Source organism: Rhodobacter capsulatus (assembly GCF_052363185.1).
Classification (GTDB): Bacteria; Pseudomonadota; Alphaproteobacteria; order Rhodobacterales; family Rhodobacteraceae; genus Rhodobacter; species Rhodobacter capsulatus_E.
Map to the genome: position 1 here is coordinate 1,754,192 of NZ_CP198955.1, position 114,557 is coordinate 1,868,748.

The 114,557-nt window shown below is 65.3% G+C and carries 96 protein-coding genes, 1 tRNA gene and 3 pseudogenes (2 of these 100 running past the window's edge); 44 read left to right on the top strand and 56 right to left on the bottom strand.

Features of this window, described 5'->3' with window-relative positions; genetic code table 11:
• Positions 1-870, bottom strand: the 5' portion of a protein-coding gene (gene tyrS, locus ACTTAG_RS08715) for a tyrosine--tRNA ligase (RefSeq protein ID WP_444465095.1). The gene continues 381 nt to the left of window position 1, outside the view; only the first 870 of its 1,251 coding nucleotides appear in the window; it begins with the start codon at positions 868-870; the stop codon falls past the left edge of the window.
• A gap of 59 nt (positions 871-929) precedes the next feature.
• On the opposite strand from tyrS, the gene ACTTAG_RS08720 reads away from it, so the two are divergent.
• Both ACTTAG_RS08720 and ACTTAG_RS08725 read left to right on the top strand, forming a co-directional pair.
• Entirely contained in the window at positions 930-2,075 is a 1,146-nt protein-coding gene (locus ACTTAG_RS08720) for an anhydro-N-acetylmuramic acid kinase (protein ID WP_444465096.1), read from the top strand.
• Between the two features lie 49 nt (positions 2,076-2,124).
• Complete coding sequence (locus tag ACTTAG_RS08725) at positions 2,125-2,541, top strand: DUF4405 domain-containing protein (protein WP_444465097.1); 417 nt, start codon at positions 2,125-2,127, stop codon at positions 2,539-2,541.
• 9 nt (positions 2,542-2,550) lie between these two features.
• Here the strand turns inward: ACTTAG_RS08725 and ACTTAG_RS08730 are convergent, their stop codons facing one another.
• The 6 genes from ACTTAG_RS08730 to ACTTAG_RS08755 all read right to left on the bottom strand — a co-directional run bounded on the left by ACTTAG_RS08730 (position 2,551) and on the right by ACTTAG_RS08755 (position 9,837).
• A complete protein-coding gene (locus ACTTAG_RS08730) occupies positions 2,551-2,997 on the bottom strand; it encodes a cupin domain-containing protein (RefSeq protein ID WP_444465098.1) in 447 nt (148 codons plus the stop codon).
• 127 nt (positions 2,998-3,124) lie between these two features.
• A complete protein-coding gene (gene eno / locus ACTTAG_RS08735; RefSeq protein WP_444465099.1) occupies positions 3,125-4,399 on the bottom strand; it encodes a phosphopyruvate hydratase in 1,275 nt (424 codons plus the stop codon).
• A gap of 115 nt (positions 4,400-4,514) precedes the next feature.
• Positions 4,515-5,405: a DMT family transporter gene (locus ACTTAG_RS08740; RefSeq protein WP_444465100.1), complete on the bottom strand. Its 891-nt coding sequence runs from the start codon at positions 5,403-5,405 to the stop codon at positions 4,515-4,517.
• 60 nt (positions 5,406-5,465) lie between these two features.
• Complete coding sequence (locus tag ACTTAG_RS08745) at positions 5,466-6,887, bottom strand: protein adenylyltransferase SelO (protein WP_444465101.1); 1,422 nt, start codon at positions 6,885-6,887, stop codon at positions 5,466-5,468.
• Positions 6,888-6,986: 99 nt separating this feature from the next.
• Entirely contained in the window at positions 6,987-7,922 is a 936-nt protein-coding gene (locus tag ACTTAG_RS08750; RefSeq protein ID WP_444465102.1) for a nucleoside hydrolase, read from the bottom strand.
• 58 nt (positions 7,923-7,980) lie between these two features.
• Positions 7,981-9,837: an ABC-F family ATP-binding cassette domain-containing protein gene (locus ACTTAG_RS08755; RefSeq protein ID WP_444465103.1), complete on the bottom strand. Its 1,857-nt coding sequence runs from the start codon at positions 9,835-9,837 to the stop codon at positions 7,981-7,983.
• Positions 9,838-10,027: 190 nt separating this feature from the next.
• Here ACTTAG_RS08755 and ndk point away from each other — a divergent pair, with 190 nt between their 5' ends.
• Positions 10,028-10,450, top strand: a complete 423-nt coding sequence (gene ndk / locus ACTTAG_RS08760; protein ID WP_444465104.1) for a nucleoside-diphosphate kinase — start codon at positions 10,028-10,030, stop codon at positions 10,448-10,450.
• Between the two features lie 23 nt (positions 10,451-10,473).
• Here ndk and ACTTAG_RS08765 read toward each other — a convergent pair whose 3' ends face one another.
• The 3 genes from ACTTAG_RS08765 to ACTTAG_RS08775 form a co-directional block, all read right to left on the bottom strand.
• Positions 10,474-10,821, bottom strand: a complete 348-nt coding sequence (locus ACTTAG_RS08765) for a TfoX/Sxy family DNA transformation protein (protein ID WP_444465105.1) — start codon at positions 10,819-10,821, stop codon at positions 10,474-10,476.
• Between the two features lie 483 nt (positions 10,822-11,304).
• Positions 11,305-11,811: an RrF2 family transcriptional regulator gene (locus tag ACTTAG_RS08770; RefSeq protein ID WP_444465106.1), complete on the bottom strand. Its 507-nt coding sequence runs from the start codon at positions 11,809-11,811 to the stop codon at positions 11,305-11,307.
• A gap of 225 nt (positions 11,812-12,036) precedes the next feature.
• Complete coding sequence (locus ACTTAG_RS08775) at positions 12,037-13,086, bottom strand: cytochrome-c peroxidase (RefSeq protein ID WP_444465107.1); 1,050 nt, start codon at positions 13,084-13,086, stop codon at positions 12,037-12,039.
• 164 nt (positions 13,087-13,250) lie between these two features.
• On the opposite strand from ACTTAG_RS08775, the pseudogene speB reads away from it, so the two are divergent.
• Together speB and ACTTAG_RS08785 are read left to right on the top strand one after the other, a co-directional pair.
• A pseudogene (gene speB / locus ACTTAG_RS08780) lies at positions 13,251-14,229 on the top strand (agmatinase).
• An 88-nt stretch (positions 14,230-14,317) separates the two neighbouring features.
• Positions 14,318-15,352 (top strand): DUF475 domain-containing protein, encoded by a 1,035-nt coding sequence (locus ACTTAG_RS08785; RefSeq protein WP_444465108.1) that lies wholly within the window; start codon positions 14,318-14,320, stop codon positions 15,350-15,352.
• A 59-nt stretch (positions 15,353-15,411) separates the two neighbouring features.
• On the opposite strand, the gene ACTTAG_RS08790 is transcribed toward ACTTAG_RS08785, so the two are convergent.
• The 7 genes from ACTTAG_RS08790 to ubiT all read right to left on the bottom strand — a co-directional run bounded on the left by ACTTAG_RS08790 (position 15,412) and on the right by ubiT (position 26,586).
• Positions 15,412-17,469 (bottom strand): methyl-accepting chemotaxis protein, encoded by a 2,058-nt coding sequence (locus ACTTAG_RS08790; RefSeq protein ID WP_444465109.1) that lies wholly within the window; start codon positions 17,467-17,469, stop codon positions 15,412-15,414.
• 90 nt (positions 17,470-17,559) lie between these two features.
• Positions 17,560-18,555 (bottom strand): dihydroorotate dehydrogenase-like protein, encoded by a 996-nt coding sequence (locus ACTTAG_RS08795; RefSeq protein ID WP_444465110.1) that lies wholly within the window; start codon positions 18,553-18,555, stop codon positions 17,560-17,562.
• Between the two features lie 10 nt (positions 18,556-18,565).
• Positions 18,566-22,192, bottom strand: a complete 3,627-nt coding sequence (gene nifJ, locus ACTTAG_RS08800; RefSeq protein WP_444465111.1) for a pyruvate:ferredoxin (flavodoxin) oxidoreductase — start codon at positions 22,190-22,192, stop codon at positions 18,566-18,568.
• Positions 22,185-23,828 carry an NAD(P)-binding protein gene (locus ACTTAG_RS08805; RefSeq protein WP_444465112.1) on the bottom strand — a complete coding sequence of 548 codons (1,644 nt, stop codon included), beginning with the start codon at positions 23,826-23,828 and terminating at the stop codon, positions 22,185-22,187. Before ACTTAG_RS08805 ends, nifJ begins: the two co-directional genes overlap by 8 nt.
• Before the next feature lie 327 nt (positions 23,829-24,155).
• Positions 24,156-25,058, bottom strand: a complete 903-nt coding sequence (ubiV, locus tag ACTTAG_RS08810) for a ubiquinone anaerobic biosynthesis protein UbiV (protein ID WP_444465113.1) — start codon at positions 25,056-25,058, stop codon at positions 24,156-24,158.
• A gap of 2 nt (positions 25,059-25,060) precedes the next feature.
• A complete protein-coding gene (gene ubiU / locus ACTTAG_RS08815) occupies positions 25,061-26,038 on the bottom strand; it encodes a ubiquinone anaerobic biosynthesis protein UbiU (protein WP_444465221.1) in 978 nt (325 codons plus the stop codon).
• Positions 26,038-26,586: a ubiquinone anaerobic biosynthesis accessory factor UbiT gene (gene ubiT, locus ACTTAG_RS08820; RefSeq protein ID WP_444465114.1), complete on the bottom strand. Its 549-nt coding sequence runs from the start codon at positions 26,584-26,586 to the stop codon at positions 26,038-26,040. Before ubiT ends, ubiU begins: the two co-directional genes overlap by 1 nt.
• Positions 26,587-26,724: 138 nt before the next feature.
• Between ubiT and ACTTAG_RS08825 the strand changes: the two genes are divergently transcribed.
• Positions 26,725-28,236, top strand: coding sequence for a UbiD family decarboxylase (locus ACTTAG_RS08825; protein WP_444465115.1), 1,512 nt, complete (start codon positions 26,725-26,727; stop codon positions 28,234-28,236).
• On the top strand, positions 28,233-28,802 hold the full coding sequence (locus tag ACTTAG_RS08830) for a UbiX family flavin prenyltransferase (protein ID WP_444465116.1): 570 nt from the start codon (positions 28,233-28,235) through the stop codon (positions 28,800-28,802). Before ACTTAG_RS08825 ends, ACTTAG_RS08830 begins: the two co-directional genes overlap by 4 nt.
• Here ACTTAG_RS08830 and ACTTAG_RS08835 read toward each other — a convergent pair.
• On the bottom strand, positions 28,778-29,977 hold the full coding sequence (locus ACTTAG_RS08835; protein ID WP_444465117.1) for an NnrS family protein: 1,200 nt from the start codon (positions 29,975-29,977) through the stop codon (positions 28,778-28,780). The genes ACTTAG_RS08830 and ACTTAG_RS08835 overlap by 25 nt on opposite strands.
• Positions 29,978-30,122: 145 nt before the next feature.
• Between ACTTAG_RS08835 and ACTTAG_RS08840 the strand changes: the two genes are divergently transcribed.
• Positions 30,123-31,076, top strand: coding sequence for an acyltransferase family protein (locus ACTTAG_RS08840; RefSeq protein WP_444465118.1), 954 nt, complete (start codon positions 30,123-30,125; stop codon positions 31,074-31,076).
• Between the two features lie 26 nt (positions 31,077-31,102).
• On the opposite strand, the gene ACTTAG_RS08845 is transcribed toward ACTTAG_RS08840, so the two are convergent.
• Positions 31,103-32,017 carry a hydrogen peroxide-inducible genes activator gene (locus ACTTAG_RS08845; RefSeq protein WP_444465119.1) on the bottom strand — a complete coding sequence of 305 codons (915 nt, stop codon included), beginning with the start codon at positions 32,015-32,017 and terminating at the stop codon, positions 31,103-31,105.
• 98 nt (positions 32,018-32,115) lie between these two features.
• On the opposite strand from ACTTAG_RS08845, the gene katG reads away from it, so the two are divergent.
• The gene (gene katG, locus ACTTAG_RS08850) at positions 32,116-34,284 is read left to right on the top strand and encodes a catalase/peroxidase HPI (protein WP_444465120.1); all 2,169 of its coding nucleotides are present in this window, start codon (positions 32,116-32,118) and stop codon (positions 34,282-34,284) included.
• A 193-nt stretch (positions 34,285-34,477) separates the two neighbouring features.
• Positions 34,478-34,663, top strand: coding sequence for a hypothetical protein (locus ACTTAG_RS08855; RefSeq protein WP_444465121.1), 186 nt, complete (start codon positions 34,478-34,480; stop codon positions 34,661-34,663).
• A gap of 375 nt (positions 34,664-35,038) precedes the next feature.
• On the opposite strand, the gene ACTTAG_RS08860 is transcribed toward ACTTAG_RS08855, so the two are convergent.
• The 10 genes from ACTTAG_RS08860 to ACTTAG_RS08905 all read right to left on the bottom strand — a co-directional run bounded on the left by ACTTAG_RS08860 (position 35,039) and on the right by ACTTAG_RS08905 (position 43,506).
• The gene (locus ACTTAG_RS08860; RefSeq protein ID WP_444465122.1) at positions 35,039-35,428 is read right to left on the bottom strand and encodes a hypothetical protein; all 390 of its coding nucleotides are present in this window, start codon (positions 35,426-35,428) and stop codon (positions 35,039-35,041) included.
• On the bottom strand, positions 35,425-35,811 hold the full coding sequence (locus ACTTAG_RS08865; RefSeq protein ID WP_444465123.1) for a response regulator: 387 nt from the start codon (positions 35,809-35,811) through the stop codon (positions 35,425-35,427). Before ACTTAG_RS08865 ends, ACTTAG_RS08860 begins: the two co-directional genes overlap by 4 nt.
• A complete protein-coding gene (locus ACTTAG_RS08870; RefSeq protein WP_444465124.1) occupies positions 35,802-36,680 on the bottom strand; it encodes a CheR family methyltransferase in 879 nt (292 codons plus the stop codon). Before ACTTAG_RS08870 ends, ACTTAG_RS08865 begins: the two co-directional genes overlap by 10 nt.
• Entirely contained in the window at positions 36,677-37,144 is a 468-nt protein-coding gene (locus ACTTAG_RS08875) for a chemotaxis protein CheW (protein ID WP_444465125.1), read from the bottom strand. The genes ACTTAG_RS08870 and ACTTAG_RS08875 overlap by 4 nt, the downstream gene beginning before the upstream one ends.
• A gap of 5 nt (positions 37,145-37,149) precedes the next feature.
• Positions 37,150-39,357, bottom strand: coding sequence for a chemotaxis protein CheA (locus ACTTAG_RS08880; RefSeq protein WP_444465126.1), 2,208 nt, complete (start codon positions 39,355-39,357; stop codon positions 37,150-37,152).
• Between the two features lie 10 nt (positions 39,358-39,367).
• Positions 39,368-39,733 (bottom strand): response regulator, encoded by a 366-nt coding sequence (locus ACTTAG_RS08885; RefSeq protein ID WP_013067490.1) that lies wholly within the window; start codon positions 39,731-39,733, stop codon positions 39,368-39,370.
• Positions 39,730-40,005 (bottom strand): STAS domain-containing protein, encoded by a 276-nt coding sequence (locus ACTTAG_RS08890; RefSeq protein ID WP_444465127.1) that lies wholly within the window; start codon positions 40,003-40,005, stop codon positions 39,730-39,732. The genes ACTTAG_RS08885 and ACTTAG_RS08890 overlap by 4 nt, the downstream gene beginning before the upstream one ends.
• Positions 40,006-40,152: 147 nt before the next feature.
• The gene (locus ACTTAG_RS08895) at positions 40,153-41,130 is read right to left on the bottom strand and encodes a glucokinase (RefSeq protein WP_444465128.1); all 978 of its coding nucleotides are present in this window, start codon (positions 41,128-41,130) and stop codon (positions 40,153-40,155) included.
• Position 41,131: 1 nt separating this feature from the next.
• Entirely contained in the window at positions 41,132-42,460 is a 1,329-nt protein-coding gene (locus tag ACTTAG_RS08900; protein ID WP_444465129.1) for a GH1 family beta-glucosidase, read from the bottom strand.
• Complete coding sequence (locus ACTTAG_RS08905; protein WP_444465130.1) at positions 42,457-43,506, bottom strand: LacI family DNA-binding transcriptional regulator; 1,050 nt, start codon at positions 43,504-43,506, stop codon at positions 42,457-42,459. Before ACTTAG_RS08905 ends, ACTTAG_RS08900 begins: the two co-directional genes overlap by 4 nt.
• Positions 43,507-43,775: 269 nt before the next feature.
• On the opposite strand from ACTTAG_RS08905, the gene ACTTAG_RS08910 reads away from it, so the two are divergent.
• The 6 genes from ACTTAG_RS08910 (at position 43,776) to ACTTAG_RS08935 (ending at position 51,675) form a co-directional block, all read left to right on the top strand.
• The gene (locus ACTTAG_RS08910) at positions 43,776-45,131 is read left to right on the top strand and encodes an ABC transporter substrate-binding protein (RefSeq protein WP_444465131.1); all 1,356 of its coding nucleotides are present in this window, start codon (positions 43,776-43,778) and stop codon (positions 45,129-45,131) included.
• A 58-nt stretch (positions 45,132-45,189) separates the two neighbouring features.
• Positions 45,190-46,200: a carbohydrate ABC transporter permease gene (locus ACTTAG_RS08915; protein ID WP_444465132.1), complete on the top strand. Its 1,011-nt coding sequence runs from the start codon at positions 45,190-45,192 to the stop codon at positions 46,198-46,200.
• A complete protein-coding gene (locus ACTTAG_RS08920) occupies positions 46,197-47,345 on the top strand; it encodes a carbohydrate ABC transporter permease (RefSeq protein WP_444465133.1) in 1,149 nt (382 codons plus the stop codon). The genes ACTTAG_RS08915 and ACTTAG_RS08920 overlap by 4 nt, the downstream gene beginning before the upstream one ends.
• Positions 47,346-48,971 carry an alpha-amylase family glycosyl hydrolase gene (locus ACTTAG_RS08925; protein ID WP_444465134.1) on the top strand — a complete coding sequence of 542 codons (1,626 nt, stop codon included), beginning with the start codon at positions 47,346-47,348 and terminating at the stop codon, positions 48,969-48,971.
• The gene (locus ACTTAG_RS08930; RefSeq protein WP_444465135.1) at positions 48,964-50,049 is read left to right on the top strand and encodes an ABC transporter ATP-binding protein; all 1,086 of its coding nucleotides are present in this window, start codon (positions 48,964-48,966) and stop codon (positions 50,047-50,049) included. Before ACTTAG_RS08925 ends, ACTTAG_RS08930 begins: the two co-directional genes overlap by 8 nt.
• Before the next feature lie 69 nt (positions 50,050-50,118).
• Complete coding sequence (locus ACTTAG_RS08935; RefSeq protein WP_444465136.1) at positions 50,119-51,675, top strand: trimethylamine methyltransferase family protein; 1,557 nt, start codon at positions 50,119-50,121, stop codon at positions 51,673-51,675.
• 155 nt (positions 51,676-51,830) lie between these two features.
• On the opposite strand, the gene ACTTAG_RS08940 is transcribed toward ACTTAG_RS08935, so the two are convergent.
• Genes ACTTAG_RS08940 through ACTTAG_RS08955 form a run of 4 tightly spaced genes read right to left on the bottom strand, consistent with a single transcriptional unit; the run spans position 51,831 to position 56,011 of the window.
• On the bottom strand, positions 51,831-53,180 hold the full coding sequence (locus tag ACTTAG_RS08940; RefSeq protein WP_444465137.1) for an HlyC/CorC family transporter: 1,350 nt from the start codon (positions 53,178-53,180) through the stop codon (positions 51,831-51,833).
• A 47-nt stretch (positions 53,181-53,227) separates the two neighbouring features.
• Positions 53,228-54,169: a site-specific tyrosine recombinase XerD gene (locus ACTTAG_RS08945; RefSeq protein WP_444465138.1), complete on the bottom strand. Its 942-nt coding sequence runs from the start codon at positions 54,167-54,169 to the stop codon at positions 53,228-53,230.
• Positions 54,166-55,743: a hypothetical protein gene (locus ACTTAG_RS08950; RefSeq protein ID WP_444465139.1), complete on the bottom strand. Its 1,578-nt coding sequence runs from the start codon at positions 55,741-55,743 to the stop codon at positions 54,166-54,168. The genes ACTTAG_RS08945 and ACTTAG_RS08950 overlap by 4 nt, the downstream gene beginning before the upstream one ends.
• On the bottom strand, positions 55,733-56,011 hold the full coding sequence (locus tag ACTTAG_RS08955) for a hypothetical protein (protein WP_444465140.1): 279 nt from the start codon (positions 56,009-56,011) through the stop codon (positions 55,733-55,735). The genes ACTTAG_RS08950 and ACTTAG_RS08955 overlap by 11 nt, the downstream gene beginning before the upstream one ends.
• A gap of 190 nt (positions 56,012-56,201) precedes the next feature.
• Between ACTTAG_RS08955 and ACTTAG_RS08960 the strand changes: the two genes are divergently transcribed.
• A complete protein-coding gene (locus tag ACTTAG_RS08960; protein ID WP_444465141.1) occupies positions 56,202-56,765 on the top strand; it encodes a shikimate kinase in 564 nt (187 codons plus the stop codon).
• Entirely contained in the window at positions 56,766-57,872 is a 1,107-nt protein-coding gene (gene aroB, locus ACTTAG_RS08965; RefSeq protein WP_444465142.1) for a 3-dehydroquinate synthase, read from the top strand. It begins immediately after the preceding gene.
• Between the two features lie 60 nt (positions 57,873-57,932).
• Here the strand turns inward: aroB and guaA are convergent, their stop codons facing one another.
• The 8 genes from guaA to ACTTAG_RS09005 all read right to left on the bottom strand — a co-directional run bounded on the left by guaA (position 57,933) and on the right by ACTTAG_RS09005 (position 66,349).
• The gene (gene guaA / locus ACTTAG_RS08970; RefSeq protein WP_444465143.1) at positions 57,933-59,489 is read right to left on the bottom strand and encodes a glutamine-hydrolyzing GMP synthase; all 1,557 of its coding nucleotides are present in this window, start codon (positions 59,487-59,489) and stop codon (positions 57,933-57,935) included.
• 100 nt (positions 59,490-59,589) lie between these two features.
• Positions 59,590-60,939, bottom strand: a complete 1,350-nt coding sequence (locus ACTTAG_RS08975; protein ID WP_444465144.1) for a branched-chain amino acid ABC transporter permease — start codon at positions 60,937-60,939, stop codon at positions 59,590-59,592.
• Positions 60,936-61,943 carry a branched-chain amino acid ABC transporter permease gene (locus ACTTAG_RS08980; protein ID WP_444465145.1) on the bottom strand — a complete coding sequence of 336 codons (1,008 nt, stop codon included), beginning with the start codon at positions 61,941-61,943 and terminating at the stop codon, positions 60,936-60,938. Before ACTTAG_RS08980 ends, ACTTAG_RS08975 begins: the two co-directional genes overlap by 4 nt.
• Positions 61,943-62,323: a hypothetical protein gene (locus ACTTAG_RS08985; RefSeq protein ID WP_444465146.1), complete on the bottom strand. Its 381-nt coding sequence runs from the start codon at positions 62,321-62,323 to the stop codon at positions 61,943-61,945. The genes ACTTAG_RS08980 and ACTTAG_RS08985 overlap by 1 nt, the downstream gene beginning before the upstream one ends.
• A 1-nt stretch (position 62,324) precedes the next feature.
• A complete protein-coding gene (locus tag ACTTAG_RS08990) occupies positions 62,325-63,029 on the bottom strand; it encodes an ABC transporter ATP-binding protein (protein ID WP_444465147.1) in 705 nt (234 codons plus the stop codon).
• A complete protein-coding gene (locus tag ACTTAG_RS08995; protein WP_444465148.1) occupies positions 63,026-63,814 on the bottom strand; it encodes an ABC transporter ATP-binding protein in 789 nt (262 codons plus the stop codon). The genes ACTTAG_RS08990 and ACTTAG_RS08995 overlap by 4 nt, the downstream gene beginning before the upstream one ends.
• A gap of 108 nt (positions 63,815-63,922) precedes the next feature.
• Positions 63,923-65,104 (bottom strand): ABC transporter substrate-binding protein, encoded by a 1,182-nt coding sequence (locus ACTTAG_RS09000; protein ID WP_444465149.1) that lies wholly within the window; start codon positions 65,102-65,104, stop codon positions 63,923-63,925.
• A 126-nt stretch (positions 65,105-65,230) separates the two neighbouring features.
• Positions 65,231-66,349 carry a GlxA family transcriptional regulator gene (locus tag ACTTAG_RS09005; RefSeq protein ID WP_444465150.1) on the bottom strand — a complete coding sequence of 373 codons (1,119 nt, stop codon included), beginning with the start codon at positions 66,347-66,349 and terminating at the stop codon, positions 65,231-65,233.
• A gap of 177 nt (positions 66,350-66,526) precedes the next feature.
• On the opposite strand from ACTTAG_RS09005, the gene ACTTAG_RS09010 reads away from it, so the two are divergent.
• A complete protein-coding gene (locus ACTTAG_RS09010; RefSeq protein ID WP_444465151.1) occupies positions 66,527-67,897 on the top strand; it encodes a class II 3-deoxy-7-phosphoheptulonate synthase in 1,371 nt (456 codons plus the stop codon).
• A gap of 75 nt (positions 67,898-67,972) precedes the next feature.
• Here ACTTAG_RS09010 and ACTTAG_RS09015 read toward each other — a convergent pair whose 3' ends face one another.
• Entirely contained in the window at positions 67,973-68,722 is a 750-nt protein-coding gene (locus tag ACTTAG_RS09015) for a PAS domain-containing protein (protein ID WP_444465152.1), read from the bottom strand.
• Between the two features lie 201 nt (positions 68,723-68,923).
• Here ACTTAG_RS09015 and ACTTAG_RS09020 point away from each other — a divergent pair, with 201 nt between their 5' ends.
• The 3 genes from ACTTAG_RS09020 to ACTTAG_RS09030 are packed head-to-tail and all read left to right on the top strand — an operon-like array spanning position 68,924 to position 71,007.
• On the top strand, positions 68,924-69,844 hold the full coding sequence (locus ACTTAG_RS09020) for a YicC/YloC family endoribonuclease (RefSeq protein ID WP_444465153.1): 921 nt from the start codon (positions 68,924-68,926) through the stop codon (positions 69,842-69,844).
• A gap of 12 nt (positions 69,845-69,856) precedes the next feature.
• Positions 69,857-70,492, top strand: a complete 636-nt coding sequence (gene gmk / locus ACTTAG_RS09025) for a guanylate kinase (protein WP_444465222.1) — start codon at positions 69,857-69,859, stop codon at positions 70,490-70,492.
• The gene (locus ACTTAG_RS09030; RefSeq protein ID WP_444465154.1) at positions 70,489-71,007 is read left to right on the top strand and encodes a gamma carbonic anhydrase family protein; all 519 of its coding nucleotides are present in this window, start codon (positions 70,489-70,491) and stop codon (positions 71,005-71,007) included. The genes gmk and ACTTAG_RS09030 overlap by 4 nt, the downstream gene beginning before the upstream one ends.
• On the opposite strand, the gene ACTTAG_RS09035 is transcribed toward ACTTAG_RS09030, so the two are convergent.
• Positions 71,008-71,403: a hypothetical protein gene (locus ACTTAG_RS09035; protein ID WP_444465155.1), complete on the bottom strand. Its 396-nt coding sequence runs from the start codon at positions 71,401-71,403 to the stop codon at positions 71,008-71,010. It lies immediately after the preceding gene.
• 164 nt (positions 71,404-71,567) lie between these two features.
• Here ACTTAG_RS09035 and ACTTAG_RS09040 point away from each other — a divergent pair, with 164 nt between their 5' ends.
• Positions 71,568-72,599, top strand: coding sequence for an ATP-binding protein (locus tag ACTTAG_RS09040; protein WP_444465156.1), 1,032 nt, complete (start codon positions 71,568-71,570; stop codon positions 72,597-72,599).
• Positions 72,600-72,718: 119 nt separating this feature from the next.
• On the opposite strand, the gene ACTTAG_RS09045 is transcribed toward ACTTAG_RS09040, so the two are convergent.
• A complete protein-coding gene (locus ACTTAG_RS09045) occupies positions 72,719-74,305 on the bottom strand; it encodes an alpha-glucosidase (protein ID WP_444465157.1) in 1,587 nt (528 codons plus the stop codon).
• A gap of 139 nt (positions 74,306-74,444) precedes the next feature.
• On the opposite strand from ACTTAG_RS09045, the gene ACTTAG_RS09050 reads away from it, so the two are divergent.
• From ACTTAG_RS09050 to ACTTAG_RS09075, 6 genes are read left to right on the top strand one after another with little or no spacing between them, the layout of a single operon-like run.
• On the top strand, positions 74,445-76,847 hold the full coding sequence (locus ACTTAG_RS09050; RefSeq protein ID WP_444465158.1) for a glycogen/starch/alpha-glucan phosphorylase: 2,403 nt from the start codon (positions 74,445-74,447) through the stop codon (positions 76,845-76,847).
• Between the two features lie 9 nt (positions 76,848-76,856).
• Complete coding sequence (gene glgB / locus ACTTAG_RS09055; RefSeq protein ID WP_444465159.1) at positions 76,857-79,025, top strand: 1,4-alpha-glucan branching protein GlgB; 2,169 nt, start codon at positions 76,857-76,859, stop codon at positions 79,023-79,025.
• Between the two features lie 19 nt (positions 79,026-79,044).
• The gene (gene glgC / locus ACTTAG_RS09060) at positions 79,045-80,316 is read left to right on the top strand and encodes a glucose-1-phosphate adenylyltransferase (protein ID WP_444465160.1); all 1,272 of its coding nucleotides are present in this window, start codon (positions 79,045-79,047) and stop codon (positions 80,314-80,316) included.
• Positions 80,317-80,373: 57 nt separating this feature from the next.
• Complete coding sequence (glgA, locus tag ACTTAG_RS09065; RefSeq protein ID WP_444465161.1) at positions 80,374-81,807, top strand: glycogen synthase GlgA; 1,434 nt, start codon at positions 80,374-80,376, stop codon at positions 81,805-81,807.
• Entirely contained in the window at positions 81,804-83,828 is a 2,025-nt protein-coding gene (gene glgX, locus ACTTAG_RS09070; RefSeq protein ID WP_444465223.1) for a glycogen debranching protein GlgX, read from the top strand. Before glgA ends, glgX begins: the two co-directional genes overlap by 4 nt.
• Entirely contained in the window at positions 83,825-85,450 is a 1,626-nt protein-coding gene (locus ACTTAG_RS09075) for an alpha-D-glucose phosphate-specific phosphoglucomutase (protein ID WP_444465162.1), read from the top strand. The genes glgX and ACTTAG_RS09075 overlap by 4 nt, the downstream gene beginning before the upstream one ends.
• 102 nt (positions 85,451-85,552) lie before the next feature.
• On the opposite strand, the gene ACTTAG_RS09080 is transcribed toward ACTTAG_RS09075, so the two are convergent.
• A complete protein-coding gene (locus tag ACTTAG_RS09080; protein WP_444465224.1) occupies positions 85,553-86,395 on the bottom strand; it encodes a recombinase family protein in 843 nt (280 codons plus the stop codon).
• Entirely contained in the window at positions 86,278-87,339 is a 1,062-nt protein-coding gene (locus ACTTAG_RS09085; protein WP_444465163.1) for a hypothetical protein, read from the bottom strand. The genes ACTTAG_RS09080 and ACTTAG_RS09085 overlap by 118 nt, the downstream gene beginning before the upstream one ends.
• On the opposite strand from ACTTAG_RS09085, the gene ACTTAG_RS09090 reads away from it, so the two are divergent.
• On the top strand, positions 87,338-87,658 hold the full coding sequence (locus tag ACTTAG_RS09090; RefSeq protein ID WP_444465164.1) for a gene transfer agent family protein: 321 nt from the start codon (positions 87,338-87,340) through the stop codon (positions 87,656-87,658). The two genes, ACTTAG_RS09085 and ACTTAG_RS09090, sit on opposite strands and share 2 nt — an antisense overlap.
• 72 nt (positions 87,659-87,730) lie before the next feature.
• On the top strand, positions 87,731-88,663 hold the full coding sequence (locus ACTTAG_RS09095; protein ID WP_444465165.1) for a hypothetical protein: 933 nt from the start codon (positions 87,731-87,733) through the stop codon (positions 88,661-88,663).
• Here the strand turns inward: ACTTAG_RS09095 and tnpC are convergent.
• Positions 88,650-90,358: pseudogene (gene tnpC / locus ACTTAG_RS09100) on the bottom strand (IS66 family transposase). The gene ACTTAG_RS09095 and the pseudogene tnpC overlap by 14 nt on opposite strands.
• Before the next feature lie 289 nt (positions 90,359-90,647).
• Between tnpC and ACTTAG_RS09105 the strand changes: the two are divergent.
• Entirely contained in the window at positions 90,648-91,580 is a 933-nt protein-coding gene (locus ACTTAG_RS09105) for an IS110 family transposase (protein WP_444465166.1), read from the top strand.
• Positions 91,581-91,637: 57 nt separating this feature from the next.
• Here ACTTAG_RS09105 and tnpB read toward each other — a convergent pair.
• Together tnpB and ACTTAG_RS09115 are read right to left on the bottom strand one after the other, a co-directional pair.
• A pseudogene (gene tnpB / locus ACTTAG_RS09110) lies at positions 91,638-91,922 on the bottom strand (IS66 family insertion sequence element accessory protein TnpB); the annotation flags it as partial.
• The gene (locus ACTTAG_RS09115; protein WP_444465167.1) at positions 91,919-92,293 is read right to left on the bottom strand and encodes a transposase; all 375 of its coding nucleotides are present in this window, start codon (positions 92,291-92,293) and stop codon (positions 91,919-91,921) included. The gene ACTTAG_RS09115 and the pseudogene tnpB, both read right to left, overlap by 4 nt.
• A 344-nt stretch (positions 92,294-92,637) precedes the next feature.
• On the opposite strand from ACTTAG_RS09115, the gene ACTTAG_RS09120 reads away from it, so the two are divergent.
• Together ACTTAG_RS09120 and ACTTAG_RS09125 are read left to right on the top strand one after the other, a co-directional pair.
• Positions 92,638-93,057, top strand: a complete 420-nt coding sequence (locus ACTTAG_RS09120) for a hypothetical protein (RefSeq protein ID WP_444465168.1) — start codon at positions 92,638-92,640, stop codon at positions 93,055-93,057.
• A 143-nt stretch (positions 93,058-93,200) separates the two neighbouring features.
• Positions 93,201-93,389 (top strand): hypothetical protein, encoded by a 189-nt coding sequence (locus ACTTAG_RS09125; RefSeq protein WP_444465169.1) that lies wholly within the window; start codon positions 93,201-93,203, stop codon positions 93,387-93,389.
• On the opposite strand, the gene ACTTAG_RS09130 is transcribed toward ACTTAG_RS09125, so the two are convergent.
• Positions 93,371-94,663 (bottom strand): tyrosine-type recombinase/integrase, encoded by a 1,293-nt coding sequence (locus ACTTAG_RS09130; RefSeq protein ID WP_444465170.1) that lies wholly within the window; start codon positions 94,661-94,663, stop codon positions 93,371-93,373. The genes ACTTAG_RS09125 and ACTTAG_RS09130 overlap by 19 nt on opposite strands.
• A gap of 137 nt (positions 94,664-94,800) precedes the next feature.
• A tRNA-Ser gene (locus ACTTAG_RS09135) sits at positions 94,801-94,890 on the bottom strand.
• A 282-nt stretch (positions 94,891-95,172) separates the two neighbouring features.
• Here ACTTAG_RS09135 and ACTTAG_RS09140 point away from each other — a divergent pair.
• Positions 95,173-95,619, top strand: a complete 447-nt coding sequence (locus ACTTAG_RS09140) for an Lrp/AsnC family transcriptional regulator (protein WP_444465171.1) — start codon at positions 95,173-95,175, stop codon at positions 95,617-95,619.
• Between the two features lies 1 nt (position 95,620).
• The gene (locus ACTTAG_RS09145; RefSeq protein WP_444465172.1) at positions 95,621-96,202 is read left to right on the top strand and encodes a LysE family translocator; all 582 of its coding nucleotides are present in this window, start codon (positions 95,621-95,623) and stop codon (positions 96,200-96,202) included.
• Between the two features lie 40 nt (positions 96,203-96,242).
• Here the strand turns inward: ACTTAG_RS09145 and ACTTAG_RS09150 are convergent, their stop codons facing one another.
• Entirely contained in the window at positions 96,243-96,860 is a 618-nt protein-coding gene (locus ACTTAG_RS09150) for a TetR/AcrR family transcriptional regulator (RefSeq protein WP_444465173.1), read from the bottom strand.
• Positions 96,853-97,773 (bottom strand): polyphosphate kinase 2, encoded by a 921-nt coding sequence (ppk2, locus tag ACTTAG_RS09155; protein ID WP_444465174.1) that lies wholly within the window; start codon positions 97,771-97,773, stop codon positions 96,853-96,855. The genes ACTTAG_RS09150 and ppk2 overlap by 8 nt, the downstream gene beginning before the upstream one ends.
• A gap of 406 nt (positions 97,774-98,179) precedes the next feature.
• Between ppk2 and ACTTAG_RS09160 the strand changes: the two genes are divergently transcribed.
• The 4 genes from ACTTAG_RS09160 (at position 98,180) to ACTTAG_RS09175 (ending at position 107,705) form a co-directional block, all read left to right on the top strand.
• A complete protein-coding gene (locus ACTTAG_RS09160; protein ID WP_444465175.1) occupies positions 98,180-98,611 on the top strand; it encodes a hypothetical protein in 432 nt (143 codons plus the stop codon).
• Between the two features lie 89 nt (positions 98,612-98,700).
• Entirely contained in the window at positions 98,701-104,895 is a 6,195-nt protein-coding gene (locus tag ACTTAG_RS09165) for a Hint domain-containing protein (protein ID WP_444465176.1), read from the top strand.
• A 239-nt stretch (positions 104,896-105,134) separates the two neighbouring features.
• Positions 105,135-105,893: a Hint domain-containing protein gene (locus ACTTAG_RS09170; RefSeq protein ID WP_444462036.1), complete on the top strand. Its 759-nt coding sequence runs from the start codon at positions 105,135-105,137 to the stop codon at positions 105,891-105,893.
• Between the two features lie 150 nt (positions 105,894-106,043).
• Positions 106,044-107,705 (top strand): Hint domain-containing protein, encoded by a 1,662-nt coding sequence (locus ACTTAG_RS09175; protein WP_444462037.1) that lies wholly within the window; start codon positions 106,044-106,046, stop codon positions 107,703-107,705.
• Between the two features lie 78 nt (positions 107,706-107,783).
• On the opposite strand, the gene ACTTAG_RS09180 is transcribed toward ACTTAG_RS09175, so the two are convergent.
• The gene (locus ACTTAG_RS09180) at positions 107,784-107,993 is read right to left on the bottom strand and encodes a DUF1127 domain-containing protein (protein WP_444462038.1); all 210 of its coding nucleotides are present in this window, start codon (positions 107,991-107,993) and stop codon (positions 107,784-107,786) included.
• Positions 107,994-108,080: 87 nt separating this feature from the next.
• Here ACTTAG_RS09180 and ACTTAG_RS09185 point away from each other — a divergent pair, with 87 nt between their 5' ends.
• The 4 genes from ACTTAG_RS09185 (at position 108,081) to ACTTAG_RS09200 (ending at position 112,469) form a co-directional block, all read left to right on the top strand.
• Positions 108,081-109,490, top strand: coding sequence for an aminotransferase-like domain-containing protein (locus ACTTAG_RS09185; protein ID WP_444462039.1), 1,410 nt, complete (start codon positions 108,081-108,083; stop codon positions 109,488-109,490).
• Positions 109,491-109,660: 170 nt separating this feature from the next.
• Positions 109,661-110,542 carry an ABC transporter permease gene (locus ACTTAG_RS09190; RefSeq protein ID WP_444462040.1) on the top strand — a complete coding sequence of 294 codons (882 nt, stop codon included), beginning with the start codon at positions 109,661-109,663 and terminating at the stop codon, positions 110,540-110,542.
• Entirely contained in the window at positions 110,539-111,345 is an 807-nt protein-coding gene (locus ACTTAG_RS09195) for an ABC transporter permease (RefSeq protein WP_444462041.1), read from the top strand. The genes ACTTAG_RS09190 and ACTTAG_RS09195 overlap by 4 nt, the downstream gene beginning before the upstream one ends.
• A gap of 47 nt (positions 111,346-111,392) precedes the next feature.
• On the top strand, positions 111,393-112,469 hold the full coding sequence (locus ACTTAG_RS09200; RefSeq protein ID WP_444465225.1) for an ABC transporter ATP-binding protein: 1,077 nt from the start codon (positions 111,393-111,395) through the stop codon (positions 112,467-112,469).
• 180 nt (positions 112,470-112,649) lie between these two features.
• Here the strand turns inward: ACTTAG_RS09200 and typA are convergent, their stop codons facing one another.
• Positions 112,650-114,467 (bottom strand): translational GTPase TypA, encoded by a 1,818-nt coding sequence (gene typA / locus ACTTAG_RS09205; protein WP_444462042.1) that lies wholly within the window; start codon positions 114,465-114,467, stop codon positions 112,650-112,652.
• A gap of 69 nt (positions 114,468-114,536) precedes the next feature.
• Positions 114,537-114,557: the 3' end of a DMT family transporter gene (locus ACTTAG_RS09210; RefSeq protein ID WP_444462043.1), read on the bottom strand. It continues 312 nt past the right edge of the window; only the last 21 of its 333 coding nucleotides appear in the window; its start codon lies beyond the right edge, outside the window; its stop codon occupies positions 114,537-114,539.

The following is a 114,557-nucleotide window of genomic DNA, read 5'->3' on the forward strand; positions in this document are numbered from 1 at the left end:
CTTGCCCAGCCGGTCACATTCTTCGACCGGCAGATCGGTGTAAAGCTTCAGGAAGCGGCCCACATCGGCATCGGTCGTGTTGCGCCAGAACTGCCAGAACGCATAGGGGCTCAGCATCTCGCCATTCAGCCAGACCGCGCCGCCCTGCGACTTGCCCATCTTGCGCCCGTCCGAGGTGGTCAGAAGCGGCGTCGTCAGCCCGAAGATCTCGCGATCCAGCACCCGGCGCGTCAGGTCGATGCCGTTGATGATATTGCCCCACTGATCCGAGCCGCCCATCTGCAACAGACAGCCATAGCGGCGGTTCAGTTCGAGGAAATCATAGGCCTGCAGGATCATGTAGTTGAATTCGAGGAAGCTCAGCGACTGCTCGCGGTCGAGCCGCGATTTCACCGATTCGAAGCTCAGCATCCGGTTGACCGAGAAATGCCGCCCGATATCACGCAGGAATTCAAGGTAATTCAGATCGTCAAGCCATTCGGCATTGTTGCGCATCAGCGCGCCATTGCCGTCGTCCTTGTACTCCAGATAGCGCGCAAAGACCCGCTGCATCCCGGCGATATTCTCGTCGATCTTCTCGGGCGTCAGCAGCGGCCGTTCCTCGCTGCGGAAGCTCGGATCGCCCACCTTGGTCGTGCCCCCGCCCATCAGCGTGATCGGCTTGTGCCCGGTCTTCTGGAACCAGCGCAGCAGCATGATGTTCAAAAGGTGCCCGACATGCAGCGAGGCCGCCGTGGCATCATAGCCGATATAGCAGGTCACCATGCCCCCCGCCAAAGCGGCGTCAAGTTCCTGAAGATCGGTGCAATCGGCCAGAAATCCGCGCTCGATGATGACGCGCAGGAATTCCGATTTCGGATGATAAGTCATCGTGCTTGTCCCTTGGCTGGCCCCATGCGTATATCGAGGCAAGCGCAAAAGGGGAAGAGATGTCGAAAACGGGCGCAAAATCGGGGCCGGTCTGGGCCCTTGGCACGATGTCGGGAACCTCGCTTGACGGGGTCGATGCGGCCGCGCTTCTGACCGATGGCCATGCAATCCTTGATTTCGGTCCCTCCGCCTATCGCCCCTATACCCCCGCCGAGCGCGGCGTGATCCATCAGGCGCTTGGCCGCTGGCAGGGCGAGGATGGCGTGGCCGAAGCGGCCGAAGTGGTCGAAACCGCCCATGCCGAACTGCTCTCGGCGCTGCTGGCCGATCTGCCCGAAGAGGCGGGCGAGGTGCTGATCGGCTTTCACGGCCAGACGCTGGCGCATGATCCGAACGGGCTGCACGGGGCGCGGCGCACGCATCAGGCGGGCGACGGCGCGGTGCTGGCCGAGGTGCTGGGCCGTCCGGTGGTCTGGGATTTCCGCACCATGGATGTGGAAATGGGCGGGCAGGGGGCGCCCCTGGTGCCGTTCTTTCACTTCGCTTGCGCGAAATGGGCCGGGCTTTCGGCCCCTTGCGCCTTTCTCAATCTGGGCGGGGTGGGCAATGTCACCTGGCTGGACCCGCGCCTGCCCGCGCCCGAAACCCCCGGTGCGGTTCTGGCCTTCGACACCGGCCCGGCCAATGCGCCGATCGACGATCTGATGCGCCGCCGTCTGGGCGTGGCCTCCGATGTGGGGGGGGCGCTGGCGCTCTCGGGCGGGGTGGACGAGGCTGCGGTGACGGCCTTCCTGGAGCATCGGCATTTCTTCCGCATGCCGCCGAAGTCGCTTGATCGCAACGAATTCGCCGCGGCGCTGGCCTTTGTCGACAGCCTTGACGATGCCGATGCGGCGGCGACCCTGACCGCCTGCGCCGCCGCCGCCGTGGCCCGCGGTTTCGAGCATTTCCCAAGCCCGCCCGGGCTGGTTCTGGTCTCGGGTGGCGGGCGGCTCAATGCCGCGATGATGGCGGAACTGGCCGCGCGTCTGCCCTGCGCCGTGGCCCCGATCGAGGAGATCGGGCTGGATGGCGACATGCTCGAGGCGCAGGCCTTCGCCTATCTGGCGGTCCGGGTCGCGCGCGGCCTGCCGACCTCGGGGCCGAGCACCACGGGGGTCGCGGCGCTTGTGGGCGGCGGCAAGGTCAGCCGCCCGGGCGGCTAGACGGAACACGCGGCCTGCCGCGTATCATCTGAAACGACAGGAGGATGCGATGACACAGCTTGCTTCCCAACCGTTTTCGAACCGCGCCGCAGCCGTCTTTCTTGCGGGGTTCACCTTCCTCGGCCTTGCCGTCTCGGGCCTTGCCATCGTCTTTGCCCCCTCGGGGCGGATCGCGACCGAGATCGGCTGGCGGCTCCTGTTCCTGAGCCGGGCGCAATGGGAAAGCCTGCATCTGACGCTGGGGGTCTTTTTCCTCTTTGCGGCGGGCTGGCATGTCTGGCTGCACTGGCCGGTGATCACCAATCTGCTGTGGCAGGCCAGCACCCGCACGCTGTCGCACCGCCGCGAGGTCGGGCTGGCCCTTGTCACCGTGTCGCTACTGATCGCGCTGGCCGTGCTGGATCTGCCGCCCGCAAGCTGGCTGAGCGACCTCTCCGATCTCTTCAAGCGCGGGTTCTGGAGATAAGGGGGCAGGTCACCGCCCCGGGGGCGGGAGGTCTTCGATCTCGAACCCCGGCGCGGCCATCTCAAAGCCCTCGAAGCGAAAGCCGGGGCTGACGGTGCAGCCGACCAAAGTCCAGTCACCCAAGGTCCGCGCCGCCTGCCAATGGCCGGTGGGCACAATCCCCTGCACCACCTCGGCGCCGAGCACATCCGGGCCAAGGCGCAGCCGCGTCACCGGCCCGGTGTCCTGCGCCGCGATCCGCAATTCAAGCGGTGCGCCTGCGTGAAAATGCCAGATCTCGGCGGCGTCGACCCGGTGCCAATGGCTGGCCTCGCCCGCTTTCAGCAGAAACAGGATCGCGGTTCCCGCCGGACGTTCGCCCGGTTCCGCCTCGGCCACCCAGGTCTGGCGATACCAGCCGCCCTCGGGATGCGGCGCCAGCCCCAGCTGCGCGATGATCCGATCCGCCTCGCCCATGATCCCCTCCGGGTTTTTTCTTGGCGCAAATACGCCCGCCGGAGGCTTCAAAGTCAAAGAAAAACCGCCGCTGGCGCAGGGCCAACGGCGGAATTTGCGTATTTGGACCAAGAAAAAGCCGAGGGGCTTATTTCAGAATCGCACGGCCCATGTATTCGGCGGTCTCGCCCAGCATTTCCTCGATGCGGATCAGCTGGTTGTATTTCGCCAGCCGGTCAGACCGCGCCAGCGAGCCGGTCTTGATCTGGCCGCAGTTCGTCGCCACCGCCAGATCGGCGATCGTCGCATCCTCGGTCTCGCCCGAGCGGTGCGACATGACGTTGGTGTAGCGCGCGCGATGCGCCATATCGACCGCCTTCAGCGTTTCGGACAGCGAGCCGATCTGGTTCACCTTCACCAGCATCGCATTGGCGACGCCTTTCTTGATGCCCTCGGCCAGACGCGCCGGGTTGGTGACGAAGAGATCGTCGCCCACCAGCTGCACCTTGTCGCCCAAAGCATCGGTCAGCAGCTTCCAGCCGTCCCAGTCATCCTCGGCGCAGCCGTCCTCGATCGAGATGATCGGATATTCGCTGCAAAGCTTGGCCAGATAATCGACATTCTCGGCCGAGGTCAGCGACAGGCCCTCGCCCTTCATCTCGTATTTGCCGCCCTTGAAATATTCGGTCGAGGCGCAGTCGAGCGCCAGATAGATATCCTCGCCCGGCTTGTAGCCCGCCTTTTCGATCGCCTTCAGGATGAAGTCGAGCGCGTCACGGGTCGAGGCGAGCATCGGCGCAAAGCCGCCCTCATCGCCAAGGCCGGTCGACAAGCCCTTGGCCGAAAGCTCTTTCTTCAGCGTGTGGAAGACTTCGGACCCCATACGCACGGCGTCGCGGATATTGCCCGCGGAAACCGGCATGATCATGAATTCCTGAATGTCGATCGGGTTGTCGGCATGTTCGCCGCCGTTGATGATGTTCATCATCGGCACCGGCAGGACGCGGGCCGAGGTGCCGCCGACATAGCGGTAAAGCGGCTGCGCGGTGAAATCGGCGGCGGCTTTCGCGCAGGCGAGCGACACGCCCAGAATGGCATTCGCGCCCAGACGGCCCTTGTTGTGGGTGCCATCGAGCTCGATCATCAGCTTGTCGATGCCTTCCTGATCGGTGACGTCTTCGCCCACCAGATTTTCGGCGATCTCGCCATTCACCGCCATCACGGCTTCCAGCACGCCCTTGCCCATGTAGCGCGCCTTGTCGCCATCGCGGCGTTCCACCGCCTCATGCGCGCCGGTCGAGGCGCCCGAGGGCACGGCGGCGCGGCCCATCGTGCCGTCTTCGAGGGTCACGTCCACCTCGACGGTCGGATTGCCGCGGCTGTCAAGGATTTCACGCGCGTGGATGTCGATGATCGTGCTCATGGGAGTGCTCCGATTGAAAAATCGCCCTCTGCATAGCCCAATGCAGCCGCAGCGAAAAGGGTCTTGATAGCGGTAACGGCGGTGTTAGCGTCCGACTTTTCGTGAATTTTTCGCGTCAGGCGGCGGGGGGCTCGGCCTTGGCCAGACGGCGCTGGCGGGCCAGCGTGTAAAGCCCCGAGGCCACGATGACCGCGCCGCCGATCAGCGTCCAGCGGTCGGGGGATTCGGCAAAGACCGCCCAGCCGATGATCAGCGCAAAGATCAGCCGCGTGTAGCGGAAGGGGGTGATCACCGAAACCTCGCCCAGCCGCATCGCCGCGATCAGCGCGTAATAGCCCGCCGTGCCAAAGATCAGCGCCGCCGCGATCGAGGCCAGATCGAAGGCGGTGGGCAGGATCATCGGCCCCTGAAACGGAACAAGCAGCGCGCCCGCGGGAATCACCGAAGCAAATCCATAGGTTGCCAGCTGCATCGAGGTGATGGATTTCGGCACCCGGCGCGTCACCACATCGCGCGCGGCAAGGCCCAGCACGGCGACGACGGCGAAAAGCGAGAGCACCGAAAACCCCTCGGTGCCGGGGCGGATCACGATCAAGACGCCCAGGAAACCGACGCCAATGGCCGACCAGCGCCGCCAGCCGACCTGCTCGCCCAGAAACAGCGCCGCGCCCAGCGTCACCGCCAAAGGCGTCGCCTGCAAGATCGCCGAGGCCTGCGCAAGCGGCGTGAAGGCCACGGCGCAGACGAAGGCCAAGGTGCCGATCAACTCGCCGAAATTGCGCCAGATGACGGCCGGGGCCAGCAGATCGCGCGACAAAAGCCGGTCGCCATTGCGCAAGGCCAGCGTTGCGAAAATCGCCGTGCCGCCGATGCCCAGAAGCATCAGCACCTGACCCACCGGCAGATGCCCGGCCAGGAATTTCACACACATGTCCTCGATGGCGAAGCCCGCCATCGCCAGCACCATCAGCAGACTGCCACGCAGATTTTCAACACCATGTCCCATGCGCCGAGCCCTGCCAGCGCGCCCGAAAAAGGTCCAGCGCGCGATTGTATCCGCCACAAGTCAGGTGCCGCAGAAGGTGCGGGTGACGCGCTCTTCGGCGGTGGGGGCGGCTTCGAAGGCGGCGAAATCCTCCTCGGGGTCGAACGGATGGGCGAGTGCTGCCAGCAGCCGGTGGAACGGCGCGAAATCCCCGGCGACCGCGGCGGTGATCATCTCCTCGATGCGGTGGTTGCGCGGGATGCGCACCGGATTTGCCGCCGCCAGCACCGCCTGCGGCACCACCTCGCGCGCCAATCGCGCCTGCCAGAGCGGTTCCCAGCTGTCGAAAGCCGCCGGATCGGCAAATTCCGCCCGCGCCCGTCCGGTGGCCAGACCGCGGAAGCTGCGGGTGAAATCGGCGCCTTCGGTGGCCATGCGCGACAGCAGGGCCTCGATCAGCGGGCGGTCCTCGGGGGTGGCTCGGGCCAGACCGATCTTGCGCCCCATGCGGAACAGCCATTCGGCCTGATAGGCGGGGGTGAAGCCATCCAGCACCGCCTGCGCCTGCTCCACCGCCGCCGGGCCCGGCCCGATCAGCGGCAACAGGCACGAGGCCAGCTGCGCCAGATTCCACAGCGCGATCTGCGGCTGGTTCGCATAGGCATAGCGGCCATAGCTGTCGATGGCGGAAAACTTCGTCTGCGGGTGATAGGCATCCAGAAAGGCGCAGGGGCCATAGTCGATCGTCTCGCCCGAGAGCGCGCAATTGTCGGTGTTCATCACCCCATGGATGAAGCCGAAAGACATCCACTGGGCCACCAGCTTCGCCTGCGCCGCCACCGCGGCCGCCAGCAGGCCAAGCGGCCCCTCGGCCTCGGGGTAATGGCGCGACAGCGTGTAATCGCAAAGCGTTGCCAGCGCATCCTCGTCGCCGCGCGCGGCGAAATATTCAAAGGTGCCCACCCGGATATGGCTGGCCGCCACCCGCGCGATCACCGCGCCCGGGCGCACGAAGCCCTCGCGATAGACCGGGCTTCCGGTCAGCACCGCGCCCAGCGCCCGCGTCGTCGGCACCCCCAGCGCCGCCATGGTTTCCGACACCAGATATTCGCGCAAAACCGGCCCGAGCCAGGCCCGGCCATCGCCCCCGCGCGACCAGGGCGTGCGCCCCGCCCCCTTCAGCACCAGATCGAAGCGGGCCTCATCGGGCGTGACGATCTCGCCCAGCAAGATCGCCCGGCCATCGCCCAGTTGCGGCACGAAGCCGCCGAATTGATGCCCGGCATAGGCCTGCGCGATCGGCTCGGCGCCCTCGGGCACCAGATTGCCCGCCAGAACCGCCGTGCCCTCGGCGCTTTCCAGCCAGACCGCGTCGATCCCCAACCGCGCCGCCAGCGCCCGGTTCACCACAACCGGAGCGGGTGCCGCCCCCGGGGTCGGGTCCTGCCGGGCAAAGAACCGCTCGGGCAGGCGGGCATAGGACGGGTCAAAGGCCAGACGCATTCCCTAACATTTGGCCGCGATGCACATTTGGTCAAGGGAAAGTGCGTATTTGCACCAAGAAAAAGCCGGTGTTTTCCTTGGTTCAAATACGCTTCTGTCTCACAGCCGGGACAGGCGCGTGGTCAGCAGGGTGAAGAAGCCCTCGGCATCGACCTCGCGCAGGAAAAGCGCGTTCGGCTCGCGCGGGGTCACCCGCCACCAGTCGGCGACGGTCATGCCCAGGGTCAGTTCGGAATGGGTCTCGATCTCGACATTGATGAAGCGGCCCTCGAAGAGATCGGGGCGCAGCAGCCAGGCGATGACGCAGGGGTCATGCAGCGGCGCCCCTTCGGAGCCGTATTTCGTCATGTCGAAGCGTTCGAAGAAATCGGTCCAGCTGGCGACGGCGGCGCCGACGGGGGTGTTCAGGGCCCGGAACGCCTCGATCCGCGGCCTTGTGGTCAGCGCCTTATGCGTCGCGTCAAGCGGCACGACCACCAGCGGCGCCCCGGATTTGAACACGATTTCCGCGGCTTGCGGGTCAACATAGATATTGAACTCGGCCGCCGGGGTGGTGTTGCCGACCTCGAAATAGGCGCCGCCCATCAGCACGATCTGCTCGACCTTGGAGATGATCTCGGGGGCGCGGCGAAAGGCGGTGGCGATATTCGTCAGCGGCCCGAGCGGGCAAAGCGTGACCGTCCCCGGGGCCTCATGGCGCAGCGTCTCGATGATGAAATCGACCGCATGGAGGTCTTGCAGGGCCATCGTGGGCTCGGGCAGGGCGATGCCATCGAGCCCGGTCTTGCCATGGACATATTCCGCCGTCACCAGCGGGCGCAGAAGCGGCCGGTCGCAGCCCGCAAAGACCCTGATGTCGCGCCGCCCGGCCAGTTCGCAGACGATGCGGGCGTTTTTCGTCGTCAGCGCCAAGGGCACATTGCCCGCGACGCAGGTGATCCCCAGCACCTCAAGCTCGGGGCTTGCCAGCGCCAGCAGGATCGCCACGGCGTCATCCTGTCCGGGGTCGGTGTCGATGATGATCTTGCGGGTCATGGGATGCTCCTTTGCCCCACCCTCGCCGAGCCGGGCGGGCTTGTCCAGACCGTTCGGTTCAGCCCGCCATCGCGGTTTCCAGCGCCTCAAGCGCCGCCATCCAAAGCTCCTCGGCGCGGCCCATCGCCTCGCGCGCCTCGGCATGCTTGAGCATCCACTTTTCGCGCTCACTCGCGCGGGCCGCCTCGTAAAGGGTCGGATCGGCAAGCTTTTCGTCCAGCTTGGCCAGCATCTCGGACAGTTTCTCGACCCGTTCCTCGCATTTGCGTGCATCAGAACGCAGCGCCAGAATCCGCTCGCGCGAGGGGGGCGCGGCCTTCTTCTCCACCGCTTTCGGCGCGGGGCGGTCCTCGGGATCGCCCGCCAGCAATTCGGCCCGGTAAGCCTCCAGATCGGCGGGGTAGGGCGCCACCGCGCCGCCCTTGACCAGCCAGAGCCGGTCGGCGACGAGGCTGAGCAAGTGCATGTCATGGCTGACAAGGATCACCGCGCCGGAATAGGCGGTCAGCGCCTCGACCAAAGCCTCGCGGCTTTCGATGTCCAGGTGGTTCGTCGGCTCGTCAAGGATCAGCAGATGCGGCGCGTCCAAAGTGGCCAGAAGCAGCGAGAGCCGCGCCTTCTGCCCGCCAGACAGCTTGCCCACCGCGGTTTCCGCCTGATCGGCCAGAAGCCCGAAGCCCGCCAACCGGGCGCGCAGCTTCGCCTGATGCTCCTCGGGGCGCAGGCGTTGCAGGTGAAGCAGCGGCGTCGCGGTCAGGTCCAGCTCGTCCACCTGATGCTGGGCGAAATAGCCGATCCGCAGTTTCGACGAGCGCGCAATCCGCCCCTCGCAGGTCTCAAGCTTGCCCGCCAAAAGCTTCGAGAGCGTCGATTTCCCCTCGCCGTTGCGGCCCAGAAGCGCGATCCGGTCATCTTGATCAATGCGCAGATTGAGCCGCCGCAGGATCGGTTTTTCGCCATAGCCCACCGCCGCGCCATCGAGCGTGATGATCGGCGGCGACAGCTGTTCCGGCACCGGGAAGCTGAAGACCTGTTTCGCCGCTTCCTCGGGGGCGGTGATCGGCTCCATCTTTTCCAGCATCTTCACGCGGGCCTGCGCCTGTGCGGCCTTCGTCGCCTTGGCCTTGAAGCGATCGACGAAGCTTTGCAGATGCGCGCGCCGCGCCTCCTGTTTCTTCGCCGCCGCCGCCAGATTGGCCCGTGCCGCGGCGCGTTGGCGGGCGAATTGATCGTAAGGCCCGTTCCACAAGGTCAGCTTGCGGTTTTCCAGATGCAGGATCGAGCCCACGGCACGGTTCAGCAGATCGCGGTCGTGGGAAATGATGATGACCGTATGCGGGTAGCGGGCCAGATATTGTTCGAGCCAAAGCGCCCCTTCGAGGTCGAGATAGTTCGTTGGCTCGTCCAGAAGCAGCAGATCGGGCTGGGCGAACAGCACGCCCGCCAGCGCGACGCGCATCCGCCAGCCGCCCGAGAAATCGGAACAGGGGCGGCGCTGCGCCTCGGCGTCAAAGCCAAGCCCGCGCAAAATGGCCGAAGCCCGCCCCTCGGCCGACCAGGCGTCGATATCGGCCAGCCGGGTCTGGATTTCCGCAATCCGCCCCGGATCGGTCGCCGTCTGCGATTCCGCCAAAAGATCCGCGCGTTCGGTATCGGCGGCCAGAACGGTGTCCAGAAGGCTCGTCTCCGAAGACGGCACCTCCTGCGCGACGCCGCCGATGCGGGCGCGCACAGGCAGGCAGATCTCGCCCGATTCGAGCGCGAGCTCCCCCCGGATCAGCCGGAACAGCGTGGTTTTCCCCGCGCCATTGGCGCCGACAAGGCCGACCTTGTGGCCGGTGGGAATGCGGGCCGAGGCTGCGTCGAACAGCGGGCGGCCCTCGATGGCATAGGTGATGGCGTCAAGCGTGAGCATGTCTTGGCTCTGCCTCAGCCGGGCGCGCGCGTCAATGGCGATGGGCCCCGGCCGGGTTTTGCGCATTTGTCGCATTTCCTGCCCAAAACGTCAGTGGCCCGGGGGTTTTCAACATCCCTGCCGCATGATAGCAGGCGCCAGACGCTTTTCTGACCGGCTTGCCGGTCCCCAACCAAAGAGGCTTCCCCTCATGGCCATCGAACGCACGCTTTCGATCATCAAACCCGACGCGACCCGCCGCAACCTCACCGGCAAGATCAATGCCAAATTCGAGGAAGCGGGCCTGCGCATCGTCGCGCAAAAACGCATCAAGCTGAGCCTGGAACAAGCGGGCAAATTCTACGAAGTCCACAAGGACCGCCCCTTCTATGGCGAGCTGTGCGAATTCATGGCGTCCGAGCCGGTCGTCGTGCAGGTGCTGGAAGGCGAAGGCGCGATCGCCAAGAACCGCGAAGTGATGGGCGCCACCAACCCGGCGAACGCCGCCGATGGCACCATCCGCAAGGAATTCGCCCTTTCGGTCGGTGAAAACTCGGTCCACGGCTCGGATGCGCCGGAAACCGCCGCGGTCGAAATCGCCTATTTCTTCTCGGGCCTCGAACTGGTCGGCTGATCGCCTGACCTTTGGGCTTGCGGTCAGCGCCGCAGGCCGACGCCAATTTCGTCAAGGGCCGCCTCGATCCCGGGGTGGCCCTTTTCCTTGCCCAGCGCCCGGGCCTTCAGCGCATCGAAGCTGACCCGCAGCGCGTCCTTTTCGGCGCCGCGGCAATCGTTCCAGGGGCGGCCCTGCAGCGCCATCACCAAGGCATAATAGCCGATGAAATGCGGCGGATTGCCCGCGCGCAGCCAGGCTTCATAGGCGGCCTCGGCGCCCATCGCGCGCAGCGCTTCGGCGCTGGCGATGCCCGCACGGGTGAAGCCCTCGGCGGTGGCGGGGCCGATGCCGGGAATGTCGGTGAGGGGAGAGGGAGAGGGGGACTGCATGGGACGCTCCGGATCAGAAGAAGTCTCCCTGATCAAGAGCCGTCCCGCAAGTCTGCGCGGCCTTCGGCCTGCGCGGCGGCGCCGGTTGACGGCCCCGGTCCGAGGGCCTCAGATCGAGGCCCAGTCGGTGATCGTCTTGCCAGCCTGCACGGGCTTTTCCGCGTGGCCCTGCTGCTGCGCCGAAGCTTTCGCCTCGGACTGTTGACGGTGCATGCCCTCCGGCTGATCGGAAGACACCATTCCCATTTGTTGCGTCTGTTGCATCTCGGGCCTCGCTTTGTCGCCTTGCCCCGTCATGGAGCGTCTGAATTGCGGCGACACTATGACGCAGCTAAACAGGCCCGCGCGAAAGTTCAACTCACGATGAAAGGAGCGTTAGCGTTACCCGAAAAGGCCGGGCGGAAAATGGCCGAGCCCGCGCCGGATTAGGGCGCGGGCGCGTGAGAACTCCGTTGATTTCGAAACATTTCCGTGAGGCGGGGCCTAGGCCTCAAGCTCGGCCGCAACCGCCGGACGGGCCCGCCCCGGGGCGCCGCAAATCGCGATGCGCGGCGCCCCGGGCAGGCGCAGCAGATGCTCCAGTGCGGCGTTGTCGCGCACCAGATCGCCGACCGAATGCGCATCCATCGCGGAATAGAACGCCTCCAGCGCGGCGCCGATCGCATCGCGGAACCGGCAGGCGCCGCACAGCGGGCAGGTGTTGTTGTCCCCGTCCAGACATTCGACGAAGGGCAGCACCGCCTCGAAGGTGCGCAAGACCTCGCCGACGCCGATCTCGTCCATGTTCCGTGCCAGCCGCAATCCGCCCGACCGCCCGCGTTGCGTCTCGATGAAGCCGCGCTGCGCCAGCGTGTTCACCACTTGCGCCAGGTGGTTTTCCGAAGCGTTGCAGGCCTCGGCGATTTCGTGCTTGCGCACGATCCTGTCGCCGTTCACGGCGCAGAACATCAGGGTGCGCATTGCCAGGTTGGTCCGTGTCGTCAGTCGCATGCTGGCTCCAGGGGTTGCCGAAAACGGGATAAGGCATGTCACAGATATGATTTTGACATATGTCAGGATTTTGCGGCGAATGACAGTGCAACGGTGTCCTTGCGGCAATATGTCTGTGAGGTGTTTCTTTTCCCGCCGCGGCTTTGGGCGCCGACCTGCAAGCGTGCCAAAAACTCAGGCGCGCAGGGGGTCTGCGCGCCTGATCCGGGGTCAATCGGGCCGGGTTCAGTTCATCTGTTCCGGTTTCGGCGTCTGGGCGCTGCGCACCGGCAGGATCGGATGCACGACTTCGGGCTGCTCGCCGGTCAGCGCGCCCAGGAAGGCGGTGATCTGATCCACCTGGGTGTCGTCAAGCTCTGCGCCCAGCTGCGAATTCGCCATCACCGAGACCGCCTCGCGCAGATCCCAGACCATGCCGGAGTGGAAATAGGGCGCGGTCAGCGCGATGTTGCGCAAGGGGCCGGCGCGGAAGACATATTCGTCATCCGCCGTCGCGGTCACCGCAAAGCGGCCCTTGTCGCCCGCGGGCAGCACGTCGGCGCCGGGTTTTTCGACCACGCCGAAGGGATAATAGCCGTTGCCGCCAATGTTGATGCCATTGTGGCAAGCCGCGCAGCCGGTGTCGATGAAGAGCTTCAGCCCGGCCTTTTCATCCGCGCTCATCGCGCCATCGGCCCCCATCAGCCATTGGTCGAATTTCGAATTCGGCGTGATCAGCGTGGCCTCGAAAGCCTCGATCGCCAGCGCGAAATTGTCGAAGCTGATCGGATCGGGCTCGCCCGGGAAGGCCTTGGCAAAGGCGTCCACATAGCCCGGCATGGATTTCACCGTGGCGACAAGGTTTTCGGGCGTGTTGTTCATCTCGACGCCCGCCTGCACCGGGCCCTTGGCCTGCGCCGCCAGATCGGGGGCGCGGCCGTCCCAGAACTGCGCCACGTTGAAGACGGCATTGAGCGCGGTGGGCGCGTTGCGCGGCCCCTTTTGCCAGCCATGCCCGATCGAGGTTTCCAGCCCGTCCACCCCGCCCAGCCCGACATTGTGGCACGACTGGCACGAGAACACGCCCGAACGCGACATCCGCGGATCGAAGAACAGCATCGCACCGAGGTCGATCTTGTCGCGGGTGATCGCATTGCGGTCGGCCAGTTGCGGCGCCTGCATCGGGATCACTTCGAACAGGCCCTTGGCTTCTTCGCGCAGCGCCGCATCCTCGGCAAAAGCCGGGGCGGCAAGGATCGTCGTCAGTGCCATCAGTCCGGCAAGAGTGCGTTTCATCGGGGTCCTCCGTGGCTCGAATATAGAATATTTCTAACCTCACGGGGGCGTGACCGTCTTGATCTGGGTCAAATTAGAATAGGTCCAGATGTGGCGGGTTGCCGCAGGTTTTGATTGACACCTGCCGATCAACAGGGCGCAATGGTTTCAAAAGGGGACAGGTCATGGCACTGGAAGACGCGAAAAATCAGATAGATATGGCTTTCACGCGGGAAGATCCGCGCGGCCTTGCCTTCGAGAATGCCTTTGCCGGCGCGACCTCGTTCCTGCGGCGGCGCTACACCAAGGACCTGATTGGCATCGACCTTGCGGTGACCGGCGTGCCCTTCGATCAGGCGGTGACGCATCGGCCGGGCACCCGCTTCGGGCCGCGGGCGCTGCGCGAGGCCTCGACGCTGCAGGCCTTCGACGCGCCCTATGGCTGGGGTTTTGATCCGTTCACCGAACTCGCGATTGCCGATTACGGCGATCTGGCCTTCGACTATGCCCATACGGCCAGCTTCCCCGACCGGGTCACCGATCACATCGCGGGCATTCTGGCGCAGGGCGCGGGGGCGATCACGCTGGGGGGCGATCACTTCATCACCCTGCCGATCCTGCGCGCCTTTGCCGCCCATCACGGCCCCGTCGCGCTGATCCATTTCGACGCCCATTCCGACAGCTGGGCCGATGACGACATGAGCCGGATCGACCACGGCACCTTCCTTTACAAGGCGTTGAAACTGGGCGTCGTCGCGTCTGAGACCACCGTTTCCGTCGGCATCCGCACCGACAACCCCGACACCTGCGGCGTGACGATCCTCGATGCGCCCTTCGTGCATCAGGCGGGGGGTGGCCGAAACTGTGACACGGATCAAGGCGGTGGTGGGCGACCGGCCGACCTATATCAGCTTCGACATCGACTGCCTCGACCCGGCCTTTGCGCCGGGCACCGGCACGCCGGTCTGGGGCGGTCTGGCCAGCTGGCAGGCGGCGGCGATCCTGCGCGGGCTGGCCGGGATCAACCTCGTCGGCGGCGATGTCGTCGAGGTCTCGCCGCCCTATGACCCCACCGGCGCCACCGCGATTGCGGGCGCCCATGTCGCCACGGAATTGATCGCGCTTTACGGTTATACCCGCCGCAAGGGGCCGAACGCACCGTGACGCAGGGCAGGGGGGCTTGCACAGTCTCGCCGCTCTGCCTACATCGCGCTCACCACCTCGCGCCCGATGGCGGCAAAACGGAGAGATCATGCGCAGCACCTTGCACTATTTCAGCTGGGCATTCGGGTTCACCGCCTTCGGGCTCGCCTTGGCGCTCTGGCTGGGCTTCACCTATGAACACACGACCCACGGGGCGCTGTCGTTCTTTTTCGTCGCCTGCGTGCTGGCGGTGCTGGAAATCTCGCTCTCCTTCGACAATGCGATCATCAACGCCAACAAGCTTGGCCAGATGACGCCCGAATGGCAGCGCCGCTTCCTGACCTGGGGGATCCTGATCGCCGTTTTCGGGATGCGGATCCTGTTTCCGCTGATCATCGTCGTCGTCGCCGCGGGCATCGGCCCGATCGAGGCGCTGCGCATCGCCGCGACGCAACCGGCGGAATATTCGCGCATCATCGGCGAGGCGCATCTGTCGATCGCGGCCTTTGGCGGCGCCTTCCTGATGATGGTGGCGCTGAGCTATTTCGTCGATGAAAGCAAGGAAGTGCACTGGTTTGTCGCGCTGGAACGGCGGCTCAGCTCCTGGGCCTCGATCCGCGGCATCGAGGTCGGTTTCCTGCTGGCGATCGTGCTGGCCTTCGCCTGGTGGCTGCCGACGAAGACCGAGGGCACCTTTCTGGTCGCCGCCTGCACCGGGCTTTTGACCTTCCTGGCCGTCGAGGGGCTGGGGCAGGTGCTCGACAAGGCCTCGCTCTCGGGCGATGTCGCCAAGGGCGGGCTGGGCGCCTTTCTTTACCTCGAGGTGCTCGATGCCTCGTTCAGCTTCGATGGCGTGATCGGCGCCTTTGCGCTGACGCAAAACCTGTTCCTGATCGCCATCGGCCTTGGCATCGGCGCGTTCTACGTCCGCTCGATGACGGTGATGCTGGTCGAACGGCAGGCGCTGAGCGAATTCCGCTATCTGGAACACGGGGCCTTCTGGTCGATCCTTGTCCTTTCGGTGGCGATGTTCGCCCAGACCCTGATGCATGTGCCCGAATGGGCGACCGGGCTTCTGGGCGTCGTCTTCATCGGGCTGAGCCTGATGTCCTCGCTGCGCTGGAGCCGGTCGAACGCGGCCTGAGAAGGGCCTTCGTTCAAAAGCACCGCATGGGGCCGGTTGGACCGGCCCCTTTGGTTTCTTTACGAAGCGTGGCGCAGCGCCGTCGTTTGCGTGCCGCCGCCGATGCGGAAGACCGCGCCCTGGGTCGACAGTTGGCCCGCCTGATCGCGCAGCACCGCCACCGCGGCCGAGCTTTCCTCGAACATCGCGGCGTTTTGCTGCGTCACCTGATCGAGCTGATTGACCGCCGAGGAAATCTCGCCAAGCCCCATCGCCTGTTCCGCCGCCGAATTGGCGATCGCCTGCACCAGCGTGTCCACCTCGGCCACCAGCGTGTCGATCTCGCCCAGCGCCTGACCCGAGGAATTGACCAGCTCCACCCCCTGACGCACCTGCCGCCCCGAGGTTTCGATCAGTTCGGCAATCTCGCGCGCGGCTTCGGAAGACCGCTGCGCCAGCGCCCGCACTTCGGAGGCGACAACGGCAAAGCCGCGCCCGGTCTCGCCCGCCCGCGCCGCCTCGACGCCCGCGTTCAGCGCCAGCAGATTGGTCTGGAAGGCGATATCGTCGATCACGCTGGTGATGCGCGAAATCTGTTCCGAGCTGCGGGCAATGTCGTTCATCGCCGCGATCGTCTGTTCGACGACGCGCCGCCCCTCGGTCGAGCGGTGCCGGGCCTTGCCGACGGCGCCCGCCGCATTGCGCGCCCCGCTTGACGAGCTGTCCACCGAGGAGGCCAGCTGGTTGATCGCCGCCGCGGTTTCTTCGAGCGAGGCGGCCTGGGTTTCGGTGCGCCGCCCCAGTTCCGCCGAAGCGCCCGACAGGCTTTCGGTCTCGCTCTGGATCGCGCCCGCGCTGTCAAGGATCGAGCCGACCAGTTCCGCCATCCGGCCGATCGCCTCGTTGTAATTGTGGCGCAGGGTTTCGAATTCCGCCGCCATCGGCCGATCAAGCCGGTGGTCAAGCTCGCCCGCGCTCATCGCCGCGATCGCCTGCTGGAACGCGAGAATCGCCGCCTTGCGCGCGGTGATGTCGGTGGCGAATTTCACCACCTTGTAGGGCTTGCCCTCGGCATCAAGGATCGGGTTGTAGCTGGCCTGAATCCAGACGTCCTGACCGGATTTCCCGATCCGGCGGAATTCGCCCACCTGCGGCTGTCCGGCGCGCAGATCGGCCCAGAACTGCCGATAGGCCGGGCTGTCGCGGTCTTCGGGGCTCAGGAAGGTGGCATGCGGCTTGCCGACGATCTCGGGCAGTGCATAGCCCATCGCCTGCAGGAAAATATCGTTCGCGGTCAGCGTCTTGCCGTTCATGTCGAATTCGATCGTGGCCTGCGAGCGGTTCAGCGCCGCGATCTGCCCGGCCTGATCGAGCGCCACTTTCTTGACCTCGGTGACGTCATAGGCGAATTTCACGATCCCGCTCAGCTTGCCATCCAGCCCGAACAGCGGGTTGTAGGTGGCGCGCAGCCAGATTTCGCGGCCGTTCTTGCCAAGGCGCAGGAATTCCCCCTCGATCAACTGGCCCGCGCGCAGGCTGTTCCAGAACTGCGCATAGTCGGTCTGATCGGCCTTGCCCGCGGGCATGAACATGCTGTGATGCTTGCCGACGATCTCGGCCGCGGTGTAGCCCGTCACCTGCAGGAAATTCGCGTTCGCCTCGACCACAAGGCCGTCAAGGCCGAATTCGATCACCGCGGCAGAGCGGCAGACGGCTTGCATCATCGCCTCCATCCGCTTGGCGCTCCTTGTCTTTTCCGTCACATCGGCGGCAAAGTTCACCACCTGCGTGACCTTGCCCGCCGCGTCGCGGACCGGCACATAGGTGGCCTCGATCCAGACGGTGTCGCCATTCTTGCGCCGACGCGCCGCGGTGACGCGCTGCACCTCGCCCGCGCGCAGCCCGTCCCAGAACGGCCCGGTGCCGATGCGGGCGGCGTCTTCGGGCGGCAGCACCACGGCGATGGACTTGCCCGTCAGTTCGTCGGGCGCATAGCCCATCAGGGCGCTGTAAACCGGGTTCGCCTGTTCGATCTTGCCGCCCATGTCGAAGATGATCACCGCCAGAGCGGTTTCGACAGCGGTTTTTTCGGCTTTTTCAAGGACAGTCTCGACGGGGGACTTCGAACGGAACAACATGATGACTCCAGTGCGGCATGGCAGCGACGTCACCTTAGGCCCCGGGTCTTGCCGAGCGGTTAATCCCGATGCGAATTTTCCCTTTTCCGCTCAGCCTTTTGCCCAGCTCTGGATCACCTTGATGTAATTCGCCCGCTCATAGCCCTCCGGGTCCTCGATCGCGCCATGCGCCAGCATCCCCCGCACCGCGCCCAGATGGTTCACGCCGCGCGCCGCCAGCCAGTCCTCCAGCCCGCGCACCAGAACCTCCATATGCCCCGGCCCGTGCCGCAGCAGCGCCGAGGTGGTCATCACCACATCCGCCCCCGCCAGCAGATAACGCACCACATCCTCGGCGTTTTCCACCCCGGTCGAAGCCGCGATGGACCCGCCCAGCCGCCCCGACAGCACCCCCACCCAAAGCATCGGCAGCCGCATCTCGTGACGGCTCGACAGCTGCAGCGAGGGGGTGACGGTCAGGCCGACCGGGTCGATCTCGGGCTGATAGAAGCGGTTGAACAGCACCACCCCGCGCGCCCCCGCCGTGATGATCTGCCGGGCCATATGCGCGGGGGCGGAAAAATAGGGGCCGATCTTCACCGAGACCGGGATCTGCACCGTTTCGCAGACCGCCTCCACCACATCCAGCGTGCGCCGCTCCACATCCGCGCCCGAAACCGTCGGATCGGTGGGCAGGAAATAGACGTTCAGCTCGATCGCCGCAGCACCAGCCTCGGCCATGTCATGGGCGGTGTCGGTCCAGCCGCTGTCGGTCGTGCCGTTGATCGAGGCGATGACCGGGATCGGCAGCTCTTTCGCCGCCTTTTCGATCAGCCCGAGCGTGTTCGAACTGTCAAAGGCAAAGGCCGCCTGGGTCGGAAAATAGCTCAGCGCCTCGCCATAGCTTTCGGTGCCATGTTCGACCAGCTGATCCAGAATGCGCTGTTCGTGCCAGATCTGTTCCTCGAAGACCGAGGGCAGCACCACCGCCCCCGCGCCGCCATCGGCCAGCTGCTTGAGCACATCGAGCCGCGCATTCAGCGGGCTGGGCGAGGCGACGACGGGGCTTGGCAGCTCAAGGCCCAGATAGCGGGTTTTCAGATCCATTCCGGGGTCCTCACATCTTGCCTGCCGCGCCCAGCGCACGGGCCGGGTCGGGTCCTGCATCCATACGCGCAAAGTCCTCGTAACTGCGATATTTTTCAAGCACCGCCTGTTGCGCTTCGGTCAGAAGGGCGGCCGCCTCCTCGGGGCGGGTCGCGGCAAGGGCGGAATAGCGCAATTCGTTATAGGCATAATCCTTGAAGGGCAGGGTCGGGCGGGGGCTGTCCAGCCGGAACGGCGCTTGCCCGGTGCCGCGCAGCTGCGGGTCATAGCGCAGAAGCGGCCAGTAGCCCGAGGCGACGGCGCGGTCCTGCTGGTCAAGCCCGCGGCGGATGTCGAAGCCATGCGCGATGCAATGGCTGTAAGCCAGGATGAGGGAGGGGCCGTCATAGGCCTCGGCCTCGCGGAAGGCCTGCAGGGTTTGCTGCGGATTGGCCCCCATCGCCACCTGCGCCACATAGACATTGCCGTAAGCGACGGCCTGCAACGCCAGATCCTTGCGCGCGGTGCGCTTGCCCGCGGCGGCGAATTTCGCAATCGCGCCAAGGGGGGTGGCCTTCGATGCCTGACCGCCGGTGTTCGAATAGACCTCGGTATCCATGACCAGGATATTCACGTTGCGCCCCGAGGCCAGAACGTGATCCAGCCCGCCATAGCCGATGTCATAGGCCCAGCCATCGCCACCGACGATCCAGATCGACCGGCGCACCAGATGGTCGATCACACTCAGCAGATGTTGCGCGTTGGGCGCATCGCGATGGGCCAGAAGCCGGGTTTTCAGCGTCGCCACCCGCTCGCGCTGCGCCCGGATCTCGCTTTCGCGGATCTGCGGTGCGCTCAGGATCGCCGCCACCAGATCCTCGCCGACCTCGGGGGCCATTTCGGCGGCCAGGTTGCGCGCAAGCTCCAGATGCTTGTCGGCCGCAAGCCGGAAGCCCAGACCGAATTCGGCGTTATCCTCAAAGAGCGAATTCGCCCAGGCCGGGCCCCGGCCCTCGGCGTTCTTCGTCCAGGGCGTCACCGGCAGGTTCCCCGAATAGATCGAGGAACAGCCGGTGGCATTGGCGATCATCAGCCGGTCGCCGAAAAGCTGGGACAAAAGCTTGACATAGGGGGTTTCCCCGCAACCCGCGCAGGCGCCCGAGAATTCGAACAAGGGTTCAAGGAATTGCACGCCGCGGACATTGGCGAAATCGACGCGGGCGCGGTCATTCACCGGCAGATGCGCAAAGAAGGCCATCGCCTTGCGGGCATCGTCCAGCAGCGCGGCCTTGTCGGTGAGGTTGATCGCCTTGACGCCCGGTTCGACCGGGCTTTGCGCCGGGCAGGCCTCGATGCAGAGCCCGCAGCCGGTGCAATCCTCGACATGGAATTGCAGGCTGAACCGCGCGCCCGGATAGCCGCGGGCATTGACCGGGGCGGATTTGAACCCCTCGGGCGCGCCCTCGAGCAGGTCTTCGTCGAAGTATTTCGCGCGGATGACCGAATGCGGGCAGACGAAGGAACATTGCCCGCACTGGATGCACAGATCCTGTCGCCAGGCGGGCACCTCGTCGGCGACGTTGCGTTTTTCCCAGGCGGCGGTTCCGGTCGGGAAGGTGCCATCGGCGGGCAGAAGGCTGACCGGGATCTCGTCGCCGCGGTCCTCCATCATCGGCGCGGTGACGCGGCGGACGAAGTCGGGCGCGGTCGGCGGCACGACGGGCGGGCGCTCGAAGCCCGAGGTGACGGCGCTTGGCACGGTGACCTGATGCAGCCGTTCCAGCGCGCCATCGACCGCGGCCCAGTTCTGTTCGATCACCCGTTTGCCCTTGCGGCCATAGGTTTTCTTGATCGCGGCCTTGATCTGCGCGATCGCCTCTTCGCGGGGAAGCACGCCCGAGAGCGCAAAGAAACAGGTTTGCAGGATGGTGTTGGTGCGCCGCCCCAAGCCCACCTCGCGCGCGGCCCGGTTGGCGTCGATGACGTGAAGCTTCAGCCCCTTGTCGATGATCGTCTGTTGCGCGGACCTTGGCAGCCGATCCCAGACCGTGTCGGGCCCGAAAGGCGCGTTCAGAAGCACCGTCGCCCCCGGTGCCGCCACGCGCAGGATGTCGATTTTCGATAGGAAGGGGAATTGGTGGCAGGCGACGAAATTCGCCTGATGGATCAGATAGGGCGCCTTGATCGGTCGCGGGCCAAAGCGCAGATGCGAGACCGTCTGCGCGCCGGACTTGTGGCTGTCATAGACGAAATAGCCCTGCGCAAACAGGCCCGCCTCCTCGGCCAGGATCTTGACCGAATTCTTGTTGGCGCCCACCGTGCCATCGGCCCCAAGGCCGAAAAAGACCGCGCGAACAACATCTTCGGGTTCGGTGTTGAAGGTTTGATCGACGGGCAGGCTGGTGAAGCTGACATCATCGGTGATGCCGACGGTAAAGCCCTGCTTCGGGGCGTCTTTCGCCAGCTCGTCGTAAACCGCCTTCACCTGCGCCGGATCGAAATCCTTCGACGACAGCCCATAGCGCCCGCCGGTGATGCGCGGCATCAAAGCGCGTTTGCCAGTGGCCACGGCCTCGGCCAAGGTGGCCACGACATCCAGGAACAGCGGCTCTCCGGGCGCACCGGGTTCCTTGCAACGATCCAGCACGGCCAGCTTGGTGCAAGTGGCGGGCAGGGCGGCCAGAATCGCCTCGGCCGGGAAGGGGCGGTAAAGCCGCACAATGAGCGCGCCCAGTTTCTCGCCCCGCGCGGTCAGGGCCGTCAAAGCCTCTTCGACCACCTCGGCGCCCGAGCCCATGATCACGATCACGCGGGTTGCCGCGGGATCGCCCAGATAATCGACTAGGGAGTAATGCCGCCCGGTCAGGGCGCCAAGCCGCGCCATTTCCTCGGCGACGATCGCGGGCACGGCGGCGTGGAACGGATTGCCCGCCTCGCGGCCCTGAAAGAACACATCGGGGTTTTGCGCCGTGCCGCGCACCACCGGATTGTCGGGCGAGAGCGCCCGGGCGCGATGGGCGCGCACCAGATCATCGTCGATCATCGCCCGGATCGTCTCATCCGGGATCAGCCGCAGCGTGTTGACCTCGTGGCTGGTGCGGAAACCGTCGAAGAAATGCACAAACGGCACGCGGGCGCGCAAAGTCGCCGCCTGCGCGATCAGTGCCATGTCGTGGGCCTCCTGCACCGAAGCCGAGGCCAGCATGGCAAAGCCCGCGGATCGCACCGCCATCACATCGGAATGATCGCCAAAGATCGACAGCGCATGGGTGGCAAGCGCCCGGGCCGCGACATGAAAGACCGTCGGCGTCAACTCGCCCGCGATCTTGAACATGTTCGGGATCATCAGCATCAGCCCTTGCGAGGCGGTGAAGGTCGTCGTCATCGCGCCGGCCTGCAACGCGCCATGCACGGCGCCCGCGGCCCCGGCCTCGGACTGCATTTCCTGAATCACGGGCACATTGCCCCAGATGTTGCGGATCTCGCGCGCGGCCCATTCGTCGGCCAGCTCCGCCATGGTGGAAGACGGCGTGATCGGATAGATGCCGCAGACCTCGTTCACCCGATAGGCGATGTGGGCCACCGCGGTATTGCCGTCCATCACCGCCTGCAGCCCGACCGTGGCGGGGGTGTGGTGTTCGGCCATGCTGTCACGCATCGGAGGCCTCCTCGGGGATCATCTCAAGCGCCCCGCAGGGGCATTGTTCGGCGCAGCTGCTGCAGCCGGTGCATTTCGTCAGGTCGATCCGATAGCCGCGGCCGGGGCCGTGCTTGACGATCGCCTGTTCCGGGCAGGCGGCAAAGCAGTTGTCGCATTCGTAGCACTGGCCGCAGGAATAGCAGCGTTGCGCCTCGTAGCGGGCTTCCCTTGTGGTCAGCCCCTTCAGGATTTCCTGAAATCCGCCCAGCCGCCGGGCCTCGGCCAGACGGCGCTGTTCGCTTTGCAGCGCATCGGCATAGACCGGCAGGTTGAGACAGGAAAACCCGGCCAAAGGGGCAGGGGGCTTGGGCTGATGGACCGTCCCCGCCAGCCAGGCGTCGATATGGCGCGCGGCCAATTTGCCATGCCCGGTCGAGATGGTGACGGATTGTTGCGCAGGCACCATGTCGCCGCCCGCGAAAATCCCCGCCGCCCCGGTCTGCATGTCGGGGCCGACGATCACCGCGCCATCGGGCGTGAAGGCAAGCCCCGGCACCGCCTGCAGAAAGCCGCTGTCCGATTGCTGACCCAGCGCCAGCACCAGCGCGTCCGCCGAAAGCGTCTCGATCTCGCCTGTCGGCTGCGGGCGGCCCTCGGCATCCAGTTCCATCCGCTCGACCTGCAAATCGGAGCCCGAGATTTCCCGGATCGTCGTCAGCCAGCGGATCTTCACGCCTTCTTCCAGCGCCTCGTCGGCCTCGAATCCATGCGCGGGCATATGGGCGCGGTCGCGCCGGTAGACGATGATGGTTTCCGTGGCGCCCAGACGCTTGGCCGTGCGCGCCGCATCCATCGCGGTATTGCCGCCGCCGTAAACGACGACGCGACGGCCGAGCAGCGGCGGCGCGGCAGAGGAGGTGTCGCGCAACAGCGTCACCGCATCCAGCACCCGGGCGGCATCGCGGGCGGGGATTTCGACGCGCTTGCCCATCCCGGCGCCGATCGCCAGAAAGACCGCGTCAAAGCCCCCCGCCGTCTTTTCCGCCATCAGGTCGGTGACCTTGTGGTTGAGCGTGATCTTGACGCCGAGCGCCTCGATCCGCGCCACATCGGCGGCGAGTTCCGCCCGCGGCATGCGGTAAGCGGGAATGCCGAAATGCATCATCCCGCCCGCCACCGGACCGGCCTCGCGGATTTCGACATCATGCCCCAGACGCGCCAGATGATAGGCGGCAGACAACCCCGCAGGCCCCGCGCCGACGATCAGCACGCGCTTGCCCGTGGCGTCGCGCAGGCGGTGGAAAGCCCAGCCCTCGCGCGTGGCCATGTCGCCCAGAAAGCGTTCGACCGCATGGATCGACACGGCGCTGTCCACCTCGCCCCGGTTGCAGCCCGACTCGCAGGGGTGATAGCAGACGCGGCCATGCACGGCAGGCATCGGGTTGTCTTCGGTCAGTTTTTCCCAGGCCTGGCGGTAGCGGCCTTCCTGGGCCAGCGCGAGCCAGGCGCGGATGTTTTCGCCCGCCGGGCAGGCGGCCTGACAGGGCGGCGTCAGCGTGACATAGACGGGATGCTGGCTGCGCACCGGTCCCGTGCTGCCCCGCGATCCGCTTGGAACGATCGAGGGCGTCAAATCCCGTAGCCGCGTGCTCATGGTCTTCTCCGGTGGTGGTCCCGACCGGGCAAGCCTAGCGCGCCCGCGCAAAGGCGTGCATGATTTGGATCATTTCCAAAAAGATGTGCGCGGCTGATGGGGGATTTGGGCCGAGGCCATCGCCGAGGCCCTGCGGGACGTTTGTCCCGTGACCGCCGAGGGCCCAAAGGCCCTCGGGCAGCGCCCGCCCCGCCCATGGCGGGCGCTTCTCGCCCGCCGGGTCGGGCGCCGCCCTCTGTCGCGCGTGGGGCTGGGTGGTCTTGTGAACGCGGGGGCACGACGGGCGGGGAAACGCGGATCGCGTTTCCTGATCCGCCCGATCCCGTCTCAGGCCGAAAGCGGATGCTGCCAGTCCGAGCCCGAGGGCCCGTCGAAGAAGCCATCGGCAAAGCGGCCGCCGGGCGCCTCGGGCAGAAGTTTCGCCACCAGATCCGCGGCCGAGATCTTGCCCGCCAGCCGGTCGGCATAGCCCTGACACAGCCCGGCGAAATCGCCCGTCTGCGGCGAAAGCCGCAGCGCGGAAACGCCCGCCTCGGCCAGAGCCTCGGTGTAGTAAGCCGCGCAGCCGGTGGCCGCCGAAAGCGTCTGCACCCCGTTCACCGAGAGGAAGGCCTGGCCGTCGAGCGTGTCCACCTCGCGCCCATCAAGATCGGCATTGCAGATGAACTGGCAATTGTCCTTGGCCCGGTCATGCAGCCGCGCATGATAGCAGCGCGCCGACATCGCCAAGGGCAGCCGTCCGTGGCCCCAGACCTCGACCGCGACGCCCGCGTCGTTCCCCGCCTTGCACAGGGCCGCAATCGACTTCAGCGGCAGCTCGGGCGGCAGACAGATCCGCGTCGCGCCGCGCCGGGCCAGATAGGCCAGCGTCCCCTCGTTATAGACGTTCACCAAGGGGCCCACCCAGAAGGGCGTGCCCTCCGGCAGGTGCTTGAGCGCGGTGATGTCGTTGATTTCGACCGGCAGCCCCATGTCGAACAGATCCCGCGTCTTCGCACGTTCGCGGTTGAGCGTGATCAGCCCCAGCGTCGACAGCGCCACTTCCTTGCCCGCCTCGCGCAGGCTGGCCAGGATCAGCGGAATGTCATGTTCCCAAAACGGCAGCCGTTTCGAGCAGACCACCTCGCCCACCACGATCCGCGCGACCGGCGCGGCGCGCAGCCGGTCGTAAAACCCCCGCGTGGCGTCGGTCGTCCAGAAAAACAGGTTGGCGCCTACCGTGAGGTCCATTCTCATCTCCAAGTCTTGGCATAGGCCCCGGCCGTGGCCTGCTGGCCTTCGGTCAGCCGGGCAAGTTCGGCGAGCGGCAGGTCGCGCCCCTCGGCCAGCGCATCGGTGGCGGCACGGAAGGCCCGCACCACCTCGGCCACATAGGCGCGGGAGCGTTGCCGCCCCTCGATCTTCAGCGCGGTCACCCCCGCCTGCGCCAGCGCCGGGATCAGGTGGCGCGCGTCAAGGCTGACCGGATCTTCGAACACATGGCCGGTCTGCTCGCCCGAGGTGAAGCAGCCCTTGCAGAGCGTCGGATAGGGCGCGGGTTGCTCTTTCGGCGTGCGGTGGATGGTGAACCCGCCGAGCTTCGCCGCCAGATCCGGGCCTTCCTCGGCATAGACGACGTGAGAGGCGGGCGAGCAGACGCCGTTCATGTTCGGCGACAGGCCCGTGGCATAGGAGGAAAGCGCGCAGCGCCCCTCGGCCATCACGCAAAGCCCGCCGAAGACGAAGGCCTCCGTCTCGACGTCGATTTCCTTGTTGATCGCGGCGATTTCCTGCACCGTCAGCACGCGCGGAAGGACAACCCGTTTCACGTCAAAGGTTTCGGCGTAGAAGTTGATCGCATCGGGGTTCGAGGCGGCGGCCTGCACCGACAGATGTCGGCGCAGCTTCGGGTGATGCGTCGCGGCATAGTCCAAAAGCCCGATATCGGCCAGAATGACCGCATCGACGCCCGCGGATTCCGCATCGGCCAGACGCTGATGCCAGAGCTTTTCCCCGCCCGCGCGCGGGAAGGTGTTGAGCGCCACCAGAACCTTGGCGCCGCGCTTGTGGGCCCCGGCCACGGCGGCGGTCAGTTCCTCGGTCGAGAAGTTCAGCCCCGGGAAGTTGCGCGCGTTCGTCTCGTCCGAGAACCCGCAATAGACGGCATGCGCCCCCGCCTCGACCGCGGCGCGCAGGGCGGCCGGGGTGCCCGCGGGGCAAACAAGTTCCATCATGTCCAGTCTCCTGCCAGCGTATCGACGCGGTGCAGCACCACGCCCGAGCCCTTTTCGGCGAGGCTCACCGCCTGTTGAACGAAGGGTTTCAGCGGGCCCGCCATCTCGGCCAGTTCGGCGGCAAGGTCAAGCTCCGCATCGTCGATCGCATTGCGCAGCGCCACCACTGCCGAGGTATCCCCCTCGACCACCAGATCGCGCGAGAAGAAGAGCGCATCACCGTCATAGGCGCCGTGCATCATGCCCAGGAACGCCGCGATCGGCCCGGCAATCCGCGCCTCGGCCATCGGCGGGCGGCGATGCGCGCTGACCTTCACCCCGCCCGAACGCAGATCCAGAAGCAGCAGGAAGGGCAGGTCGGTCGGGTCCAGAAGGAAGCGGCTTTCGCGGTAATGACCCAGCCGGGCGAAGAGCCCGGGGTGGCGTGTGGCAATCCGTCGCGCCAGCAACGAGAGCGTCACCGACAGCGGGGCCAGCGGCAGGGGCCGCATCGCCCGTCCCATCAGGCTGGGCAGGCGGGGAATCGTCTGGTCATGGTCGGACATGGCGCTCCTTTCGTCGGGCGGATGGCCCCTCCGCTAGATGGGCTGCTTTAACGCGGCTCACAATGCGGCAACTTGATCAATATCAAACCTCTCTTTAACCGGGGATGCTAGCGGACCCAAGACCTTCCGGAGGACCCCATGCGCAGCCTGCCCGTTTTTACCGATCTGCGGTCCTTCCTTGACTGGACGAAATCGAAGGGCGAGCTGCGCGCGATCCCCGAGCCGGTGGCGACCGATCTGCAGATGTCGGCCGTGCATCGCGCGGTTCTGGAACAGGGCGGGCCGGTCTTGCGCTTCGATGCGCCGGTGCTGCCCTCGGGGGCGCGGTCTTCGATTCCGGTGGTGACCAATCTTTTCGGCACCACCGACCGGGTGGCGGCGGGGCTGGGGCTGCGGCTCGATCAGGTGCCGGAACTCGGTCAGTTTCTGGCCGATCTGAAATCGCCCGCGCCGGTGGAAGGCATGCGCGATGCCTTTTCCCGCCTGCCGATGCTGAAGGCGGCTTTGTCGACGCGGGTCAATGTCTCGAAAAAGGGCCCGGTGCAGGATGTGGTTCTGGAACCGGGCCGGGGGCTGAACCTTGAGGACGTGCCGGTGCAGAAGCTGTGGCCCGGCGATGGCGGGCGGCTGTTCACCTGGCCCGTGGTGATCACGCGGCCGCATGGCACGGCCGCCGATGCGGTGATGAGCTACAATCTGGGCATCTACCGCGCCCAGCTGCATGGGCCGGAAAGCATCATCATGCGCTGGCTTGCCCATCGCGGCGGGGCGGCGCATCACCGGACCTGGCTTGCCGCGGGGCAGCCGATGCCGGTGGCGATGGTGCTTGGCGCAGATCCGGCGACGTTGCTTTCGGCCGCGCTGCCTTTGCCCGAGCAGGTGTCGGAACTCACCTTCTCGGGCGTGTTGCGCGGCGCCCGCAGCCATCTGGTGCCCGCCAAGACCGTGCCGCTGATGGTCCCCGCCGAGGCCGAAATGGTGATCGAGGGCTGGATTCACCCCAATGACACCGCGCCCGAGGGTCCGTTTGGCGATCACACCGGTTACTATAACTCGGTCGAGCCCTTCCCGGTGCTGCGCGTCTCGGCGCTGACGCATCGCAAGGACCCGATTTACCTTTCGACCTACACCGGCCGCCCGCCGGACGAGCCCGCGATCATCGGCGAGGTGTTCAACCAGCTGGCCATGCCGGTCTTCCGCCAGCAGATCCCCGAGATCCGCGATCTGTTCCTGCCGCCCGCCGCCTGTTCCTATCGCATCGCGGTGGTGCAGATCGCCAAGCGCTACCCCGGTCAGGCGAAGCGGGTGATGATGGCGCTGTGGGGGATGCTGGCGCAGTTCAGCTATACGAAGATGATCATCGTGGTGGATGAGGACATCGACCCGCGCAACTGGGATGACATCGCCTGGGCGATGGCGACGCGGATGGACCCGGCGCGCGATACCGTCATTCTGGACCGCACGCCGATGGATTATCTGGATTTCGCCTCGCCCATTGAAGGGCTGGCGGGCAAGATCGGCCTTGATGCGACGAACAAGATCGGCACGGAAACCACGCGCGAATGGGGCACGGTGATGAAGATGCGCCCCGAGGATACGGCCTTTGCCGAGACGCTTCTGAAGCGCCATTTCCCCGGCGGTGTGAAATGACGCCCCGCGTCGTTCTGGGCGTGTCCGGCGCTTCGGGCGCGCTTCTGGCGCTCGCCGTGGCCGAGGCGCTGGTCAAGGTCGGCGCCGAGATTGATCTGGTTGTGTCCTCGGCGGCGAAGCTGACCTTCGCGACCGAGGCCGATGCGGGCGCGCTGGAGCGGCTGCAGGGGATGGCGGCGCATCACCATGCGATCGGCAATGTCGGCGCGGCGATTGCCTCGGGCTCTTGCCCGGTGACGGGGATGATCGTCGCGCCCTGTTCGATGCGCAGCCTTGCGGCCGTTGCCCATGGGCTCGATGACAATCTGCTGACGCGGGCGGCCTCGGTCCAGCTGAAGGAGCGCCGTCCGCTGATCCTGCTCGCGCGGGAAGCGCCGCTGACGCTGGCGCATCTGCGCAACATGACGGCGGTGACGGAAATGGGCGGCATCATCCTGCCGCCCGTGCCGGCGTTCTATCTGAAACCCCAGACCGCCGAAGAGATCGCGGCGCAGATCGGGGCAAGGGCCGTCGATCTGCTCCGCCTTGGTCCGGCGCAGGCTCAGGCCTGGTCGCCTTCGCCCTGAACCGGGATCTTCGGGCCGTGGCCCAAGGGCCGCGCCCCCGGCGTGCCGGGTTGCAGCTTTTCGCCGGTCAGCGCGGGCCAAAGCCCCACCAGCATCGCCGCATAGGCTGCCGCGAAGAGACCGGCCGAGGCGATCAGCCCCATCTGCATTTCGCCAAAGGCGCGCAGCAAGGTTGCCGCGATCAGCAACAGCCCCGCGGCCTTGAGCGGCAAGCCCGCGACCGAGCGGCGGCCCGATTGGCCAAGGCTCATCTTGATCATCACCGCGCTCGACAGCCCCGCGACGGCGCCGATGGCCAGCAGATGCACGGCCCCCGGATAGATCTGCATCGCCATCACCCCGGACAGACCCATCGCATAAAGCCCGGTGCCAAGGCACAGGAAGGCGATGTGAAAGCCCGCCAGAAGCGCGTCGTGTTTCGTCGCCCAGCTGCTGCGCCAGCCCATGGAGCGGAACAGGTTGGCAGACCCGGCCAGCACCAGCACGGCGCCAAAGGCGCGCGGCGGCAAGAACGCCGCGGGCACGCAAAAGGCGGTGAAGATCGGCCCCCAGGTGTCCAGCCCGCTGGCCCGCGGCAGCGCGGTCTCGCCCTTGTGCACCATGGCGTTGCGGGTGAGCCCCGCGGTCAGCTTGCCGCCGAAGGCCGCGTTCATCGTGGCACAGGCCATCAGCCCCGCCATCGCGCCTTTCGGCGCAAGACCCGGAGCAACCCCCATCCAGTCCAGATGCATGATGAGGTCGGACACCCAGTGCAACAGGAAGATGCCCAGATAAGAGAGCGTTTCGAGCTTCTTCAGCCGCGCGACGGGCCAGGCCATCTTCGCCATCACCAGAACGCCGAAGCCGAGGTCGATCAGCGCCACGACAGGCGCGGGAATGAAGGCCGAAAAGGCAATCGCCAGCCGCCCGGCCAGCCACAGCCCGGCCAGCGCCGGAAAGTAGATCCCCTGCAGCGCTTTTGGCGCCGAGGCAAGGAAGATCCCCGCCAGCACCGCGCCGCCATAGCCGAAGATCATCTCATGCGCATGCCAGTCGATGGGCATCGCACGGCTGGGCAGCAGATCCTCGGTCAGGCCGGCGGCGATCCAGTGGCCCCAAAGCGACATCGCCACGATGGCAAAGAGGATCGCGGCAAGATAGAAGGTGCGGTGACCCTCGCGGAAGATGCGGGACATGGGGGGCTCCTTGGTCTTTGGCCTTTCCTGCCTGCACCATCGCGGTTTCGCAAGCCCCCGGGCAGGCGGCACGTTGGCTCACCCGGGCCTTGATCCGGAACCGCGACGGCGCTAGGGCAGGGGGGATCACAGCTTCGAGAGCCGCATGACCGCCACCGCCCCCAAGACGCAGCGCCTGTTCGGGCTGGATCTGCTCAAGCTCTTTCTGGCGCTTCTGGTGGTGACGATCCACGCCAACCCCTTCCGCGGCGTCAGCGACGAGGCGATGTGGGCACTTGGCAATGGTCTGGCGCGGATCGGGGTTCCGGCGTTTTTCGTCGTCGCGGGCTACACCTTCCGCCCCGAGGTGCCGGGGCGCTCGGTCGCGCTGATCGGGCGCTATCTAAAGCTGCATTTCCTGTGGCTGGCGATCTATCTGCCCGCCTGGTGGCAGACGGTCTGGGATCACGGGCTGATCGAATATGCGAAATTCTGGGTCTTCGGCTATTGGCACCTGTGGTTTCTGGTCGGCCTTGCTATCGCCGTGGGGCTGGCACAGCTGGTCTGGCGGCTGTCCGACCGGACGATCTGGGCGATTGCGATTGCGGTGCTGCTGGCCGGTTTCGCGCTGCAATGGGCGATCGGCTTTTACATCCTGCCGCGCGGCTTCTGGCCCGATGCGAAGAATGGCGTGCTGATGGGCTTTCCGTTCTATCTCATTGGCTACATGAGCAAACGCAGCGGGCTGGTGGAACGCATTCCGCTGCGGCTGGCATTCTGGGGCTCCTTGATCGGGCTTTGCGCGGTCGTGGGCGAATCCGAGCTGATGAAGGCCTTGGGCGGCGCGCATCCGCTGGCCCCCGAAACGCTGTTGACCGCCGCCGTCGCCGGGCCAATGCTCGTCGCGCTTGGCGTCAAGGCGCGGGGCTTTCCCGATTGGCTCACGCGGTGGCCCGTCGGCACGCTCTCGGCGGGGATTTATTTCCTGCATGTGGGGATCGTGATCTGGCTCAACCACTACAGCTTGCCGCGGGTCGAGGTCTATCTGATCGCCGTCACCGGGGCGACGCTGATCACGCTCGGTCTGATCCGCACCGGGCTCGACAAGAAACTGTTCTGAGCCGGTCCCCGGGGCAGATCGGGGCGTTACATTCCTCTGGCCCGGTCACGCAGCGCCAGGCCCGCCGCGGCGATCACCGTTGCCACCTCGGAAAGCTGCGCCGCAAGCGGCGAGGACCGCCGCCAGACCATCCCGATCTGCCGCATCGGCGCGGGCGCGCCCAGCCGGGCGATCGACACCGCGGCCGAGCGGGTCTCGACCGGCAGCGCGATTTCCGGCAGAAGCGTCACCCCGATCCCCGCGCCCACCATCTGCGTCAGCGTGGCCAGCGACGAGCCCTCCATCACCATCCGCGGCGTGCCCCCGCGCAGCTTGCAAAACTCCAGCGCCTGATCGCGGAAGCAATGCCCCTCCTCCAGCAGCAAAAGCCGCATCTTCGGCAAAGCCTCGGCCGAAGGGACGGGCCTGCCCGCCTCTGACGCGGCGCGGATCAGCACGAAATCTTCGGTGAAAAGCGGCATCTCGGCCAGCGCGGGTTCCGACACCGGCAGCGCCAGCACCGCCGCGTCCAGCCGCGCCTCGATCACCCCGGCCAGAAGCTTGCCCGTCACCGCCTCGCGCGGCTGCACCTCGAGCCCGGGATGGCTGCGCGCCAGCCCCGCCACGATCGCGGGCAGCAGATAGGGCGCAATCGTCGGAATGACCCCCAGACGCAGCGGCCCCGACAGCGGCCCCTGCGCGGCGCGGGCCAGATCGGCCAGCTCGTCCACCCCGCGCAAGATCGCCTGCACCCGCGGCACCATCGCCGCCCCCAGCGCCGTCAGCCGCACCTGCCGCGGCCCGCGTTCGAACAGCGCGGCGCCGATGCTGTCTTCCATCTCGCGGATCTGCACCGAAAGCGCGGGCTGCGAAATCGCGCAATCCTCCGCGGCGCGGCCGAAATGGCCGGTCCGCGCCAGCGCGTCGAAATAGCGAAGCTGCTTCATCGAGAGGTTTATCATAATCCAAGATTATCCATGGTGTCAGATAATGCAATTGGAATTTATCAAAATCGCCTTCTAGTTTCATCGCAAGATCAAGGAACACAACGGAGGACGCGATGAACGGCAAGGAAACGGCGACCGGCAAATGCCCGGTGATGCATGGCGGGGCCACCTCGATGGGGGCCGAGACGATGCATTGGTGGCCCAATGCACTCAATCTCGACATTCTGCACCAGCAAGACAGCAAGACCAACCCGCTGAAGGGCTTCGATTACCGCGCCGCGGTGAAGACGCTTGATTTCGAGGCGATCAAGCGCGACGTGACGGCGCTGATGACCGACAGTCAGGACTGGTGGCCGGCCGACTGGGGCCATTACGGCGGGCTGATGATCCGCATGGCCTGGCACTCGGCCGGGACCTATCGCATCGCCGACGGGCGCGGCGGTGGTGGCACCGGCAACCAGCGCTTCGCGCCGATCAATTCCTGGCCCGACAACGTCAGCCTGGACAAGGCCCGCCGCCTGCTCTGGCCGATCAAGAAGAAATACGGCAACAAGATCAGCTGGGCCGATCTGATGATCCTTGCGGGCACCGTCGCCTATGAATCGATGGGGCTGAAGACCTTCGGCTTCGCCTTTGGCCGCGAGGATATCTGGCATCCGGAAAAGGACACCTATTGGGGCGCGGAAAAGGAATGGCTGGCGCCCTCGGATGAACGCTATGGCGATGTGAACGACCCGGCGACGATGGAAAACCCGCTGGCCGCGGTGCAGATGGGGCTGATCTACGTCAACCCCGAAGGGGTGAACGGCAAGCCCGATCCGCTGCGCACCGCAGCGCAGGTGCGCGAGACCTTTGCCCGGATGGCGATGAACGACGAGGAAACCGTGGCGCTGACGGCGGGCGGGCATACGGTGGGCAAATGCCACGGCAATGGCGATGCCAGCCTGCTGGGCCCCGACCCCGAGGCCGCCGATGTGACCGAACAGGGGCTGGGCTGGCACAACCCCAACCAGTCGGGCAAGGGGCGCCATACCGTCACCTCGGGCATCGAAGGGGCCTGGACCACGCATCCGACGCGCTGGGACAACGGCTATTTCCACCTGCTGTTCACCTATGACTGGGAGCTGAAGAAATCCCCCGCGGGCGCCTGGCAATGGGAGCCGGTGAACATCCGCGAGGAAGACAAGCCGGTGGATGTCGAAGATCCCTCGATCCGCTACAACCCGATCATGACCGATGCCGACATGGCGATGATCAAGGACCCGGCCTATCTGGAAATCTCGAAGAAATTCCACGCCGATCCGGCCTATTTCTCCGAGGTCTTCGCGCGCGCCTGGTTCAAGCTGACGCATCGCGACATGGGGCCGAAGGCGCGTTACATCGGCCCCGATGTTCCGGCCGAGGATCTGATCTGGCAAGATCCGGTGCCCGTGGGCCCGACCGGCTGGGATGTGGCCAAGGTCAAGGCGCAGATCGCCGCTTCGGGGCTGTCGGTCTCTGATCTGGTGGCGACGGCCTGGGATTCGGCGCGCACCTTCCGGCAATCGGACATGCGCGGCGGCGCGAATGGCGCCCGCATCCGTCTCGCGCCGCAAAAGGACTGGGCGGGCAACGAACCCGAGCGTCTGGCGCGGGTGCTTGCGGTGCTTGAACCGATCGCGGCTTCGGCCGGGGCGTCGATTGCCGATGTGATCGTGCTGGCGGGCAATCTGGGCGTGGAACAGGCCGCGGCGGCGGCGGGTCATCCGGTCGAGGTGCCCTTCACCCCGCGCCGCGGCGACGCGACCGAGGCGATGACGGACGGGCCGTCCTTCGACGTGCTGGAACCGATCCATGACGGGTTCCGCAACTGGCTGAAGAAGGATTACGCCGTCTCGCCCGAGGAGCTGCTGCTCGACCGGGCGCAGCTGATGGGGCTGACGGCGCCGGAAATGACGGTGCTTGTGGGCGGGATGCGGGTGATCGGCGCCAATCACGGCGGCGCGGCCGAGGGGGTCTTCACCGACCGTCCGGGCGTTCTGAGCACCGATTTCTTCACCACGCTGACCGACATGGGGCTGAGCTGGCACAAGGCGGCGGGCGGTTACGAGCTGCGCGACCGGGCCAGCGGGGCGGTGAAATACCGCGCCAGCCGCGTCGATCTGGTCTTCGGCTCGAACTCGATCCTGCGCGCCTATGCCGAGCTTTACGCGCAAGACGACAACGCGGCGAAATTCGTCGCCGATTTCGTCGCCGCCTGGGTCAAGGTGATGGAGGCCGACCGCTTCGATCTGCGCGCCTGAGCTCCCCGAAGGCTGGCCGCAGTCCAGAAAGGCCCCGCCCCGCGGGGCCTTTCGCCTGTTCGGGGCGGCATCGCGTGCCATTGACTTTGCCCGGCCCTTGCCCAAGGTTCCCCCCGCATGGTGCATGACGCGCCTGCACAAGCCTTATTCCGACCCGAGGGAGGGACCATCCTTGGCCATTATCGATCATCCCATGCTGCGCCCGCTGCCGATGCGGCTTTTGCCCGTGATCTTCCTTGTCGGCTGGGCCGTCTTCGAGGCGGTGTTCCTGGGCGGTATCGTCTGGCCGATCCTGTTCATCGGCGCGGCCGCCTATTGCTATTATGTGCTGATCCACACCTATACGCCGCCCGGCGAGACGCGGTCGAAAGACCGCTGAACAGGCCTGTTGCGGAGGTGCCGCCTTACCCGGTCCCGCCCGCGCGGGGTCGGGTTTTCTGTTGCCCGATGGCGCGTTCCCGTGTTTGCAGGAAAGGGGATCGTCGAAGCTGTCGGCCGTCTCAAACCCGCAGGGGGCGGGGCAGCAGACCGGACCCGCAGCTGCGGGCAGGCCGCGCAAGCGGCGCCCGGGGGCCGGGCTTTGGCCAGACGAGGGCCGGGTTCGGGCCCGGCTCGGGCCGGTCGGGGGCCCTGACAAAAAAACACCGAAGCGACCGGCAGGTCATCCTCGATGCGCAAGCCGCGCGGATCGGCGATCAGGCCCGCGGGGCGATGGCGGAACGGGCGCCAGCGGCGGGATAGCGTCTTTGCGCGTTCAGAACCACTGGATCTCGCCCTGCTCCTCCTGCTGGATCTCGTGGCGTTGCATCTCCGGATCCAGATTGGTGGCAAGTTCGTGCAGACGCAGCCGCGACAGGATCGGCACCGCATGCAGCTTGACGTCTTGCGGCATCTCCGTCGAGACTGCCGCCATCAGACGGCCAAGATCCTCGAGCGCCTGGGTGATCCGGTCGATCCCCTGCAGGCCCCGAATCGCGGCGGCATCGGTGTGGTCGGCGAAATGACACAGCGAAATCGCCCGCTGCACCTCCGAAGACAGACGCGCCAGGGTGTCGAGTTCGTCGCCGATGCGTGCGGCAAGCGCGTCCAGCGGAAGATCGCGTCGCTCGATGGGGATGGCCGCGATGGAGGGGAGCGCGCTCATAGCCGACCCACCACGGCTTCGATGCAGCCGCGCAGCTCCTGCGGCGTGAAGGGTTTCTTCAGGAAGTTGTTCATCCCCAGCCGCTTGCCGGTGTCGATGATCTCGCGATCGGCGCGGCCGGTGATCAGGATGAAGCCGAGCCCCTTGGTGCGCGGATTGGTGCGCAGCGCATGCAAAAGCTGCAGCCCGTCCATCCCGGGCATGTTGTAATCCGAGATCACCAGATGAACCGGCGTCTTTTCAAGGATTTGCAGCGCCCCCGGCCCATCGGTCGCATAGCCGACCTGCCGGATGCCCATGGCATCGAGCGCCTGCGTGATCAGACCGCGGCTGGTGGACATGTCATCCACGACCATGACCCTCAATTGATCTCTCAGTGCCATTTCGGGCCTCCGATCGGGCTTTCCGCTTTGGGAAGCTTGTAAGTGGTGATGCCGGCTGTCGAGAGCTGGCATGGCGGGTCGAGCGGGACACGTTCGGAATGACCGACGAAGAGAAATCCGCCCGGGTTGAGCACCGATTCAAAGCGCCGCCACAGGCGAAGCTGATCTTCCGGGCTGAAATAGATCACGACGTTGCGACAAAAGACAATGTCGAAACGCCCCCGCATCGGCCAGGTCGCGTCGTGCAGGTTCAGTTCCTGAAACGTCACCAGATTGCGCAGCGCGGGCACGATATGCACACCGTCGCTTTCCACGGTCACGAAGCGTTGCAGCGGTTTCGGAATCGTCGTCAGGGTGCTGTCTTCATAGACGGCGGCCCGGCCCCGCGCGATCATCTGCGGGTCGATATCCGTCGCCAGAAGCCGGATGTCGAGCCGCGCCAGATCCTGCGCCATGTCGGCCAGCACCATCGCGATCGAAAACACCTCCTGGCCCGTCGAACAGCCCGCCGACCAGATCCGCACCTTCTTGCCCGCCCGCGCCTGTTCGAGCAGCGGCGGCAGGGTCACCGTGCGCAGCGTCTCGAAATGGTGGTTCTCGCGGAAGAATTGCGTGACATTCGTGGTCAGCGCCGAGATCATCGCGCGGCGTTCCTCGTGGCCCTCGTCCGAGGTGATCAGCCGGATGTAACTGGCGTAATCCTTCAGCCCGAGCGCGCGCAGACGTTTGCCCAGACGCGACTGGACCATCGAGGTTTTTCCCGGTGCCAGGACGATACCGGCCTGTTCGTAAAGCACACGCGCAATCGCCGCGAGTTCGCTTTCGCTCGGCGCCGGAGGAGCCGCGAGATGGGGAGTGAACTGGGTCATGCGGCCTCGGCGTTTTCGTCCGGCAACACGGCGCTGAGGTCGAGCACGCGGATCATCCGGCCATCGACGATGGTCAGGGCTTCGATGAAGCTGTGGGCGCAATCGGCGGCCAGTTCCGGCGGCGGCTGCAATTCGGTGCGCGGCAGCGCCAGGATGTCGGAGACCGCGTTGACCAGAAGGCCTGCGGTCTGCGAGCCGACCTGCACGACGATGATGACATTGCGGGCATCGCCCACCACCGGTTCCATGCCGAGCCGGACCGACAGATCGACCACCGGCAGCACGGTGCCGCGCAGGTTGATCACGCCGCGCACATGGTGGGGCGCGTGCGGCAGCGGCGTCGCCCGGGTCCAGCCGCGGATTTCGCGCACGGACATGATGTCGACGCTGTATTCTTCATCGGCGAGCCGGAACGACAGCAGTTCGACTTCAGACGAGTTTTGCGAGCTTTTTTCCAGGGTCATGGCGGTCATCCTGCAAGAGCGAAGGCTTGGCTCCGGGTGCGTCCGGAGGCGTTTTGAACAAGGTCGGGCGGGTCGAGGATCAGGGCGATCTGACCATCGCCCAGAATGGTGGCCGCGGCGACGCCGGGGATATGGCCGTAGCTGCGCTGCAGCCCCTTGATCACCACCTGCCGCTGTTCGAGGATCGAATCGACGACAAGGGCCGAGCGGGTGCCGTTTTCCTGCGCCGTGAGCAGCACGATGCCGCCCGCATAGCTGGATTTCGGCGCGCGGTAGCCAAGTTCGGCGCCAAGGTCGTAAAGCGGCACGAAGGCGCCCCGGACATGGATCACATTGGTGTTCGGGCCAAGGGCGCGGATGTCCTCGTCGGTCAGCGTCGCGGTTTCCAGGATCGCCGAGAGCGGCACCACAAGGGTTTCGCCCGCCACATTCACCACCATGCCATCCAGCACGGCCAGCGTCAGCGGCAGCGAGATCGAGAAGCGCGTGCCCTTGCCGGGTTCCGAATGGATGGTGATGCGACCGCCGAGCGACTGGATCGCCTGACGCACCACATCCATCCCGACGCCGCGGCCCGACAGCGCCGACACCTGATCGGCCGTCGAAAAGCCGGGCAGGAACAGCAGGTTGTCGATTTCGCTGTCGCTCAGTTGCGCGTCGGCGGCGACAAGGCCCTTGGAGACGGCGATTTCGCGCACTTTCGGACGGTTGATCCCGGCGCCGTCATCGGAAACCTCGATCACCACCCGGCCCGAGCGATGCTGGGCAGAAAGCGTGATCACCCCTTCGGCGGTCTTGCCCGCGGCGCGGCGTTTTTCCGGCGTCTCGAGCCCGTGATCGACCGCGTTGCGGATCATGTGGGTAAGCGGATCGGCGAGCCGTTCGATCACCGTCTTGTCGACTTCGGTCGCCTCGCCCTCGGTGCGCAGACGCACCTCCTTGCCGACCGCGCCCGAGGCTTCGCGCACGATCCGCGCCATGCGCTGGAAGAGCGGCTTCACCGGCTGGGCGCGAATCATCATCACGCTGTCCTGGATGTCGCGGGTCAGCATCATGAAGGCTTCAAGCCCGGTCATCACCGCCGAATTCGGCGGTAGCCCGGCTTCGGCCACGCTTTGGGCGAGCATCGCCTGGTTGATCACCAGCTCGCCCACGAGGTTGACCAGACGGTCGATGCGGTCGAGATCGACGCGCACCGTCGCGGAAGGTTCGGAGGCTGACTCGCGCACGGCCGGACCAGTGCCCGGGGTTGCCGCCGGGTCAGCCGCGGCGAAAGGGGGCGGCGCGACGGCTTCGAGACGGGGCTCGCTGCGCGCGGGGCTGACGGCTTCGAGCCGCGGCGCGGGTGCGACCGGGATCGGGTCCTCGGGGTCTTGCGCGAGCGGCGGCAGAGCGGGCAGATCCGGGGCGGGCGTATCGAAGCCCGGGGCCGACAGCTCGGCGAGGCCGGGCAGGGCTGCGGGGGAAGCGCCGCTTTCGATCTCGATCTCGCAGACATCCTCGACGAAATCGAAGACCTCGCGGATGTCGAAATCGGTCACGTCGCCGCTGATTTCGACCGTCCAGTCGAGCCAGGAGCTTTCGGGATCAAGAGTTTCCAGCGGCGGCAGGCGCGACAGATCGCAGCGCGTGGTGCAGCTGCCGAGCTTGCCGAGCGCCCGAAGCAGATGCAGCGGCTCGTTGCCCGAGCTGTAAAGCGCGGCCGCGGGACGGAACCGCACCGTCCAGACCGGGGTCGCCGGAGCGTCCTCGGCGGGGCCGAAATCGAAGGCAAGCCCCATCGGCTGGAAATCGGTCACCTCTTCTTCGACCACCGGACCGGCGCCGCCGCCGATCAGCGCTTCGAGCGCGACGAGGCAGCCTTCCGAACCCTCGGGCGGGGGGGCCGCATCGCGGGCGGCGCGGACATGGTCTTGCAGGAAATCGGCCGCCTGGAAGAACAGTTTCATCGCCTCGGGCGTGATCGTCATCCGGCCCGAGCGCAATTCGTCAAGCACGGTTTCGTAGCGGTGGGCAAAGCCGACCAGCGCATCGAGGCCGAAGGCCCCCGCGCCGCCCTTGATGGAATGGACCGCGCGGAAGACGATGTTGATCGTCTCGTTATCGTGGCTGCCCTCGTCCATGTCGGAGAGCGCATCCTGCAGGCTTTCGAGCAGTTCTTCACATTCGATGAAGAAACTGGCCCGGATTTCTGCCATCGGGTCCGTTGCCATCGCGCTCTCCTTAACCGGTAACCATTTGCAGGGCCTTGACCAGCTTCGGCGGGTCGAAAGGCTTCACGATCCAGCCCGTGGCGCCAGCGGCACGGGCGCGCGCCTTCAGCTCGGGGGCCGATTCGGTGGTCAGCACGAGGATCGGCGTCGCCCGGTGCTTGTCTTGCGCCCGCACCGCCTCGATGAAGCCGAAGCCATCAAGGCGCGGCATGTTGATGTCGGAAATGATCGCGTCGGGGGCGATGCCGTCGAGCACTTCGAGCCCGTGGACCCCGTCTTCGGCAAGATGCAACGTGATCCCCGCATCGGTCAGAGCGAGTTTCAGCATGTCGCGGATGGTGCGGCTGTCATCGACCGCCAGAACAGTCAGGCTCATGCGGCCTCTCCGGTTTGAAGATCCGCGGGCGTCACTCCGAAGACGGCAAGAGCGTCGTCGAAAGCTTCCGAGCGCGGCGTGATGATGAGGGAGGTTCCGGCCTGCCGGGCGCTTTTGGCGGCGGAGGCGAGGACTTGCAGCGCAAGACCGCCCAGATGGGTGACGGCCGAGGCATCAAGGACGAGATCGGCACCGGATGCACCGCGCAAGGCCGTGCAAAGCGGTGTGACCTGGGACAGGTCGAGCCGGGAGGCGAGAGCAATCGTGGTCATTCCGACCTCGCCAAAATATGGGTTTGGAAAACGGACACGTGTTCCCCTTTCATTCCTGCATGAAAGAGGTCTACCGGCTGCGGGTTAAATAAGGCTTGACGGCACAGGGTTTTTCCGTGCCTTCGCGTCGTCTTTTACGGAGTTCTTTCAGATCCGCGGCGCCAGCGCGTGCAGATGCGCGCCACAACCGACGAGCGCGGCGTAGTCATCCTCGATCACCCGCACCGGGAAAGCTTCGAGGAAGTCTGAAAACCGGCCCTTGGCCTGCATCGCGGCGGCGAAGCCGAAATCGGCGAGCAGCGGGGTGAAGGCGCGGGCGACGCCGCCGCACAGATGGATGCCGCCAAAGGGCAGGTGAATGAGCGCCAGATCGCCCACGACGGCGCCCAGATGGCGCACGAAGATGCGCGCGGTTTCAAGGCCCAGCGGGCTGCGGGCGGTGATTTCCGCCATCACCTCGGCCGCGGTCAGGCTCTGCGGCTGTCCGGCCTCGGCGGCGGCGAAAGCGAAGACGCGTTCCAGACCGCGGCCCGAAAGCACGTCCTCGACCGCGGCAAAGCCATGCGCCGCCTCGACAAAGCGCATCAGGCGGATGTCTTCGTCGGTGACGGTGGGCAAGGTGATGTGGCCGCATTCCGAGGCGGTGACGATGCGGCCGCCCGGGGCCTCGTGCACGGGGGCGGCGTTGAAGCCGGTGCCCACACCGATGACAAGCTGCGCCGAGCCGGGACGGGCGGGCTGACCGGGCAGCACGGTTGCCACGGCGTCGGGGGCAAGATGGCCCAGCGCATGGCCCTGCGCCTGCAGATCGTTCAGCACCGCAACCGTTTCGGCCCCGGTGACGCGGGCGATGGCGGCGCTTTCGATCACCCAGGACAGATTGGTCATGTGGGCGGTGCCATCGCGCACCGGCCCCGCCACGGCGACACAGGCGCCCGCCAGATCGCGCACCCCCTCGGTCTGCATGTAGTCCGCCAGGATCGGCTCCAGCGCGGGGCGCCCGGCATTGGCATAGCGACGGATCGATTCGGGCAAGAGCCGCCCGTGATCGGACAGCGCCACCCGGGTGTTGGTGCCGCCGATATCGGCCAGAAGCGCGTAACGGTTCGGGGTGGCGGTGATCATGTTAGCGCTCCAAAGCCTTCCTGAAGGCGTGATAGGACGCCTTGGGGGTGCGCTGCAAGCTTTCGAAATCGACATGGACCAGTCCGAAGCGGCCCGAATAGCCCTCGGCCCATTCGTAATTGTCCAGAAGCGACCAGGCGTAATAGCCCGCAAGCGGCACCCCCGCGGCGATCGCGGCGCGGCAGGCCTGCAGATGGGCGGCCAGATAGGCGATGCGGTCCGCGTCGATGCAGCGGCCATTGATCCACTCATCCTCGGCCGCCATGCCGTTTTCGGTGATGTAAAGCGGGGTCTTGCCGGTGTAATCACGCTGCAGGCGGATCAGCAGATGGGTCAGCCCCTCGGGGCAGATTTCCCAGCCCAAAGCGGTTTGAGGAAGGGGCCCGGGGATTTCCGCCGTGCCGGGCCAGGGACCGGCGGCGGGCGCGATGCGCTTGGCGGTGTAATAATTGATCCCGAACCAGTCCAAGGGTGCAGTGATGATGGGGAAATCCTGCTCCCAGCCCGCGGGCAGATGGGGGGCGAAGCCCTCCAGAACCTCCTCGGGGTAGCGGCCCAGAAACATCGCCTCGACGAAGAAGCGGTTGAAGATCGCATCATAACGCCTTGTGGCCGCGTGACATTCCGGGTTGTCTTCGGCGGGCAGGGCATGTTCGAAATTGCACACGGCGCCAAGGTTGGAAACCCCCTCGGCGCGCAGCACGCCCATCGCGGTGCCATGCGCCAGGCAAAGGTGATGCATCGCCCGCGCCGTCGCGCGGATGTCGCGCAGGCCCGGCGCATGCAGGCCGAGGAAATGCGACAGCCACCCCACGCACCAGGGCTCGTTGATCGGGGCAACGGACCAGAGCCGGTCGCCCAGCCGCTGCGCGATGATCCGGGTGAAATCGCCAAACCATTGCGCCACGTCGCGGTTGCGCCAGCCGCCCAGATCGGCCAGCGCCGCGGGCAGCTCCCAATGATAGAGCGTCAGCGCCGGTTTCAGCCCGCGCTCCAGCATCCCATCGACCAGACGGTCGTAGAAATCGAGCCCCTCGGGGTTCACCGCGCCGCGGCCCTCGGGCAAAACCCGCGCCCAGGAGGTGGAAAAGCGATAGGAGTCAAAGCCCGCCGCCGCGACAAGGTCGAGATCCTCGGCCCAGCGGTGATAGTGATCACAGGCGCGGGCCCCGGTTTCGGCGCCTTTCACATTGCCGGGCGTGGCGGCGAAAGTGTCCCAATGCGTCGGGCCGGCACCGCCGAACCCATGCCCCTCGATCTGATAGGACGAGGTGGCGGCACCAAACAGAAAGCCTTCCGGAAAGGCCGAACGCGGGGGCAGGGCGGTCATGGTTTGTCTTTCAAGGTCAAGGGGTTGTGGGCCGGTCCTGTAGAGCCGCCCAAGACCAGAACCGCTTCGAGCAGCTCCGAGGCGGGTTCGGGCTGTGGCGCCTCGATCATCCGCAGAAGCATCGCGGCACAGCGCCGCCCGGCCTCGCGCACCGAAGAGCGGGTGGCGGTGAAGATCGGCTCCTCGGCGCCGTTTCGCAGATAGCCAAGCTCGTCGTCATGGGTGACGATCGAGACATCGCGGCCCATCTCCAGACCTTCCTCCCACAGCGCGCGCCGCACCCCCATCGCCGAGAGCAGCGAGGAGGTGAGGAAAGCTGTGGGCGGCTCGGCCCGGCGCAGCATGGCGCGGGCGGCATCATGGCCCTGCGCCTCGGTCATCTCGCCCGCCACCATCAGGCCCGGATCGGCGGCAAGCCCGGCCGCGGCCAGCGCGCGCTCGAAGCCGCGGCGGCGGCGCAGCGCGAAATCCATCGTCTCGATCCCGTTCACCAGCGCGATGCGGCGGTGGCCAAGGTCGAGCAGGAACCGCGTCGCCCGTTCAAAGGCGCGGGAATTGTTCACATCGACAAAGGCATAGGGGCGGCTGATGCCGGAGGCGCGGCCATGCACGACGAAGGGCAGGCCCAGATCCTCAAGCAGCGCAATCCGCGGATCGCCCGCCCGCGGCCCGTGCAGGATGATGCCATCGACATTGCCCTTGGAGCGGATCTCGCGATAGGCGCGGTCCTGATCGGCGTCGGGCACGATGGTCAGCAGCATGTCATAGCCCGCCCGGGCATAGACCTCGCCCGCGCCGGCGATGAAATCGGCAAAGACCGGGTTGACGATCTCGTGCTGGGTCGAAATCGGGATCACATGGCCAATCGCCATCGCCCGCCCGGTGGCCAGCCGCTTCGCCTGGGTGTTCGGTCGGTAGTTGTACTGCCGCGCCGCCGCCTCGACCCGGGCCCGCGTCGCCTCGGCCACTTCGGGAAAGCCGTTCAGCGCCCGGCTGACGGTGGTCGGCGAAAGCCCCAGATGCTGCGCGAGGTCTTTGAGGTTCATGGCGGGTCCGGCGTGACCGCGTGTCAAAGCGGTTTGAATGGGCGGATCGTAATCCTCTCGGCCGGGGGGCGTCAACGGGTCTTGCCGACCGGGGAATGCTGCCGATGCAGCATGAATAAAGGCCGATGCTGCAGCTGCAGCGACCGCCAAGGTTGACTTTGGCCCGGCTTTGGGGGACGCTTTTCCATCCAAAGCGCTTTGGGGTCGAGTCGGATCAGCCCCCGGGCGGCAGTGGTCAAGGGCCTTGGGCCCGGTCTCGGGAGGACAGAATGACGAAACACCTTTTGCTGGGCGCGGCAGTGCTGGCGCTGGCCACATCGGGGGCGCTGGCGCGCGAGATGAAATTCGCGCCGGGGGAGGATGCCCGGTTCCATTGGGACAGTTTCGACGCCTTCAAGGCGGGCCATGATCTGACGGGGCAGAAGCTGGTGATCGACGGCCCCTGGGGCGGGGTGGACAAGGCCCTGTTCGAAACCGTGCTGGCGGCCTTCGAGGCGGCGACCGGGGCGAGCGTCGATTATAACGGCGGCGACGGGTTCGAGCAGCGGATCATGGTCAATGTCGAGGCCGGATCGCCGCCCGATATCGCGGTGGTGCCGCAGCCGGGCCTGGCCGCCGATCTGGCGCGGCGGGGCAAGCTGGTGCCGCTGGGGGCAGAGGCGCAGGCTTGGCTGGCCGAGAATTACGCCGCCGGGCAATCCTGGGTCGATCTGGGCAGCTATGCCGGGCCTGATGGCACGAAGGCGCTTTATGGGCTCTTTTACAAGATCGACCTGAAATCGCTGGTCTGGTTCAGCCCGGAAAACTTCGAGGATGCGGGCTATGAGGTGCCGCAGACGATGGAAGAGCTGAAGGCGCTGACCGAAAAGATCGTGGCCGATGGCGGCACGCCCTGGTGCATCGGGCTGGGATCTGGGCCCGCGACGGGCTGGCCCGCGACCGACTGGGTCGAAGACATGATGCTGCGCAACAACACGCCCGCCGATTACGACGCCTGGACGACGAATGCTTTGCCCTTCACCGACCCCAAGGTGCTGGCCGCGATCGACGATTTCGGCTGGTTCGCAAAAACGGATGCCTTTGTGGCCGGGGGCGCGGGCGCGGTGGGGGCGACCGATTTCCGCGACAGTCCGAAGGGGCTCTTCACCTCGCCGCCGCAATGCTACATGCACCGGCAGGCCTCCTTCATCCCGAGTTTCTTCCCCGAGGGCACGCAGATCGGAGAGGATGTCGATTTCTTTTATTTCCCGGCCTATGCGGGCAAGGATCTGGGCAAGCCGGTGCTGGGAGCGGGCACGGTTTTCGTGATGACGCAGGAAAGCCCGGCGGCGAAGGCCTTTTTCGAGTTCCTGCAAACCCCGATCGCGCATGAGATCTGGATGGCGCAGACGGGCTTTCTGACGCCGCTGAAGACGGTGAACCCCGAGGTTTACGGCGATGCGACGCTGAAGAAGATGGGGCAGATCCTGCTCAATGCCTCGACCTTCCGCTTTGACGGCTCCGATCTGATGCCGGGCGCGGTGGGCGCGGGCACGTTCTGGACCGGCATGGTCGATTACGTCGGCGGCAAGGACAGCGCGACCGTCGCGGCCCAGATCCAGAAATCCTGGGACGCGATCAAGTGATCTGAGAGCGAAAGGCACGCCGGGGCGGCGTGCCTTCCGCGCTTCGGGAAGGGAGCGGATGGATCAGTCTTTGATGGCGCAGGCGGTGTCGGCGGTGTCAATCATCGTCGTCGGCGTGTTTGGCTGTGTCGCCTGGTTCTGGGTCTCGAACCTTGTGCTTGATGCGGTGCTGCCGCCGCGCGGGCCAAAGATCGGCCGCAATCTGGCGCGGGCGGCGGCGATCCGGCCCTGGCTTTTCCTGGGCCCGGCGCTGATCGCGCTGGCGGTCTATCTGGTCTATCCGATCTTCGTTTCGGTCTGGCTGTCGTTCCATGACAGCCGTGGCGAGACCTTTGTGGGTCTGTCGAACTATCGCTGGCTTCTGGCCGATGGCAAATTCCATGAATCCTTGCGCAACAATGCCTTGTGGCTCGTTGTTGTGCCAACTTTGTCCACGCTTTTCGGGCTGGTCGCCGCCGCGCTGACCGACCGTATCCGCTGGGGGAATGTCGCGAAATCGCTCATATTCATGCCGATGGCGGTGTCTTTTGTCGGCGCCGCGGTGGTGTGGAAATTCGTCTATGACTACCGCGGCGATGGTCAGGCAGAGATCGGTCTGCTCTCGGCGCTGGTGACTTCCCTTGGCGGCACGGCGCGGGCCTGGCTGACGGTGCCGGGCTGGAACTCGTTCCTCTTGATGGTGGTGCTGATCTGGATCCAGACCGGTTTTGCCATGGTGATCCTGTCGGCGGCGCTGCGCGGCATTCCCGAAGAAACCATCGAGGCCGCGACGATCGACGGGGCGACGCCCTTGCAGATCTTCTTTCGCATCCGGGTGCCGCAGATCTGGGGCACGATCGCGGTCGTCTGGACCACGATCACCATCACCGTGCTGAAGGTCTTCGACATCGTGCTGACGATGACGAACGGGCAATGGGGCACGCAGGTGATGGCCAACCTGATGTTCGACTGGATGTTTCGGGCGAATGACGCCGGGCGGGCCTCGACCGTGGCGCTGGTGATCATGGCACTGGTGACGCCGATCATGGTCTGGAACATCCGCAATGCGAACCGGGAGATGCAGGGATGAAAGCACGGGTCGCAGAGGGCCTGGCCGGGCGGTCTTCGGCGCTGGTCTGGGCGGTCAATCTGGCGGCGGCGGCGCTGGTGCTGCTCTGGACGATCCCGACGGTGGGGCTTTTGGTCTCGTCGTTTCGCGACCGCGATCAGATCATCACCTCGGGCTGGTGGCGGGCCGCGTTTTCGGCGACGACCACGGGGTTCGTGCGTGCCGGAACGGCGGCGGACCAGATCCAGGAAGGTGATCTTTTCGTCATATCCGGCAATGTCTTGCCCCCCGAAGCTGAGCTGCAATCCTGGGGTGTGACCTCCAAAGCGCCGAGCGCGTATCAGCCCGGAGAGACGGCCGAGTTGAAGGACGGGCAACGGTTGACGGTTGCGGAAAATGGCGATTATCGGTTGACCTCTCCGACCGCTTTCACCGAAGGACGCGGGCTGCGCATCTTCATCACCACCCTGGCCCCGCCGCGTCTGACGACCGAGAATTATGCCCGTGTGATCACAGCCGAGGGGATCGGGCGGGCCTTTCTGAACACGATGACGGTGACGATCCCGGCGACCATCATCCCGATCCTGATTGCCGCCTTTGCCGCCTATGCTTTGGCCTGGATGCGGTTTCCGGGCCGCGCGCTTCTGGTGGCGGTGATCGTCGGGCTTCTGGTCGTGCCCTTGCAACTGGCGCTGATCCCGCTTCTGAAACTGCACAACCAGATCGGCCTGAACCAGAGCTATCTGGGCATCTGGCTCGCCCATACCGGCTTCGGCCTGCCGCTCGCCATTTATCTGTTGCGCAACTACATGGTCGGCCTGCCGCGCGAGATCATCGAATCCGCCCGCGTCGATGGGGCGACCGAGTTCCAGATCTTCCGCCGCATCGTGTTGCCGCTGTCCTTCCCGGCGCTGGCCTCCTTTGCGATTTTCCAGTTCCTCTGGGTCTGGAACGACCTCCTCGTCGCCACTGTTTTCCTTGGGAATTCCACCGATACCCAGGTGATGACCGGGGCTTTGCGCGCGCTTTTGGGCTCGCGCGGGGGGGATTGGGAAATCCTGGCGGCCTCGGCTTTCGTCTCGATCGCGGTGCCGCTGTTCGTCTTCTTTGCTTTGCAGAAATACCTGGTGCGCGGCCTTCTGGCCGGCTCGGTGAAAGGTGGCTGAATGACCTTCCTTGAAAAATCCCCCGACTGGTGGCGCGGTGCGGTGATCTATCAGATCTATCCGCGCAGCTTTCAGGACACGAATGGCGACGGGGTCGGCGATCTGCCCGGGATCACCCGGCGGCTGGACCATGTGGCCGGATTGGGCGTCGATGCGATCTGGATTTCGCCCTTCTTCACCTCGCCGATGAAGGATTTCGGCTATGATGTCAGCGATTATTGCGATGTCGATCCGCTTTTCGGCAGTTTGGCCGATTTCGATGCGCTGATCGCGCGGGCGCATGACCTCGGGTTGAAGGTGCTGATCGACCTTGTTCTGTCGCATACCTCGGACGCCCATCCCTGGTTTCAGGAAAGCCGCCAGAGCCGGACGAATCCGAAAGCCGACTGGTATGTCTGGGCCGCGCCGAAGCCCGATGGCACGGCGCCGAACAACTGGCTGTCGATCTTTGGCGGTCCGGCCTGGGCCTGGGATGCCCGGCGCGAACAATATTATCTGCACAACTTCCTGACCGCGCAGCCCGACCTGAATTTCCATTGCGCCGCGGTGCAGGAGGCGCTTCTGGAGGTCGCGAAATTCTGGCTCGATCGCGGGGTGGATGGCTTCCGGCTCGATACGATCAACTTCTACATGCATGATGCCGCGCTGCGCGACAACCCGCCGCTGCCGGTCGAAGAGCGCAACGATCAGACCGCGCCCAAGGTCAATCCCTACAATCACCAGCGTCATCTTTACGACAAGAACCACCCGCAGAACATTGTTTTTCTGCGGAAATTGCGCAAGCTGATGGATGGATACAAGGCCGCCGCCGTGGGCGAGATCGGCGACAGCCAGCGCGGCCTCGAGATCCTGGGCGAATACACCTCTGGCCCCGACGCGATGCAGATGTCCTACGCGTTCGAACTCTTGTCGGGCCATGCGGCCTTGAGTGCCGGGTATATCGCCGAGGTCTTCCGCAAAGTCGAAAGGGTGGCGCCCGAGGGTTGGGCCTGCTGGGCCTATTCGAACCACGATGTCGTGCGTCACATCAGCCGCTGGTCGCTCTGCGATGCGGCGGCGCGCTGCTATACGACGCTGCTGATGTGCCTCAAGGGCTCGGTCTGCCTCTATCAGGGCGAGGAACTGGGCCTGCCCGAGGCCGAGATCGGCTATGAGGATCTGCAGGACCCCTATGGCAAGGAATTCTGGCCCGAGTTCAAGGGCCGCGATGGCTGCCGCACGCCGATGGTCTGGCAGGGCAATGATCCGCAGGGCGGCTTTTCGACCGTCAAGCCTTGGTTGCCGGTTCCCGCCGCCCATTGCGCGCGCGCCCCGGATGTTGTCGAGGGCGATCCCGGGGCGTTGATCCACCAGTATCGCAAGGCCATCGCGCTGCGCCATGCCCATCCCGTGTTGCAAAAGGGGGCGATGGTCGGGATCGAGACCGAGGGCGATTTGCTGCGGTTTACCCGCAGAAACGACGAAAACGAGGTGCTTTGCCTGTTCAACCTGACCGATAATCCGGCAACTGTCATCTGCGCGGGGGAATGGCATGTGCTTGACGGGGCCGCGCCCGCCGGGGGTCTGGTTGCGCTGTCCGGTTGGGGGTACGCGATCCTGAGCCGGACCGGAGGCCGCCATGGCTGACCTCAACCTCAAGGGCGTCGGCAAATCCTATGGCGAGGTGGATGTGCTGAAGGACATCGACCTCGACATCACCGCGGGAGAGTTGATCGTTTTCGTCGGCCCCTCTGGCTGTGGAAAATCGACCCTTTTGCGCATGATCGCGGGGCTGGAGCGGATCAGCGCAGGCGAGTTGCGGATTGACGGCGTGCGGGTGAACGACATGCCCCCCGCGCAACGCGGCATTGCGATGGTGTTTCAAAGCTACGCGCTTTATCCGCATATGACGGTGCGCCAGAACATGGAATTCGCCCTGAAGATTGCGAAGAAGAACCGGCAAGAGATTGACAAGGCTGTGGAAAATGCCGCCCGCATCCTGCAGCTGACACCCTATCTCGACCGGCTGCCAAAGGCGCTTTCGGGCGGGCAGCGCCAGCGCGTCGCCATTGGCCGGGCGATCGTGCGCGACCCCAAGGTCTATCTTTTCGACGAGCCTCTGTCCAATCTGGATGCCGCGCTGCGGGTGGCGACGCGGCTTGAGATCGCCCAGCTGAAAGAGGCGATGCCCGGGCGCACGATGATCTATGTCACCCATGATCAGGTCGAGGCGATGACCCTGGCCAGCCGGATCGTGGTTCTGGCGAACAAGGGCATCGCGCAGGTCGGCACGCCCTTGCAGCTTTACGAGCACCCCGAGACCGAATTCGTCGCGCAATTCATCGGTTCGCCGCAGATGAATCTTCTGTCCGGTGTGATCACGGCCACCGGACCGCGGACTGTGATCACGCTGGACGGGGGCGGCACGGCGGAATCGACCGTGCCGACGACCGAAGCCGATCGCGGCCTGCGCGTCAATATCGGCGTGCGGCCCGAGGATCTGACTGTGATCACAGGGCCCGGGCTTTTCACCGGCACGGTCGAGATCGTCGAAGCGCTTGGCGAGGTGACGCTGCTCTATTTCGCGGCCAAACCCGGGGCGCCGCATATGATTGCGAAACTGCCCGGCATCCATGCCGGGCTGCGCCACCAGAGTGTCAGCCTGACCGCGGCGCCGGAAAAGGTGCATCTGTTCCATGCCGGTCGGTCGCTTCTTTATCGCTGATGTCGCAAACCGCGCATGAAGGCGGGGCATCCTCGGGTAAAACGGCACAGACCCAAGCGGAGGTGCGCGATGAGCGAAGAGATCGAACAGGCGGCAGGCGGGCGGCGGGCGCGCGGCGGCGGCGGGGCGGCCCGGCGGGCCGAGCGCACGGCCGTCCGGGTCGAATTCGCGAAATATATCGAGCGCAACATCCCGAACCTCGAGATCCTGAACGAGGAAGCCCTTCAACTGATCGAAGCCAATGCCGAGACGGTGCTGGAAGAGATCGGCGTCAACTTCGTCGAAAACCCGGCCGCGCTGGAGCGCTGGCGCGCGGTGGGCGCCGATGTGCAGGGCGAACGTGTCCGCTTCCCGAAGGGCCTTGCGCGCGAGTTGTGCAAGACCGCGCCCGCAAGCTTCGTGCAACATGCCCGCAACCCTGATCGCAATGTCACCATCGGCGGGAAAAGCCTTGTGCTGGCACCGGTTTACGGGCCGCCCTTCGTGCGCGATCTGGAGGGCGGGCGCCGTTATGCGACGATTGCCGACTTCCGCAATTTCGTCAAACTCGGGCAGATGTCGAAATATCTGCACCATTCCGGCGGCACCGTCTGCGAACCGACCGATGTGGCGGTGAACAAGCGTCACCTTGATATGCTGCACGCCCACATGACGCTGTCGGACAAGCCCTATATGGGCTCGGTCACCGAACGCTCGCGCTGCGTCGATTCGATCGAGATGTCCAAGATCCTGTTTGGCGAGAAATTCGTCGACGAGAACACGGTGATGACCTCGCTCGTCAACATCAACTCGCCCTTGACCTTCGACCCGATCATGATGGACGCGCTGGAGGTCTATGCCGCCGCGAACCAAGCCTGCATCGTCTCGCCCTTCATCGTTGGCGGCGCGATGGCACCGGTGACGGTCGCGGGCACGCTGACTCAGGTGCTGGCCGAGGTGATGGTGGCCGTCGCCTACAGCCAGATCATCCGCAAGGGCGCGCCGGTGATTTTCGGCGCCTTCGTGACCTCGATCGACATGAATTCGGGGGCGCCCACCTTCGGCACGCCCGAAGCGGCGCAGATCACCCTTGGCGCCGGGCAGCTGGCGCGGCGGATGAACCTGCCGTTCCGCTCGGCCGGGTCGTTTTGCGGCTCGAAACTGCCCGATGCGCAGGCGGCCTATGAAACGGCGAACACGCTCAACATCGGGCTGCTCTCGGGCGTGAACTTCATGCTGCATGCCTGCGGCTGGCTCGAAGGCGGTCTGGTCTCGTCTTACGAGAAATACGTGATGGATGCCGATCAGCTGGGCGTTCTGCACCGTCTTGCGGCCGGCGTCGACATGAGCGCGAACGGTCAGGCGATGGACGCGCTGCGCGAGGTCGGCCCGGGCGGTCACTTCCTGGGCTGCGGCCATACGCAGGCGAATTTCAAGGATGCGTTCTGGAAGACGGATCTCTTTGATTACAAGCCCTTCGAGACCTGGGACGAGGAGGGCGCGCGCGATACCGCGGCGCTGGCGAGCGTCCGGGTGAAGAAGATGCTCGGCGACTATCAGGCTCCGGCGATCGACCCCGGCATCAACGAGGCGCTGGCGGAGTATGTGGCGAAGAAGAAGGCCGCCGTGCCGGACGCGTTCCTCTAAGGCAAGGCGGGGGGCGCTGCCCCCGCACCCCCGGCGTATTTGCGCCAAGAAAAAGCCGCATCCCCAAAGGCGCCCGTCGCAGGGCGCCTTTTGTCATTCACCTTGGTGCAAATATCCCGGGGGGTGAAGGCGCAGCCGAGGGGGGCAGCGCCCCCCTACTGCCCGGCCTCCTCGAGCGGGCGGATCCGCAGTTGCGTGATGCGATTGTCCTTGCGGCCCGCCACTTCGAAGCGAAAGCCATGGAAAGAGAACACCTGACCCACCTCGGGGATCAGCTGCGCCTCGTGGATCACCAGACCCGCCACCGTATGCGCCTCGTCATCGGGCAGGGCCCAGTCGGTTTCACGCTTCAGATCGCGGATCGTCATCGCGCCCTCGACCAGATAATCGCCGGTCTCGGTCGGTTTCAATTGCCGCTCGGCCTTGGGGTCGAATTCATCGGTGATCTCGCCGACGATTTCTTCCAGAATGTCTTCCAGCGTCAACAGCCCCTTCAGGTCGCCGTATTCATCCACAACGAGCGCGAAATGTGTGCGGCGCTTCAGAAATTCCCGCATCTGTTCGTCAAGCGGCGTCGTTTCCGGAATGAAATAGGGCTTCATCGCCACTTTCATCAGGTCAAGATCGCTGACGGAATCCAGCTTGCCATCGCCGCTGCGCAAGAACCGTTCGACCGCGCGCAACAGGTCCTTGGCATGCAGGATGCCGACCACGTTTTCCCGCTCGCCCTTGTAAAGCGGCAGCCGGGTGTGGGGCGAGGCCAGAACCTGCGCCAGAACCTCGTTCGGGTCTTCCTCGGCGTCGATCATTTCGATGCGCGAGCGGTGGCGCATGATCTCCTCGACCGTGCGGTTGCCCAGATCAAGCGCGCCCAAGAGCCGGTCCCGGTCGGCCTTGTCCACCGTGCCTTCCGAGGTGCCTATGGCCAGCGCCCCGGCGATTTCCTCGTGGATCGAGAACATGTTCTGGTTCGCGTCGGTGCGCAGGCCAAAGACCCACAGGATGCCGCGCACGATCCCGCGCACCACCGAAACGATCGGCGCCAGAACCACGATCAGCACCCGCACGATCCGCGCCACCCGCGCGGCGACGGTCTCGGGGTTGGTGATCGCCCAGGTCTTCGGCAGCACCTCGGAAAAGATCAGCACCAGCGCCGTCATCACCAGCGTCGCCACCGCGACGCCCGATTGCCCGAAAAGCCTTGTCAGCAGCGCCGTGGCCAGCGCGGCCGAAAGGATGTTGACGACATTGTTGCCCAGAAGCAGCGCGCCGATCAGCCGCTCGCTGTCTTCGGTCACTTTCAGCGCCGCCTCGGCGCCGCGTTCGCCCTTGTCGGCCCGGGCGCGCAGCTTCGGCCGCGAGGCGGCGGTCAGCGCGGTTTCCGATCCCGAAAAGAAGGCCGAGAGCATCAGCAGGATCGCGATGGCCCCGGCATTCAGCCAAAAGGCCATATCGAGACGGTCGGCAAAGGCGGAAAGGGCGGCGAGAACGGTGGTTTCTGTCATGATGGGCGATGATGACGCGTTGCGGCGGCAGGATCAAGCCGCGCCGATCACCTCTTGCGGGCCAGGGGGTGGTGTTCCAGCACCAGTGCCTTCAGCCGCTCCTCCAGAACATGGGTGTAGATTTCCGTCGTTGACAGATCGGCATGGCCCAGAAGCGTCTGGATCACCCGCAGATCGGCGCCGCCCTGCAGCAGATGCGTGGCAAAGGCATGGCGCAGCACATGCGGCGTCACCCGCGCGGGGTCCAGCCCCGCTGCCAGCGCGATCTCCTTCAGAAGCGCGTGAAACGCCTGCCGGGTCAGATGCCCTTCCTTGCCCGAAGACGGAAACAGATAGCGCGAGGGCGGCAGCCGCCGGGCGATCCGGGCCGCGTCCTCGGCCGCGTCGCGGGTGACAAGCCATGCCGCCAGCGCCTCGCGCGCGGGGGCGGACAGCGGCACCATCCGTTCCTTGTCGCCCTTGCCGCGCACCATCAGCATCGCCGGATTGCCCCGCGCCGCCGAAACCGGCAGGCCGACCAGTTCGCTCACCCGCATGCCGGTGGCATAAAGCAGCTCCATCAGGCAGCGGTTGCGGATCTGCTCGGCCGGGCTGCGGCCCTGATCGCGTCCGGCCTCCAGCAGCGCCTCGACCTCCTCGATGCTCAGCGTCTTCGGCAGCCGCTGCGCCTTGCCGGGGCCGGAAATCTGCAAGGTCGGATTGTCCACCCGCCAGCCCTCGTCATAGGCGAAGCGGTAGAATTGCTTCACCGCCGAAAGCCGCCGCGCCCGGGTGGCTTTCGCCAGCCCCTCGGCCTCGAGCCGGATCAGCCAGTCTTCCACCGCGCCGCGGTCGAGCGCCATCAGATCATGCCCCTTTGCCGCCGCGAAAGCGGTGAAATCCAGCAGATCGCGGCCATAGGCGGCAATGGTGTTGCGTGCGGCCCCGGCCTCGGCGGATTGCGCCTCAAGGAAGACGGCGATCCGTTCGTGCGGCGACAGGCGGATCATCCGCGCCGCTCCAGGATGAGCAGTTGCAGCGCGGTGCGGCGGGCCAGGCTTTCCAGCCCCGCCCGGCGCAGCAGCACCAGCCCGGCCTCGAGCCGGCGCGGATCGCCCTTGGCGCCCTCGGAAATGTCGTCGACCGCGGCCAGCAGCGCCTCGCCCAGACGATCGGGGATCAGCGCCGCATAGGCCGCGGGGACGGTCGTGGGCGGGGCGTCGAAAACCCGCTTCACCGTCAGCCCCAACAGATCCTGCGCGGCAACCCCGGCCGTATTGCCCCGCGCCAGCGCGATCAGCAGGGGCTCTTCGGTGGCGGCCTCGGGATGGGTCTGCGCCGCGGCCTCGACATCGCCGCTCAGCAGCGCGAGCCGCAGCGCCAGCCGTTTCGCCTCGCCCGACAGCGGCAGATCGCGCAGCCGCGCGGCAAACATCGCGGCAAAGGCGGTTTCCAGCTCCTGCTCCTGCATCAGCGCGAAGGCCTGCGGCAAGAGCCGGTCCAGCTCTTCGGTCTTGCCTGAAGAAAGGGCTGCATCTATCTGGGAAACAAGGGAAACCCTGTCCCAGATCCCGCCCGAGGCCGAGGCCCGGTCCTGGGTGTAAAGGCCCAGCAGCTGGTTGGGGTCCAGCACGCCCATGCGGCTGAGCCGCTCGGCGGCCTCGAGCTGCGCCTTCCAGCCGGAATTGGTGCGCAGATCGGCCTGGGCAAAGGCGACGGGCAGGGTCGTCGTCGATTGCGGCTGGCCGATCGCCTCCATCAGCCGGAAATTGAGCGGGTTGATCCGCGCGGGCGGCGGCAGATCCTCGGCCTCGTCGGCCGTCGCATCGTCGAGGAAATGGCCAAGCAGGGCGGCGGTTTCCCGGTCAATCTGACCCAAAGCCTCGCCCGTGCCCAGCGTCAGCATCGCCGCATCCCATTTGCCCCGCCGCGCCAGACAGAAGATCCGGGCCGGATAAGAGGGCGCGACCGAGGGCGTTTTCTCCATGATTTCACAGGCATGGTCTTCCTCGCCCAGAAGCAGGGCAACATCGAAGCGACGCCGGAAAATCTCGGGGTCGGAGGGCTCGGCCTGTTCCAGAAGCGCCATCGCCTGATCGAGCGCGCCCAGATCCAGCAGCCGGTCGATGCGGGCCAGAAACAGCACGTTGCGCCCCTCGGGCGCGGGGGTGATCGGCGGGTCCAGCTCGGCCAGCATCAGTTCCAGCAGGAAGCCCTGCACCGCGGGCAGGGTATCAAGCCGTTCCTTGCGCAGCGCGGCGGCCAGATCGGCCTCGGGCGTGGCGCCCCAAAGCCCGCGCGGCAGGCCGATGCGGCTGGCGGGCATCAGCCCGAGACTGGCGGGCGCTTGCGGGGAATCAAGCGAGGCGACGCCGATGCGTTCCACCGTGCCCGCGCCTGAAACCGGGATCTCGCCCGGGACCGGGGGCAGCACCGCCGCAGAACCCTTGCCCGGGACCGGCGCCCCGGGGCTGACCGAGCTTGACAGCCAGTCGATCGCCGACATCGGCGCCTCGGCCGGGACCGGGGTGGCCGGAGCCAGAGCAAGCACGAGGCTCAGCAGCAGGCGGCGGTCAATCGTCAAGCCCCGCCCCCGCCGCTGCGCCGCCGTTTGTGGTTTGCGGGGCGGTGGATTGCGACGCGGCCGGTTGCTGGGGCCCTGCTGCTGCCGGGGCCGGGGGCATCAGCGCCGCGGCGGGCACCGCGGGCGCGGCCGGGGCCAGATCGGGCAGGGCGACGGGGGAGCGGATCTCGACCGGATCGGCGCTCATGTCGCCGAAATAGGCATAGCCCAGCGTGCCCAGCACGGCCGCCAGAAGAAGAACGAGAATGGCCTTGATTATGCGCCCCATGGTTTTTCTTTCTTGTCCTTGTGATCACTGGGCCGGAGCGGTCCGGCCTGCTGCGCCCGTTGCGGGGCATGCCGCCGAAACGTCGCGCTGGCAAGATTATATATGGCCTTTCGGCAAAGTTCACGCCATTGAGGGGCGCAAAGATCACGAATGCGCAAGCACCCGCAAGGGCGGGACCGGGGAGGGCCGCGTGACCGGGCAAGAACGACTTCCTCCGCGTCTGCAAAAGACGATCGTGCTGGTGGGGATGATGGGCGCGGGCAAGACCGCGGTCGGCACCGCGCTGGCGCGGGCGCTGCGGGTGCCGTTTCATGACAGCGACGAAGAGATCGTCCGCGCGGCGCAACGCACGGTCGCCGAGATCTTCGAACGCGATGGCGAGCCGTTCTTTCGCGCCCGCGAATCGGAGGTGATCGCGCGGCTGCTGACCGGCACGCCCGGGGTGGTCTCGACCGGGGGCGGGGCCTTTCTGTCAGAGGCGAACCGGGCGATGATCGCGCGGCTGGGGGTCTCGGTCTGGCTGCAAGCGGATCTGGAGCTGCTGTGGAACCGGGTCAAGGGCAAGACGACGCGGCCGCTTTTGCGCACCGCCGACCCCAAGGCGACGCTGGCGGGGTTGATCGCGCAGCGCTATCCCGTCTATGCGCTGGCCCAGGTCGCGGTCGAGGCCGAGCCGGGCCTGTCGATCGAGCAGATGGCGCAAAAGGTGATCGAAGCGCTTCGGGGGCACCCGGGGCTGTTCGCGGAGGATTGAATGCGCGACGTGGTGAAGGTGGAACTGGGCGCGCGCGCCTATGAGGTGCGCATCGGCGCGGGGCTTCTGGCGCAGGCCGGGGCGGAGATCGCGCCCTTGTTGCGCAAGCCCAAGGTGGCGGTGGTGGCCGATGAGACCGTGGCCGGGCTGCATCTGGAGGCGCTGCGGGCGGGCTTGGGCGATGTCGAGATGGTGGCGATGACGCTGCCCCCGGGCGAGGGCACGAAAAGCTGGCCGCATTTCGAGCGCGTCTGTGAATGGCTTCTGGCGCAAAAGGTCGAGCGCAAGGATATCGTTGTCGCCTTTGGCGGCGGGGTCATTGGCGATCTGGTGGGATTTGCCGCGGCGGTGTTGCGGCGTGGCGTGCGTTTCGTGCAGATCCCGACGACGCTGCTGGCGCAGGTCGACAGTTCGGTGGGCGGCAAGACCGGGATCAATGTCGCGGCGGGCAAGAACCTGATCGGCGCCTTTCACCAGCCCTCGCTGGTTCTGGCCGATATCGGGCTTCTCGATACGCTGGCGCCGCGCGATTTTCTGGCCGGTTACGGCGAGGTGGTGAAATACGGGCTTCTGGGCGATGCGGCGTTTTTCGACTGGCTCGAGGCGAACGGCCCGGCGATGGCGGCGGGCGATGCGAGCCTGCGGCAATATGCGGTGCGCCGCTCCGTCGAGATGAAGGCCGAGATCGTCGCGCGCGACGAGACCGAGGAGGGCGACCGGGCTTTGCTGAATTTGGGTCACACCTTCTGCCATGCGCTGGAGGCGGCGACGGGCTATTCCGACCGGCTGCTGCATGGCGAGGGTGTGGCGATCGGCTGCGCGCTGGCCTTCGAGCTTTCGCAACGCTTGGGGCTGTGTTCGCAAGAGGCGCCATCGCGTGTGCGGGCGCATTTGCGCGACATGAAGATGAAGGTCGAACTGGCTGATATTCCCGGGGAATTGCCGGATGCCGAGGGGCTGATCGCGCTTATGGGCCAGGACAAGAAAGTGCTGGATGGCAAGCTGCGCTTCATTCTGGCGCGGGGGATCGGCGCGGCGTTCGTGACCTCGGAGGTGCCGCGCGAGGTGCTGAAGGATCTGCTGACCGAGGCTTTGGCGCGGCGGTAGCCCAAGAAAAAGGCCTGACCGCGCCGGGCGGTCAGGCCTTGCAAAAGCGGCCCTTGCGGGTCACTCCCATTCGATCGTGCCCGGGGGCTTGCTGGTGATGTCATAGGTCACCCGGTTGATGCCCTTGACTTCATTGATGATCCGCGTCGCGGTTTCGCCCAGGAAGTCGTGGCTGAACGGGTAGTAATCCGCCGTCATGCCATCGACCGAGGTCACCGCACGCAAAGCGCAGGCGTAATCATAGGTGCGCCCGTCGCCCATCACACCCACGGTTTTCACCGGCAGGATCGCCACGAAGGCCTGCCAGATCTCGTCGTAAAGCCCGTGCTTGCGGATCTGGTCGATATAGACCGCATCGGCCTTGCGCAGGATGTCGAGTTTTTCCCGCGTGATTTCGCCGGGGCAGCGGATGGCGAGACCCGGGCCCGGGAAGGGATGGCGGCCGATGAATTTTTCCGGCAGGCCAAGTTCGCGGCCAAGGGCGCGGACCTCGTCCTTGAAAAGCTCGCGCAGGGGTTCGACCAGCTTCAGCCCCATCTTTTCCGGCAGGCCGCCGACATTGTGGTGCGACTTGATCGTGACCGAAGGGCCGCCACTGAACGAGACCGATTCGATCACGTCGGGGTAAAGCGTGCCTTGGGCCAGGAATTCGGCGCCCTCGATCTTGTTCGCCTCGCGCTGGAAGACGTCGATGAAGAGCTTGCCGATCGTTTTGCGCTTGACCTCGGGGTCCGAGACGCCTTCAAGCGCGCCGATGAAGAGATCGGCCTCGTCGGCGTGGATCAGCGGGATGTTATAGTTGTCGCGGAACATCGAGACGACCTCGTCGGCCTCGTTCAGCCGCATCAGCCCGTGATCGACGAAGACGCAGGTGAGCTGATCGCCGATGGCCTCGTGGATCAGCACGGCCGCGACCGATGAATCGACGCCGCCCGACAGGCCGCAGATCACCCGCTTGTCGCCCACCTGCGCGCGGATCTTGGCAATGGCGTCGTCTTTATACGAGGCCATCGTCCAGTCGCCGGTGAAGCCCGCCAGCCGCACGAAGTTCTCGTAAAGCTTCGCGCCTTTGGGCGTGTGGTGCACCTCGGGGTGGAATTGCACGGCGTAGAAGTGGCGCGAGACATCGGCGGTGATCGCAAAGGGCGCGCCGGGCGAGGTGCCGTAGACTTCAAAGCCCGGGGCGATGCGCGAGACGTGGTCGCCGTGGCTCATCCAGACCTGTTCGGGACCTTCGTCGAACCAGCCCCGCAGCAGCGGCAGAACATTTTCCGTGGGGGTCACGAAGGCGCGGCCGAATTCGGCGGTGCCGTGGCCGGTTTCCACAAGACCGCCCAGTTCCTGCATCATCACCTGTTGGCCGTAGCAGATGCCAAGGATCGGCACCCCCAGGGTGAAGGCGGATTTCGGCGGGCGGGGGGAACCCTCCCGGGTGACCGAATCCGGGCCGCCCGAGAAGATGATGGCCTTGGGGGCGAAATCCGTGAGGAAGGCGTCGGTCACCTTCTGATAGGGGTGGATTTCGCAATAGATGGAAAGCTCGCGCAGGCGCCGGGCGATGAGCTGGGTCACCTGCGAGCCGAAGTCGATGATGAGAAGGCGCTGATGCTGGGTCATGGCTGGGGAATAGGTTGGGATGGGCCGGAAAGCAAGAGGCCGGGGGCGCTGCCCCCGGACCCCCGGGATATTTGTGGCAAGATAAAGGGAAGAGCCTCCCTTATCTTTCGGGCAGCAGGCCCCTTGGGCTGAAGCGCAGCACCAAAAGCAGGATCAGCCCCATGATCACCAGACGCATGTGCGGCGCCGAGTCGAGCAGGTGGGTTTTCAGCGCGCCATCGGCCAGCTGGGTCGAGACCATGCCCATCAGCGTCGGGCCCCATTCGCCCGCCTTGATCCAGACGAACCAGATCAGCAGGCCGCCCAGAACCGAGCCCCAGTTGTTGCCCGAGCCGCCGACGATCACCATCACCCAGATCAGGAAGGTGTAGCGCAGGGGGTTGTAGCCCGAAGGGGTCATCTGCCCGTCAAGCGAGATCAGCATCGCTCCGGCCAGACCCAGCACCGCCGAGCCGAGGATGAAGATCTGCAGATGCCGCCCGGTGACGTTCTTGCCCATGGCGGCGGCGGCGACCTCGTTGTCGCGGATCGCCCGCATCATCCGGCCCCAGGGCGAGTTCAGCGCCAGTTGCGCCGCCCAGATCAGAAGGCCCAGAACGGCGATGAAAAGCAGGCAGTACAGCAGCTTTACCAGCAGCGTCGAGCCGGTCATCGGGTCCAGCCCGAAGCTCGTTGCACGCGCGACAAAGCCCGGATCCTGTTGCAGGTTCGTCTCGTAAGGCACGGGCCAGGGCCGCGGAATCCCGTTCACGTTCAGAACGCCGCGGGCCAGCCATTCCTCGTTGCGCAGGACGGCGACGATGATTTCACCGATGCCGAGCGTGGCAATGGCCAGATAGTCCGAACGCAGCCCAAGCGCCGTCTTGCCCACCACCCAGGCGGCCGCGGCGGCCAGAAGCGCGCCCACCGGCCAGGAGATCAGCACCGGCAGGCCGATCCCGCCCAGATAGCCATAGGCCGAGGGGTTGATCGCCTGGATCGCCGCGACCGCCGGATCGAAGATGGCGCGATAGAGGAAAAAGCCCGCAATCAGCGTGGCCGCGACCGCCCAGCCGCGCAGATGCGCCGGCAGGCGGCCGTGCAGGAAGACCGCCGCCACCAGCGTCGCCATGGCGATGCAAAGCGCGATCAGCACGCCCCAGCCGCCTGCGGCAAAGGCGCCCGGCGTCGGCGGCATCGAGACCAGCACCGGGGCCAAGCCCCCCAGCGCCAGAAAACCGACGACGCCGGTGTTGAAAAGCCCCGCATAGCCCCATTGGATATTCACGCCCAGCGCGAGGATGGCGGAAATCAGCCCCACCCGCAGGATGCCGAGCGCATTGTCCCAATGCCCCGAAAAGAAGCTGTTCGAGACCGTCCCCTCGAGCAGGAACAGGACCGCAAGGGCGCCGAACATCGCAGGGGCGCGCCATTTGCCGCCCTTCGCGGCTTTCGGTTGATGCGTGCTCATACCGATTTCCCTTTGAACAGACCGGTGGGCTTGAACAGCAGCACGATGATCAGGATCGTGAAGCTCACCGCGAATTTGTATTCGGTGGAGAGAAGTTGCAGCAGACCCTCGGGTTCGTAGCCGGGGATCAGATACATCGCCACCTTCTTCCAGGCATAGGTGATCGAGACCTCGGAAAAGGCGATCACGAAGCCCCCGGCAATGGCGCCCAGCGGATTGCCCAGGCCCCCGACGATCGCCGCGGCGAAGATCGGCAACAGAAGCTGGAAGTAGTTGAAGGCCTTGAACGACTTGTCGAGCCCGTAAAGCGTGCCCGCGATGGTGGCCAGCGCCGCGGCAATCACCCAGGTCACCGCGACGACGCGGTTCGGGTCGATGCCCGACAGGAGCGCCAGATCCTCGTTGTCGGCATAGGCGCGCATCGACTTGCCGGTGCGGGTCTTCGCCAGGAACCAGAACAAAGCCCAGACGACAAGCGCCGCCGTGATCACGGTGATGGCGGTGCTGCCGCGGATCGCCAGCGCCTCGGTCAGGCCGGTTGCGGCCTTGAAATCGGCGGCCGAGATCAGGAACCGGGCACCATCGGCGAATTTGATCTCGTCGACGCCGATCAGCACGCGGGTGAGGCCGTTCATCACGAACATCACGCCGACGGACACCATGGTGATGTAGATCGGCGCGGCGCGGACCTTCCGATAATAGCTGTAAACCACCTTGTCGGTCGCCAGCACCATCGCCGCCGTCAGCGCGATGCCGAAGGGCAGGGCCAGCAGCGCCGTCGGCAGCGGGCCGAAGCTGATGCCCGCCGATTGCAGCCCCCAGGTGACAAGGATGGTCAGCCCGGTGCCAAAGGCCATGGTGTCGCCATGGGCGAAGTTCGAAAAGCGCAGGATGCCGTAGATCAGCGTCACACCCAGCGCGCCAAGGGCCAGCTGTGCGCCATAGGCGGTCGCGGGCACGACGATGTAATTCAGGATCGCCACAAGGGCATTGAGGATATCCATCACTGCACCTCCTCGCAGCGGCCTTCGAAGGCGATCACGAGGGCTTGCCCCTCGGATTGGGTGTGGATCGACAAAACGGCCCCGGCATCGCCGAAGTCAGAGAAGAAATAGGACGATCCGTCAGAGGGTTCCGAGCCTAAGCTTATCTGTCCCGTGGCCGGATCGAAGCCGCCCGCCATGGTGGTTTTCAGATGATGGTCGCGAAAGACCGCCTGCGCGCCCGCGACTTCAAGGGTCACGTTGTAATCTTCCTCGCCGCAGCCGCCCGAGATGCAGGACTGGCTGAAGGCGCAGTTCAGCACGAAGGCGCGGTCGGGGTGGATCGTCTCGGCCTGCACCGGCGCGGCCAGCAGCAGGGCTGCCAGAAGGGGCGTTTTCATCTCAACCCCCCAGAAAGGTGCGGCGGACCTCGGGATCGGCCATCAGCGCCGCCCCGGTGTCGGTGTATTTGTTCGCGCCCTGCACCAGAACATAGCCCTGATCGGCGATTTCCAGCGCCTGCCGGGCGTTCTGTTCCACCATCAGGATCGAGATTCCGGTCCGCGCCACCTCGATGATGCGGTCAAAAAGCTCGTCCATGACGATGGGCGAGACCCCCGCGGTGGGTTCGTCCAGCATCAATAATTTGGGTTTTGTCATCAGCGCGCGGCCGACGGCGACCTGCTGGCGCTGCCCGCCCGAGAGTTCCCCGGCGTTCTGGTGGCGCTTTTCGCGCAGGATCGGGAACAGCTCATAAACCTGTTCCATCGTGTCGCGGAAATCGTCGGCGCGGATGAAGGCGCCCATTTCCAGGTTTTCTTCAACCGACATCGTCGGGAAGACGTTGTTCACCTGCGGCACGAAGCCCATGCCTTTCTTCACCCGTTCCTGCGGGGAAAGCGCGGTGATGTCCTCGCCATCCAGCGTCACCCGGCCGCCGCGCAGACGCAGCATGCCGAAAACGGCCTTCATCGCGGTCGACTTGCCCGCACCGTTCGGGCCCACGATCACCGCGATCTGGCCCTTTTCCACCTTCAGCGTGCAGCCATGCAGGATGTCGGCGGCGCCATAGCCGCCGGTCATCTCGGAGGCGTCGAGAAAGCTCATTTTTGCGCCTCCGCCTTGATCTTGTTCTTCAGTCCGCGGCCCAGATAGGCCTCGATCACCGCTTCGTTCTGCATGATCGTGGCCGGTGCGCCTTTGGCCAGCACCTTGCCCTCGGCCATGACGATCACCGGATCGCAAAGCCGGCCGATGAAATCCATGTCATGTTCGATCACGCAGAAAGTGTAGCCGCGTTCCTTGTTCAGCCGCACGATCGCATCGCCGATCGTGTTCAGAAGCGTGCGGTTCACCCCGGCGCCGACCTCGTCTAGAAAGACGATCTTCGCCTCGACCATCATCGTGCGGCCCAGTTCCAGAAGCTTCTTCTGCCCGCCCGAAAGGTTCCCGGCGCGTTCGTCCCTGAGGTGAGAAATCGTCAGGAAGTCAAGCACTTCATCGGCTTTCTTCAGAAGGGCCGCCTCTTCCTCGGCGATCCGTCCGCGGCCGAACCAGGCGTTCCACAGCGTCTCGCCCGACTGGCCCGAAGGGACCATCATCAGGTTTTCACGCACCGTCATCGTGGGGAATTCATGCGCGATCTGGAAGGTGCGCAACAGGCCCTTGTGAAACAGCTCATGCGGTTTCAGGCCGGTGATGTCCTCGCCCGCCATCGTCACCCGCCCCGAGGTGGGCTTGTGCACCCCGGCGATGACGTTGAACAGCGTCGACTTGCCCGCGCCATTCGGACCGATCAACCCGGTGATCGACCCCTTGGCGATGTCTAGCGAGGCCCCATCGACGGCATGAAAGCCGCCAAAGTGCTTGTGCAGGTTCTCGACCCGGATCATGAAGTCCCCTCGGTGGCCCCGAAGGGCCGGTCTCTGTGCCGTTTTCGGCTTTGTTTTCAAAGCAAACAGCCCGGATTTCTCCGGGCTGCTTCGATCTCTTGCGAAACCTCAGCGGTATTTGACGGTTTCGATCTTGTCGTTCTTGACTTCGATTTCGCGGAAGGTGCCGGCGGATTCGCCCGCGCCGATCAGCTCGACCGAGGTCGCGCCCTGATAGTCGATGTCCTGACCGGCGGCGATCAGCTCAAGCGCCTTGCCCAGTTCGCCGGGCAGGATCTTTTCGCCCGGAGCATTGGCGACATCCATCACCTTGCCCTTGTAGGCGGCCGGATCGGTCGAGTTCGCGGCGGCCATCGCCAGCAGGATCAGCGCGGCGGCGTCATAGGCCTCGCCCGAATAGACGCCGGTGCCGTCAAAGCCCGCGGCCGTCGCGGCGGCGAGGAACTTGTCCTTGCCTTCGCCTTCCGACGACGGCATCTGCCCGAAGGAGCCGTTCACTTCCGCGCCGAAATCGGCTTCGAGCTTGCCGCCGACCATGCCGTCGGGGAAGACGAAGGTCGAGAACGCGCCGGTGTCGAGCGCGCCGCGCAGGATGCCCGAACCGCCCTGATCGACATAGCCCGCGATCACCAGCGCCTCACCACCGGCCGAGGCCAGCGAGGCGACTTCGGCCGAATAATCCGGCTTGCCATCGTCATGCGCGGCATTGATCGTGACCTTGCCGCCCTTGGCTTCGAAAGCCGCGGCAAAACTGTCGGCCAGGCCCTTGCCGTAGTCGTTGTTGGTATAGGTCAGCGCCACCGATTTGATGCCGTGTTCCATGATGATGTCGGTCATCACTTCGGACTGGCGCGCATCGGAGGGCGAGGTGCGGAAGAACAGGCCGTTGTCCTCGAGCGTCGAAAGCGCGGGCGAGGTGGCCGAGGGCGAGATCATCACGACGCCTTTCGGCATGGCGACGTTTTGCAGCGAGGCGGTGGTTTCGCCCGAGCACATGCCGCCGACGATCCCCTTGACGCCATCCGAGATCAGTTTCTCGACCGTGGCCGAGGCCGCCGCCGAGTCGATGCAGGTGCTGTCGCCCCGCACGCCCACGACGGTCGCGCCGCCCATGAACTTGCCCGAGTCGCTCACTTCCTTCATCGCCAGTTCGGCACCCTGCGCCATCGCGGGCGACATCGATTCAAGCGGACCGGTGAAGCCAAGCGAGATGCCCAGTTTCACTTCGTCGGCAAAGGCACCGCCAGCCGTCAGCGCCAGCGTGGCACTCGCCAGGAGAAGCTTCTTCATGTGTTCACTCCCAAGTTGGAACATTGTCCTGGCCGCGCAGGTTAGAACCGGAAACTGGAAAAGAAAATAGGCCAGTTGGTCAAGTTTTGGTCGTATGGCGCCGCTTTCGCGCAACATTGTGACGCATCAGTCCAGCAGATCATCGTCAAGCGCCCCGGTGTCCTGCGCGTCAAGCGCGGCAAGGGCTTCCTCCTCCTCGCTGCCGCCCGAGGTGCCGCGCTCGCGGTAAGGCGTGGTCTGGTAATGCGCGCGGTAGCATTTCGAGAAATGCGAGGGCGAGGCGAAGCCGCAGGCGAGGGCCACGTTGATCACGCTCATTTCCGTTTGCATCAAGAGGTTGCGCGCCTTTTGCAAACGGATCTCCATGTAGTAGCGCTTCGGCGAGCGGTTCAGATAGCGGCGGAACAGCCGTTCCAGCTGGCGGGTGGACATGCCCACTTCCTCGGCCAGTTTTGCCGGGCTGATCGGCTCTTCGATATTGGCCTCCATCCGCCCGATCACCTGCGCGAGCTTCGGATGGCGCACGCCGATCCGGGTCGGGATCGACAACCTTTGCGTGTCCTGATCGGTGCGGATCGAGTTGTAGATCAACTGATCGGCGACCGTATTGGCCAGACCCTCGCCGTGATCACGGGCAATCTGCTTCAGCATCAGGTCGATCGAGGCCGTCCCCCCGGCCGAGGTCAGCCGGTTGCCGTCGATCACGAAGACCGATTTCGTCAGCTTCACGCCTTCGAAATCCTCCAGGAAGCTGTCCTGATTCTCCCAGTGGATGGTGGCGCGCTTGCCTTCAAGGAGACCCGCCTTGGCCACCGCCCAGGCGCCGGTGCACACACCGCCCACCGCCGCGCCGCGCCGGGCCTCGCGGCGCAGCCAGTTCAGGATCGGCTTCGTCGTCGCCTCGGCCACGTCGATGCCGCCGCAGACGAGAACCGTGTCATCGCGCGAGATCTCGTCCAGCCCCATGTCGACGCGCAGCACCGTGCCGTTCGAACAGGTGACGTCCTGACCGTCTTCCGAGGCCAGTTTCCAGTCGTAAAGCTTGAGCCCTGAGACCTGATTGGCCAGTCGCAGCGGCTCGATCGCGCTGGCAAAGGCCATCATGGTGAAACGGTCGAGCAGCAAAAACACATAGCGGCGCGAGCGTTCGGGCGCGGTCAGACGGACGGTCCCCTGCGAGGGGGCGGGGCGGGAATGGGTTCGCGGGGTCGAGGAGGGGAGGCGCATCTTTGCGACGTCTTTCATGTCGTTTCACGCACACAATCAGGCTTTGCGTCGCAGCGCAAGGGGGCCTTTGGGGCAGGGTGAAGACAGCGTGCCAGCCGGGGGGGGCGCGCTTGCCCGGCCAGAAAAACAGGTTTGTCCTTGCGGCATTCGGGCTTTATAAGGCCCAGCGACAAAAAGCCCCGAAGGGAGTGGAAAATGGCCAAGGCATGGATGAAATCGGACTGGCGCGCGAAGCCGCGGGTGCAGATGCCCGATTATCCCGACGCTGCGGCCCTGACCGCGGTCGAGGCGCAGCTGGGCAAGATGCCGCCCCTGGTCTTTGCCGGTGAGGCGCGGCGGCTGAAGGCCGATCTGGCCAAGGCCGCGAAGGGCGAGGCCTTCCTGCTGCAAGGCGGCGATTGCGCCGAAAGCTTCACCGAATTTTCCGCCGACAACCTGCGCGACACCTTCAAGGTGCTGTTGCAGATGGCCATCGTGCTGACCTGGGGGGCGAAGGTTCCGGTGATCAAGGTCGGGCGGATGGCCGGGCAATTCGCCAAGCCGCGCTCGGCGCCCACGGAAATCATCGGCGGCGTCGAATATCCGAGCTACCGCGGCGATATCGTGAACGGGTTCGAAGCCAATCACGAGGCCCGGCAACCCGATCCGAACCGGATGCTGCAGGCCTATACCCAGGCGGCGGCCTCGCTCAATCTGCTGCGGGCGTTTTCGACCGGCGGTTATGCCGATATTCACCGCGTGCAAAGCTGGATTTCGGGCTTTACCGACGAGGCCGATGCCGCGCGCTATCGCGAGGTGGCCGAGCGGATCTCGGATGCGATGGATTTCATGGCGGCTGCCGGCGTGACCTCGGAGACGGCGCATCAGCTGGGCAAGGTGGATTTCTACACCAGCCACGAGGCGCTGCTTCTGGAATATGAAGAGGCCCTGTGCCGGATCGACAGCACGACCGGGCTGCCCATCGCGGGTTCGGGGCATATGCTGTGGATCGGCGACCGGACCCGGCAGGTGGATGGCGCGCATGTCGAATTCTGCCGCGGCGTGCAAAACCCGATCGGGCTGAAATGCGGGCCCTCGACCACCGAGGAAGATCTCAAGCTGTTGATGGCAAAGCTTAATCCGGCGAACGAGCCGGGGCGGCTGACGCTGATCGCGCGCTTTGGCGCGGGCAAGGTGGGCGAGAACCTGCCGCGGCTGATCCGCACCGTGCAGGCCGAGGGGGCCGAGGTTCTGTGGACCTGCGATCCGATGCATGGCAACACGATCAAATCGGCCTCGGGCTTCAAGACGCGGCCGTTCGATTCCGTGCTGCGCGAGGTGCGCGAGTTCTTTGCGATCCACAAGGCCGAGGGCACGATCCCGGGCGGCGTGCATTTCGAGATGACCGGCAAGGATGTGACCGAATGCACCGGTGGCGTGCGGGCGGTGTCTGACGAGGACCTGTCGAGCCGCTATCACACCGCCTGCGATCCGCGGCTGAATGCCAGCCAATCGCTGGAGCTGGCCTTCCTTGTGGCCGAGGAGCTGCAGGATCTGCGCGTGATGAAAAAGGCGGCGGGGCTTTAAGATCGCCTCGCAATGCGTTGACACAGAAAGAAAAGGCCCGGCATTAGCGCCGGGCCTTTTTCTTGTGGCGGTGGCTTATTTCACCACCCGGAACATCGCCCGGCGTTCCTCGGGCGTCATCGCCGAGACCGGCTGCCGCGGCGGTTGCGCCACCGGGGTCTGGGCGGCGGGCGCGGGGGCGAGCGTCGGCGCTTTCGGCGCCGTCAGATGCGGCAGGCGCTTGCCCAGGCCGAAAGCCTCGGGCGTCACCGGCTTGGGCAGCGAGGCCGCAGCATGGCCGCAAGGCGTGATCGGCTGCACCTGCACGGCCTCGACCAGGAAGCGGCGCGGGGTGCGGCCGATGCCTTGGCCTTCGCCGACAAGGCAGCCCAGAATGCGCGTCACATCGCCCATGTCCGAGGTCATCGGCAGCAGCAGCAGCCGCGCGGTCATCGGCGGCTTGCCGATCCCGGCCTCGGCGGTCAGCACCAGTTCCGCGATGGCGGGGCCCTGAAACACCGCCTCGGTCGCATCGGCGACACGCTTGCGGCCTTCGGGGGTGAACATCGCGGTCAGCGGCATGCCGCGGATTTCCATCCCCATCAGATCGTTCAGGTGCATGCCCGCCAGACGGAAGCGGCCCATGCCGGGGGCGACGCGTTCCAGAATGAAGGCATATTCAAGCGCGTTTTCCAGACCGCGCGGGTCGATATCGGCCCGGGCCGGGACGTCGCGACCGGCGCGCAGCCCTTCCCAATAGGCCCGCATCTGCGCCACGATGCGCCGACCGACGCCGGGTTGCCCAAGCCGTGCCACTTTTTCAACAGTGTCAAAGTCGCGGTCCATCGTCGTTCTTCCCGTGTTTGCGGCCGCAGCCGCGCCATCCCGATGCAGCCTGAAGCTGCGACTGTCCTTGCAGCCCGAGGCTGCCGTCCCCTGCACCCCCGGCCTTTGGCGTTTCGGGTCTTGCAGTTGACCCCGGGAGTGAAATGCTTACTGAAGTCTTAATACGCCTTTTTTCGGCCATATGGGGAACTAAAGTCTTAAATGGTTAAACCTGCCTCACCCGCCCGCCCGCCGCAAAGCCCGCTTTCGATGACCGGCTTTGCCTCGGTTTCCGGTTCCGGCCATGGTCACGACTGGGTTTGGGAAATCCGGTCCGTCAATGGCAAGGGCCTGGATCTGCGGTTGCGCCTGCCCGAGATGGAGGGGCTGGAAGGGGCCGCGCGGGCGGCTTTGACGCAGCGGGTGTCGCGCGGAAATATCCAGCTTTCTCTGAAGCTTGCGCGGTCCAGCGGGGCAGAGCGGCTGCGCCTTTCGGGGCCTGGCCTCACCGCCGCGCTGGCGGCGCTGCGCGAGATCGAGGAGGCGGCGCGGCTGCATGGGGTCAGCCTGGCCCCGGCGCTGGCGACCGACCTGCTGTCGGTGCGCGGTGTGCTGGATCAAAGCGGGGCCGAGACCGAGGATCAGGCACCGCTGCGCGGGGCGCTGCTGGCCGATCTGGACCGGCTTCTGGAGGCTTTCGTGGCCATGCGGCGGGCGGAAGGCGGGCAGCTTGGTGGCATAATTGTGGCGCAGATCGACAGAATCGCCGATCTGACCGAGCAGGCGGCCAAAGTGGCCGAGGCGCGACGGCCCGAGGTGGCGGCGGCGCTGCAGGCGGCGCTGGCGCGGGTGCTTGACACCGGGGGCGATCCGCAGCGCGTCGCGCAGGAGCTGGCGCTTTTGGCGGTAAAGGCCGATGTGACCGAAGAAATCGACCGGCTGCGGGCGCATGTTTCCGCCGCGCGGGCGCTTTTGACCGAGCCCGGGCCGATCGGGCGCAAGTTCGATTTTCTGACGCAGGAATTCGTGCGCGAATCGAATACGCTCTGTTCGAAATCGGGATCGACCGCGTTGACCGCGATCGGGCTTGACCTGAAACATGTGATCGACCAGATGCGCGAGCAGATTCAGAACGTGGAGTAAATCATGCCCGAGATGCGGCGCCGGGGCCTTTTGATCATCCTGTCCTCGCCCTCGGGGCCGGGGAAATCGACCCTGGCGCGGCGGCTGATGGCCTGGGACCCGACGCTGTCGTTTTCGGTCTCGGCGACGACGCGCAGCCCGCGCCCGGGCGAGGAAGACGGGCGGGAATATTATTTCCGCGACCGCGCGGCGTTCGAGGCGATGGTGGCCGCGGGCGAGATGCTGGAACATGCCGAGGTCTTCGGCAATCTTTACGGCACCCCCTCGGCCCCGGTCGAGGCGCGGCTGGCCGAGGGGCGCGACGTGATCCTGGATATCGACTGGCAGGGCGGTCAGCAGGTGCGGCGCTCGAGATTGGCGCAGGATGTGGTGTCGATCTTCATCCTGCCGCCCTCGATTGCCGATCTGGAGCGCCGGTTGCGGATGCGCGCGCAGGACAGCGACGCGGTGATTGCCGGGCGGATGGCGAAAAGCCGCGACGAGATCAGCCATTGGGGCGAATATGATTACGTCGTGATCAACCGCGATATCGCGATGGCCGAGGCGGAGCTGGTGACGATCCTGCAGGCGGAACGGGCGCGGGCCGAGCGGCAGCCGGGGCTGACCGAATTCGTGCGCGGGCTGAACAGGGAGTTCGAGGCAAGATGATCTATGCGCTTGACGGGGTGGCGCCGGTGCTGGGGCAGGGCGTCTGGGTGGCGCCCGATGCCAATCTGATCGGCAAGGTGGTGCTGGAGGATTTCGCCTCGGTCTGGTTTGGCTGCAGCTTGCGCGGCGACAACGAGGAAATCCGGATCGGTGCGGGCACGAATGTGCAGGAAGCGGTGATCTGTCACACCGACATGGGCTTTCCGCTGGTGGTGGGGGCGAATTGCACCATTGGCCATCGGGCGATGCTGCATGGCTGCACGATTGGCGAGGGCTCGCTGATCGGGATGGGGGCGGTGGTGCTGAACGGCGCCAGGATCGGGCGCGGCTGCCTGATCGGCGCCGGGGCGCTGATCACCGAAGGCAAGGAAATCCCCGACGGGTCCTTGGTGATGGGCGCGCCGGGCAAGGTGGTGCGCCAGCTGGACGATGCGGCGCAGGCGCGGCTTTTGCAATCGGCCGCGCATTACCGCGCCAATGCGGCGCGGTTTGCCGGTGGGTTGCGCCCGCTCTGATCAGTTCCAGGTGGGGGGCACTTCGAGGATGTCGAAATCGCGCGGCCCCCAGATCTGGCGCACCTCGGCGCAGACGATCGCGGTATTGGGCAGGGGCGGCGCATAGGCGCGCAGGGGCCCCTGATAGCCCAGCCGATCCAGGAGACGGGCCAGATCAAGGATGTCATGGCCCGGGCTGAACAGCGGCGAGAGCACGACATCGGGACGGATGCGCGCCAGCATCTCGGCGTCGATCATCGGCATCCGGGCGATGGTGATGGACGCGCCCTGAACCCCGCGCAGCGCCCGCGGCAGCGCTTGCGACGGATCGACCACCAGAATGCGGCGGCCGGTCAGGGACAGCCCGGCGGAGGAAAGGCGTTTGCTGCCGTGGGGGGCATCGATCGGCGGGGGCATCGCTCCATCCAGTTTGGCGATGGCGAACCATCGCTATGACAATTGATTCCGCGAATTGCGCAAAAGCTTAGCCCCCTTCGCTTTTGCATGCGGCCTTGAACTTGCCTATCGTTTCCCCGAAGCTGGCCCGGGTCAAGTATTGGAAGTGTCAGGGTGACCGAAAAATGGCGGATTCGTCAACAATCTCATTGGCCGAGTCGCTACCGTTTCCGATCTTGCTGGTGTCTCCCGCGCAGCGTGTGCTTCATGCCAACAGCGGCGCCGAGGCGATGCTGGGAAAGGGGCTGGCGGGGCGGACCCTGGTGACGGTGTTGCGCCAGCCCGGGCTGATCGAGGCGGTCGAGGCCGTCGCGGCCGGGCAGGAGCGCCAGCAGGTCCGGCTGCGGCTGGGCAGCGCCGGTCACGAGACGCAGGTTCTGGTCACCGTGGCGGCCCTGGCCGAGGGGACGCTGGTGCTGACCTTCGAGGATCTGACCGCCGTCGAAACGGCCGAGGCGATGCGGCGCGATTTCGTGGCCAATGTCAGCCATGAATTGCGCACGCCGCTGACCGCGCTGATGGGCTTTGTCGAAACCCTGCGCGGGGCGGCCAAGGATGATCCGGTGGCGCGCGACCGGTTTTTGGCGATCATGGAGCGCGAAGCCGGGCGGATGAACCGGCTGGTGGGCGATCTTCTGTCGCTCAGCCGGGTCGAGGCCGAGGAGCGGCGGCGGCCGACGACGGGCACGGATCTGGGCGCGGTGCTGCGCGGCGCGATGCAGGCGCTGGCGCCGCTGGCCGAGGCGCGGCAGGTGCGTCTGATCCGCGAGGGGCTGAGCGAGGGGCTGAAGATCCCGGCCGATCCGGACCAGCTGACGCAGGTCTTCACCAACCTGATCGAGAATGCGATCAAATATGGCGGCAGCGGCGGCGAGGTGCGGGTGAGTGTCGACCGGATCGACTATGAGCCGGTCCTGCGCGGCGCGGCCTTGCGGGTGGTGGTGGCGGATCGGGGCGAGGGGATCGACCCGATTCACCTGCCGCGGCTGACCGAGCGGTTTTATCGTATCGACACGCATCGCTCGCGCGAGCAGGGCGGAACCGGGCTCGGGCTGGCGATCGTCAAGCACATCGTTTTGCGCCATCGCGGTCGGATGAAGATCGAAAGCGAAAAGGGTCAGGGCAGCCGGTTCCTGATCCTTCTGCCGGTATCCTGAAGGCGAAGGGATTGCGGGGCTTCTACGGCCTGCCCGGACCTTTTCGATTCCGCCTTGCCCCGGGATATTTGCAGCAAGATGAAGGGGATAGGGAGCGTTCCTTATCCGTTCCTGCCGCGTCAGCGCAGCCAGAGCACTCCATTCGGGCCAAGCTGCACGGTGCCATCTTCGATCTGTGCGGCCAGAACCGGTCCCGTCGGGGTGCCGATAATCCCGGTCAATGTCACCGGATCGGGGCCGAGATTGAAGAGGCAGGTCAGGGTTTCGGTCCCGGTTTCGCGCCGGAAGCCGAGCACCGGCTCGGGCAGATCAAGGAAGCGGGTGCGGCCGCTGCGCAGGGCTTGCGAGCCGCGGCGGAAGGCGAGCGCGGCGCGATAATGGTGCAGGACCGATCCGGGATCGGCTTCCTGGGCCGCGACATTGCGGGCGCGCTGCGGCGGCTTCACCGGCAGCCAGGGTTTCGCCGTGCTGAAGCCGCCCTGCGCCGTGCCATCCCAGACCATCGGCGTGCGGCAGCCATCCCGGCCCTTGTTCTCCGGCCAGAAGCGCAGGCCCGGCGGATCGGTGAGTTCCTCATACTCAAGGTCGGTTTCGGTCTGACCGAGTTCCTCGCCCTGATAGAGACCGATCGTGCCCTCGAACGAGGCCAGCATCGAAATCGCCAGCTTCGCCACCGCGTCCTGAGAGCCGAAGCGGGCCCAGCGGGTGACGTGGCGATTGACGTCATGATTGGAGAAGGACCAGGACGGCCAGCCATCGGGCGCGGCCTTGAAGAACCCGTCGATCACCTTGCGGAAATGCGCCGCAGAAAAGCCCGGCCCCAGCATGTCGAAACTGTAGGCCATGTGCAGATGCGCGTCGCCGGCGGTGTATGCGGCCATCAGCCCCAGCGCCCGATGCGGGACTTCGCCCACTTCCCCGACCAGGCAACGGTTCGTGTATTCGTTCAGAACCGATCGCATTCGCGCAAGAAAATCAAGGTTTTCCGGACGGTTTTTATCATGGGCATGGTCTTGCATGTCATAGGTCGAGACCGGCGGCCAGCGCTTCGGATCGGGGGGCATCGGCGGGTTGTCGCGCAGATCGCCATCGTGGATGTAGTAGTTCACCGTGTCGAGCCGGAACCCGTCCACGCCGCGGTCCAGCCAGAAGCGCAGCACGTCGAGCATCTCGTCCTGCACCTCGGGGTTGCGCAGGTTCAGATCGGGCTGCGAAATCAGGAAATTGTGCAGATAATACTGGCCACGCTCGGGCGCCCATTCCCAGGAGGAACCGCCGAAAACCGACTGCCAGTTGTTCGGCGGCGACCCGTCCGCCTTCGGATCGGCCCAGACATACCAGTCGGCCTTGGCGCCGCGCTGTTTCGAATCGGCAAACCAGGGATGGCGGTCGGAGGAATGGCTGAGCACCTGATCCAGGATCACCTTGAGCCCGAGCTCATGCGCCCGCGTCACCAGCGCGTCGAAATCGGCCAGCGTGCCGAACACCGGGTCGATGTCGCGATAGTCGGAAACGTCATAGCCCATATCGGCCATGGGCGAGCGGAAGATCGGGCTGAGCCAGATGGAATCAGCGCCGAGACGGGCGACATGGGGCAGCCTTTCGGTGATGCCGCGCAGGTCTCCGATGCCGTCGCCGTCGGAATCCTGAAAGCTGCGCGGATAAATCTGGTAGATCACCGCGCCGCGCCACCAATCTCTGCCCATCGTCATCTCCCTGCCAATATATGAAGCAAGCATAGGCCCATTCCGTGCCGCGGCAATGACAGAACGCGCCCGGCGGCGGGTTCGGCTTGACGGCGGCGGGGCGGCGTCCCATCAAGGGGGCGGGAGAACGAAGAAGGGTTTGACAGTGAGAGATGTAAGCGCGCCCAGCGTCGAGGCTTTCCGGGCCGAGATCCTGCGTCATCTGACCTATTCGATGGGCAAGGATGCCGGCCATGCCTCGCTTTACGACTGGCGCATGGCGCTGAGCCTTGCGCTGCGTGATCACATCGTCGAGCCTTGGTTCGACGCCACCCGGCAAACCTATGAACAGGGGCGCAAGCGGGTTTATTACCTGTCGATGGAATTCCTGATCGGGCGGATGCTCGAGGATGCGGCGATCAACCTGGGCATGCGGGCGATTGCGCGCGAGGCGATCGAGGGGCTGGGGCAGGACTGGCATCAGGTTGTCGAGGACGAGCCCGATGCGGCGCTCGGCAATGGCGGCCTTGGTCGGTTGGCGGCCTGCTACATGGAAAGCATGGCGACGCTGGGCTGCGCCGGCTATGGCTATGGCATCCGCTATGAACACGGCCTGTTCCGGCAATGGTTCGAGGGCGGCCGACAGGTCGAGACCCCCGAGGATTGGCTGAAGCAGCGCCATCCCTGGGAATTCGAGCGGCCCGAAGTCTGTTACGAGATCGGCTTCAAGGGCAGCGTCGAAACGGTCGACGGCAAATCCGTCTGGGTTCCGGCGGAAACGGTGATTGCCGAGGCGTATGACATGCCGGTTATCGGTTGGCAGGGCCGTTGGGCGAATACCTTGCGGCTTTGGGCGGCGAAGCCCACGACGCTGTTCGATCTGGCGCGGTTCAACCATGGCGATTTCGCCGCCGCCGCGGAACCGGAGGCTTTGGCGCGCACGCTCAGCCGGGTGCTTTACCCGGATGATACCACCTTCCAGGGCAAGGAATTGCGCCTCAAGCAGGAATATTTCCTGACTTCGGCCGCTTTGCAGGATATATTGCGGCGGCATCTGGCCGCGGGGCTTTCGCTGACCGATCTGCCCGATCACATCGCGATCCAGATGAATGACACCCATCCCGCGATTGCCGGGCCGGAACTGATCCGGTTGCTCAGCGATGTGCATGGGATGAGTTTCGAAGAGGCGCTCGAGATCGGCGTGCGCTGTCTGGGCTATACCAACCACACGCTGCTGCCCGAGGCGCTGGAACGCTGGGCGACCTATCTGATGGGCTCGGTGCTGCCGCGGCACATGCAGATCATCGAGGCGATCGACGCCTGGCACTTGCGGATGAACCCGACGCGGCCGCATTATGTGGGGATCGTCAAGCATCACGAAGTGCGGATGGGCGAGCTGGCCTTCATCACCTCGCACAAGGTCAACGGCGTTTCGGCGCTGCATACCGAACTGGTGAAGAAGAACCTGTTCCCCGAACTTGACAAGCTGCATCCCGGCCGGATCATCAACCAGACCAACGGGGTGACGCCGCGGCGCTGGTTGCGGATGGCCAATCCGGCGCTGTCACGGTTGATTTCGGAGGCGATCGGACATGGCTGGGAGGCCGATCTGGATCGCCTGCGCGAACTGGATAAACTGAGCGAAGACAATGCCTTCCGGGACGACTTTGCGAAGGCCAAGCGCGCGAACAAGGTGGCTTTGGCGCAATGGATCGCGGAAACCCAGGGGGTGACGGTGACCCCCGACGCGCTGTTTGACATTCAGGTCAAGCGCATCCACGAATACAAGCGGCAATTGCTGAACATTCTGCAGACGATCGCCGAATGGCATGCGATCCGCTCCAACCCGACGGCCAATGTGGTGCCGCGGGTGAAGATCTTCGGCGGCAAGGCCGCGCCCGGCTATCAGGCCGCGAAAGAGATCATCCGGCTGATCAACGATGTGGCGCGGGTGGTGAACAATGATCCCTATGTCGGCGATCGGCTGAAGATCGTCTATCCGCCGAATTACAATGTCTCGATGGCGGAACGGCTGATCCCGGCGGCGGATCTTTCGGAACAGATCTCGACCGCGGGCAAGGAAGCCTCGGGGACCGGCAACATGAAATTCGCGCTGAACGGGGCCTTGACGATCGGCACGCTCGACGGCGCGAATGTGGAGATCCGCAACGAGGTCGGGGCGGAGAATTTCTTCCTGTTCGGTCTGACCGCCGAAGAGGTGACGGAGCGGCGCAAGGACCCGGAACATGCCCGCCATGCGATCCTGAAAAGTCAGCCCTTGCAGGACGTGCTGCAGATGATCGCCGAGGGGCGCTTCTCTCCCGAGGAGCCGAGCCGCTATCACGGGCTTGTCCATAACATGTGGCACAGCGATTATTTCCTGGTGGCCTCGGATTTCGAGGCCTATCGCGATGCCCAGATGGAGGTCGATCAGACCTTCGCCGAGCCGGATCGCTGGTGGCGGATGGCGATCCTGAACACGGCGCGGATGGGGTTTTTCTCCTCCGATCGCGCCATTCGTGGTTACATGACGGATATCTGGGGGACCGAATCCGCCCTTTGAGGTGAAGGAATGTCGATGATCTTGTCTGCCGAGGCGCTGGCGCTGGCCGAGGGCCGGCATGACGATCCCTTTTCTCGTCTGGGCTGGCACCAGACCGCCGAAGGGGGCCGTATCGTGGCCCTCGTTCCGGGGGCGGATCGGCTTTGGGCGCTTTCGAAGGACACCGGTGCCGAGGTTGAGCTTCAGCCCGTAACGGGCGGGCTTTTCGAGGGAAAGTGGGATGAGGGCAGATATCGGCTCAGGGCGCGCAATGCGCATTCCACCTGGGATTTCGAAGATGCCTATGCCTTTGGCCCGGTGCTGGGCGAGATCGACGAATATCTGATCGGCGAGGGAACGCACCGGCGTCTGTGGCAGGTTCTGGGCGCCCATGTGATCTGGCACGAGGGCGTGCGCGGGGTGCATTTCGCGGTCTGGGCGCCTTCGGCGCGACGGGTTTCGGTCGTCGGCAATTTCAACATCTGGGACGGGCGGCGCCACCAGATGCGGCGGCGCGGCGCCACGGGCGTGTGGGAAATCTTCGTGCCCGGTCTGATGGCGGGCGAGGTCTACAAATACGAGATCCTGTCGGCCGAGGGCGTGGTGCTGCCGCTCAAAGCGGATCCGGTGGGCTTTGGCGCCGAACATCCGCCGCAGACGGCCTCGCAGGTGCGCGAGCTGGGATTGCATCTGTGGGGGGATGGCGCCTGGATCGGAGATCGGCAACAGGCACAGGACATCCACGCGCCCATTTCGATTTATGAGGTGCATCTGGGCTCGTGGCGCCGGGTCTGGGATCAGGGCGGCCGACCGCTGAGCTATCACGAACTGGCGGGGCAACTGATTGATTACGTGGTCGATATGGGGTTCACCCATATCGAACTCCTGCCGATAACCGAGTTTCCCTTCGAGGGATCCTGGGGCTATCAGCCGGTGGGGCTTTATGCGCCGACCATTCGCCACGGCCGCCCCGAGGAATTCGCGGCCTTTGTCGATGCGGCGCATCGGCGGGGGATCGGTGTGATCCTCGACTGGGTGCCGGGGCATTTCCCGGCCGATGACCACGGGCTGCGGCGGTTTGACGGCAGCGCGCTTTACGAACATGCCGACCCGAAAGAGGGGTTCCATCAGGACTGGAACACGCTGATCTACAATTACGGTCGGCGCGAGGTGAAGAATTTCCTGCTTGCCAATGCGCTGTTCTGGCTGGAGGAATACCATCTGGACGGGCTGCGGGTGGATGCCGTGGCCTCGATGCTCTACCGCGATTATTCGCGGCGTGACGGGGAATGGGTGCCCAATGTCCACGGCGGGCGCGAAAATCTGGAGGCGATCGACTTCCTGAAAGCGGTCAATGCCGAGGCCTATGGCGGCGCCCCCGGGATCATGACGGTGGCCGAGGAAAGCACGGCCTTTCCGGGGGTGACGCGGCCGGTGCATCTGGGCGGTCTGGGCTTCGGTTACAAGTGGAACATGGGCTGGATGAATGACAGCCTGCGCTATTTCGCCCGCGACCCGATCCATCGCCGCTGGCATCACAATGAACTTACCTTCGCCAGTTCATATACTTACAGCGAGAACTTCATCCTGCCGATCAGCCATGACGAGGTCGTGCACGGCAAGGGCTCGATGCTTGGCAAGATGCCGGGCGACGGGTTGCAGAAATTCGCCAACCTGCGCGCCTTCTATGCGTTCCAATGGGCGCATCCGGGCAAGAAATTGCTCTTCATGGGGCAGGAATTCGCACAAGGCCGGGAATGGGCCCATCAGGGCGCGCTGGAATGGCAGCTGCTTGACGAGCCTCTGCACCGGGGCATGCAGGCCTTGGTGCGCGATCTGAACAAGCTTTACCGCGAGACGCCGGCGCTGCATTGGGGCGATTGCGACCCCTCGGGCTTCGACTGGATCGAGGCTGACGATGCCGAAGCCTCGGTTTATGTCTTTGAACGCCGCGCGCCGGGGGCCGATCCGGTCGTGGTGGCGGCGAACCTGACCCCGCTGGATCGCACCTATCGCATCGGTCTGCCGCAAGCCGGAACCTGGTGCGAGATCTTCAATTCCGACAGCGGCTATTACGGTGGGGCCAACTGGGGCAATCTCGGCGCGATCGAAGCCGATGACATCGCCACGACGCGCCGCCCGTTCAGCGCCGAGGTTTATCTGCCGCCACTCTCCGTGGTGATGTTCACGCCCGCCTGAGGCGTTAGGGAGGAGAAACATGAAACCGCAACCGAACCAGAGGCTTTCCTCGCAAGCCATGGCTTTCGTTCTGGCGGGCGGTCGGGGGAGCCGTCTGAAGGAACTGACCGACCGGCGTGCGAAACCTGCGGTCTATTTCGGCGGCAAGACCCGGATCATCGACTTCGCATTGTCGAACGCGCTCAATTCCGGCATTCGCAAGATGGCGATCGCCACGCAATACAAGGCGCACAGCCTGATCCGGCACATGCAGCGCGGCTGGAACTTCTTCCGCGCGGAACGGAATGAATATCTTGACATTCTTCCGGCAAGCCAGCGGATCGACGAAAGCAAATGGTATCTGGGCACCGCCGATGCGGTGGCGCAGAACATCGACATCATCGAAGATTATGACGTGAAATATGTGATCATTCTGGCGGGCGATCACGTCTACAAGATGGATTATGAGGTGATGTTGCTGCAGCATGTGCTGAGCAAGGCCGATGTGACGATCGGTTGTCTGACCGTGCCGCGCGCCGAGGCTTCGGCCTTTGGCTGCATGGCCGTGGACAAGACCGGACGCATCACCGATTTCATCGAAAAACCGGCCAATCCGCCGGGTCTGCCCGAGGACCCGACCCATTCGCTGGTGTCGATGGGGATTTATGTCTTTGATTGGGTGTTCCTGCGCGAGCTTCTGATCCGCGACGCCGAGGACCCGCATTCCAGCCACGATTTCGGCCATGACCTGATCCCGCAGATCGTGAAATACGGCAAGGCGATGGCGCATCGCTTCTCGGAAAGCTGCGTCACCTCGGGGCTTGAGCACGAGCCCTATTGGCGCGACGTCGGCACCATCGACGCCTTCTGGCAGGCCAATATCGACCTGACAGAGTTCACGCCGAAGCTGGACCTTTACGACAATGCCTGGCCGATCTGGACCTATGCCGAGATCGTTCCGCCGGCGAAATTCATCCATGACGAGGATGGGCGGCGCGGCAGCGCGGTCAGTTCGCTGGTCTCGGGGGATTGCATCGTGTCGGGCTCGGAGGTGCGCAACTCGCTGCTTTTCACCGGCTGCCGGGCGCATAGTTGGTCGATGCTTCATCATGTTGTGGCCTTGCCCTATGCGGATGTCGGCGAACGGGCGCAGCTGACCAAATGCGTGATCGACCGGGGCGTGAAGGTGCCGCCGGGCCTCGTTGTCGGCGAGGACCCGGAGGAAGATGCGAAATGGTTCCGCCGCACCGAGGGGGGGATCGTGCTGATCACGCAAAGCATGATCGACGCCCGGGCCGCGGCCCTGGGCTGAGGCGGGGATCTTTGCGGGGCCCGCGCCGGAACAGATGACAGAAAAAGGGGGACAGCGATGAAACGCGTTCTTTCCGTTGCGTCCGAGGCGGTTCCGCTGGTCAAGACCGGCGGTTTGGCCGATGTGGTCGGGGCTTTGCCCGAGGCCCTGATCGGGCAGGGCTGGGACATGCGGGTGATGATCCCCGCCTATCGCGGCGTGCTGGACCGGCTTGCGGGCACGACAGAGGTCTGGAGCGATTCTGATCTGTTTGGCGGCCCGGCGCGGCTGCATCTGGGCACTGTCGGCGCAATGACGGTGATGGCGCTCGAGGCGCCGCATCTTTACGACCGGGCGGGCGGTCCCTATTCCGACCTTCATGGCGATTTCGGCGACAATGCCGAGCGCTTTGCCGCGCTGTGCTGGGCCGCGGCGGCGGTCGCGCGCGAGGGGGCGGGTGACTGGCATCCCGATGTTCTGCATGCGCATGACTGGCAGGGCGCCCTTGCCCCGGCCTATCTGCGCTATTCCGGTGCGTCCCTGCCCAGTCTTGTGACCATTCACAACATGGCGTTTCAGGGCCGGGTGGGCGCGGAAAAGATCGGGGCGCTGCGTCTGCCGCACGAGGCCTTCCACCGCGATGGCTACGAGTTCTGGGGCGATATCTCGACCCTGAAGGCCGGGCTCACGACGGCCGATGCGATCACCACCGTCAGCCCGCGCTATGCCGAGGAACTGATGCGCGGGGAATATGGGCAGGGTCTCGAAGGGGTGATCGCGGCGCGGGCCGGGGTGGTTATCGGTATCCTGAACGGCATCGACGAGGGTGTCTGGAACCCCGGGACCGATCCGGATTGCGAGCCCTTCTCTGCTGCAAGCCTTTCGGCGAAATCCAGGAATCGCAAGGCCTTGCAAGCCGAGTTTGATCTGGACAAAAAGATCGGCGGGCCCTTGGTGATCCTTGTTTCGCGTCTGACGGCGCAAAAGGGGATCGACCTGCTGCCCGCCGCGGTCGAAGAGCTTGTGACGCGGGACGGGGCGCTTGCGGTGCTCGGCTCTGGCGATGCTTGGGCCGAGGATCTGGTGCGGGGTCTGGCCGCGCGCTTCCCGGGCCGGGTCGGGGTGAAGATCGGCTATGACGAGGGGCTGAGCCATCGGATGTTTGCCGGGGGCGACGCGGTGCTGGTGCCTTCGCGGTTCGAGCCCTGCGGTCTGACCCAGCTTTATGGGTTGCGGTATGGCTGCCTGCCGCTGGTTTCGGCGGTTGGCGGCCTTGCCGATACCGTCATCGGAGCAACCCCGGCCAGCCTTGCGGCGCAGGCGGCCACCGGCGTGGTCTTCCACCCGGTTGATGCCCTGGCGCTGCGCCAGGCGATGCGGCGGCTGTGCGATCTGCATGCGGATCGCAAGACTTGGACCGGGATGATGAAGCGGGCGATGAAATCCGATCTTGGCTGGACCGCGTCCGCGGCGCGCTATGCCGCGCTCTACGAGCGGTTGCTGGCGCAATGAGGATCGGGCCGGGCAGGGCGGAAAGCCTCGGGGCGATCTCGGTTGGCGGAGGGGTCAATTTCGCGCTGTTTTCCGCTCATGCCGAAAAGGTCGAGCTGTGTCTGTTCGAGGGCGACAGGGAAACCCGTCTGGCTCTGCCCGAGCGCGCGGGCGATGTGTGGCACGGTTTCGTGCCCGGGTTGCGACCGGGGACGGAATATGGCTACCGGGTCCACGGCCCCTGGGCGCCCGAGATCGGCCATCGGTTCAACCCGTCCAAGCTTCTGGTCGATCCCTATGCGCGGGCGCTGACCGCGCCGCTGGTCTGGGCCCCGCAGATGCAGGGCGGTGTCGGCTCGACGCGGCCGGATCGGCGCGATTCCGCTTCGGCAACGGCGCGCGGCATCGTTTGCGAGATCGTCAAGCCACATTGGGAACGGCCCGCAAGGTCTTGGTCTCATACGGTTATCTATGAGGCCCATGTGCGCGGGCTGACCATGCAGCATCCCGAAATTCCGGCGGCCCTGCGCGGTCGTTACGAGGCGGTCGCTGCGCCGCCGATCATTGCCCATCTCAAACGTCTGGGGGTGACGGCGCTCGAATTGCTGCCTGTCGCGGCCTTTATCGACGATCGTTTTCTGGTCGAGAAAGGCTTGCGGAACTACTGGGGCTATCAGCCGATCGGCTTCATGGCACCCGAACCGCGCTATGGCAGCCGCGAGAGTTTTCGCACGATGGTCCGGGCCCTGCATGCTGCCGGAATCGAGGTGATCCTTGATGTCGTCTTCAACCATGCTGGCGAGGGCGATGGGGCGGGCCCGACCGTCAGCCTGCGCGGAATTGACAATAATTCCTATTACCGGTTGTGCGAGGGCGGGCGATCCTATGTGAACGACACCGGAACGGGCAATACGTTGAATCTGGCCCATCCGATGGTGTTGCGTCTGGTGACCGATGCGCTGCGCCATTGGGTCGAGGAAATGGGGGTCGACGGCTTCCGCTTCGATCTGGCGACGACGCTGGGTCGGGCCTCGACCGGCGAGTTCAAGGAACTGGCCTCGTTGATCTCGGCGATCCGTCAGGACCCGGTGCTGAATGCGGTGAAGCTGATTGCAGAGCCCTGGGACATCGGTCCGGGCGGCTATCGGCTGGGGGCGTTTCCCTATCCTTTCGTCGAATGGAATGATCGTTTTCGCGATGGCCTGCGGCAATTCTGGCGCGGCGACACGGGCCAGATCCCCGAGCTGGCGCGTCGCATCGCAGGCTCTGCCGAGATCTTCGATCACCGCGGCAGGGCGGCGACGACATCGGTGAACTTTCTGACCGCGCATGATGGCTTCACCTTGCATGATCTTGTTTCTTATGATGAAAAAAGAAACGAGGCGAATGGCGAAAACAACCGCGACGGGCATAATGCAAATTTCTCGCAAGCCCTGTCGGACCCCGCCAGCAAGGCCGCCCGCAAGCGGGCGATGCTGGCGACGCTGCTCGTGTCGCAAGGCGTGCCGATGCTGCTGGCCGGGGACGAGTTCGGCAATTCGCAAGAAGGCAACAACAACGCTTATGCGCAAGACAATCCGATCGGCTGGATCGACTGGCCGGGGGCCGACATGTCGCTTGTGGATTTCGTGGCGCGACTGGTGCGGTTGCGCCGCGATCATCCGGTTCTGCGCCAGACCCGGTTTCTGCATGCCAAGACCCGGGCCCAGGACGGGATCCGCGATCTGATCTGGCGGCTGCCCTCCGGGGCCGAATTGTCGTCGCAAGACTGGCATGACCCCCGGTCGCGCTGCCTTTGCGCCGAGATCCGCGGCGCGGCCGAGGGGCCCCCGGGACAGGCCGCGCAGGAGGCGATGTTTGCGGTTTTCAATGCGGGGGCGACAACAGAGGTGCATCTTCCCGAAGGGCCCTGGCGTCTTCTTGTCGACTCGGCCCATCCCGAGCATCCGGAGACCGATTTTCCCGCGCCGCTGACTTGCGTCGCCGCGCAATCCGTTCAACTTTTCATCCGATCGACTGCACCGCAGGAGCAACGTTCATGACCACCCATCCGACCCGCCCGTTCGACGGGCAAAAACCCGGCACATCCGGGTTGCGCAAGAAGACGCGTGTTTTCCTGCAGCCCGGCTATCTGGAGAATTTCGTTCAAAGCACCTTCGACGCCATTGGCGGCGTTACCGGCAAGACCCTCGTTCTGGGCGGCGATGGCCGGTATTTCGGGGTCGAGGCGGCGCAGGTGATCCTGAAGATGGCGGCGGCCGGGGGCGCGGCGCGGGTGATCGTGGGGCAGGGTGCCTGGCTTTCGACGCCGGCCGCCTCCAACCTGATCCGGATCCGCAAGGCGGATGGCGGCCTCATCCTGTCGGCCAGCCACAATCCGGGCGGCCCCGACGAGGATTTCGGGGTGAAATACAACATGGCGAATGGCGGCCCCGCGCCCGAAGCGGTGACGGAATCGATCTTCGCGCGAACGCGGCAGATCGATTCTTATCGGAAGCTCGATGCCCCGGATGTCAATCTGACGATGGTGGGCGAAAGCCGTCTGGGCGACATGGTGGTGGAGGTGGTCGACGCCGTTGCCGCCTATGCCGACATGATGGAGGAAATATTCGATTTCAAAGCCTTGCGCGGCCTTTTTCACGAAGGTTTCGCGATGCGCATGGACAGCATGTGCGCCATCACCGGCCCCTATGCGGTCGAGATCCTGGAGAACCGTCTGGGCGCGCCAAGGGGGACGGTGGTGCATGAACAGCCCTTGCCCGATTTCGGCGGCATGCATCCCGATCCGAACCCGACCTGGGCGCATGAGCTGATGGCCGAGATGATGGGGCCGCAGGCGCCCGATTTCGGTGCGGCCTCGGACGGGGATGGCGACCGCAACATGATCGTCGGTCGCGGCATCTATGTGTCGCCCTCGGACAGCCTGGCGGTGATCGCGGCCAATGCGCATCTTGTGCCGGGTTATGCGCAGGGTCTGAAGGGGGTGGCGCGCTCGATGCCGACCTCTGCCGCGGTTGACCGGGTGGCCAAGGCGTTGAACCTGCCCTGTTACGAGACGCCGACCGGCTGGAAGTTCTTCGGCAATCTGATGGATGCCGGCCGGGTCAGCCTGTGCGGCGAAGAAAGCTTCGGCACCGGTTCGGATCATGTGCGCGAGAAGGACGGGCTCTGGGCGGTGCTCATGTGGCTCAACATCATCGCCGCCCGCGGCATGGGTGTCGCCGAAATCATGGCCGATCATTGGGAGACCTACGGCCGGAACTACTATTCGCGCCACGATTACGAGGCCTTGCCGACCGATGTGGCAACGGCGATGCTCGATGATCTGCGCGACCGGCTGGACAGCATGAAAGGTATGCAGGTTCAGGGGCTTGTCGTGCAAAGTGCAGATGAGTTCAGCTATTGTGACCCGGTGGACGGCTCGGTTTCCGCGCATCAGGGGTTCCGTCTGCTGTTCGAAGGGGGCTCTCGCGCCGTCTTGCGTCTGTCGGGCACGGGCACCGAGGGCGCAACCTTGCGGGTCTATCTGGAGCGATACGAGCCCGGCCCGGAGGGTTTGACCGAGGCGCCGCAACAGGCTTTGGCGCCGATCATGGCGGCCACCGAGGAACTGGTGGGCATCAAGGCGCGCACGGGCCGCCAGGGACCGGACGTGATCACCTGAGCGCCATCGGATCGGCGCCGCCTTTGGCCGAGGCCGCGCCGATCACCGCACATCCGATGGACGGGGCTGCAGAGCTCTGCCCATCGCCGAGTCAGATTGTGATCACACGCCATCCCTCTCGGAAATGACCGTCGTCACCTGCTGCACTCCGGCAATGACAGGATGAGGGTGACGCAAAAACGCCGTTCGTGGCCGACAGATAGCGAGGGACCAGTCCGGCAAGGCGTTGATTTCAGTGGAAAATCGACACCTGGGCCTGTGTGGCGGAGAGGGAGAGTGGTGGATTTGACGGGTGTCATATTTTGAAGTGCCTTTTGGGGAATTGGGCTGCGTGATGGGCAGCGCAATGGGCAGCAGGTCGCGGTCGGGCGTGCTTTGGTCGGGCTCGGGGTCGGCGGGTTCGGTGTCGGCGGCGGGGGAGACGAGTGCTCTGCGGATGCGGGCGACGGTGGTCAGGGCCGCGCCGGTGGCACGGGCGGTGGCGCGGATGCCCATCCCCTGCGCCAGAGCGGCGCGCACGGCTTGCGCCTGCGTGTCGGGGATGGGCGGACGCCCCAGACGCTTGCCCCGCGCCCGAGCGCGGTCGATGCCCGCCAGCACCCGTTCGCGGATCATTTCCCGCTCGAACTCGGCGAAGACGCCCAGCATCTGATACATCGCCCGCCCCGACGGGGTCGTGGTGTCGAGCCCCTGAACGTGGAGATAGAGCCCGACATTGCGGGCTTGAAGGTCGGAGAGGAAACCGACGAGGTGTTGCAGCGAGCGCCCGAGCCGATCCACCGACCACGCCGCGACCATATCGATCTCGCGCCGCATCACCTGCTTCATCAGCGCGTCGAGACCGGGCCGCTTGTCGCGCCCGTGTGCGCCGGAGATGCCCTCGTCGGTATGGACGGCGACCACGCACCAGCCGAGCCGGGCTGCGACCTCGCGGAGTTGGCGCAGTTGGGTTTCGACAGTTTGCGATCTGTCCGTCGATACTCGTGCATAGATGGCGACACGCTGGGGCATGAATATCCTTCGTTGATTGGGTGCCCATTGGACTCGCATCGATCTGGATTTTGGGGAAGCCGGTGTTCGGGAATCAGTTCGTTTCGGCACGGGCGACCGGCGGCACGGGATCCCCTGATTTTTCGGGCACGGCAGAGGCAGATTTCAGGGGGGATTTCGGCACGCCGTGCTGGCGTGGTCGAGGCGGCGTGCGACGCCCGGCCGCGATCAGCAGATTTCGGTCGGGTAGCCCAGCCGGTTGAGGTCTGCGAGCAGCCGGTGATGGTCGTCCACCGTCGGCAGATAGACCTTCGCGAGGTCGAACAGACGGACGCGACCATCCAGCGAGCATTGTTCGATGATATCATCGTGAGCAGAATGACCCGCGCCTCCTCATTCAGCCCGTCCAGCGCCCCCGCCGCAAGCAGCCGCGTCCTTATCCACGCCTCCGAGAAGCCCGGACGGCGGGCGCGCTCGCGCTCCTTGATCGCCATCTCGCCAAGCGGCAGGTCGAGCCGGAGGCGCTTCATCCGATTCACGGTGCGCAGAACGTCGTTGAAATGCGTGAAGTCCTTGTTCGCCGAGTTCGCGGTCAGGTCGTGCTCTCGGATGCGGTCGAGCCACCAAGCCCGGAACGCCAGCATATCGTCGGCGCTGATCTCCGCGATGGGCTTGTCGCCAACGATGTCCAAGAAGTTGCGGATGGCTTTCAGACGCGGATTGCGCCAACGCCGTTCCTGGTCGGGGCTCATCCCCATCGTGCGGTCGGCCGCGAGTTCCCAATAAAGGCGCAACGCCGCGCTGACGGTGATCGGCGCATCGCCCGACACAACGGCACCACCGGCGCCGCCCCTGCGGTTGATCCGGTGGCTGATCCTGCCCCCGAGGATGCCCCGCATGACTGATCGCATCACCCTGCGCGCCTTCTTTGGCGATGCCGAGCGCGCCTTCACCCTGACCGACCCGATGCTGACCGAGCTGGAGCGCCTGACCGGCTTTGGCACCGGCGCGCTTTATACCCAGCTCGTCAACATGGCCTTCCCGGTGCAGGTTCTCGCGCAGGTGATCCGCCTTGGCCTAATCGGCGCGGGGATGACCCCCGAAGAGGCGAAGCACCTTTGCGCTGCCTATGCCGAGAACCGACCGCTGGCCGAGGTCTTCCCGCTCGCCTTCGCGATCCTGGATGCGCGCTGGAGCGGTGTGGAGGTCAAGCCATGACCGACCGGCTCGAAATCAAGGCGCAGCTCGCCGTGACCGAGGCGGGCGAGATCACCGGGATTGCCTGGCCTTTTGGCTCTGCTGACCGGCAAGCTTGATGCGGGCGAGATCAGCGCCGCCGACTTCGAACGCCAGATGGGCGATCTGATCAAGAAGGCGCAAGGGGCCTTTGCCTCGCTTGGCGAGATCGACGACGCGCGCTTCACCAAGGTCATCGAACGCCTGGGCGGGCTCTGGAGCGCGCTTGAGGCGCTGCGCACGAAGGCGGCCGAAGCACGGGCGGCGCTGCCGGGCGGGGCTGCAACGCTGGACGACACCCGCGGCGCGGCCATCGCCGAGGCCCGTTCGGGCAGCTATGAGAGCAGCAGCCCCCATGTGCTGACGACCTCGCCCCGGCCGAAACAGCCGCCGCCGCTTCTGGGCGAAACCGGCCCGGTGGTCGGATCTGGCCAAGGGGCCGGTGCTGGTGGTGGTCGCAATGCCAGTGACTTCGCGCAGGCCGTCGCTGATCTGGAGCGCGAGAAAGCCGCCCTTGATGCCGAAGCCGCTGCGCTTGTCACCGCGGCCGCTGCGGGCCGGGGCTATGCCGAGGCGGTGGACTTCGCCCGCAAGCGTGCCGAGCTTCTGACGGCGGCGCAGCGCGAGGGCAAAGCGAACCTCGCCACCGCCGCGAGCGACATTTTCCGCCGGCCTTTCTTCGAAGCGTGGTCGAATGAACTGAAAGGTCACGCTTATGACTTCTCGTATTACTTCGACGAGATGGGTCTTGCTGCGCCAGAGTATGAGAATGACAGCGGTCCCGAAGCCTATTCCGAAGACGTGTTTCCGCCAGAAATGCTACATGAGATCTTCCCCGACCTCTCGCACGGCTCGCTGAGACGCGCCGATATGATGGTCGGTAGCCTGATCGAAGCCGCGTCGTCTCTTGCTGCCGCAGTCGGTGAATACAAGCGCACCGAGATCAAAGGTATTCCTCCGGTGACGGCCGTGGTCAGGCAGCCTTGATTTCGGCTTTTTCCAGCGGCTTCCAATGCCACGGCAGCAATTCGGGCAGGCGCGAGAGCGGCAGGTCCGAGATCCTTGCGATGACGTCGGCGAGCCAAGCCTGCGGGTCGATCCCGTTGAGCTTGGCGGTGCCGATCAGGGAATACATGAAGGCCGCGCGCTGCCCGCCGCGCTCGGAACCGGCGAAGAGCCAGGATTTTCTGCCCAGGGCGACCCCGCGCAGGGAGCGTTCCGCCGCGTTGTTGGTGAGGCAGACCCGGCCATCGTCAAGGAACCGGGTGAAGCCAGGCCAGTGTTCGGGCGAGAGAGAATAATCGATCGCCTTGGCGACCTTGGCGTGCTTCGAGAGCTGCGCGCGTTGCGCCCGAAGCCAGCGCTCCAGGGCCGCGACCAGCGGGGCCGAGCGCGCCTTGCGGGCCTCCAGACGGACGGCAGGGTCGAGGCCGGTGATCCCGCGCTCGATGTCGAACAGCGCATCGATGCGCTTCACCGCCTTCGAAGGCGATTGGCGAGATTTCCTTGGCATCCTTGCCTTTGCGGATGTTCCCTTCGACATCGGCCAGTTCAAAGAACTTGCGCCGCGCGTGGCTCCAACACAGAGCCGGGAGAACCGGCCCCGGCTTGCGGTCGCCGCGGTAGAGGTCGTTGTAGCCGGCATAGGCGTTCGTCGGGAAAACAGTCCCCCCGGACTGTTTTCCGAACCTCCTCACCTTGCAGGATGCCCTGCCAGCCTTTCAGATGCTCGGTCGGATGCGCGCCGCCCCGATCGCGCGAGAAGCGGAAGATCACCGCTGGCGGCGCGGTGCCGCCGAAGGGGCGGTCGTCGCGCAGATAGGTCCAGAGCCGCGCCGTCTTCGTGCCGCCGCGGGCCAGCAGCGGCACGGTGGTGTCATCGCCGTGCAGGCGTTCGGCCGCCAGGACATGCGCCGCGATCAGATCATGGAGCGGCTTGAGCAGCTCGGCCACGGCCCCGACCTGATCGGCGAGGGTGGAAAGGCTGAGGTCGACGCCCTCGCGGGCATACCGCTCGGCCTGCCGGTTCAACGGTTGATGCTGGCCGAACTTTTCGAACACGATCATCGCCAGCAGGCTCGGCCCGGCCCAACCGCGCGACGTCGGATGGAACGGCGCCGGCGCCTGGCTGATCTTCTCGCAGTCGCGGCAGGTGAACTTCTCGCGCACGGTCTGAATCACCTTCCACTGCCGCGGGAGTTCGCGCCGGTCCGCGCAGCGGCAAAGCGTCCAGTGGACGCTTTGAGGCAAGAACGGGCGGAGCCCATCGAGGGTCTCGGTGATATCCTCGCCCATCTTCACGATGCGGTCCGAGCCGCAGCAGCTGCAACTGGTCGGCGCTTCGATCACCACCCGCTCGCGCGGCAGATGCTCGGGGAAGGGTTTGCGCACCGGCTTCTTGCGGTCGAAAGCCGCGACCTTCGTGGTCTTTTCGGCCCGGGCCGCATCCTCGGCAGCGTCGGTCACCAGCTCCTCGAGCTGCAATTCCAACTGATCGATCAGCCGGGCCGTGCGTTCGGCGCTGGGACCGTAATGCTCGCGTTTGAGCAGCGCGATCTCGAGCTTGAGGCCCGCGATCATCGCCTCGGAGGTCGAAACCACCGCGCGCGCCTGCACCAGCTCGGCCTTGGTGGCCGCCAGCTCGGCACGGAGTTTCTCGAGGTCTGAGACGGGATCGGACATGGCCGCTTTTACCATGAACGGCCACGGAAGCCAACAAATACAGGCGTTTCCGCTGCCTCAGCCCATCTTCTTCGGCCGCTGTGTCCAGCGCGGATTGCGCCAGTCATTCGTCGGGGAAACGGTCCTGTCTACGCAAAGTCGTTTATCACTTGGTCTGCGAGCGGCATCCCGGAACAATCCTGGTGGCTTTTGACCCCGTCCAGGGGCTTGGGAGCCGCCCGCATCTTCGATGTCATCCTGAACAGTTGCTTGGGGCCGATCCAGGACCCCGCAGAACAGGACAAGGACCATGATGCACCAACTCTATCTCGGCGTCGACGTTTCCAAGGATCGGCTCGACGTGTTTCCCCCGCAGCGCGGAGTCTCGCAGATCGACAATGCCGCCTCGACGATCCGCACCTTCGTTCGCTATGCGCAGCGCGAAGGGCTCTGGGTCGTCTTCGAGGCGACGGGCGGTTATGACCGGGCGTTGCGCGAGGCGCTGGAAGCGGCGGATGTGCCCTTCTCGCGTCTCAATCCCCGGCTAGCGCGCGACTTCGCCCGCGCCTCGGGGCTTCTGGCCAAGACGGATCGTGTGGATGCCCGCATGCTGGCGGAGTTCGGACGTCGCATGCAGCCGCCCCGGACGCCCGCCACCCCCGAGATACGCGCACAATTACAGGCGCTTGCAACGCGCCGCAGGCAGTTGGTCGAGGTGCGCAAGGAGGAGATGACCCGCCTTGCCCAAACGGCCGATCCGGTGGCGAGGGCGGATATCCGTGCCATGGTCACGATCCTCGGGCGGCACATCCGCGACTTCGACGCCCGCATCATGGCGCTGATCGCCCGCGATCCGAAGCTGACCGAGGTCTCATGTCGCATGCAAAGCGTCCCCGGTGTCGGCCCCATCGTGGCGGCAACGCTGATCGCGGAGCTGCCGGAGCTCGGAAGGCTGTGTCGCAGACGCATCGCGGCGTTGGCGGGTCTTGCCCCCATCGCGCAGGACAGCGGCAAGCTGCGCGGCAGGCGTTGCATTCGAGGCGGCAGGGCCAATGTGCGCAGCATGCTCTACATCGCGGCCCTGCACGCTTCGCGCCACGCCGAAATCTTCCGCGCCTTCCGGACCCGAATGACTGCCGCGGGAAAACCCATCAAACTCGTGCTCACGGCAACAGCCCACAAGCTCCTGACCATCCTCAACGCAATGATCAAGACCGAGACGGACTTCCAAATGAGGACATGAAGCGGAATACAGTTGCCCCCGGACCGTTTCCTGATCCTCCTCATCGTCCAGAAGATAGCCGAGCTGAGCTGCCGATATCGCAACGGCCTCGCCCGTGGCGCTCGACGGCCAGACGAATTTCCCCGCCTCAAGGCGCTTGGCGTAAAGCGAAACGCCGATCCCGTCGAACCACAAGAGCTTCACCATGTCGGCCTTGCGCCCGCGAAAGCAGAAGATCTCGCCACTGTGCGGATCGCGGCCGAGACCCTGCTGCACCTTCAGCGCGAGGCTGTTCATGCCGCACCGCATGTCGGTGACGCCGCCAGCGATCCAGACCCGCGTTCCCGCCGGAAAGGCGATCATGCCCGCTCCAGGATCTGCACGAACCGCGTCAGCACCCCGGCATCGACATCCGCCGGCACGATCACCCGCCGCCCATTCGAAAGGGCGATCTCGATCGGCCCCGACGTGACCGCGGCTGCGGAAACCGCGGCGGCAATCCCCCCTCCGGAAACAGCTCGACGGCTCGAAACGCGGGAAGCTCCCCCGCCCAACTCGCCACGCTGATACTGCCGTCGCCACTGGTACAGGCCCGACAACGCAATACCATACCGGCGCGCCGTCGCCCGCGCGAGCTTCGGGCCGGAAAGGCTCTCTTCGACTATTCGGATCTTCTCCGCGAGGCTGAACCGACGGCGACGCCCCGTGTTCGTCACGTCCAGAATTTCCAGCATGTCATGCACCGTCCATAAAGAGCTCAATATAGACGGTCCACTAACCCCGCACCCGCGTCACTCAAAGACGGCCCTCGCCGCAGGCTTACGATCAAAGCGCGCCTCGCCGAGATCGAAGCGTCCGATCTGTCAGACCCCGAAACGAAAAGAGCCGCGCTGAAAGACGCCGCGCGCCTGAACAAGATGCTCGAACAGCTTGATAAGCAGGTTCGACTGACCTTTCCCCAGTGGAAGGTGACCGGCTGAACCGTAAACTGCGCCCGGTTCAGTAACGACAAGAGCGGTATTTATTTACCAGACGCCACCGCCCTTGCCGTGTAGCAGACATAAAAGAGGAGGCTGCTGTGAATACTCATAGCACCAATGCCGCACTCGCGGCCAACGAAAACTGCGCCCCCCAAGCGACGATCGCCGAACTTCTCGCTATCATCGACGCCGAACTTCTCGTTACCATCGACGCCGAACTTCTCGCCATCAAAGCCGAACTTCTCGCCATCGAAAACGAATGTCTCGCCATCGAAGCCGAACGTCTCGCCGCCATCGACGCCGAAATGAAACGGTATGCCGCCGAACAGGATGCCGTGAACAAATGGTATGCCGCTGAGCAGGAGGCTCTGAATAAACGGCGTGCCGCCGCGCTGGACGCCGAAATGAAACGGTATGCCGCCGAACTGGACGCCGAGATCAAACAGCGCAAAGACCGGTTCGAACAGACCGGCGCCCTGAGCGATGCGCCCCCCTCCGATGTGGTCAAGTTCCTCTGACACGAAGCGGCCGCTGCGCCATCAAGAACGATAGAGCCGGGCGAGGTGAAAACCTCGCCCGTTTCACGCCGCGTTTTCCTTTCCCGCCAAACAGATTCGCCCGGCGGGCCTATAGAATGAAGGTAACCTCCGCGAGAGACCTCATGCCTGAACCTGTCAATCTGTCCGAACTTCAGAAGATGCACAGAATGGCCGCCGCGCTCGTGGTGGCTGATCCTGTCTATCTGCCGCTTTTCGAGCGCATCGAGCTGGAGCTGGCCGCCCATCAGGCGAAGGATGATGCAATCAGCCGTGCCCGCGCCATCGCGGCGTGTCACAGAGCGGTAGCCTGAAGAAGCTGCTGCATGTGTTCAAGCGTAGCCCCGTCGCCGTAACGCTCGCGCGACAAGCGATGGCCGAGAATGTCGCGTCTGATCCGGTCATCAATGCCCGCCGCAAGCATCCGGTCTTCGAATGAGTGGCGCAGCGAATAAAGGGGGTGATCGTCGCTTTGCATCAGGCCGTTTTCACGCAGGAACTTGTTGATGGTCGCGGACAGGCTGGCACTGCTGTCGCGGTAGCGCGGAAACCCCTCGGGAAAGGCCCGCAGGGCCTCCAGCGACACGCCCAGCAAGGGAACAATGCGCCGGGCGTGTTTCGTCTTCACCTGTCGACCTTCGGGCTCAATCGAAATGTGCGGGACATTGTGATTGAGCTTGATCGTGTTCACCGTCAGGGCCGCCAGCTCGGAAGGACGGCATCCGGTGTTCACCATCGCAATCAGGATTGCCCGTGCCTCGGGGTTCAGCCCGTCCAGAGCGCCCGGCGCGAGAAGCTTTTCCTTGATCCACTTCACCGAGAAGGGCGGACGTTTCTTCGCATCGCCTTCCTTGAAGGACAGGTCCGAAAGCGGCAGCACCAGACCGAGCCGCTTCATCCGGTTCACGGTCTTCAGCACGTCGCCAAGGTGGATCAGATCCTTGTTTGCGCTGTTCGCTGTCAGATCTTCCTCTTCGAGCCGTTCCATCCACCAGTTGCGGAAGTCGAGCATGTCGTCGCCGGTAATGTCGTGAATCGCCTTGTCGCCGACCACGGCAATGAAGTTCTTCACGGCTTTCACGCGCGGGTTTTTCCAGCGCCGAAGCTGATCTTCGGACTTGCCCAAGGTCTTGTCCTTGGCGAGCGTCCAATAGAGTTCCAGCGCGGCGCTGACGGAAAGGGGCGGGGCCTTCTCTGCGCCAAGCAGGGCGGCGGCCTCGCGCATGTCGGGTGTTTCGGGGCTATCCTTGAAGCCGGTAACGGCGGCGAATCTGTCGCGCAGCTCTGCGAGCGGCAGCTTCGCAACTTGTTCGGCGCGCATGTAGCGAAAGCCGCGTGCTTCGGCGAGGTCACGGGCCGCGGCGAAGCGTTCCTGGGCATCGGTGCTGTCACCGGCGAGCTTGGCTTCCCAAGCTGCAACCATCTGTTCCCAAGTCGCGGCCTCTTTCGTCTTGGCGACCGAGGGGGAATCCGTGTGCAGACTTATCCAGACGAACGTGCGCGGTTCAACCGAGGCATAGCGTTTCGGAACGCGCCGGTAGAGGTGAAGCGTTTCTTTTACTGAACCGTCGCGCGTTTTGATTGCCATGCTTTGCCCCCGGTGCTTCGGGCGAGTGTATCACAAAATGTAATGCAAAATGTATAGCAGAGGTGGGCGCCTGCATGGGGTGAAAATAGAAAAGCCCTTGAAGATCAAGGGCTTGGCTAACATCAAAACATTGTGAATGGCGGAGAGGGAGGGATTCGAACCCTCGGACCCCTTGCAGGGTCAACGGTTTTCGAGACCGCCGCAATCGACCACTCTGCCACCTCTCCGCATCAGGGGTCGTCGTGAGGCGGGGGTTTACCTTGCACCTCGGAGGGCTGCAACCGGTTTTTTCGTCCCGGGCAAACTTTTTCTTCGGGGACTTTGTCCGGCCTTGGCGAGGGGCGGGGCGGCGCTGGCGCAGAGGGCCGAAATCGGATGCCATCCGGCGCAAACAGCGCCAGACCCGGGCAGGGCGGATCGCATCCGGGGGGTGAATTTTGTCCATTGAGGTCAGATGAAATTCGGACATTATCCGGCAAATGAGATGTCAAGGCGGATAGATCTGCATCATGGATGAGATCGACAGAAAGATTTGCACCTTGCTGGGCGAGGATGCCCGGCAGTCGATGGCGCAGCTGGGCGCGGCGGTCGGGCTGTCCACTTCGGCGGTCAATGACCGGCTGCGCCGTCTGTTCGAGCGTGGGGTGCTGCGCCGCTTCAGCGCCGATGTGGCGCCCGAGGCGGTGGGCCTGCCCGTGGCCGCCTTTGTCTGGATCGCGCTGGCCGAGGGCATCGACGAGGCCGCCTTTCGCGCCGCCATCGCGGACAATACCGCCGTCACCGCCTGCCATCATGTCACCGGCGGCTGGTCCTATCTGGTGCAGATCCGCGTCGCCTCGCTTGTCGCGGTCGAGGATTTTCTGGGCGCGCTGAAACGGGCGGGCTGGATCGCGCGGACCGAAACCATGCTGGCGCTGTCGACCGTGGTCGAGCCGCCGTTTCGTTACAGGAGATAGAATGGACGCGCTGGTGCTGTTCGGAAAAGGGCTGTTCATCGGGCTGGCGATTGCCGCGCCGATCGGGCCGATGGGGGCTTTGTGCATCCAGCGCACGCTGGCGCGCGGTTTCTGGGCGGGGGTCGCGGGGGGCTTGGGCACGGCCTTGGCCGATCTGACCTTTGCCACCGGCGCGGCGGTGGGCTTTGCCGTCTTCAAGGATCTGGTCGAGCGGATCGCGGTGCCGCTGGGGCTGATCGGCGGGGCCTTCCTGATGTGGCTCGCCTGGAACGGCTGGCCGCGCGGGCAGGCGGGCGAGCCCAGCCCGGCGCAGATCCCCGAAGGCGCGCGGGCTGTGGCGCACCACCCTTGTCACCTATGGGCTGACGATCACCAACCCGCCGACGATCCTTTTGTTCGCGGCGATCTTTGCCGGGCTGGGGCTGGCGCAGACCGGATCGACCCCTGGCCATCGTGGCGCTTGTCGCGGGCGTTTTCCTCGGCTCGATCGGCTGGTGGGCGTTCCTCTCGGGCCTGGTCGCGGCGCTCCATCACCGGTTGCCGCCTGCCTTCGCGCTTTGGACGGCGCGGGTCTCCAGCCTGACGATGGCGGGCTTCGGCCTTTGGGCTTTCGCGTCGATCTTCTAACTGTCGGGGGCGATCAGGCCAAGCCCGCGCAGATAGACGCCGATGCCGCTTTCCAGCAGATCCTCGGGCGAGAAGGGCGATTGCGTGCCGGGCGCGGCGCGGGCGTAAAGCTCGACGACCCCATGCGAAAGCGCGCGCACATGCGCCGCCACCATCGAGGGCGGCGGGCGGCGCCCCTCGGGGATATGGGCCGAGAGCGCCTGTGTGGCCTTCAGCGCCACCGCCTCGGCCCGCGCCATGCCTGCCGCCAGATCCGGCGAGCGGTTGGGGCTGAGCCCGCTTTCGAACATCGCCATGTAATGGCCGGGAAATTTCCGCGCGAAGGCCAGATAGGCCCGCCCCGTCGCGCCAAAGGCCGAAAGCGCCGTGGGTTTGCCGCCGTTCCAGGCATGTTCCATCAGATCGGCGAAGATCGCATAGCCCTGGCGCGCGCATTCGGCGATCAGATCCTCGCGCCCGGCAAAGTGGCGATAGACCGCGGCGGGGGTCACGCCCGCTTCCTTGGCGGCTTCGGACAGGGTGAAGCCCTGCGCGCCGCGCGCGGCAATCAGCGCCAGCGCCGCCTCGACCAATGCCTGGCGGAGGTTGCCGTGGTGATAGCCCTGCTTACCCATCAATCAGGCCGATGCCGCCACAGATCTGCGGATCGGGTGTGCCGATCACCGCCCGGTCCTTGCCCGGATAGTCGAGCGCGCCCAGCACCGTCTGCACCGCGGCGATCCGGGCGCGGTATTTGTCATCGGAGCGGATCACCGTCCAGGGCGCATGGGCGGTATCCGACCGGCGCAGCGTTTCCGCAATGGCAACCGTATAGGCCTCCCATTTCTTCAGCCCCTCGACGTCGATCCAGCTCAGCTTCCATTGCTTCAGCGGGTCCTGTTCGCGATCCAGAAAGCGCTTGAGCTGCTCGGCGCGGTCGACCGACAGCCAGAGCTTGACCAGAACGATCCCCTCCTCGACCAGCATCTTTTCGAAGCCGGGCAGCTGGGCAAAGAAATGCGTGCGCTGTTCGGGGGTGCAAAAGCCGAAGACCTGTTCGACCACGCCGCGGTTGTACCACGAGCGGTCGAACAGCGCGATTTCCCCCGCCGCGGGCAGCCGTTCCACATACCGCTGGAAATACCACTGGCCCTGCTGGCGCTCGGTGGGGGTGGGCAGGGCGACGATCGTGGCCTGACGCGGGTTCAGGTTCTCGCGCAGCCGCTCGATCGTGCCGCCCTTGCCCGCGGCGTCGCGGCCCTCGAACAGCACGACAAGCCGTCGCCCATCCTGTTTCAGCCCCCAGCTCATCTTCACCAGTTCGACCTGCAGCGCCTGCATCTGCGCCTCGTAGTCCTTTTTCGCCATCGCGCGGCGATAGGGAAACGAGGATGACAGGATTTCGTCGGGCCGGGCGGTCTCGATCGCCTTGCGCAGCTCTTCGGGGGCCTCTTCGCGCAGGAAGCGGGTGATATCGCCGACAAAGGGAATCTCCGGCAGGGCCAGGGGAGGATTGCCCGCCGTCTTCTGTCCGCTGTCCTTGCCCATATGCCCCTGCCGATGTGCCGCCCATGTGAATGCGCTTCACTATAGCCCAGCCGAGGGGGCTGGCAAAGGGGCAGGCCGGCGGCGCGGGCGGGTCGCAAACTTGCGCAGGGGGCGACGATCTGTCCCGCCCCTCCGCGCCCGTTCTTCGGGGCGTGGCGGCCATCTTCCGGTTCTGGTTAACAAAATGTGATTCGGTGCGGCCGGAACGTGATGACGAACAAAACGACCGTTTCGTTCGCTTTGGTCGCAAAGACGGAACAATGCGGCGGCGGTGATTGTTCCGGGGCAGGCCGAAGATTGATGCCGGTTCGGAAACCCCGCCGCGGCGGGATTGTTGGCAGATCGGAAACAGCGCGGCGCGACAGCCCGCACCGTCGCCCCGACATACCCCATCGGGAGAGGGTTAATGACCGGTAAACAAGACAAATTTTCAGCATTTCCTGCGCTGCGCGGCGGTCAGGGACACGGCATCGGCGAAACAATCGCGGCGGAAATGGTGCAACATCGCGGCAGCCATCGGACAGGCAAGGCATGTTCGCGCAGAAATCCAGGCAAGATTGCGGCAGATTCCCCGTTCCCCGAAGCTCATCCTCTTGGTATCACTGAAGGGCCCGGCTTTGGGCGCTGGCCGTGGGGGCGGCCGGTGACGATCGAGATCTTCGGATGCTCGGGAAGATTGATGTGGTGCTGCCGTAGACGGGGTGATCTGCGATCCCGCGACGACCGCGAAGCAGGTAAGACAAAAACCGCCGTTTTGGCGGGATGCTTCGTGCACCCTGATCCCGCCCGACTGTCCAAAGGTGTCGCGTCGCAGATGTGGTGGGCAAACCCGCCGTAACCAGTGACGGGCGCTGCGCGGGGCAGGCCCAGACAGTTCAAAGGCGCGCGAAGCATTGTCTTCGTCAGTCGGGGCAAGGAGAGGCTGCCATGACCTATACTTTCAGTGACCGCACGATTTTCGCGTGGGATTTGTCGAACATCACCTCTTCGAAAGCGGGTCTTTTCGCGGACAGCGCCACCGGGCTGAGCACCGCCAAGGGCGCGACCTTCACCATCGCCACCGGATCGACGGTCAACCAGATCACCGTGCGCGACAATGACAGCTATTTCAACGACGGCGACGGCGATCAGACGCTGAATTCGAGCGAGACCCTCGAAGGGTCGAGCTATGGCTCCTCCTCCGGCCGCATCACCCCCGAATACGCCTATACCGTCTGCCCCGCCGGTTGCACCGATCCTTCGGGTTACATCACCGTCTATGCCTTTGAAATGTCCGACAATGACATGGTCGGCATCGTGTCTTCGGCGCCGCTGCAGCCGGGCGTGACCTATACGGTCGTGTCCTGCATCGACAATTGCCCCTCGGTCGCCTATTCGTCGCTGGCGACCTATCCGACGCTTGATGGCGTCGTCGAGGGCACGGCGGGCGCCGATCTGATCGACACGAGCTACACCGGCGATCCCGAAGGCGACAGGATCGACGCCAACGACTATCGCGGCGGCAATGCCGACAGCGTGGTTGCGGGCGCGGGCAATGACACGATCCGCTCGGGCGCGGCGGCAGATACCGTCCATGGCGAGGATGGCAACGACCTGATCGACGGCGGCGCCGACAATGACCTGCTTTATGGCGGCGCGGGCGACGACACCTTTGTCGGCGGCGCGGGCAATGACACGTTCCATGGCGGCACCGGGCTCGACATCATCGACTATTCGAATTCGGGCGCGGCGGTGAATGTCAATCTGGGCACCGGGGCGCTCTCGGGCGGCGATGCGACGGGCGACGTGATCGGCGGCGGCATCGACGGCGTCATCGGCACCGATTTCAACGACAGCCTTGTCGGCTTCGACCATCAGGGCACCTCGGCCTCGGACACCTACACGAACGTCTTCCACGGCATGGACGGAAACGACACGATCCTGGGCCAGGGCTCGGATGACAGCCTTTATGGCGGCGCCGATGACGACAGCATCGAGGGCGGCGCGGGCAACGACTATATCGAGGGCGACGGCGATCTGGACGCCGGCGCCCCCGCGCGCGATCTGACGATGGACTGGCAGCGCTTCGGCCAGAATTGCGGCAATATCGTCAACGGCTCGTCTTACGACATGGGCGGCGTGCGGGTGACCTTCGGCTTCACCGACCAGACCTGCGGCGGCACCGCCACCTCGACCAATGCGGCGCAATATGTCGAGGCGGGCGACGGGCTGAACGGCTCGGGCGGGCTGCAGCTTTATGGCGATGGCGGGCTGGGCAACACCTCGACCACGACGCTGAACTTCACCTCGACCAATGCCGATTACGCCTCGGCGGTGACCGATGTCACCTTCCGCATCAACGACATCGACGTTGGCACCAGCGCCGATTACCATCAGGATATCGTCACCGTCCGCGCCTATGACGCGAACGGCAATCTGCTGAACGTCACCTATACGCTGGAAGGCGGGCAGACGGTTTCGAACGGCACGATCACCGGCCATGACGTCGACAATGGCGGGCTGTCCCCGGCTTCGGCGACCGGCTCGGTTCTGGTGCATATCGACGGCGTCGTGGCGCGGATCGAGATCGACTACAACAACGGCGGCCCCACCGATCAGGCGATCACCGTGACCGATCTGACCTGCACCACCGTTCCGGCGGTCGAGGCGGATGAGGCGGGCGATGACCGGCTTTCGGGCGGCGAGGGCGACGACACGATCCTTGGTCAGGGCGGCAATGACACGATCACCGGCGGCGACGGCAATGACCGGATCTCGGCGGGCGATGACCGCGACGTGATCCATGGCGGCGCGGGCGACACGATCGACGGCGGCGCGGGCGGCGACGATTACGACACGCTCGACATCACCGGCCAGGGCGACTGGCGCGTGGTGAACCGGACCGTTGACAGCAATGGCAACGGCTATAACGGCACCGTCGAGTTTCTGGATGCCGATGGCAATGTGACCGGCGCGCTCGATTTCACCGAGATCGAGAATATCGTCGGCGATGACGTCAACCACCGCCCCGATGCGGTGAACGACAGTGCCACCGTGGCCGAGGACGGCACCCAGACGATCACCGTTCTGGCCAATGACACCGACCCCGATGGCGACACGCTGACGGTGACCGGCGCCAGCGCGCTGCATGGCACGGTGACGGTGAATGCGAACGGCACGCTGACCTATGTGCCGAACCCGAATTACAACGGCCCCGACACCATCACCTATACGGTGCGCGATCCGGGCGGGCTGACCGATACGGCGACGGTGGCGGTCACCGTGACGCCGATGAACGACGCCCCCGATGCGGTGAACGATACCGCCGCGACGAATTTCCAGACCGCCGTGACCGTGCCGGTTCTGGCCAATGACACCGATATCGACGGCGACACGCTGACGGTGACCGGCGCTTCCAGCCCGAACGGCACCGTCACGGTGAACCCGGACGGCACGATCACCTTCACCCCGGCCACCGGCTTCACCGGCGATGCCACCATCACCTACACCGTCTCGGACGGGCAGGGCGGCACCGATACCGCGATCGTCACCGTCACGGTCGGCGCCGATCCGCGCGATGGCTATGTGGACGGCACGGCGGGCGGCGATCTGATCGACACCGGCTACACCGGCGATCCGCAGGGCGACATGGTCGACGGCAATGATGCGATCCTGCCGGGCGACGGGCCGAACGATGACCGCATCCGCGCGGGCGGCGGCAACGACACCGTTCTGGCGGGCTTGGGCGACGACACCGTGACCGCGGGTACCGGCAATGACTCGGTCGAGGGCGGCGACGGCGACGACAGCCTGCTGGGCGAGGGCGGCAGCGACACCCTGCGCGGCGGCGAGGGCAATGACACCGTCGATGGCGGCGACGACAACGATCTGGTGATCGGCGGTGCGGGCGACGATCTGCTGATCGGCGGCCTTGGCAATGACACTTTGGAAGGCGTGGCGGGCAATGACACCGCGCTTGGCGGCGCGGGCGATGACAGCATCACCACCGGCCGCGGCTCGGACCGGGCCGAGGGCGGCGACGGCAATGATTACATCAACACCCGCAACGATCAGGCGCTGTCGGATCTGGGCTATCCGGGCTATCTGTCGCGCGATCCCGACCCGAACGACGACCGCGACACCGTGCTGGGCGGGGCGGGCAATGACACGATCCTGACCGGCGACGACGCCGACAGCATCGAGGGCGGCGCGGGCCATGACGTGATCGACGCCGGCTTCGACGCCGACACCGTTCTGGGCGGCGAGGGCGACGACACCATCACCTCGGGCTGCGGCTCGGATGTGGTCGATGGCGGGGCGGGCAATGACATCATCTACGGCGGCCTTGGCCCGACCGTGCCCGACATCATCAACATCCCCGACGCCACCGATCTGGTGCAGAACAACGGCATGGACACGATCCATGGCGGCGACGGCAATGATGTCATCTATGGCGAGGATGACGACGACCTGCTTTACGGCGATGCGGGCAATGACACGATCGACGGCGGCATCGACGAGGACACGATCCTTGGCGGCACCGGCAATGACAGCATCATCGGCGGCGACGGGGCCGACCAGATGTCGGGCGGCGACGACCGCGACACTTTCCGCGTGGCCACGGTCGCGGCGGGCGCGGGCGACGTGATCGACGGCAACGAGGGCGGCGACGACTATGACACGCTCGACCTGACCGGGGCGGGCCGCACCAACATCATCTATGACCCGACCAATGCCGAAAACGGCACGGTGCAGTTCCTGGATGACGACGGCAATGTCGTCGGCACGCTGACCTTCAGCAATATCGAGAACATCATCGTCGACCGCGACGGCATCGTTTCGGGCACCGACGGCGCCGACCTGATCGACTATGATTACACCGGCGATCCCGAAGGCGACATGATCGACCATAATGACGCGATCATCCCGGGCGACGGCCCGCAGGACGACCGCGTCGTGGCCGGGGCGGGCAATGACACGATCCGCTCGGGTCTGGGCGACGACACCGTGGATGCGGGCAACGGCGACGATTCGATCGAGGCGGGCTCGGGCGATGACTCGGTGCTGGGCGGGGACGGCAACGACACCATCCTGGGCGAAGCGGGCGATGACACGCTGGAGGGCGGCGCGGGCAATGACAGCGTCGTCGGCGGGCTGGATGATGACAGCATCCTTGGCGGCGCGGGCGATGATATCCTTGACGGCCGCGGCGGGCTTGACACGATCGACGGCGGCGCGGGCAACGACAGCATCGACGGCGGCGACGGCAATGACGTCGTCAGCGGCGGCACCGGCAATGACACGATCTATGGCGAGCTGGGCGATGACACGCTGACCGGCGGCGAGGGCCGCGATCTGGTTGACGGCGGCGACGGCAACGACCTGATCGACACTTCGGGCACCGGCCGCCCCGACATCGCCTATCCGGGGCTTTACGGCGCCGACAGCGATCCGAACGACGACCGCGACACGGTGATTGCCGGGACCGGCAATGACACGATCCGCACCGGCGACGATGCCGACAGCATCGACGCGGGGCAGGGCCATGACGTGATCGACGCGGGCGACGATGCCGACACCGTCGCGGCCGGGATCGGCGACGATCTGGTGATCGGCGGCGAGGGCTCGGACAGCATCTCGGGCGGTGACGGCAATGACACGATCTACGCCGACAACGGCCCGGGCACCACAAGCCCGACCGAAGTCACCGACGACCGCGATCCGGTGCCGCAAAACGGCCGCGACACGGTGCGCGGCGGCGAGGGCAACGATGTCATCTATGGCGGCGACGACGACGACCTGCTCAGCGGCGACAACGGCAATGACTGGATCGACGGCGGCATCGACGAGGACACGATCACCGGCGGCGAAGGCAACGACACGCTTCTGGGCGGCGCGGGCGATGACAGCCTGGATGGCGGCAATTCCTCCGACAGCCTGGACGGTGGCACCGGCAACGACACGCTGCTGGGCGGCGAGGGCAACGACACGCTGCGGGGCGGGGCGGGCAATGACAGCCTGGACGGTGGCTCTGCCTCGGACACGCTCGACGGCGGCACCGGCAACGACACGCTGATCGGCGGCGAGGGCGACGACTCGATCCTTGGGGGCGACGGCAACGATCTGGCCTCGGGCGGGACCGGTCAGGACACGATCCGCGGCGGCGCGGGCGATGACACGATCTCCGGCGATGATGGCGACGACCGGCTTTACGGCGAGGCTGGCAACGACAGCCTGACCGGCGGTCAGGGCCAGGATCTGCTCGACGGCGGGGCGGGCAATGATACGCTGATCGGCGGCGAGGGGGTCGACACGCTCTCGGGGGGCGATGACCGCGATCTTTTCGTGGTGGTCAACCGCGATGCGGGCAACCATGACGTCATCGACGGCAACGAGGGTGGCGACGATTATGACACGCTCGATCTGACCACGGCCGGGCCGCTGCGGATCAACTACGATCCGACGAACCCGGAAAACGGCACCGTCACCTTCCTGGACGACAACGGCAATGTCACCGGCTCGCTGACCTTCCGCAACATCGAGAATGTGATCCCGCCCTGCTTCACCCCCGGCACGCTGATCGCGACGCCGAAAGGCGAGCGGCTGGTCGAAGAGCTGCGCGAAGGCGACAAGATCCTGACCCGCGACAACGGCATTCAGGAAATCCGCTGGATCGGCCGCACCGATCTTACCCGGGCGCAGCTGCTGGCCTCGCCGCATCTGAAGCCGGTGCTGATCCGGGCCGGAAGCCTGGGCAACGGCCTGCCGGAACGCGACATGCTGGTCTCGCCCAACCACCGGATGCTGGTGGCGAACGAACGCACCGCGCTTTACTTCGAGGAGCACGAGGTTCTGGTCGCGGCCAAGCATCTGATCGACAACCGCGGCGTGCAGGCGGTGGAGACGCTGGGCACCAGCTACATCCACTTCATGTTCGACCGGCACGAGGTGGTTCTGGGCAACGGCGCCTGGACCGAAAGCTTCCAGCCGGGGGATCAGTCGCTGCAAGGTCTGTGCAATGCGCAACGCGCCGAGATCCTGGAACTGTTCCCGGAACTGCGCACGCGCGCGGGCCTTGAGGGCTATGGCGCAGCCCGCAAGATCTTGAAAAAGCACGAGGCGGGGCTGCTCAAGCACCGCTGAGGACCGGCGGCAAGACCGCAGGGGGCAAGATTGCAGCGCCCGGGGGAAACCCCGGGCGTTGTCGTTGCGATCATGGCAGGACCGGGCCAGATTGCGTCGGTTTCGGGGCAGGAAACGGAAAGTTCCTGCGCATTGTGACAAATTCTTGATCGTTAAACTTTTGGAAAGGCCTCTTTTGCAGTATCGTGAGGACTGGGGGCGTTGTGTCAGCCAGGTGTTTCCGGGTCAGGACGTGCAAGATGACGGCGACGGGCACTTACATGGATGGGACGAACCTCACCGACAGCGCGGCGATCGGGGCGGGGTTCGATGCCGCCATGGTCGAGATGCGCTTCCAGTTCGACGGTTACGAAGGCGCCGCCGGCCGGATCGAGGGGCGCGATGACGCGGGATCGCGGCTTTTCGCGCTGGATCTGCGCCAGGTGCTGGGGTCGGTGCCCTGTTTCACTGCCGGAAGCCGGATTGCCACCGCCGAGGGGCTGGTGCCGGTTTCGGCGCTGACCCCGGGCACAAGGGTGATCACCCGCGACAACGGCCTGCAGGACTTGCTCTGGATCGGGTGCCGCCGCTTCGGCTGGCAGGCGCTGGGGCTCAACCCGCTGCTGCGTCCGGTGCGGATCGCCGCCGGGGCGCTGGGGCAGGGGCTGCCCGAACGCGACATGGTGGTGTCGCCGAACCACCGCTTCCTGACCCGTCTGCCGGGCGAGGGCGAAACCGGCGAACGGCTGACGATGGCGCGCGATCTGGTCGGGCTTGACGGCATCTGCACCGAGGAGGCGGCCACGGTCGATTACTGGCAATTGTTGTTTGCCCGTCACGAATTGCTGCTGGCCGATGGCAGCTGGTCGGAAAGCTTCCGGCCCACCGCGGCCAGTCTTGCGGCGCTGGAAAGCGCCAGCCGCGCCGCGCTGGCGCTGGCTGTGCCCGGTCTCGGGGCAGAAGGTGTCGGCAGCTTCGCCGCCGTCCGGCCCTTTGCGGAAGTCGGCGCCGCGGCCTGATCGGCTTTGCCTCCCGGCCCTTGGCCCCCGGGCCCCTGCCATCGTGCTGCCATCATAGCGCGCGGCTTTTGCCGAGCTTTCGGCCCCAATTCGCCATCTTGATGAAGAATTCTTTACCAAGCCCCAGCTCCGGGGCGGGCAGGAATGACGATGGCGACGATCTACGGCACCGACGGAAACGACACTCTTAACGGCACCTGGTGGTCGGATACGATCCATGGCCGGGGCGGCGACGACCTGATCGCAGCTGGTGACGGCAGCGATTCCGTTCTGGGCGGGACCGGTCATGACACGATCAACGGCGGCGCCGGGAACGACACGTTGCTGGGCGAGGCCGGAAACGATTCGCTGTCGGGCGAGGCTGGCAAGGACAGCCTCCTGGGGGGCGATGGCAACGACAGCCTCTCTGGGGGGGCCGACAACGACACCTTGTCGGGCGATGCTGGCGACGACTCTCTGGATGGGGGTGACGGCGCCGACAGTGTCTTAGGGGGCGCGGGCAATGACACCTTGCACGGCGGGGCGGGCAATGACACGCTCTCGGGCGGGTCCGGCATGGATTATGCCGATTACGCCGATGCGTCCACCGGGGTTTCGGTCAATCTGGGCACCGGCACGGCGACCGGGGCGGGCACCGATGCGCTCAACGGCATCGACGGTATCTTCGGCTCGGCCTTTGCCGATACGCTGATCGGCTTCGACGGTCAGGCCACAAGCGGCGACGACATCTACACCAACGTCTTTTACGGCAATGGCGGCAATGACCTGCTGAGCGGGCTTGGCGGCGATGACAGCCTGTTTGGGGGCGATGACAACGACACGGTGCTGGGCGGGGCGGGCAACGACGTCGTTTCGGGCGATGCGGGCGATGACAGCCTGGAGGGCGGCAGCGGCAATGACACGCTGAGCGGTGGCGACGGCAACGATGTGGTGCTGGGCGGCGACGGCAACGATTCGATCAACACCGGGCTTGGCAATGACACGATCTACGGCGGGGCCGGGTCGGACACGATTTCGGTGGTCTCGGGCGGTCACACCACGATCATCGGCTCGGAAGATGCCGATGGCAGCGATGTCGACACGCTTTATGTGTTTCGCCACGCAATCGACTGGTCGCGCACCGTCATCACCGGCGAATCCGGCACGATCGTCTGGCTGAACGGCGCGACGACGACATTCGAGAATATCGAAAATGTCGAATTCGTCCGCAACGTGCCCTGTTTCACCCCCGGAACGCTGATCGAGACCAAGCGCGGCCGGGTGGCGGTGGAACGGCTGCGGCTGGGCGACCGGGTGCTGACGCGCGACAGCGGCTATCAGCCGATCCGCTGGATCGGGCGGCGGCGGCTTTCGGCGACGGATCTGGCGGCGGCGCCGCATCTGCAGCCGGTGCGGATCGGTGCGGGCGCCCTGGGCGAGGGCCTGCCCGAAACCGACATGCTGGTGAGCCCGCAGCACCGGATGCTGATCTCGGGCGCGCGGGCGGAATTGCTGTTCGGCGAGGCCGAGGTTCTGGCGGCCGCGCTGCACATGGTCGGCCAGCCCGGCATCGCGCGGGTGACGCGGCGCGAGGTCACCTATCTGCATCTGATGTTCGACGCGCATGAGATCATCCGCGCGAATGGCGCCTGGACCGAAAGCTTCCAGCCCGGGGATCAGACGCTCTCCAATCTTGATGCGCCGCAGCGGGCGGAATTGTTCGAGATTTTCCCCGATCTGGCCACCGGCGCGCAGGGCGGGCGCTGGACTGCGGCGCGGCGCGCGCTCAAGGCGCATGAGGTGCGGGTGCTGTTGCAGCCCGCCGCGGCCTGATCGCGCGAAACGAAAAAAGGCCGGATGCGATGCACCCGGCCACAGGAAGAGGCCGACAGGGGACTGCGGCGCTCGGGATCAGAAGGCCGAATATTGCGACGGCAGCGATTTGTGCGTGCCGGTCGGAGCAAGGCCGATATCGCGCAAAAGGTGATCGTCGAGGCGGGCCAGCGCCAGTCGGGCGCGGCGGTCATCGCGCCAACGGGCGACCGCGCCCAGCACGACCGCAAGCGGCGACTGCGCGGAACGACGCGACAGCGACGAGACGGGGTGGGACAGGCTGGTCATGGGGCACCTTTTCTGTATTGATACAATTCTATATTTGCTGGTAGGAAGAGATTACAATTCCCGCACAAGCGGCGCGAGGGAAACATTGTGACTGATACAAGTTGGAAACCCGACCTGCCGGTGCAATCCGGTCCGAAATATCTGGCGCTGGTGCGGGCGCTGCGCGAGGGCGTGCGGCGGGGCGATCTTTCGCCCGGATCGCGGCTGCCGACGGTGCGCGATCTGGCGTGGAAACTGGGGGTTACCCCCGGAACCGTGGCCCGCGCCTATCAGATTGCCACGCAGGAGGGGCTTCTGGAAGCCGCGGTGGGGCGCGGCACGTTTGTATCCACACAATCACGCCGGCTTGGCCCGACGGAATCGCTGTATCAACAGCCGCTCTCTGACCCTGCGGCGGATGGGGTGATCGACCTGCGCTCGCCGCAGCTGCCCGATGTCGGACAATCGGTGGTGCTGGCGCAGGCGATGGCCGATGCCGCGACCGAACTGGGCGAGCATTATCTGGAATATCCCGGCCTGCGCCGCGACCGCTATTGCCGCGAGGCGGCGCTGGACTGGTTTTCCCATTGCTCGCTGCATGGGCAGATCGGCGCCGATGATCTGGTGCTGACCCATGGCGGGCAGAACGGGATCAGTATTGTGCTGCAATGCTGTCTGCGCGGCGACCGGCCCGTGGTGCTGTGCGAGGAGCTGGCCTATCCGGGCTTTCGCCATGCCGCGCGGCTGAGCCGGGCCGAGGTGGTGCCGGTGAAACTCGATGAGGAGGGGATGATCCCCGAGGCGCTCGATGCCGCCTGTCGGCGCTACGGCGGGCAGGTGGTCTGCGTGACGCCCGATGCGCAGAACCCGACCACGGCGCGGATGTCGAACAAGCGCCGTCAGGCGATTGCGGAAGTTGCGCGCAAGCATGATCTGCAGATCATCGAGGACGATTGCTACACCGCCCCGGTGTCGGGGCTGGAGGCGATCCGGGTGATTGCGCCGGAACGGACCTGGCATGTGACCTCGCTTTCAAAGACGATCTCGGCGGGGATGCGCTTTGGCATCGTCATTGCCCCCGAGGGCATGGGCGAGGCCGGGCGGCTGACGGCGCAGCACAGCTTCTTCGGCCTGCCGCGGCCGGTGACCGACATCATCACCCGGCTTTTCACCAGTGGCGAGGCGATGCGGCTGCGCCATGCCGCGCAAGAGGTGATGAGCCGCCGTCTGCAGATGGTGGTGCAGGCGATGGAGGATCACGACATCGCCTGGCAGCCGGGGCTGAGCTTCGTCTGGCTGCGGCTGCCCACCGGCTGGCGGGCCTCGACCTTCGCCCGCATCGCCGAGGCCGAGGGGGTTCTGGTGCGCTCGGCCGATGAATATGTGCTGGCCGATGGCCATGCGCCGAATGCCGTGCGTTTCGCGCTGGCGGGCGGCGTGCCCGAGGACCGGCTGATGCGCGCCATCGCGAAGCTGCGGGTGTTGTTGGAGAATCCGCCCCGCGATCTGCCCGTCTGAGGCTGCACGTTCCGATTGCACAGCGGCAGTATTTCTGCCGTTTTGGCGGGCAGTCGCGGAAAATTTCAGGGATGCGGGGGCAGGGGGGCGCATCGTCCCCCTTTCCTCTGCCGAAACCTTGTGCAAATTTGTCCCAAACGCGCCTGAGACGCGCTGAGGGAGAATAGAATATGTCGGCATCTCCAACCCGGCGATGGGCGCGCTCGGAGGCGGCCAACGGCTGGCTGATGGCCAGTCCGACGCTGCTCTATGCCATGCTGCTGCTGGCCGCGCCTTTGGTGACGATTGTCGCCTATTCCTTCTTCAAGGACGGCTATCTGGTGGTGATCCACGAATTCACCACCCACAACTATATCGAGGCTTGGTCGGACCCGATCTTCCGCACCATCCTGCTGCGCTCGGTGCTGGTTTCGGCGCTGGTGACGCTGGTGACGGTGGTTCTGGCCTTTCCGATCGCCTATTTCATTTCCTTTGTCGTGCCCGCCTCGAACAAGTCGCGCTGGCTTTTCCTGATCACCATTCCGTTCTGGACCTCCTATCTGATCCGGGTGTTTCAGTGGAAGGTGATCCTGAACTTCAACGGCGTGGTGAACTCGACGCTGATGGGGCTGGGCATCATCGACAGCCCGTTGCAGATGCTCAATTCGGTCGGAGCCATCGCGATCACGCTGGCCCATGCCTATGCGCCTTTCGCGATCCTGCCCATCTTCGTCAGCCTGGAAAAGATCGACCGCTCGCTTCTGGAAGCCGGGCAGGATCTGGGCGAAAGTCGGCTGATGACATTCTGGCGGGTGACGCTGCCGCTGGCCATGCCGGGGGTGATCGGGGCGGTGATGATCGTTTTCATCCCGACCATCGGCGATTACGTCACGCCCGAACTCATTGGCGGCGGCAAGCTGCCGATGGTGGCGAACATGATCCAAAAGGACATGCTGAAGATCGACAACAAACCCCTTGGCGCGGCGGTGGCGGTTTCGGCCATGCTGGTCGTCGCGGCGGTGTCGCTGATCTTCCTCTTCCTCAACCGCCGCTTCCTGAGGGGGGGCAAATGAAGTTCTCCGGTCTGAGGGGCTATGCCTTTCTTTATCTGGCCTTCCTGTATGCGCCGATCGCGCTTCTGCCGGTCTTCGCCTTCAATGACGGCACGGTGATTGCCTTTCCGCTCAAGGGCTTCACGCTGAAATGGTTCGCCCAGCTCTTTGAAAATCAGACGCTCGCCGCGGCGCTGACGAATTCGCTGATCATCGCGGTCTCGACCTCGATCCTGGCGACGACGCTTGGCATCTTTGCCGCGCGCTCGGCCACGCGCTACAATTACCGCGGCAAGGCGGGGGCGATGGGGCTGATCATGCTGCCGCTGGTGCTGCCCGAGATCATCGTGGCGGTGTCGCTTCTGGTGGTGCTGCTGGCCATCGGGGTGCCGCTGTCGATCTTCACCGTGATCCTCGGCCATGTGCTGATTGCCACGCCCTATGCGATTGCGGTTCTGAACGCGGCCTTTTCCTCGCTGGATCGTTCGCTGGAAGAAGCCGCCTATGATCTGGGCGAAACGAAATGGTCCACCTTCCGGCTGATCATCCTGCCGCTGGTGACACCCGGCATCATTTCCGCGGCGTTGATGGCCTTCACCATTTCGCTCGATGAATTCATCATCGCCTTCTTCCTGGCGGGCGAGCAGACGACGCTGCCCACCTATATCTATTCGCAGCTGCGCTTTCCGAAACAGATCCCGATGATCATGGCGCTTGGCACCGTGCTGGTGGTCTGCTCGGTGGCGCTGCTGACCTTGGCCGAATATTTCCGCCGCCGCGGCATCGCGAAGACCGGCGCCAAAGACACTGGGGGGTTCCTGTGAGCCAGAACGTCATCACCGCGAAAGTGCCGCTTGAACAGCGCAAGAAGATGATCGAATTCGATCGGGTGCACAAATATTACGGCGATTACCACGCGTTGCGCGGTATCACCGCGACGATCCGCGAGGGCGAGTTCTTTTCGCTTCTGGGCCCCTCGGGCTGCGGCAAGACGACTTTGCTGCGCACCATCGCCGGGTTCGAGGATATTTCCTCGGGGGCGGTCTTGATCGACGGCAAGCACATGGAAGACGTGCCGCCGAACAAGCGCCCGACGAACATGGTGTTTCAAAGCTATGCGATCTTCCCGCATCTGAGCGTGGCGCAGAACGTGGGCTTCGGGCTGCGCCGCGATCCGCGCTCCGAGTCCGAGAAGGCGAAGGCGGTGGAAGAGGCGCTGGAGATGGTCGGCCTCAAGGGCTATGGCGCGCGGGCGGCGCATGCGCTTTCGGGCGGGCAGCGGCAGCGGGTGGCGCTGGCGCGGGCACTGATCCTCAAGCCCAAGGTGCTGCTGCTCGATGAGCCGCTTTCGGCGCTGGACAAGAAGATCCGCGAACAGATGCAGGTCGAGCTGATCAAGCTGCAGCGCGAGGTGGGGATCACCTTCGTTCTGGTGACGCATGATCAGGAAGAGGCGCTGGTGATGTCGGACCGGATCGCGGTGATGTTCGAGGGCGAGATCGCGCAGCTGGCCGATCCGGAAACGCTTTATCGCCGCCCGGCCTCGCGCCGGGTGGCGGATTTCATCGGCGTGATGAACTTCCTGCCCGCGCAGGTGCTGGGCGAGGGCGGCGGCCATGTCCAGCTGGAGGTGGCCGGACTGGGCGCGGTCGATGTGACCGACGAACAGGCCTCGGCCAAGCCCACGGGCGGCGCGGCGGCGGTGGGCTTCCGCCCCGAGACGCTGACGATCCTCTACGAGGGGCAGATGCCGCAGGATCGCGAATCCCCCGGCGTGATTGACGAGGTCGTCTATTACGGCGACATGACCTATTACGACGTGAAGCTCGACGGGGTGGAAACGCCGGTGCGGATCTCGATGCGCAACGTCTTCGGTCGCCCGGTGCTGGATGTGGGCACGCGCACGCGCGTCGCCTGGTCGCCCGGCGCGTTGGTGCTGTTTCGCTGACGGAAAAGGGGGGCTCTGCCCCCCTCTTTCATTCGTGCCGAATGAAATTCACCCCCCGGGATATTTGCACCAAGGTGAAAGCAAAGCCGGGAAGGCCCGTGTTTCACCTTGGTCCAAATATCCCGCTGGGGGTGAATTTGCGCAGCAAAGAGGGGGGCGCGAAGCCCCCCTTTTTCCGTCTTATTCCGAGCGCGAGGCGCGTTTGCGTTCATGCGGGTCCAGAAGCCGCTTGCGCAGCCGCACGATTTTCGGCGTCACCTCGACCAGTTCATCGTCGTCGATATAGGCGATGGCTTCTTCCAGGCTCATCCGCACCGGCGGCGTCAGGCGCACGGCCTCATCCGTGCCCGAGGCGCGGACGTTGGTCAGCTTCTTGCCCTTGAGCGGGTTCACTTCAAGGTCATTGTCGCGCGAATGCTCGCCGATGATCATGCCCTCGTAGATCTGTTCCTGCGCGCCGATGAAGAGCTTGCCGCGTTCTTCAAGGTTCCACAGCGCATAGGCGACCGAGACGCCGTTCTCCATCGAGATCAGCACGCCCTGACGACGGCCCTGGATCGGGCCCTTGTAGGGCGCCCAGCCGTGGAAGATGCGGTTCAACACGCCGTTGCCGCGGGTGTCGGTCATGAACTCGCCCTGATAGCCAATGAGCCCGCGCGAGGGCACATGGGCGACGATCCGGGTCTTGCCGTGACCGGCCGGGCGCATCTCGACCAGATCGCCCTTGCGCGGCCCGGTCAGTTTCTCGATCACCGCGCCCGAATAATCGTCATCGACATCGACGATGACCTCTTCGATCGGCTCCATGCGTTCGCCGTTTTCTTCGCGGAAAATCACGCGCGGGCGGGAAATCGAGAGCTCGAAGCCTTCGCGGCGCATGTTCTCGATCAAGACGCCCATCTGAAGTTCGCCGCGCCCCGAGACGACGAAAGCATCGCCGCCGGGCGTGTCCTCGACGCGGATCGCGACGTTCGTTTCGGCCTCCTTCATCAGCCGTTCGCGGATGACGCGCGATTGCACCTTGGTGCCGTCGCGGCCTGCAAGCGGGCTGTCGTTGATCCCGAAGGTGACCGAGATCGTCGGCGGATCAATCGGTTGCGAGGGGATCGCGGTGTCGATTTCGAGCGCGCAGAGCGTGTCGGCCACGGTCGCCTTGGTCATGCCCGCGATGGTGACGATGTCGCCCGCTTCGGCGAGGTCGATCGGCTGTTGCGTCAGGCCGCGGAAGGCGAGGATCTTGGTGCAGCGGAATTGCTCGATCCGCTCGCCGGTGCGCGAAAGCGCCTTGAGCGTGTCACCGACCTTGAGCCGCCCGGCCTCGACGCGGCCGGTCAGGATGCGACCGATGAACGGGTCGGCCGAAAGCGTGGTGGCGAGCATCTGGAAGGGCTCGTCGGCGCGGAATTCCTGTTTCGGGGGTTCGACATGTTCCAGGATCAGGTCGAAGAGCGCCGAGAGATCCTGCCGCGGCCCGTCAAGCTCGCGATCCGCCCAGCCGCCGATCCCCGAGGCATAGACATGCGGGAAATCGAGCTGCTCGTCGGTGGCGCCAAGGTTGGCGAACAGGTCGAAGACCTCGTTCAGGGCGCGGTCGGGCTCTGCCGCCGGTTTGTCAACCTTGTTCAGCACGACGATGGGCTTGAGGCCCAGCGCCAGCGCCTTGGACGTGACGAATTTCGTTTGCGGCATCGGGCCTTCGGCGGCATCGACGAGCAGGCAGACGCCATCGACCATCGACAGGATCCGTTCCACCTCGCCGCCGAAATCGGCGTGGCCGGGGGTGTCGACGATGTTGATCCGCGTGCCCTTCCATTCGACCGAGGTGCATTTGGCCAAAATGGTGATGCCGCGTTCGCGTTCGATGTCGTTTGAGTCCATCGCGCGTTCCGCGACGGCCTGATTTTCCCGGAATGCCCCGGATTGACCCAGCAGCTTGTCGACGAGGGTCGTCTTGCCGTGGTCAACGTGTGCGATGATCGCAATATTGCGAATGTCCATGAAGTCCGCCTGTTCGAGATTTGTGCTGCCCTTACGGGAAAAGCAGCCGTTTGGCCAGCAAGAACCGCGTCAGGGATGGCCTGCGGATGA

Coding starts and splice junctions, on each gene's coding strand:
- ACTTAG_RS08855 (WP_444465121.1), top strand. CDS start 34,478: ATGCTGCGCCCGCTGCCGATGCGGCTTTTGCCCGTGATCTTCCTTGTC.
- ACTTAG_RS09165 (WP_444465176.1), top strand. CDS start 98,701: ATGACCTATACTTTCAGTGACCGCACGATTTTCGCGTGGGATTTGTCG.
- ACTTAG_RS08900 (WP_444465129.1), bottom strand. CDS start 42,460: ATGACCGCCCTGCCCCCGCGTTCGGCCTTTCCGGAAGGCTTTCTGTTT.
- ppk2 (WP_444465174.1), bottom strand. CDS start 97,773: ATGGGCAAGGACAGCGGACAGAAGACGGCGGGCAATCCTCCCCTGGCC.
- ACTTAG_RS09040 (WP_444465156.1), top strand. CDS start 71,568: ATGGCGGATTCGTCAACAATCTCATTGGCCGAGTCGCTACCGTTTCCG.
- ACTTAG_RS08905 (WP_444465130.1), bottom strand. CDS start 43,506: ATGAACCTCAAAGACCTCGCGCAGCATCTGGGGCTTTCGCCGACCACC.
- ACTTAG_RS08880 (WP_444465126.1), bottom strand. CDS start 39,357: ATGGCAACGGACCCGATGGCAGAAATCCGGGCCAGTTTCTTCATCGAA.
- glgB (WP_444465159.1), top strand. CDS start 76,857: ATGTCGATGATCTTGTCTGCCGAGGCGCTGGCGCTGGCCGAGGGCCGG.
- ACTTAG_RS09130 (WP_444465170.1), bottom strand. CDS start 94,663: ATGGCAATCAAAACGCGCGACGGTTCAGTAAAAGAAACGCTTCACCTC.
- ACTTAG_RS08860 (WP_444465122.1), bottom strand. CDS start 35,428: ATGAGCGCGCTCCCCTCCATCGCGGCCATCCCCATCGAGCGACGCGAT.
- ACTTAG_RS09085 (WP_444465163.1), bottom strand. CDS start 87,339: ATGCGGGGCATCCTCGGGGGCAGGATCAGCCACCGGATCAACCGCAGG.
- ACTTAG_RS08805 (WP_444465112.1), bottom strand. CDS start 23,828: ATGAGCACGCGGCTACGGGATTTGACGCCCTCGATCGTTCCAAGCGGA.
- ACTTAG_RS08940 (WP_444465137.1), bottom strand. CDS start 53,180: ATGACAGAAACCACCGTTCTCGCCGCCCTTTCCGCCTTTGCCGACCGT.
- ACTTAG_RS08775 (WP_444465107.1), bottom strand. CDS start 13,086: ATGAAACGCACTCTTGCCGGACTGATGGCACTGACGACGATCCTTGCC.
- ACTTAG_RS08785 (WP_444465108.1), top strand. CDS start 14,318: ATGCGCAGCACCTTGCACTATTTCAGCTGGGCATTCGGGTTCACCGCC.
- katG (WP_444465120.1), top strand. CDS start 32,116: ATGAACGGCAAGGAAACGGCGACCGGCAAATGCCCGGTGATGCATGGC.
- ACTTAG_RS09005 (WP_444465150.1), bottom strand. CDS start 66,349: ATGAAAGACGTCGCAAAGATGCGCCTCCCCTCCTCGACCCCGCGAACC.
- ACTTAG_RS08890 (WP_444465127.1), bottom strand. CDS start 40,005: ATGACCACGATTGCTCTCGCCTCCCGGCTCGACCTGTCCCAGGTCACA.
- ACTTAG_RS08725 (WP_444465097.1), top strand. CDS start 2,125: ATGACACAGCTTGCTTCCCAACCGTTTTCGAACCGCGCCGCAGCCGTC.
- ACTTAG_RS09000 (WP_444465149.1), bottom strand. CDS start 65,104: ATGAAGAAGCTTCTCCTGGCGAGTGCCACGCTGGCGCTGACGGCTGGC.
- ubiV (WP_444465113.1), bottom strand. CDS start 25,058: ATGGACCTCACGGTAGGCGCCAACCTGTTTTTCTGGACGACCGACGCC.
- ACTTAG_RS08875 (WP_444465125.1), bottom strand. CDS start 37,144: ATGACCCTGGAAAAAAGCTCGCAAAACTCGTCTGAAGTCGAACTGCTG.
- ACTTAG_RS08765 (WP_444465105.1), bottom strand. CDS start 10,821: ATGCAGTCCCCCTCTCCCTCTCCCCTCACCGACATTCCCGGCATCGGC.
- ACTTAG_RS08830 (WP_444465116.1), top strand. CDS start 28,233: ATGACGCCCCGCGTCGTTCTGGGCGTGTCCGGCGCTTCGGGCGCGCTT.
- ACTTAG_RS08730 (WP_444465098.1), bottom strand. CDS start 2,997: ATGGGCGAGGCGGATCGGATCATCGCGCAGCTGGGGCTGGCGCCGCAT.
- ACTTAG_RS08790 (WP_444465109.1), bottom strand. CDS start 17,469: ATGTTGTTCCGTTCGAAGTCCCCCGTCGAGACTGTCCTTGAAAAAGCC.
- aroB (WP_444465142.1), top strand. CDS start 56,766: ATGCGCGACGTGGTGAAGGTGGAACTGGGCGCGCGCGCCTATGAGGTG.
- ACTTAG_RS09090 (WP_444465164.1), top strand. CDS start 87,338: ATGACTGATCGCATCACCCTGCGCGCCTTCTTTGGCGATGCCGAGCGC.
- nifJ (WP_444465111.1), bottom strand. CDS start 22,192: ATGCGTGACAGCATGGCCGAACACCACACCCCCGCCACGGTCGGGCTG.
- ACTTAG_RS09125 (WP_444465169.1), top strand. CDS start 93,201: ATGCCTGAACCTGTCAATCTGTCCGAACTTCAGAAGATGCACAGAATG.
- ACTTAG_RS08745 (WP_444465101.1), bottom strand. CDS start 6,887: ATGCGTCTGGCCTTTGACCCGTCCTATGCCCGCCTGCCCGAGCGGTTC.
- ACTTAG_RS09195 (WP_444462041.1), top strand. CDS start 110,539: ATGAAGTTCTCCGGTCTGAGGGGCTATGCCTTTCTTTATCTGGCCTTC.
- glgC (WP_444465160.1), top strand. CDS start 79,045: ATGAAACCGCAACCGAACCAGAGGCTTTCCTCGCAAGCCATGGCTTTC.
- ACTTAG_RS08750 (WP_444465102.1), bottom strand. CDS start 7,922: ATGACCCGCAAGATCATCATCGACACCGACCCCGGACAGGATGACGCC.
- ACTTAG_RS09035 (WP_444465155.1), bottom strand. CDS start 71,403: ATGCCCCCGCCGATCGATGCCCCCCACGGCAGCAAACGCCTTTCCTCC.
- ndk (WP_444465104.1), top strand. CDS start 10,028: ATGGCCATCGAACGCACGCTTTCGATCATCAAACCCGACGCGACCCGC.
- ACTTAG_RS08980 (WP_444465145.1), bottom strand. CDS start 61,943: ATGGATATCCTCAATGCCCTTGTGGCGATCCTGAATTACATCGTCGTG.
- ACTTAG_RS08930 (WP_444465135.1), top strand. CDS start 48,964: ATGGCTGACCTCAACCTCAAGGGCGTCGGCAAATCCTATGGCGAGGTG.
- ACTTAG_RS09010 (WP_444465151.1), top strand. CDS start 66,527: ATGGCCAAGGCATGGATGAAATCGGACTGGCGCGCGAAGCCGCGGGTG.
- ACTTAG_RS09030 (WP_444465154.1), top strand. CDS start 70,489: ATGATCTATGCGCTTGACGGGGTGGCGCCGGTGCTGGGGCAGGGCGTC.
- ACTTAG_RS09015 (WP_444465152.1), bottom strand. CDS start 68,722: ATGGACCGCGACTTTGACACTGTTGAAAAAGTGGCACGGCTTGGGCAA.
- ACTTAG_RS09045 (WP_444465157.1), bottom strand. CDS start 74,305: ATGGGCAGAGATTGGTGGCGCGGCGCGGTGATCTACCAGATTTATCCG.
- ACTTAG_RS09105 (WP_444465166.1), top strand. CDS start 90,648: ATGATGCACCAACTCTATCTCGGCGTCGACGTTTCCAAGGATCGGCTC.
- ACTTAG_RS08840 (WP_444465118.1), top strand. CDS start 30,123: ATGACCGCCACCGCCCCCAAGACGCAGCGCCTGTTCGGGCTGGATCTG.
- ACTTAG_RS09160 (WP_444465175.1), top strand. CDS start 98,180: ATGACCGGTAAACAAGACAAATTTTCAGCATTTCCTGCGCTGCGCGGC.
- ACTTAG_RS08945 (WP_444465138.1), bottom strand. CDS start 54,169: ATGATCCGCCTGTCGCCGCACGAACGGATCGCCGTCTTCCTTGAGGCG.
- ACTTAG_RS09150 (WP_444465173.1), bottom strand. CDS start 96,860: ATGGGTAAGCAGGGCTATCACCACGGCAACCTCCGCCAGGCATTGGTC.
- ACTTAG_RS09075 (WP_444465162.1), top strand. CDS start 83,825: ATGACCACCCATCCGACCCGCCCGTTCGACGGGCAAAAACCCGGCACA.
- ACTTAG_RS08920 (WP_444465133.1), top strand. CDS start 46,197: ATGAAAGCACGGGTCGCAGAGGGCCTGGCCGGGCGGTCTTCGGCGCTG.
- ACTTAG_RS09115 (WP_444465167.1), bottom strand. CDS start 92,293: ATGCTGGAAATTCTGGACGTGACGAACACGGGGCGTCGCCGTCGGTTC.
- ACTTAG_RS09190 (WP_444462040.1), top strand. CDS start 109,661: ATGTCGGCATCTCCAACCCGGCGATGGGCGCGCTCGGAGGCGGCCAAC.
- ACTTAG_RS08845 (WP_444465119.1), bottom strand. CDS start 32,017: ATGATAAACCTCTCGATGAAGCAGCTTCGCTATTTCGACGCGCTGGCG.
- ACTTAG_RS08870 (WP_444465124.1), bottom strand. CDS start 36,680: ATGACCCAGTTCACTCCCCATCTCGCGGCTCCTCCGGCGCCGAGCGAA.
- ACTTAG_RS08755 (WP_444465103.1), bottom strand. CDS start 9,837: ATGCTCACGCTTGACGCCATCACCTATGCCATCGAGGGCCGCCCGCTG.
- ACTTAG_RS08720 (WP_444465096.1), top strand. CDS start 930: ATGTCGAAAACGGGCGCAAAATCGGGGCCGGTCTGGGCCCTTGGCACG.
- ACTTAG_RS08795 (WP_444465110.1), bottom strand. CDS start 18,555: ATGGATCTGAAAACCCGCTATCTGGGCCTTGAGCTGCCAAGCCCCGTC.
- ACTTAG_RS08865 (WP_444465123.1), bottom strand. CDS start 35,811: ATGGCACTGAGAGATCAATTGAGGGTCATGGTCGTGGATGACATGTCC.
- ACTTAG_RS08770 (WP_444465106.1), bottom strand. CDS start 11,811: ATGCGACTGACGACACGGACCAACCTGGCAATGCGCACCCTGATGTTC.
- gmk (WP_444465222.1), top strand. CDS start 69,857: ATGCGGCGCCGGGGCCTTTTGATCATCCTGTCCTCGCCCTCGGGGCCG.
- ACTTAG_RS08885 (WP_013067490.1), bottom strand. CDS start 39,733: ATGAGCCTGACTGTTCTGGCGGTCGATGACAGCCGCACCATCCGCGAC.
- glgX (WP_444465223.1), top strand. CDS start 81,804: ATGAGGATCGGGCCGGGCAGGGCGGAAAGCCTCGGGGCGATCTCGGTT.
- ACTTAG_RS08925 (WP_444465134.1), top strand. CDS start 47,346: ATGACCTTCCTTGAAAAATCCCCCGACTGGTGGCGCGGTGCGGTGATC.
- ubiT (WP_444465114.1), bottom strand. CDS start 26,586: ATGTCCGACCATGACCAGACGATTCCCCGCCTGCCCAGCCTGATGGGA.
- ACTTAG_RS09020 (WP_444465153.1), top strand. CDS start 68,924: ATGGTTAAACCTGCCTCACCCGCCCGCCCGCCGCAAAGCCCGCTTTCG.
- ACTTAG_RS08990 (WP_444465147.1), bottom strand. CDS start 63,029: ATGAGCTTTCTCGACGCCTCCGAGATGACCGGCGGCTATGGCGCCGCC.
- ACTTAG_RS08985 (WP_444465146.1), bottom strand. CDS start 62,323: ATGAAAACGCCCCTTCTGGCAGCCCTGCTGCTGGCCGCGCCGGTGCAG.
- ACTTAG_RS08825 (WP_444465115.1), top strand. CDS start 26,725: ATGCGCAGCCTGCCCGTTTTTACCGATCTGCGGTCCTTCCTTGACTGG.
- ACTTAG_RS09145 (WP_444465172.1), top strand. CDS start 95,621: ATGGACGCGCTGGTGCTGTTCGGAAAAGGGCTGTTCATCGGGCTGGCG.
- ACTTAG_RS08995 (WP_444465148.1), bottom strand. CDS start 63,814: ATGATCCGGGTCGAGAACCTGCACAAGCACTTTGGCGGCTTTCATGCC.
- typA (WP_444462042.1), bottom strand. CDS start 114,467: ATGGACATTCGCAATATTGCGATCATCGCACACGTTGACCACGGCAAG.
- glgA (WP_444465161.1), top strand. CDS start 80,374: ATGAAACGCGTTCTTTCCGTTGCGTCCGAGGCGGTTCCGCTGGTCAAG.
- ACTTAG_RS08895 (WP_444465128.1), bottom strand. CDS start 41,130: ATGATCACCGCCACCCCGAACCGTTACGCGCTTCTGGCCGATATCGGC.
- ACTTAG_RS09170 (WP_444462036.1), top strand. CDS start 105,135: ATGACGGCGACGGGCACTTACATGGATGGGACGAACCTCACCGACAGC.
- ACTTAG_RS09140 (WP_444465171.1), top strand. CDS start 95,173: ATGGATGAGATCGACAGAAAGATTTGCACCTTGCTGGGCGAGGATGCC.
- ubiU (WP_444465221.1), bottom strand. CDS start 26,038: ATGGAACTTGTTTGCCCCGCGGGCACCCCGGCCGCCCTGCGCGCCGCG.
- ACTTAG_RS08975 (WP_444465144.1), bottom strand. CDS start 60,939: ATGAGCACGCATCAACCGAAAGCCGCGAAGGGCGGCAAATGGCGCGCC.
- ACTTAG_RS08915 (WP_444465132.1), top strand. CDS start 45,190: ATGGATCAGTCTTTGATGGCGCAGGCGGTGTCGGCGGTGTCAATCATC.
- ACTTAG_RS08910 (WP_444465131.1), top strand. CDS start 43,776: ATGACGAAACACCTTTTGCTGGGCGCGGCAGTGCTGGCGCTGGCCACA.
- eno (WP_444465099.1), bottom strand. CDS start 4,399: ATGAGCACGATCATCGACATCCACGCGCGTGAAATCCTTGACAGCCGC.
- ACTTAG_RS09175 (WP_444462037.1), top strand. CDS start 106,044: ATGGCGACGATCTACGGCACCGACGGAAACGACACTCTTAACGGCACC.
- ACTTAG_RS08740 (WP_444465100.1), bottom strand. CDS start 5,405: ATGGGACATGGTGTTGAAAATCTGCGTGGCAGTCTGCTGATGGTGCTG.
- guaA (WP_444465143.1), bottom strand. CDS start 59,489: ATGACCCAGCATCAGCGCCTTCTCATCATCGACTTCGGCTCGCAGGTG.
- ACTTAG_RS08835 (WP_444465117.1), bottom strand. CDS start 29,977: ATGTCCCGCATCTTCCGCGAGGGTCACCGCACCTTCTATCTTGCCGCG.
- ACTTAG_RS08935 (WP_444465136.1), top strand. CDS start 50,119: ATGAGCGAAGAGATCGAACAGGCGGCAGGCGGGCGGCGGGCGCGCGGC.
- ACTTAG_RS09180 (WP_444462038.1), bottom strand. CDS start 107,993: ATGACCAGCCTGTCCCACCCCGTCTCGTCGCTGTCGCGTCGTTCCGCG.
- ACTTAG_RS09200 (WP_444465225.1), top strand. CDS start 111,393: ATGATCGAATTCGATCGGGTGCACAAATATTACGGCGATTACCACGCG.
- ACTTAG_RS08955 (WP_444465140.1), bottom strand. CDS start 56,011: ATGGGGCGCATAATCAAGGCCATTCTCGTTCTTCTTCTGGCGGCCGTG.